The sequence below is a fragment of the Parasphingorhabdus sp. SCSIO 66989 genome (assembly GCF_032852305.1).
GTDB lineage: Bacteria > Pseudomonadota > Alphaproteobacteria > Sphingomonadales > Sphingomonadaceae > Alterisphingorhabdus > Alterisphingorhabdus coralli.
The window spans coordinates 3013441-3128097 of sequence record NZ_CP136594.1; the positions used below are offsets into that span (position 1 = coordinate 3013441).

General features: G+C 57.7%; 110 protein-coding genes, 2 tRNA genes and 1 pseudogene (2 of these 113 cut by a window edge). 46 read left to right on the forward strand and 67 right to left on the reverse strand.

Going from position 1 to position 114657, the window contains the following annotated elements; genetic code table 11:
* A protein-coding gene (locus RB602_RS14050; RefSeq protein ID WP_317081411.1) for a hybrid sensor histidine kinase/response regulator crosses the window boundary here: on the forward strand, nt 1-1348 show its 3' end. 2072 nt of this gene lie to the left of the window's left edge; 1348 of the gene's 3420 nt are visible here — the last part of the coding sequence; its start codon lies off the left edge, out of view; it ends in the stop codon at nt 1346-1348.
* A 179-nt stretch (nt 1349-1527) separates the two neighbouring features.
* On the opposite strand, the gene RB602_RS14055 is transcribed toward RB602_RS14050, so the two are convergent.
* Both RB602_RS14055 and acs read right to left on the reverse strand, forming a co-directional pair.
* On the reverse strand, nt 1528-2166 hold the full coding sequence (locus tag RB602_RS14055) for a response regulator transcription factor (protein ID WP_317081413.1): 639 nt from the start codon (nt 2164-2166) through the stop codon (nt 1528-1530).
* A 5-nt stretch (nt 2167-2171) separates the two neighbouring features.
* The gene (gene acs, locus RB602_RS14060; RefSeq protein WP_317081415.1) at nt 2172-4136 is read right to left on the reverse strand and encodes an acetate--CoA ligase; all 1965 of its coding nucleotides are present in this window, start codon (nt 4134-4136) and stop codon (nt 2172-2174) included.
* Nucleotides 4137-4342: 206 nt separating this feature from the next.
* On the opposite strand from acs, the gene RB602_RS14065 reads away from it, so the two are divergent.
* Nucleotides 4343-5770, forward strand: a complete 1428-nt coding sequence (locus RB602_RS14065; protein WP_317081416.1) for a DcaP family trimeric outer membrane transporter — start codon at nt 4343-4345, stop codon at nt 5768-5770.
* Nucleotides 5771-5970: 200 nt separating this feature from the next.
* On the opposite strand, the gene RB602_RS14070 is transcribed toward RB602_RS14065, so the two are convergent.
* Nucleotides 5971-6153, reverse strand: a complete 183-nt coding sequence (locus RB602_RS14070; protein WP_317081418.1) for a hypothetical protein — start codon at nt 6151-6153, stop codon at nt 5971-5973.
* Between the two features lie 344 nt (nt 6154-6497).
* Here RB602_RS14070 and RB602_RS14075 point away from each other — a divergent pair, with 344 nt between their 5' ends.
* The 4 genes from RB602_RS14075 (at nt 6498) to RB602_RS14090 (ending at nt 11918) form a co-directional block, all read left to right on the forward strand.
* Nucleotides 6498-7427 carry a LysR family transcriptional regulator gene (locus tag RB602_RS14075; protein ID WP_317081420.1) on the forward strand — a complete coding sequence of 310 codons (930 nt, stop codon included), beginning with the start codon at nt 6498-6500 and terminating at the stop codon, nt 7425-7427.
* A gap of 147 nt (nt 7428-7574) precedes the next feature.
* Nucleotides 7575-9308, forward strand: coding sequence for an ABC transporter ATP-binding protein (locus RB602_RS14080; RefSeq protein ID WP_317081422.1), 1734 nt, complete (start codon nt 7575-7577; stop codon nt 9306-9308).
* On the forward strand, nt 9305-10348 hold the full coding sequence (locus tag RB602_RS14085; protein WP_317081423.1) for an efflux RND transporter periplasmic adaptor subunit: 1044 nt from the start codon (nt 9305-9307) through the stop codon (nt 10346-10348). The genes RB602_RS14080 and RB602_RS14085 overlap by 4 nt, the downstream gene beginning before the upstream one ends.
* Nucleotides 10338-11918 carry a TolC family protein gene (locus RB602_RS14090; RefSeq protein WP_317081425.1) on the forward strand — a complete coding sequence of 527 codons (1581 nt, stop codon included), beginning with the start codon at nt 10338-10340 and terminating at the stop codon, nt 11916-11918. Before RB602_RS14085 ends, RB602_RS14090 begins: the two co-directional genes overlap by 11 nt.
* 137 nt (nt 11919-12055) lie before the next feature.
* On the opposite strand, the gene moaC is transcribed toward RB602_RS14090, so the two are convergent.
* The 11 genes from moaC to aroA form a co-directional block, all read right to left on the reverse strand.
* Nucleotides 12056-12538 (reverse strand): cyclic pyranopterin monophosphate synthase MoaC, encoded by a 483-nt coding sequence (gene moaC, locus RB602_RS14095; RefSeq protein WP_317081427.1) that lies wholly within the window; start codon nt 12536-12538, stop codon nt 12056-12058.
* Entirely contained in the window at nt 12531-13010 is a 480-nt protein-coding gene (locus tag RB602_RS14100; protein ID WP_317081429.1) for a molybdenum cofactor biosynthesis protein MoaE, read from the reverse strand. The genes moaC and RB602_RS14100 overlap by 8 nt, the downstream gene beginning before the upstream one ends.
* A gap of 112 nt (nt 13011-13122) precedes the next feature.
* Entirely contained in the window at nt 13123-13380 is a 258-nt protein-coding gene (locus tag RB602_RS14105; RefSeq protein ID WP_317081431.1) for a MoaD/ThiS family protein, read from the reverse strand.
* Nucleotides 13377-14393 (reverse strand): GTP 3',8-cyclase MoaA, encoded by a 1017-nt coding sequence (gene moaA / locus RB602_RS14110; protein WP_317081433.1) that lies wholly within the window; start codon nt 14391-14393, stop codon nt 13377-13379. Before moaA ends, RB602_RS14105 begins: the two co-directional genes overlap by 4 nt.
* Nucleotides 14372-15139, reverse strand: coding sequence for a sulfite exporter TauE/SafE family protein (locus tag RB602_RS14115; RefSeq protein WP_317081435.1), 768 nt, complete (start codon nt 15137-15139; stop codon nt 14372-14374). Before RB602_RS14115 ends, moaA begins: the two co-directional genes overlap by 22 nt.
* A 154-nt stretch (nt 15140-15293) precedes the next feature.
* Nucleotides 15294-15381, reverse strand: a tRNA-Leu gene (locus RB602_RS14120).
* Between the two features lie 112 nt (nt 15382-15493).
* Complete coding sequence (locus RB602_RS14125) at nt 15494-15772, reverse strand: integration host factor subunit beta (RefSeq protein ID WP_317084566.1); 279 nt, start codon at nt 15770-15772, stop codon at nt 15494-15496.
* A gap of 237 nt (nt 15773-16009) precedes the next feature.
* A complete protein-coding gene (gene rpsA, locus RB602_RS14130; RefSeq protein ID WP_317081437.1) occupies nt 16010-17707 on the reverse strand; it encodes a 30S ribosomal protein S1 in 1698 nt (565 codons plus the stop codon).
* Nucleotides 17708-17914: 207 nt separating this feature from the next.
* Complete coding sequence (locus RB602_RS14135; protein ID WP_317081439.1) at nt 17915-18541, reverse strand: (d)CMP kinase; 627 nt, start codon at nt 18539-18541, stop codon at nt 17915-17917.
* On the reverse strand, nt 18538-18795 hold the full coding sequence (locus RB602_RS14140; RefSeq protein WP_317081441.1) for a CBU_0592 family membrane protein: 258 nt from the start codon (nt 18793-18795) through the stop codon (nt 18538-18540). Before RB602_RS14140 ends, RB602_RS14135 begins: the two co-directional genes overlap by 4 nt.
* Complete coding sequence (aroA, locus tag RB602_RS14145; RefSeq protein WP_317081443.1) at nt 18792-20162, reverse strand: 3-phosphoshikimate 1-carboxyvinyltransferase; 1371 nt, start codon at nt 20160-20162, stop codon at nt 18792-18794. The genes RB602_RS14140 and aroA overlap by 4 nt, the downstream gene beginning before the upstream one ends.
* Before the next feature lie 192 nt (nt 20163-20354).
* On the opposite strand from aroA, the gene RB602_RS14150 reads away from it, so the two are divergent.
* The 3 genes from RB602_RS14150 to RB602_RS14160 all read left to right on the forward strand — a co-directional run bounded on the left by RB602_RS14150 (nt 20355) and on the right by RB602_RS14160 (nt 21218).
* Complete coding sequence (locus tag RB602_RS14150; RefSeq protein ID WP_317081445.1) at nt 20355-20669, forward strand: TIGR02300 family protein; 315 nt, start codon at nt 20355-20357, stop codon at nt 20667-20669.
* Between the two features lie 104 nt (nt 20670-20773).
* Nucleotides 20774-20849, forward strand: a tRNA-Ala gene (locus RB602_RS14155).
* Nucleotides 20850-20975: 126 nt separating this feature from the next.
* Entirely contained in the window at nt 20976-21218 is a 243-nt protein-coding gene (locus tag RB602_RS14160; protein ID WP_317081447.1) for a GIY-YIG nuclease family protein, read from the forward strand.
* Nucleotides 21219-21249: 31 nt separating this feature from the next.
* On the opposite strand, the gene RB602_RS14165 is transcribed toward RB602_RS14160, so the two are convergent.
* The 6 genes from RB602_RS14165 to RB602_RS14190 form a co-directional block, all read right to left on the reverse strand.
* A complete protein-coding gene (locus RB602_RS14165; protein ID WP_317081450.1) occupies nt 21250-21948 on the reverse strand; it encodes an energy transducer TonB in 699 nt (232 codons plus the stop codon).
* 109 nt (nt 21949-22057) lie between these two features.
* Complete coding sequence (locus tag RB602_RS14170) at nt 22058-22870, reverse strand: SDR family oxidoreductase (protein ID WP_317081452.1); 813 nt, start codon at nt 22868-22870, stop codon at nt 22058-22060.
* A 3-nt stretch (nt 22871-22873) separates the two neighbouring features.
* A complete protein-coding gene (locus RB602_RS14175) occupies nt 22874-24046 on the reverse strand; it encodes an acyl-CoA dehydrogenase family protein (protein WP_317081454.1) in 1173 nt (390 codons plus the stop codon).
* Between the two features lie 109 nt (nt 24047-24155).
* Nucleotides 24156-25334 (reverse strand): acyl-CoA dehydrogenase family protein, encoded by a 1179-nt coding sequence (locus RB602_RS14180; protein WP_317081455.1) that lies wholly within the window; start codon nt 25332-25334, stop codon nt 24156-24158.
* Between the two features lie 2 nt (nt 25335-25336).
* The gene (locus RB602_RS14185) at nt 25337-26149 is read right to left on the reverse strand and encodes an enoyl-CoA hydratase/isomerase family protein (RefSeq protein ID WP_317081456.1); all 813 of its coding nucleotides are present in this window, start codon (nt 26147-26149) and stop codon (nt 25337-25339) included.
* On the reverse strand, nt 26149-27168 hold the full coding sequence (locus RB602_RS14190; RefSeq protein WP_317081458.1) for an NADP-dependent oxidoreductase: 1020 nt from the start codon (nt 27166-27168) through the stop codon (nt 26149-26151). The genes RB602_RS14185 and RB602_RS14190 overlap by 1 nt, the downstream gene beginning before the upstream one ends.
* A gap of 129 nt (nt 27169-27297) precedes the next feature.
* Between RB602_RS14190 and RB602_RS14195 the strand changes: the two genes are divergently transcribed.
* The 3 genes from RB602_RS14195 to RB602_RS14205 all read left to right on the forward strand — a co-directional run bounded on the left by RB602_RS14195 (nt 27298) and on the right by RB602_RS14205 (nt 30864).
* Nucleotides 27298-28827, forward strand: a complete 1530-nt coding sequence (locus RB602_RS14195; protein ID WP_317081460.1) for a peptide ABC transporter substrate-binding protein — start codon at nt 27298-27300, stop codon at nt 28825-28827.
* A 9-nt stretch (nt 28828-28836) separates the two neighbouring features.
* Nucleotides 28837-30351: an ABC transporter substrate-binding protein gene (locus RB602_RS14200; protein WP_317081462.1), complete on the forward strand. Its 1515-nt coding sequence runs from the start codon at nt 28837-28839 to the stop codon at nt 30349-30351.
* Nucleotides 30352-30531: 180 nt separating this feature from the next.
* Nucleotides 30532-30864, forward strand: a complete 333-nt coding sequence (locus tag RB602_RS14205) for a DUF4112 domain-containing protein (RefSeq protein WP_317084568.1) — start codon at nt 30532-30534, stop codon at nt 30862-30864.
* Between the two features lie 181 nt (nt 30865-31045).
* On the opposite strand, the gene bchJ is transcribed toward RB602_RS14205, so the two are convergent.
* From bchJ to RB602_RS14225, 4 genes are all read right to left on the reverse strand, one after another.
* Nucleotides 31046-31621: a bacteriochlorophyll 4-vinyl reductase gene (bchJ, locus tag RB602_RS14210; RefSeq protein WP_317081463.1), complete on the reverse strand. Its 576-nt coding sequence runs from the start codon at nt 31619-31621 to the stop codon at nt 31046-31048.
* 8 nt (nt 31622-31629) lie between these two features.
* A complete protein-coding gene (gene bchE, locus RB602_RS14215; RefSeq protein WP_317081464.1) occupies nt 31630-33300 on the reverse strand; it encodes a magnesium-protoporphyrin IX monomethyl ester anaerobic oxidative cyclase in 1671 nt (556 codons plus the stop codon).
* 609 nt (nt 33301-33909) lie between these two features.
* Nucleotides 33910-34401 (reverse strand): hypothetical protein, encoded by a 492-nt coding sequence (locus RB602_RS14220; RefSeq protein WP_317081466.1) that lies wholly within the window; start codon nt 34399-34401, stop codon nt 33910-33912.
* Between the two features lie 137 nt (nt 34402-34538).
* Nucleotides 34539-36875, reverse strand: a complete 2337-nt coding sequence (locus RB602_RS14225; RefSeq protein ID WP_317081468.1) for a CDC48 family AAA ATPase — start codon at nt 36873-36875, stop codon at nt 34539-34541.
* Nucleotides 36876-37219: 344 nt separating this feature from the next.
* Between RB602_RS14225 and RB602_RS14230 the strand changes: the two genes are divergently transcribed.
* Entirely contained in the window at nt 37220-38098 is an 879-nt protein-coding gene (locus tag RB602_RS14230) for a LysR substrate-binding domain-containing protein (RefSeq protein WP_317081470.1), read from the forward strand.
* A gap of 94 nt (nt 38099-38192) precedes the next feature.
* On the opposite strand, the gene RB602_RS14235 is transcribed toward RB602_RS14230, so the two are convergent.
* Together RB602_RS14235 and RB602_RS14240 are read right to left on the reverse strand one after the other, a co-directional pair.
* The gene (locus RB602_RS14235; RefSeq protein ID WP_317081472.1) at nt 38193-38459 is read right to left on the reverse strand and encodes a GIY-YIG nuclease family protein; all 267 of its coding nucleotides are present in this window, start codon (nt 38457-38459) and stop codon (nt 38193-38195) included.
* A 91-nt stretch (nt 38460-38550) separates the two neighbouring features.
* Complete coding sequence (locus RB602_RS14240) at nt 38551-39000, reverse strand: peptidylprolyl isomerase (RefSeq protein ID WP_317081474.1); 450 nt, start codon at nt 38998-39000, stop codon at nt 38551-38553.
* 245 nt (nt 39001-39245) lie between these two features.
* Between RB602_RS14240 and mgtE the strand changes: the two genes are divergently transcribed.
* The 3 genes from mgtE to RB602_RS14255 all read left to right on the forward strand — a co-directional run bounded on the left by mgtE (nt 39246) and on the right by RB602_RS14255 (nt 43707).
* On the forward strand, nt 39246-40655 hold the full coding sequence (gene mgtE / locus RB602_RS14245) for a magnesium transporter (RefSeq protein WP_317081476.1): 1410 nt from the start codon (nt 39246-39248) through the stop codon (nt 40653-40655).
* 149 nt (nt 40656-40804) lie between these two features.
* Entirely contained in the window at nt 40805-43204 is a 2400-nt protein-coding gene (locus RB602_RS14250; protein ID WP_317081478.1) for a DUF3857 domain-containing protein, read from the forward strand.
* 89 nt (nt 43205-43293) lie between these two features.
* A complete protein-coding gene (locus tag RB602_RS14255) occupies nt 43294-43707 on the forward strand; it encodes a DUF1489 family protein (protein WP_317081479.1) in 414 nt (137 codons plus the stop codon).
* 107 nt (nt 43708-43814) lie between these two features.
* Here the strand turns inward: RB602_RS14255 and RB602_RS14260 are convergent, their stop codons facing one another.
* The 4 genes from RB602_RS14260 to RB602_RS14275 form a co-directional block, all read right to left on the reverse strand.
* Nucleotides 43815-44483 carry a DsbA family oxidoreductase gene (locus tag RB602_RS14260; protein ID WP_317081481.1) on the reverse strand — a complete coding sequence of 223 codons (669 nt, stop codon included), beginning with the start codon at nt 44481-44483 and terminating at the stop codon, nt 43815-43817.
* A gap of 8 nt (nt 44484-44491) precedes the next feature.
* Nucleotides 44492-45412 carry an NAD(+) diphosphatase gene (gene nudC / locus RB602_RS14265; protein ID WP_317081483.1) on the reverse strand — a complete coding sequence of 307 codons (921 nt, stop codon included), beginning with the start codon at nt 45410-45412 and terminating at the stop codon, nt 44492-44494.
* Between the two features lie 126 nt (nt 45413-45538).
* On the reverse strand, nt 45539-46861 hold the full coding sequence (locus RB602_RS14270; protein WP_317081485.1) for a serine hydrolase domain-containing protein: 1323 nt from the start codon (nt 46859-46861) through the stop codon (nt 45539-45541).
* A gap of 321 nt (nt 46862-47182) precedes the next feature.
* The gene (locus RB602_RS14275; RefSeq protein ID WP_317084569.1) at nt 47183-48256 is read right to left on the reverse strand and encodes an A/G-specific adenine glycosylase; all 1074 of its coding nucleotides are present in this window, start codon (nt 48254-48256) and stop codon (nt 47183-47185) included.
* A 28-nt stretch (nt 48257-48284) separates the two neighbouring features.
* On the opposite strand from RB602_RS14275, the gene RB602_RS14280 reads away from it, so the two are divergent.
* The 4 genes from RB602_RS14280 (at nt 48285) to smc (ending at nt 54162) form a co-directional block, all read left to right on the forward strand.
* Complete coding sequence (locus RB602_RS14280; protein ID WP_317081487.1) at nt 48285-48926, forward strand: DUF721 domain-containing protein; 642 nt, start codon at nt 48285-48287, stop codon at nt 48924-48926.
* An 18-nt stretch (nt 48927-48944) separates the two neighbouring features.
* On the forward strand, nt 48945-49649 hold the full coding sequence (locus RB602_RS14285) for a DsbA family protein (protein ID WP_317081489.1): 705 nt from the start codon (nt 48945-48947) through the stop codon (nt 49647-49649).
* Nucleotides 49650-49698: 49 nt separating this feature from the next.
* Entirely contained in the window at nt 49699-50445 is a 747-nt protein-coding gene (locus RB602_RS14290) for a DsbA family protein (RefSeq protein ID WP_317081491.1), read from the forward strand.
* A 219-nt stretch (nt 50446-50664) separates the two neighbouring features.
* Nucleotides 50665-54162: a chromosome segregation protein SMC gene (gene smc, locus RB602_RS14295; protein ID WP_317081493.1), complete on the forward strand. Its 3498-nt coding sequence runs from the start codon at nt 50665-50667 to the stop codon at nt 54160-54162.
* Between the two features lie 108 nt (nt 54163-54270).
* Here smc and yghU read toward each other — a convergent pair whose 3' ends face one another.
* The 3 genes from yghU to soxR form a co-directional block, all read right to left on the reverse strand.
* Entirely contained in the window at nt 54271-55155 is an 885-nt protein-coding gene (gene yghU, locus RB602_RS14300) for a glutathione-dependent disulfide-bond oxidoreductase (protein WP_317081495.1), read from the reverse strand.
* Nucleotides 55156-55269: 114 nt separating this feature from the next.
* Entirely contained in the window at nt 55270-56373 is a 1104-nt protein-coding gene (locus RB602_RS14305) for an energy transducer TonB (protein WP_317081497.1), read from the reverse strand.
* Between the two features lie 102 nt (nt 56374-56475).
* Nucleotides 56476-56931, reverse strand: coding sequence for a redox-sensitive transcriptional activator SoxR (soxR, locus tag RB602_RS14310; protein WP_317081499.1), 456 nt, complete (start codon nt 56929-56931; stop codon nt 56476-56478).
* Between the two features lie 166 nt (nt 56932-57097).
* On the opposite strand from soxR, the gene RB602_RS14315 reads away from it, so the two are divergent.
* Complete coding sequence (locus tag RB602_RS14315) at nt 57098-57487, forward strand: VOC family protein (RefSeq protein WP_317081501.1); 390 nt, start codon at nt 57098-57100, stop codon at nt 57485-57487.
* Nucleotides 57488-57514: 27 nt separating this feature from the next.
* Here the strand turns inward: RB602_RS14315 and ubiA are convergent, their stop codons facing one another.
* Nucleotides 57515-58438, reverse strand: coding sequence for a 4-hydroxybenzoate octaprenyltransferase (gene ubiA / locus RB602_RS14320; protein ID WP_317081503.1), 924 nt, complete (start codon nt 58436-58438; stop codon nt 57515-57517).
* Nucleotides 58439-58571: 133 nt separating this feature from the next.
* Here ubiA and RB602_RS14325 point away from each other — a divergent pair, with 133 nt between their 5' ends.
* The 4 genes from RB602_RS14325 to RB602_RS14340 all read left to right on the forward strand — a co-directional run bounded on the left by RB602_RS14325 (nt 58572) and on the right by RB602_RS14340 (nt 65550).
* Nucleotides 58572-59342 carry a 16S rRNA (uracil(1498)-N(3))-methyltransferase gene (locus RB602_RS14325; protein ID WP_317081505.1) on the forward strand — a complete coding sequence of 257 codons (771 nt, stop codon included), beginning with the start codon at nt 58572-58574 and terminating at the stop codon, nt 59340-59342.
* Between the two features lie 128 nt (nt 59343-59470).
* Nucleotides 59471-61435 (forward strand): proprotein convertase P-domain-containing protein, encoded by a 1965-nt coding sequence (locus RB602_RS14330; RefSeq protein WP_317081507.1) that lies wholly within the window; start codon nt 59471-59473, stop codon nt 61433-61435.
* A gap of 76 nt (nt 61436-61511) precedes the next feature.
* On the forward strand, nt 61512-62900 hold the full coding sequence (locus RB602_RS14335) for a glutamate--cysteine ligase (protein WP_317081509.1): 1389 nt from the start codon (nt 61512-61514) through the stop codon (nt 62898-62900).
* Between the two features lie 367 nt (nt 62901-63267).
* Nucleotides 63268-65550, forward strand: coding sequence for a TonB-dependent receptor (locus RB602_RS14340; RefSeq protein WP_317081511.1), 2283 nt, complete (start codon nt 63268-63270; stop codon nt 65548-65550).
* A 124-nt stretch (nt 65551-65674) separates the two neighbouring features.
* Here RB602_RS14340 and RB602_RS14345 read toward each other — a convergent pair whose 3' ends face one another.
* Nucleotides 65675-67033: a methyltransferase family protein gene (locus RB602_RS14345; RefSeq protein ID WP_317081513.1), complete on the reverse strand. Its 1359-nt coding sequence runs from the start codon at nt 67031-67033 to the stop codon at nt 65675-65677.
* 167 nt (nt 67034-67200) lie between these two features.
* Between RB602_RS14345 and RB602_RS14350 the strand changes: the two genes are divergently transcribed.
* Nucleotides 67201-67851 carry a CHAP domain-containing protein gene (locus RB602_RS14350; protein WP_406568377.1) on the forward strand — a complete coding sequence of 217 codons (651 nt, stop codon included), beginning with the start codon at nt 67201-67203 and terminating at the stop codon, nt 67849-67851.
* 6 nt (nt 67852-67857) lie between these two features.
* Here RB602_RS14350 and RB602_RS14355 read toward each other — a convergent pair whose 3' ends face one another.
* From RB602_RS14355 to RB602_RS14395, 9 genes are all read right to left on the reverse strand, one after another.
* Nucleotides 67858-68127: a DUF3297 family protein gene (locus RB602_RS14355; RefSeq protein ID WP_317081515.1), complete on the reverse strand. Its 270-nt coding sequence runs from the start codon at nt 68125-68127 to the stop codon at nt 67858-67860.
* Nucleotides 68128-68199: 72 nt separating this feature from the next.
* A complete protein-coding gene (locus tag RB602_RS14360) occupies nt 68200-68628 on the reverse strand; it encodes a DUF805 domain-containing protein (RefSeq protein WP_317081516.1) in 429 nt (142 codons plus the stop codon).
* An 87-nt stretch (nt 68629-68715) separates the two neighbouring features.
* Nucleotides 68716-70557: a translational GTPase TypA gene (gene typA / locus RB602_RS14365; protein ID WP_317081517.1), complete on the reverse strand. Its 1842-nt coding sequence runs from the start codon at nt 70555-70557 to the stop codon at nt 68716-68718.
* Nucleotides 70558-70840: 283 nt separating this feature from the next.
* A complete protein-coding gene (locus RB602_RS14370) occupies nt 70841-71728 on the reverse strand; it encodes a hypothetical protein (protein WP_317081519.1) in 888 nt (295 codons plus the stop codon).
* Nucleotides 71729-71880: 152 nt separating this feature from the next.
* The gene (locus tag RB602_RS14375; protein ID WP_317081521.1) at nt 71881-72810 is read right to left on the reverse strand and encodes a tetratricopeptide repeat protein; all 930 of its coding nucleotides are present in this window, start codon (nt 72808-72810) and stop codon (nt 71881-71883) included.
* Between the two features lie 83 nt (nt 72811-72893).
* Entirely contained in the window at nt 72894-73352 is a 459-nt protein-coding gene (gene dut / locus RB602_RS14380) for a dUTP diphosphatase (RefSeq protein ID WP_317081523.1), read from the reverse strand.
* On the reverse strand, nt 73336-74655 hold the full coding sequence (locus tag RB602_RS14385; protein ID WP_317081525.1) for a bifunctional phosphopantothenoylcysteine decarboxylase/phosphopantothenate synthase: 1320 nt from the start codon (nt 74653-74655) through the stop codon (nt 73336-73338). Before RB602_RS14385 ends, dut begins: the two co-directional genes overlap by 17 nt.
* Nucleotides 74642-74998 carry a HepT-like ribonuclease domain-containing protein gene (locus RB602_RS14390; protein WP_317081527.1) on the reverse strand — a complete coding sequence of 119 codons (357 nt, stop codon included), beginning with the start codon at nt 74996-74998 and terminating at the stop codon, nt 74642-74644. The genes RB602_RS14385 and RB602_RS14390 overlap by 14 nt, the downstream gene beginning before the upstream one ends.
* On the reverse strand, nt 74998-75294 hold the full coding sequence (locus tag RB602_RS14395; protein ID WP_317081529.1) for a nucleotidyltransferase family protein: 297 nt from the start codon (nt 75292-75294) through the stop codon (nt 74998-75000). The genes RB602_RS14390 and RB602_RS14395 overlap by 1 nt, the downstream gene beginning before the upstream one ends.
* A gap of 124 nt (nt 75295-75418) precedes the next feature.
* Here RB602_RS14395 and RB602_RS14400 point away from each other — a divergent pair, with 124 nt between their 5' ends.
* Nucleotides 75419-75796: a hypothetical protein gene (locus RB602_RS14400; RefSeq protein ID WP_317081531.1), complete on the forward strand. Its 378-nt coding sequence runs from the start codon at nt 75419-75421 to the stop codon at nt 75794-75796.
* Between the two features lie 210 nt (nt 75797-76006).
* On the opposite strand, the gene ubiB is transcribed toward RB602_RS14400, so the two are convergent.
* Both ubiB and RB602_RS14410 read right to left on the reverse strand, forming a co-directional pair.
* Nucleotides 76007-77560: a 2-polyprenylphenol 6-hydroxylase gene (gene ubiB, locus RB602_RS14405; protein WP_317081533.1), complete on the reverse strand. Its 1554-nt coding sequence runs from the start codon at nt 77558-77560 to the stop codon at nt 76007-76009.
* Nucleotides 77561-77798: 238 nt separating this feature from the next.
* Complete coding sequence (locus tag RB602_RS14410; RefSeq protein WP_317081535.1) at nt 77799-78554, reverse strand: class I SAM-dependent methyltransferase; 756 nt, start codon at nt 78552-78554, stop codon at nt 77799-77801.
* A 55-nt stretch (nt 78555-78609) separates the two neighbouring features.
* On the opposite strand from RB602_RS14410, the gene mutM reads away from it, so the two are divergent.
* From mutM to RB602_RS14435, 5 genes are all read left to right on the forward strand, one after another.
* Complete coding sequence (gene mutM / locus RB602_RS14415; protein WP_317081537.1) at nt 78610-79431, forward strand: bifunctional DNA-formamidopyrimidine glycosylase/DNA-(apurinic or apyrimidinic site) lyase; 822 nt, start codon at nt 78610-78612, stop codon at nt 79429-79431.
* 99 nt (nt 79432-79530) lie between these two features.
* On the forward strand, nt 79531-79794 hold the full coding sequence (gene rpsT / locus RB602_RS14420) for a 30S ribosomal protein S20 (RefSeq protein WP_317084571.1): 264 nt from the start codon (nt 79531-79533) through the stop codon (nt 79792-79794).
* Nucleotides 79795-80620: 826 nt separating this feature from the next.
* Nucleotides 80621-82090: a chromosomal replication initiator protein DnaA gene (dnaA, locus tag RB602_RS14425; RefSeq protein ID WP_317081539.1), complete on the forward strand. Its 1470-nt coding sequence runs from the start codon at nt 80621-80623 to the stop codon at nt 82088-82090.
* 140 nt (nt 82091-82230) lie between these two features.
* Nucleotides 82231-82992 (forward strand): HesA/MoeB/ThiF family protein, encoded by a 762-nt coding sequence (locus RB602_RS14430; RefSeq protein ID WP_317081541.1) that lies wholly within the window; start codon nt 82231-82233, stop codon nt 82990-82992.
* A gap of 57 nt (nt 82993-83049) precedes the next feature.
* Complete coding sequence (locus RB602_RS14435; protein WP_317081543.1) at nt 83050-83463, forward strand: MAPEG family protein; 414 nt, start codon at nt 83050-83052, stop codon at nt 83461-83463.
* A 259-nt stretch (nt 83464-83722) separates the two neighbouring features.
* On the opposite strand, the gene RB602_RS14440 is transcribed toward RB602_RS14435, so the two are convergent.
* Complete coding sequence (locus RB602_RS14440; protein WP_317081545.1) at nt 83723-84436, reverse strand: NAD-dependent deacylase; 714 nt, start codon at nt 84434-84436, stop codon at nt 83723-83725.
* Nucleotides 84437-84552: 116 nt separating this feature from the next.
* Here RB602_RS14440 and dapB point away from each other — a divergent pair, with 116 nt between their 5' ends.
* The 5 genes from dapB to RB602_RS14465 all read left to right on the forward strand — a co-directional run bounded on the left by dapB (nt 84553) and on the right by RB602_RS14465 (nt 87981).
* Nucleotides 84553-85296: a 4-hydroxy-tetrahydrodipicolinate reductase gene (gene dapB / locus RB602_RS14445; protein ID WP_317081548.1), complete on the forward strand. Its 744-nt coding sequence runs from the start codon at nt 84553-84555 to the stop codon at nt 85294-85296.
* A gap of 21 nt (nt 85297-85317) precedes the next feature.
* Nucleotides 85318-86214 carry a restriction endonuclease gene (locus tag RB602_RS14450; RefSeq protein ID WP_317081550.1) on the forward strand — a complete coding sequence of 299 codons (897 nt, stop codon included), beginning with the start codon at nt 85318-85320 and terminating at the stop codon, nt 86212-86214.
* 10 nt (nt 86215-86224) lie between these two features.
* Nucleotides 86225-86884, forward strand: coding sequence for an endonuclease III (nth, locus tag RB602_RS14455; RefSeq protein WP_317081552.1), 660 nt, complete (start codon nt 86225-86227; stop codon nt 86882-86884).
* Nucleotides 86885-86990: 106 nt separating this feature from the next.
* Nucleotides 86991-87437 carry a hypothetical protein gene (locus RB602_RS14460; protein ID WP_317081554.1) on the forward strand — a complete coding sequence of 149 codons (447 nt, stop codon included), beginning with the start codon at nt 86991-86993 and terminating at the stop codon, nt 87435-87437.
* A 28-nt stretch (nt 87438-87465) separates the two neighbouring features.
* Complete coding sequence (locus tag RB602_RS14465; protein ID WP_317081556.1) at nt 87466-87981, forward strand: L,D-transpeptidase family protein; 516 nt, start codon at nt 87466-87468, stop codon at nt 87979-87981.
* A 536-nt stretch (nt 87982-88517) separates the two neighbouring features.
* Here RB602_RS14465 and RB602_RS14470 read toward each other — a convergent pair.
* The 8 genes from RB602_RS14470 to RB602_RS14505 form a co-directional block, all read right to left on the reverse strand.
* On the reverse strand, nt 88518-89777 hold the full coding sequence (locus tag RB602_RS14470) for a dicarboxylate/amino acid:cation symporter (protein ID WP_317081558.1): 1260 nt from the start codon (nt 89775-89777) through the stop codon (nt 88518-88520).
* A 72-nt stretch (nt 89778-89849) separates the two neighbouring features.
* Nucleotides 89850-91643 (reverse strand): SLC13 family permease, encoded by a 1794-nt coding sequence (locus tag RB602_RS14475; RefSeq protein ID WP_317081560.1) that lies wholly within the window; start codon nt 91641-91643, stop codon nt 89850-89852.
* Between the two features lie 7 nt (nt 91644-91650).
* Entirely contained in the window at nt 91651-92721 is a 1071-nt protein-coding gene (gene aroC / locus RB602_RS14480; RefSeq protein WP_317081561.1) for a chorismate synthase, read from the reverse strand.
* Nucleotides 92718-92972, reverse strand: a complete 255-nt coding sequence (locus RB602_RS14485; RefSeq protein ID WP_317081562.1) for a DUF2442 domain-containing protein — start codon at nt 92970-92972, stop codon at nt 92718-92720. Before RB602_RS14485 ends, aroC begins: the two co-directional genes overlap by 4 nt.
* Nucleotides 92956-93198, reverse strand: a complete 243-nt coding sequence (locus RB602_RS14490) for a DUF4160 domain-containing protein (protein ID WP_317081563.1) — start codon at nt 93196-93198, stop codon at nt 92956-92958. The genes RB602_RS14485 and RB602_RS14490 overlap by 17 nt, the downstream gene beginning before the upstream one ends.
* Before the next feature lie 14 nt (nt 93199-93212).
* A complete protein-coding gene (gene fabI / locus RB602_RS14495; RefSeq protein ID WP_317084573.1) occupies nt 93213-94007 on the reverse strand; it encodes an enoyl-ACP reductase FabI in 795 nt (264 codons plus the stop codon).
* A 39-nt stretch (nt 94008-94046) separates the two neighbouring features.
* On the reverse strand, nt 94047-94949 hold the full coding sequence (locus RB602_RS14500) for a YihY/virulence factor BrkB family protein (RefSeq protein ID WP_317081565.1): 903 nt from the start codon (nt 94947-94949) through the stop codon (nt 94047-94049).
* A 91-nt stretch (nt 94950-95040) separates the two neighbouring features.
* Entirely contained in the window at nt 95041-95964 is a 924-nt protein-coding gene (locus tag RB602_RS14505; RefSeq protein ID WP_317084575.1) for a DnaJ C-terminal domain-containing protein, read from the reverse strand.
* Between the two features lie 255 nt (nt 95965-96219).
* Here RB602_RS14505 and pdxH point away from each other — a divergent pair, with 255 nt between their 5' ends.
* The gene (pdxH, locus tag RB602_RS14510) at nt 96220-96795 is read left to right on the forward strand and encodes a pyridoxamine 5'-phosphate oxidase (RefSeq protein WP_317081568.1); all 576 of its coding nucleotides are present in this window, start codon (nt 96220-96222) and stop codon (nt 96793-96795) included.
* Complete coding sequence (locus RB602_RS14515; protein WP_317081571.1) at nt 96792-97619, forward strand: PhzF family phenazine biosynthesis protein; 828 nt, start codon at nt 96792-96794, stop codon at nt 97617-97619. Before pdxH ends, RB602_RS14515 begins: the two co-directional genes overlap by 4 nt.
* Nucleotides 97620-98361: 742 nt before the next feature.
* On the opposite strand, the gene RB602_RS14520 is transcribed toward RB602_RS14515, so the two are convergent.
* A complete protein-coding gene (locus RB602_RS14520; RefSeq protein WP_317081572.1) occupies nt 98362-99510 on the reverse strand; it encodes a serine hydrolase domain-containing protein in 1149 nt (382 codons plus the stop codon).
* A gap of 152 nt (nt 99511-99662) precedes the next feature.
* Between RB602_RS14520 and RB602_RS14525 the strand changes: the two genes are divergently transcribed.
* Nucleotides 99663-99986 (forward strand): hypothetical protein, encoded by a 324-nt coding sequence (locus RB602_RS14525; protein ID WP_317081573.1) that lies wholly within the window; start codon nt 99663-99665, stop codon nt 99984-99986.
* Nucleotides 99987-100174: 188 nt separating this feature from the next.
* On the opposite strand, the gene RB602_RS14530 is transcribed toward RB602_RS14525, so the two are convergent.
* The 5 genes from RB602_RS14530 to RB602_RS14550 all read right to left on the reverse strand — a co-directional run bounded on the left by RB602_RS14530 (nt 100175) and on the right by RB602_RS14550 (nt 104333).
* Nucleotides 100175-101398 (reverse strand): murein hydrolase activator EnvC family protein, encoded by a 1224-nt coding sequence (locus RB602_RS14530; RefSeq protein WP_317081575.1) that lies wholly within the window; start codon nt 101396-101398, stop codon nt 100175-100177.
* A gap of 6 nt (nt 101399-101404) precedes the next feature.
* Nucleotides 101405-101833 carry a 23S rRNA (pseudouridine(1915)-N(3))-methyltransferase RlmH gene (locus RB602_RS14535; protein WP_317081577.1) on the reverse strand — a complete coding sequence of 143 codons (429 nt, stop codon included), beginning with the start codon at nt 101831-101833 and terminating at the stop codon, nt 101405-101407.
* A gap of 48 nt (nt 101834-101881) precedes the next feature.
* The gene (gene rsfS / locus RB602_RS14540) at nt 101882-102160 is read right to left on the reverse strand and encodes a ribosome silencing factor (protein ID WP_317084577.1); all 279 of its coding nucleotides are present in this window, start codon (nt 102158-102160) and stop codon (nt 101882-101884) included.
* Nucleotides 102161-102369: 209 nt separating this feature from the next.
* Complete coding sequence (locus RB602_RS14545; protein WP_317081579.1) at nt 102370-103032, reverse strand: nicotinate-nucleotide adenylyltransferase; 663 nt, start codon at nt 103030-103032, stop codon at nt 102370-102372.
* A gap of 8 nt (nt 103033-103040) precedes the next feature.
* On the reverse strand, nt 103041-104333 hold the full coding sequence (locus RB602_RS14550) for a glutamate-5-semialdehyde dehydrogenase (protein WP_317081581.1): 1293 nt from the start codon (nt 104331-104333) through the stop codon (nt 103041-103043).
* A gap of 275 nt (nt 104334-104608) precedes the next feature.
* On the opposite strand from RB602_RS14550, the gene RB602_RS14555 reads away from it, so the two are divergent.
* The gene (locus RB602_RS14555) at nt 104609-105787 is read left to right on the forward strand and encodes a peptidoglycan DD-metalloendopeptidase family protein (RefSeq protein WP_317081583.1); all 1179 of its coding nucleotides are present in this window, start codon (nt 104609-104611) and stop codon (nt 105785-105787) included.
* Between the two features lies 1 nt (nt 105788).
* Complete coding sequence (locus tag RB602_RS14560) at nt 105789-106214, forward strand: bactofilin family protein (RefSeq protein WP_317081585.1); 426 nt, start codon at nt 105789-105791, stop codon at nt 106212-106214.
* A gap of 219 nt (nt 106215-106433) precedes the next feature.
* Here the strand turns inward: RB602_RS14560 and RB602_RS14565 are convergent, their stop codons facing one another.
* The 6 genes from RB602_RS14565 to RB602_RS14590 all read right to left on the reverse strand — a co-directional run bounded on the left by RB602_RS14565 (nt 106434) and on the right by RB602_RS14590 (nt 111894).
* Nucleotides 106434-106706 carry a hypothetical protein gene (locus tag RB602_RS14565; RefSeq protein WP_317081587.1) on the reverse strand — a complete coding sequence of 91 codons (273 nt, stop codon included), beginning with the start codon at nt 106704-106706 and terminating at the stop codon, nt 106434-106436.
* Complete coding sequence (locus RB602_RS14570; protein ID WP_317081589.1) at nt 106663-107523, reverse strand: sulfotransferase family protein; 861 nt, start codon at nt 107521-107523, stop codon at nt 106663-106665. The genes RB602_RS14565 and RB602_RS14570 overlap by 44 nt, the downstream gene beginning before the upstream one ends.
* Nucleotides 107524-107529: 6 nt before the next feature.
* Entirely contained in the window at nt 107530-108150 is a 621-nt protein-coding gene (locus tag RB602_RS14575) for a DUF4254 domain-containing protein (protein WP_317081591.1), read from the reverse strand.
* A complete protein-coding gene (locus RB602_RS14580; RefSeq protein WP_317081593.1) occupies nt 108147-109673 on the reverse strand; it encodes a hypothetical protein in 1527 nt (508 codons plus the stop codon). The genes RB602_RS14575 and RB602_RS14580 overlap by 4 nt, the downstream gene beginning before the upstream one ends.
* Nucleotides 109673-110272, reverse strand: a complete 600-nt coding sequence (locus tag RB602_RS14585; protein WP_317081595.1) for a class I SAM-dependent methyltransferase — start codon at nt 110270-110272, stop codon at nt 109673-109675. The genes RB602_RS14580 and RB602_RS14585 overlap by 1 nt, the downstream gene beginning before the upstream one ends.
* 113 nt (nt 110273-110385) lie before the next feature.
* Nucleotides 110386-111894 (reverse strand): YifB family Mg chelatase-like AAA ATPase, encoded by a 1509-nt coding sequence (locus RB602_RS14590; protein WP_317084579.1) that lies wholly within the window; start codon nt 111892-111894, stop codon nt 110386-110388.
* 258 nt (nt 111895-112152) lie between these two features.
* Here RB602_RS14590 and rpmH point away from each other — a divergent pair, with 258 nt between their 5' ends.
* The 4 genes and pseudogenes from rpmH to yidC all read left to right on the forward strand — a co-directional run.
* On the forward strand, nt 112153-112287 hold the full coding sequence (gene rpmH / locus RB602_RS14595; RefSeq protein WP_317081597.1) for a 50S ribosomal protein L34: 135 nt from the start codon (nt 112153-112155) through the stop codon (nt 112285-112287).
* Nucleotides 112288-112393: 106 nt separating this feature from the next.
* Nucleotides 112394-112783, forward strand: a complete 390-nt coding sequence (gene rnpA / locus RB602_RS14600; RefSeq protein WP_317084580.1) for a ribonuclease P protein component — start codon at nt 112394-112396, stop codon at nt 112781-112783.
* Between the two features lie 3 nt (nt 112784-112786).
* Nucleotides 112787-112993 (forward strand): annotated as a pseudogene (gene yidD, locus RB602_RS14605) (membrane protein insertion efficiency factor YidD); the annotation flags it as partial.
* 49 nt (nt 112994-113042) lie between these two features.
* A protein-coding gene (gene yidC / locus RB602_RS14610) for a membrane protein insertase YidC (RefSeq protein ID WP_317081599.1) crosses the window boundary here: on the forward strand, nt 113043-114657 show its 5' portion. 188 nt of this gene lie beyond the right edge of the window; the window shows 1615 of its 1803 coding nt (coding positions 1-1615); the start codon lies at nt 113043-113045; its stop codon lies beyond the right edge, outside the window.

Consider the following 114657-nt stretch of genomic DNA (forward strand, 5'->3'; position numbering starts at 1 on the left):
GGGTACACGGCATTTTCAGGAGCGCGAACAGGGCGATGGTCGCATCTTGCGCATTCAGGGCAATCCCGCGCCCGATGGCGGTTATGTTACCAGCTATACCGATATTACTGCCGACCGCCGCGCCGAGCAGGCGCTTGAGGCGAAGGTTGCCGAGCGGACGCAGCAGCTAACCGAAGCCAATGCCGCGCTTGAACAGGCAACGCAATCCAAAACCCGTTTCCTCGCCGCCGCCAGCCATGATCTGGTGCAGCCGATGAACGCGGCGCGGCTGTTTACCTCGGCGCTGGAAGAGGAAATCCGCCCCGACAATGCGCCCGCCAAAAAGCTGGTGCAGCAAATTGATCACAGCATCTCAATGGCGGACAATTTGCTGCGCACATTGCTCGATATTTCCAAGCTGGATGGCGGCGGTTTGAAGCCCTCGCCGAGCCGCTTCCCGGTCAATCAGCTATTGTCCGATCTGGAGACGCAATTTGCCGAGCGCGCGGCGCAAAAGGGCTTGGCGCTCAAGGTCAAATCCTGTTCGCTCACCCTGCATACCGACAAGGGCATGTTTGTCAGCATCTTGCAGAATCTTGTTTCCAATGCGATCCGCTATACCCAATCGGGCCGGATCATTATCGGCGCACGGCGGCGCGGTGAGCATATTGATATCCAGGTCCATGACACCGGCCCCGGCATCGCCGAAGAGCATCAGGAACTGATCTTTCAGGAGTTTCGCCAACTTCCGGACAATGACGGCAAGAAAGGTGTGGGTCTGGGGCTGGCACTGGCGCAGCGACTGGCTGATCTGCTGGGCAGCGAGATACAGCTCATGTCTGCGCCTGGTAAAGGGAGCTGTTTCTCCATAACCATGCCGGTTGAGGCAGATGCAGAGTCCGCCGCTGAGGAGACAGCGCAGGCAACGCCGCGAAGCGCTGTTCCACAAGCTGCAATATTGTGCATCGACAATGATGAGCATGCGCTCGAAGCCTTGTCCGGACTCCTGAGCCGCTGGGGCTGTCAGGTTGAGACGGCGACACATATTAATGGCCAGATACCGCCCTGCCCCGATCTGCTGATCCTCGATTATCAGCTCGATGATGGCGTTACCGGGGATCAGATCTATACCCATCTGGTCGCACATTGGGATGCGAATCCGCCGGTCATCATGCTGACGGCAGACGATACAGAAACCACAAAACAGCTATGCGCGCAAATGGGCTTTGAACGACAGCTAAAACCCGCCTCCCCGATGGCTCTGCGCGCACTTTTGGGCAGCATGTTGCAGCGGGGGGCTATGCAGGTAAATGAGTCACGGTCTATCGTATCGTCGGCCCCGCGCAGGCGGGGCCAGGGCTTTTCTTGAAAGACTCACGCAAAGACGCGAAGACGCAAAGAAGGTTCCTGTTTGCGCTATCTCTTCGCGGCTTTGCGTCTTCGCGTGGGAATAAAGTAGCCCTGGCCCCGCCTGCGCGGGGCCGACGCAAGGCGAAAACTCTGCCATTTAATCGCTATCCATCGCCAGAGGTGAAGGGCAGGAAGACTTTACGGCATATTCGTCACTGGAAGCGGCACATCAAGTTTCTGGGCAATCAGCACCGCCTGAGTCCGGTTAATCACGCCCAGCTTGCGGAAAATCGCGGTGATATGCGCCTTCACCGTCGCTTCGGAAATATCCATCTGGAACGCGATCTGCTTGTTGAGCAGGCCTTCATTTATCAGCATCAATATGCGTCGCTGCGCCGGGGTAAGGCTGGCCAGTTTGGTGAAATCATCATTATCCGCATCACTGGTTTCGGTGGCAATCGGGAACCAGAAATCGCCTTGCTCCACAGCCGCCAAGGCCCTGCGCATATCCTCCAGCGGCGCGGATTTGGGAATGAAGGCACACGCCCCCAGGCTCTGCGCCGCGTTGCTGACACCCGCTTCCTCACTCGCTGACACAATAGCGATCGGCATCGCCGGGAAATCCTGCCGGAAATCGAGCAAGGCGGTCAGGCCATTGCTGTCGGGCAGATGCACGTCGAGCAATAGCAGGTCACTCGCTGCATCCTCTAGTGCGCTGCGGGCCTGTGCTATCGTCTCCGCCTCGACAATATCCGCATCCGGCCAGACTTTAGACACCGCCTGTGACAAGGCACTGCGGAACAGCGGATGATCATCGGTTATGACGATGCGTGGCATGGGCTTTAGCGGTTCAACCTTCCTTCGATCAGACTATCAACAATGCTGGGGTCCGCCAATGTCGAGGTGTCACCCAGCGAGCCATAATCATTCTCGGCAATCTTGCGCAAGATGCGCCGCATGATCTTGCCGGAACGCGTTTTCGGCAGACCCGGAGTCAGATGCAGATGGTCGGGCGTCGCAATCGGTCCGATTTCGGTACGTACATGTTTGCGCAGTTCCGCCACCAGCTCGTCTGACGGCTCCTCACCGGCATTGAGCGTGACATAGCAATATATGCCCTGCCCCTTGATATCGTGCGGATAACCAACCACGGCAGCTTCAGCGACTTTGGCGTGCGACACCAAGGCGCTTTCTACCTCGGCAGTGCCCATGCGGTGGCCCGAAACGTTGATGACATCATCGACCCGGCCGGTGATCCAGTAATAGCCGTCCTCATCGCGCTTGCAGCCATCGCCGGTGAAGTATTTGCCTTTATAGGTGCTGAAATAGGTCTGCTCGAAACGCTCATGATCGCCATAAACGCTGCGCGCCTGGCCCGGCCAGCTCGCGATGATGCACAGATTGCCATCGGTCGCGCCTTCCAATACACCACCTTCATTATCCACCAGTTGCGGCTGGATACCGAAGAAAGGCTTGCCTGCACTGCCCGGTTTCATGTCATGCGCGGCAGGCAAGGTGGTAATCATCGTGCCGCCCGTCTCGGTCTGCCACCACGTATCGACAATCGGGCAGCGTCCCTCACCCACGACCTGATGATACCAGCGCCAGGCCTCCGGATTAATCGGTTCACCAACTGTGCCCAATAGCCGCAACGAAGACCGATCATGCGCTTTCACCGGCTCATCGCCCTCACGCATCAACGCACGGATAGCCGTAGGGGCAGTGTAGAAGATATTGACCTGATATTTCTCGATTACCTGCCAGAAACGGCTGAAATCGGGATAGTTGGGTACGCCTTCAAACATCACCTCGGTGGCGCCGTTGAGCAACGGGCCGTAGACGATATAGCTGTGACCGGTGACCCAGCCGATATCGGCGCTGCACCAGAAAACTTCACCCGGCTGATAATCAAAGACATAATGAAATGTCGTCGCCGTCCAGACGGCATAGCCGCCAGTGGTGTGCAACACACCCTTGGGCTTGCCGGTGGAGCCAGAGGTGTAAAGGATGAACAGCGGGTCTTCCGCCGCCATAGGCTCGCACGCGCAGTCATTGGAAACAGTCGCTGCCAGCTTATGATACCAATGGTCGCGGCCTTGCACCATCGCGATATCGGCGCCGACATGGTTGACCACCAGAACGCCATCCAGCGGCGTTTCGTGATCGGGCTCATCAATTGCGGCATCGACATTGGCCTTTAGCGGCACGGTCTTGCCACCACGCAGACCAGCATCGGCGGTGATGACAAAACGGCTGCCACAATCCTCAATCCGACCGGCCAATGCCTCGGGCGAGAACCCGCCGAACACAACCGAATGGATCGCGCCAATACGTGCACAGGCGAGCATCGCCATCGCACCTTCTGGGATCATTGGCATATAGATGGTAACGCGGTCACCTTTTTTGACGCCCATGGCTTTCAGGCAATTTGCCATTTTGCTGACTTCGCTGAGCAATTCGGCATAGGTCAGTTTGCGCGCTTCACTATTGGGATCGTCAGGCTCAAAAATCAGCGCGGTGACATCGCCTTTCCCGGCCGCAACATGGCGGTCCAGCGCGTTGTGGCAGATATTCAGCACGCCATCTTCAAACCATTTGATATCTACCGGATCATAGTCCCAGTTACTGATCACTGTTGGCGGTGTCATCCAGTCTATACGCTCGGCCTGTGTTCCCCAAAATGCATCAGGGTCCGATACGCTCTGGGCATAGAGCCTGTCATAATCGGCCGCAGTGCAATGGGTGTTGGCCTGAGGTGGTGCGGGCACGATATCTGCCCCGGTTTTTGCTGACTGATCTGCTGCCATTGTCCGCTCCCTGAAAGTCTTTTGATCCTGGATATCATTCATCGCCCGTCTCCACCATCCATAGATTGCCGCCCTATTGCGTCGACTCTTTGGATAGCAGAACCACCGCCAAAGCGATTTGCGACATTGGTCGTATAGACCATTGGCTAATGTCGCTGCTGCCGCGGTTTTGGCACGTTGTTCCGAACCATCATGGGGAGGACAAGATGGCAAAACATAACAAAAGAACTGCACTTTTCGGGCTGTTGCTCGCGGCAAGCTGCCTGACACCGGCACCCGCTATCGCACAGGAGACCAGCATTGAAGAGCGGCTGGACAGGCTGGAATCGCTGGTTGAAACGCTGATCACCCGAATGGATCAGAAAGAACAGCAGGGCGAACAGGACCGCGCCATGGTTGCGGAGGTCAAGCAAGCGGTTGAGGAGACGCGCGAACTTGCAGAACGCAGCGAGCAAGCTGCACAAAAAGTAGAAGATGTTGAGCTCAGCATCGTCGAGGTCAATGACAAGCTGATCGCCAATCGCGATGTTCTGGGCGATGGTTTCAAAGTGGGCAATACCAGCATCACCTATGGCGGTTATGTGAAGATGGATGCAATCAGCGAGCGCACCAGCGGCGGTGTCGTCGATTCCAGCAGCATTGCGCGTGATTTTCTCATCCCCGGCCTGATCCCGGTGGGTGGCGATCCTTCCGGTTTCGATACCGACTTCAATATCCGCCAGACGCGCTTCTTCTTCAAAACCGCGACAGATGTCGGCGATGATCATACCCTCTCCTCAGTCATCGAGCTTGATTTTATGGTCACCGCCGGCGGCAATGAACGTATCTCGAACAGCTTTATCCCGCGCGTGCGCCAGGCCTATCTCACCTATGATAACTGGCTGTTCGGCCAGACATGGTCGACCTTTCAGGATGTCGGCGCCTTACCCGAAACGCTGGACTTTATCGGCGTGACACCGGGCACGGTCTTCGATCGCCAGCCTTTGATCCGCTACACCAATGGCGGCCTGCAAGTGGCGGTTGAGCAGCCCGAAACCACGGTAACGACACCCACAGGCGCACGGGTGATCGGCAATAACGACAATATTCCCGATGTGGTGCTGCGCTATAACTATAGCCGCGACTGGGGCCGCATCACGCTGGCGGGCATTGGCCGGTCTCTCAGCGTAGATGAGAATGTGTTCAATCTCGAATCAGACAGCGCCTTTGGCTATGGCATCAGCCTATCGGGCAAGATCAATGTCGGCGAGCGTGACGATATCCGCTTTATGGCCAGCGCCGGCGACGGGATTGGCCGTTATGTTGGCCTAAACCTCGTCAATGATGCCGCAGTGCGCCCCGATGGTTCGCTTGATCCGATTGCCACCTATTCCGGCTTTTTGGCTTATCGCCACTTCTGGTCACCCAAATTGCGCACCACCATTGCCGGTAGTTATTTCAAAGCAGATAATCCGATCGGGCTCACAACCGATGGCGTCACCGATCAGAGCACCAACGGCTTTATCAATCTGGTCTATTCACCTGTGCCGCCGCTCAATCTCGGTATCGAATATCTCTATGCCGATCGCGAGTTGGAGAACGGTATGTCGGGCAATTTGCAGAAGATACAGGTGTCGGCGCAGTACAGCTTTTAGCTGGCGAATACTTTTGGAGGTGAGGCTTGGTTTTCAGGAAGTGGGCATTAAGCCATTCGAGCAGAGCCAGCATCCCGGGCTGCCACAATGGTTGCAATTACTATTAGAGGAAGTAGTGGCCGACGCGGTCTGTAGTCATGAGAGGTGAGCCTAGGGGGAGTGCTCAATACAGGACCGCGTCGGTCACTTGGGTGCCAGCCTTAGCTGGCGGGTTCGGCCCGGTGGGACAGGCCGGATTCGAGAATATTGATACGGTCAATGAGGCGGTCACGTGCGTCATAGAGATCTTGCGATGATACCGAGCGCCCCGCCGCTTTGCAGTTGTCGATCAGCCGGTTGATCCGGCTTAATCTTGCCCGCAAAACAGAGAGATAACTCGCCATGACGCAATACTCCTCACCGCTAATTCACAAACTCTACTAGGTAGAATTTGCTTTTTACTTAAGCCTTTTGATCAAGGCCTTTGTCTTTGCTTGAGAGTGAAATAGCCAAGGCCCGCCACTAAATCCAATCACTTGAAACAGCATTCATTGATAGAATGAAACTATTGATCGGAAATGGTCCTTTTCAATGCTTTGCGCATATCGGCAGAGGCCTGAGTGTCTGCCACTTTCCTGCCCTTCACTGGCCAGTAAAGGAGGCCTACTCAAAAGAGTTGTAAAGCGGAATTGCCTGGGTGCAAAAAGTAATGCTGGCAATCCTTTAGTCTGTATCTATAGTGCCCGCCATGCCGACCTTACGCCAGCTCGAATATCTGATTGCCATTGCCGATCTGGGCCATTTTGGCCGCGCCGCAGACCGGGTGCATGTTTCCCAACCGACTCTGAGCCAACAGATCCGCACGCTTGAGCAGCGCCTCGGCGTAAAGCTGGTCGAACGCGAGAGCCGCGGCGCCGAACTGACACCCATTGGTCGCGAGATAGCGGTGAAAGCGCGCAAGATATTGGTCGATGTCCGCGATTTGCGTGATACCGCGACCAAGGCCAATGATGGCCGTGCTGGGACATTACGCTTTGGCGTCAGTCCGACCATCGGCCCCTATTTCATGCCCGATATTGTGCGCCAGATGCACCAACTTGCGCCCAATATGCGGCTCTATATCCGGGAAGGCATTCCGGTTCAGCAGGTGCAAGAGCTCGCCAGCGGCAGCATTGATATCCTGTTGGGCCCGTTACCAATTGAGAATAGTGCGCTCGAGGTTGAACCGCTTTTCCATGAGCCGCTCTATATTGTCGCACCGCCGGATCATCGTCTGGCGCAAATGGAGCCGCTGCAGCGCAGCGATTTCGCCGGGACGGGCTTCCTCAGCCTTGATCCGAAACACCATTATCACATCCAAACCAAGACCATCGCCGATGAATTGGGCGCAGATATTTTGCGTGACTATGAAGGCACTAGCCTTGATAGTCTGCGTCAAATGGTCGGGTCTGGCCTGGGTATCTCGCTGTTGCCGGAATTCTATCTCAGCTCCGAAGTCGGCGGCGTCGACATGGTCAAGCGGCTTGAGGTCAAGGACTGGAAAGCCAGCCGCAGTATCGGCATGGCGTGGCGCCGTGGTGCCGCTTATGAAGACACCTATCGCTGGATGGGCGAGTATATTCGCGAAAAGGGACTTGAACGCCTTGCCGAAGCGCAAAAGGCACATGGCCTTTCATAGTTAAAACCTATCGTATTATCATGTAATATCGCATTGCGATCTATGGCATTTGTATTAGCTAGTGCACAATTCTATTAGCTAATGCACAATAGCATATTGGTGATAATATCGTCATGGTGCCCTAACGGTATCAGGGAGTGATCATATATGGCAACGGACGGACAGCATGAAATGGGCGCGCGCGATGCCCTGCGCTGGATGTTCACACTGATAGCGCCGGAACGACCCTATGTAACCATCGCCCTGATCTATGGCATTGGGATCAGCATCTTGTCGCTGGCGACGCCGATCTCGGTGCAGATGTTGATCAACTCGGTCGCCAATACGGCATTGGTAACGCCATTGGTAGCGCTCTCCATGGCGCTGCTGGTGTTGCTGCTGATCGCGGTTTTGCTCAGTGCTTTGCGCGTCCATGTGATGGAGATGTTTACCCGGCGCTTCTATGCCCGGCTGGTAGCAGAGATCACCACGCGCGCGATTCATGCGTCCAACCCGTTTTTCCAGGACGCCAAGCGCGAAGATCTGTTCAACCGCTATTTTGATGTTGTCACCGTCCAGAAATCGGTGCCGTCGCTACTTATCGGTGGCTTTACCATCATATTGCAATCGGCGGTCGGCTTTGCGGTTACATCCTTTTACCACCCGTTCTTTCTGGCGTTTAACGGACTGGTGATCTTCTTTGCGTTTCTCATCCTGCTGGTGTGGACGCGCGGCGCCATTCGCAGCGGTATTGCGCTCAGCCATGCCAAATATGAAGCTGCGCGCTGGTTGGAGAATGTGGGAATCTCCAATGGTTTCTATAAGTCGCAGCGCCATGTCGGCTATGCGATGGATCGTTCCGAAGAAGTGACCGCCAACTATATGAAGCAGCGCAAGCGCCACTTCTTCTATAGCTATGCGCAAACCGTCAGCTTCCTGTTGCTCTATGCTCTGTCCAGTGCAGGCCTGCTGGCATTGGGCGGCTGGCTGGTGATTGAGGAACAGCTTTCCATTGGCCAGCTGGTCGCGGCAGAGCTAATCCTGTCAGCAGCGTTTTTTGGGCTGGGTCAGATTGGCCCATATCTCGACAATACCTATGACCTTGTCGCCGCATCAGAGGAAATTGGCCTGATTTTCCATATCGATCAGGAAGACCCAAAACCGGCAGCCAATGATGAAGCCGCCGACGGAACGCTCGCCTTTCGCGAAACACTGTTTTCGTCCGAGCGCGGCGGCAGCACCGAGTTCAACATCTCCATACCCGCCGGTTCCAATCTGCGCGCCATGGCGGAAGACCATGAGACACAGCGCTTTTTCAGCCATGCCCTAAAACGCCATGAAAAACCCAAACGTGGCATGATCACCGTTGGTGGTCAGGACATTCTCAATATCAACAATTTCAAGCTGCGCTCTGATGTTGTGGTGCTTGATAGACCAACCATGGTGGACTCAACCATCCGCGAATATCTGCAACTGGCCAACCCGCAATTCTCGTCAGCCGATGCACTTGAAATGCTCGACACTGTGGGTTTGAGCGAACGCGTTGCGCATTTGCCTCTTGGTCTGGACACGCCGCTGTCGACCTCTGGCTGGCCATTGTCGCTCGCCGAGGCGATGGCGCTGAAGCTGGCCGGTGCGATTATGCGTCGTCCACGCATTTTGTTGCTGACCTCGCTGTTTGACATGCTTGACCCGGACATCTTGCTGCGGGTCGGTGCCGAGCTGGCGACGCATGGTACAACAACCATTCATTTCACTGCGCGCAATGTCGGCAGCGATCAGACCGATTATCTCTGGGTTGGCCGGGACGAACAGAAGATTGTCAAAGATGTGGACGAGCTGCAGCGGCTCTATGCGGCCACCAAATCAGACCAGCAGGACTCTGCGGGAGCAGCGCAATGACCTCCTATAAGGAACATATTGATCATTTCGGCACCCTCACCGCGCAGAAAATGCCGGTGTCGCAGCGCGTGTTCAAATGGATGGTGCTGACCAGCCTGATCTTTGTCGCGCTGTTCGTTACCTTTGTCCCTTGGGTGCAAACGGCGCAGGGCCGCGGCCAGGTTATCGCGCTCAACCCGCAGGACCGGGTACAGAATGTGACGGCGCTAGTGCCCGGGCGGATCGAAGAATGGTTTGTTCAGGATGGCCAGCGGGTCGAGGAGGGAGAAGCGATTGTCCAACTCGCAGATAATGACCCGCAACTGCTCGATCGCCTGAGGGCGGAACGCATGCAGATTACCGCCCGTATTGCTGCGGCCGAAAGTGCATTGGAAACGGCAAAGCTAGACGTTACCCGCGACAGGGCGCTTTTTGATGAAGGCCTTGGCGCCCGGCGTGAATATGAGTTGGCCAGGATTCAGGTTGCCGAGAAAGAGGCGACATTGGCCGAGGCAATGGCTGAACTGAACCGCATCGACATCAATCTCAGCCGCCAATCGATGCAGTTGGTCACCGCGCCGCGCGACGGTGTGATCCAGCGTATCCGTGGCGGTGACAAAGCGACTTTGGTTAGCCAGGGCGATGTGCTGGCGACCTTTGCACCGATTGAAGCCGAACGCGTGGTCGAGCTCTATATTGATGGCCGCGATGTTTCTCTTATCAAGCCAGGATTCCCGGTGCGGCTGGAGTTTGAAGGCTGGCCCGCAATCCAGTTTTCCGGTTGGCCGTCAGTGGCACAAGGGATTTTTGATGGACAAGTTCGATCGATTGACCTGGCCAGCTCTCCCAATGGCCTGTTTCGCGTTCTGGTGGTCGAGCATCCTGACAAACCGGCATGGCCCAAGGAACCCTTTGTCCGCCTTGGTGCGACCGTGCGCGGCTGGGTATTGATGGAAGAAGTCTCGGTTGCCTTCGAACTCTGGCGTCAGCTTAACGACTTCCCGCTCCAGCCTGTAACCAGTAATTCGCCCGAGGCTGAAAATGGTACCAATGCGCCCTAAGCGTTGGCAATCCGGTAAAATACTGACTGCTGCTACCGCTCTGGCAATAGCCGGTATCGGTTGCAGCATCGGTGCCGCTGCACAGGCGCAGAATATTGAACCATTGCCCCGGCCAGTGGTGCAACCCGTTCAGGAAGCACAAACTACGGTTTCGGATGGGAATATCCCTAATCTGACGCCGCCGCCGGTCAGCGCTGCACCGCGTATTGGCGAATATCTAACGCTGGATGCGCTACTGGAAAGCTCTGCCCGGCATGCGCCGCAAATCCTCGAGGCGCTCGCCGATGCGCAAGCTGCCAATGCCCGGATTACAGCCGCGCAGGGCGCGTTTGATCTGGTATTCAATGCCGAAAGCTATTCCTATCTTTCCGGCTTTTATGGCGGCCAATATGTCAATGCGACGGCATCGCAACCGCTCACCAATAATGGCGGCAGCATCGAGGTTGGCTATCGCAATTCGCAGGGCCGATTTCCGACCTATAATGACTTTTTCTTCACCAATCAGGTCGGCGAATTAAAGGCACGCGGCGTCTATTCACTGTTGCGTGACAATATGATTGATGATCGCCGTTTTGGCGAACGCAATGCACGGCTGAATGCGCGAGTGGCCGAGATTGAGACCAACATTGTCGCGATTGGCGTCCAGCAACGCGCAATTGAAGCCTATAATAACTGGGTCGCCGCCGCTCAGCAGTTGCGCATCTATCGTGAATTGCTCAAGCTCGCCAATGACCGGCAATCCGGCCTCGTGCGACAGGTCCAGCTGGGCGCGCAGGCCGATATCATTCTGACCGAGAACCAACAGAATATCCTTCGGCGACAGACGCTATTGGTGCAGGCAGAGCGCAATCTGCAACAGGCGGCGAACCGCTTGTCACTGTTCTGGCGCGATGATGAAGGACGGCCCCTGCAGCCTGACCCCAATCTGATCCCTGATGATCTGCCGCAGATTTATCGCAATGGTGATGAGACCATTGAAGATGTGCTGGCGCGGCGACCCGATATCAAAATTGTCGAAACCCGGCTGGAACAGGCGCGGCTGAGGCTGCAGCTCGATGAAAACTTGTTACGGCCGCGCTTCGATGTCTTTGCCGAGGCGTCCAATGATTTCGGCTCGATCGGTGCGGGAGGCCCATCGCGCGACGGCTTTGAAACGCTTGTCGGCGTCCGCTTCTCGGTTCCGCTACAACGGCGCGAGGCGCGCGGTCGCATCGCCGCCACACAGGCCGAAATGGAAGCCACCCGCCGCGCCCGTCAGCAAGTGGCCGAGCGCGTGGAAAACACCATAAACGACATTATCATCGATCTGCGTGCAGCGGAAAACCTGTTGCAAATCGCCCGTGACGAAGAACGCGCCGCCGAGATTATGGCCGCGGGTGAACGTCGCCTGTTCCGCGCCGGTGCGAGTGATTTCTTCCTCGTCAATCTGCGTGAGGAAGCCGCTGCCAATGCCAGCATCCGTCGCCTACAAGCCGAATTTAACTTAGCCGCCGCCCGCGCCGATCTGGCTGCTGCTTCGGCGGACTTCGCCACGCTGGGCCTGGAAAGCGGGATCGGGATATTGCCTTGAGCGATACACCCCTCCTCTTCAGAGGAGGGGCAGTGAGACTTAAGGCTGTAAGGCCCTTAGTCGCAGCGGGGTGGTGCGGCGGCCCGCGCTGCACTTTTTGACTCCACCACCCCAACCCCTCCTCTGAAGAGGAGGGGCTAATTGGTTGCCGCCCAATCACCGGACTGGCCACCCGACTTCGCTACCAGCCTGATCTCGCCAATCACCATGCCGCGATCGACAGCCTTAAGCATATCATAAAGGGTCAGGCACGCCACACCCACCGCTGTCAGCGCTTCCATTTCCACCCCGGTTTGCGCCTGCGTTTCCACCTCTGCTTCAACCAGAACCGCCGACTGTTCTTCATTACATTCCAGCGACAAAGCCACTTTGGAGAGCGGCAGGCTGTGGCAAAGGGGAATCAGCTCCGCCGTGCGTTTGGCCGCCATAATCCCGGCGAGCCGTGCGGTGCCAAGGACATCGCCCTTTTTGCTGTCGCCCGAAACGATCTGTGCCAATGCTGCAGCAGACATACTCACCCGGCCCTGCGCAACCGCACGGCGGTGCGTCACCGGCTTTGCACCGACATCGACCATATGCGCCTGCCCGGCTTCGTCAAAGTGCGTGAGCTTGTCAGCCATTGGCTTTGTACTCCCAGCGCTCACGATCCTGAATATCCTCGGCGCGCGGTTCTATCCATTTGGTGCCATTAGCGGTTATCTCGCATTTCCAGAAAGCCGCCTCGGTCTTGAGCCAATCCATCAGAAAATCGGTTGCTTCAAAAGCCGCACGACGATGGCGCGCACTCGTGGCGACAAAGACAATCGGATCACCAGGCACCATATCGCCGACACGGTGGACGATATGGCACTGACCGATACTCCAACATGCGCGTACCTTTGCTACACCCTTAGCAATGCTCGCTTCAGTGAAGCCGGGATAATGCTCCAGACGTAAACTCCGCACCTGCTTATCATCCTGCGTATCTGGCCGGGCAATACCGGTGAAGCTCACTATTGCGCCATCACCCGCGACCTTGTCGCGCATCAGGCGATGTTCGGTCTGAGGATCAAGCGGTGCAGCGGTGCAAACAATCTTATCAGGTTCAGCCATTATAACACCGTTAGCCCTGAGCTTGTCGAAGGGCGCTTATCGATACGAGAGACGGGCTTCGACAAGCTCAGCCCTAACGGTCTTTGGTTGATTGCGCTCCAGTGCAAAGTCCCTACCCTCCACTGACGGGAGATAGCAGCGCCACCTCATCGCCATCACGCAGGATATGATCGAACGGCACCACTGCCTGATTGACCGCAACGCGAAACCGCGGATGCTCAACCGAGGTTTCAAGGCCATTATGCTCGATGCATAGGGCATTGAGCAGCTTCTCCACCGTCTCACCCTCAGATATCGAGCGCCGGGCCTGAACAATCATCTCACCAATCTGACCAAAGGCCAGCAGCGTGATATGCGCTTCTCCGCTCACCCGCCAGTCACCGCCATCGCGCGCGACACAGCGGGGCGTTGCTCGCTTATTGCCGCAACGAAATCATGTTCCGCCGGTTTTTGTCGAAGCGCTTTGCCGATCAATGCTGCCAGGGCAGTATCATCCCCGCCGCTGCGCATAAGATGGCGGAAATCAAAATAGAGATCGTGGCCAAGGCAGGGATAAAGCCGCCCGTTTGCGGTGATGCGGATGCGGTTGCATGAGGCGCAGAAATTGCCGCTCATTGGCGCGATAAACCCGATATCGCCGCCGGTTTCCTTCACCCGGTAATAGCGCGATGGTCCAGCGGTCCGGCGCTCTGTCGGCTGCAGGGTCCAGCGCTCGGCCAGTCTCTCTTTGACTGTCGCCAGCGATAGATACTCGGCATCCGCAGCACCACTGGCCATGGGCATCTTCTCGATCAGCACAATATCATGCCCCTCGCCATGCGCCCACTGCACCATATCCACCACTTCATCAGCATTATGCGCGCCATCGACGACCATGTTGATCTTGATCCGCAGCCCGGCTGCTTTTGCTGCGGCGATACCCTCCAGCACCGTATCCAACTGGCCCAATCGGGTGATCGCGGCAAAACGGTTAGGGTCAAGGCTATCGAGAGAGACATTGACCCGCCTCATACCCAGCGCCGCCAGATCATCAGCATGGCGCGCCAGTCTGGTGCCATTGGTGGTAAGCAGCAATTCCGACAGCCCCGTTTCTAAATGCCGCGACAGGCGGCGCATCAGTGGCAGCGTGTCACTGCGCACCAGCGGTTCACCGCCGGTAATGCGGATGCGATCAACGCCATGGGCGACAAAGAGGCTCGCGAGCCGGTCCAGTTCCTCAAGGCTGAGCAGATCATGACGCGGCGCAAATTTTTGGTCGCGCGGCATACAATAGGTGCAGCGCAGATCGCAGCGGTCGGTCACCGACAGCCGCACATAGCGCACTGCACGGTCATGCGCATCGATCAGGGGAGCAGCGGAGGTCATGCGCTGATAGTAAGCCAAATCAGCCGCAGGGCAACCATCAGGATCAACAGACCGGTGCCGCGCTGCATCCAGATAAGCGGCAGTTTCTTCGCGCCGAGCCAGGAACCGATAGCGCCGCCGATAAGGACGGCGGGGAGCAGCGGCCAATAGCTGATCAGCGCAGCTATGGCTTCGGCATCACCGGCGAGCCTGGCATAATGTCCCGACAGGCCGGCGATGGAATTGCCGACGATAAACAGCGACGCCGTCCCTGCAATCGATCGACTATCGCCCCAATGGGTGAGATAGAGCAGAGGTGCCAGAAATATCCCGCCGCCAATCCCGACAATACCAGCGAGCAGGCCGAGACAGGCAGACGCCGCGAACAGGCCATAGCCCTGTAATGCGCCCGCACCTTGCTCGAGTTCGACCGAAAGCGGCGGTCGGTAGAGTAGCATCAGCCCGCCAGCGACACCGAGCGAAGCGCCCAGAAGCCCGATGAACCAGAGCTGGGGAATTGCAAGCAACCCGCCGATCCATGCAAAAGGCAGCGCAATTACCACCAATGGAAACGCCCGCCGCCAGGGAATATGCCCTGCCCGCGCAAAACGCCAGCAACCGCCGGTAGTGACTGCAATATTGCAGATCAGCGAGAGTGCGGGGAGAATACGATAGTCGGTTCCTGCCAGCGCCAGCAGTGCCGTATAGCTAGACCCACCGCCAAAGCCGACAGCAGCATAGAGCAATGCAATCAGAAGAAAGGCGGGAGCGAGGAGCCAGGGCATGATAGTTCAATTACCGTAAACCCTGAGCCTGTCGAGGGGCGCTTCTCCGTATAGTGCCAAATCGAGAAGCGGGCTTCGACAGGCTCAGCCCTGACGGTTTTCGTTAGACCGATTTCACGAACCTCACCCGAAGTTTGAGGGCAAGAGAAAAGGGTGGTGCGGACGGCGGGACTCGAACCCGCACACCCAGTGATGGATAGCAGATTTTAAGTCTGCTGCGTCTACCATTTCGCCACGTCCGCTTTAGGCCACATACGGCCTAGGTCGCAGCGCTGTCGCATCACGCAAGCGAAAGTGCAAGGGGAAGCAAGAACGTTTTCAAAGTTTTGGGAGAGGCTTAGAGGCCGTGTGCAATCAGCTATTCAGCCGCTCGCGCATTTCCTTGCCAGGTTTGAAATAGGGAACGCGCTTGGCAGGCACATCCACCGCCTCGCCGGTGCGCGGATTGCGGCCCTTGCGTGGTTCGCGCTTGCGGGTTGAGAAAGCACCAAAGCCGCGCAGTTCGACCCGGCCATCCTCGGCCAGTTGCTGGATGATCTGGTTAAAGAAGATATCGACGATCTTCTCGATCTCGTCCGGTTTCAGTTCGGGATTTTCATCAGCCAGTTTCTGCAACAACTCGGAACGGATCATCACGCGCTCTCCCAATATGGTGTCTCTGGTCCCGCATCACACAGATCTGGATCACCATCATGCTTGCCGGGTTTGCGCCTTTTACCTCCCCGGCGCATGTCCCAAGTGTTAACAGTGACAGAAGTTGCGAGAAATTACAATGCCATGCGCCGTTTTTGGCTCTGTATGATACAAAAACGGGAGCAGATGTGCATCTGCTCCCGTTGAATGTCGCAATCCTCGATAAGAAGAGGCGGCTTAGTCCTTCTTCTTGAGCGCTTCGCCCAGAATGTCGCCAAGGCTGGCACCCGAGTCGGACGAACCATATTGCTCGACCGCCTGCTTCTCTTCGGCGAGCTGATGCGCCTTGATCGAGAAGTTCGGCTTTTTCGAACGGTCAAAACCGGCGACAACCGCGTCAACCTTCTGACCGGTCTGGAAACGATCCGGACGCTGTTCGTCACGGTCACGGCCAAGGTCAGAACGCTTGATAAAGCCGGTCGCACCGTCTTCGCCTGCCTGTACCTCAAGACCGCCATCGCGCACTTCAAGAACGGTAACGGTAACAACCTGACCCTTGCGCAGGCCACTGCTGTCACCGCCGACGGCCGGTGCGCCTTTTTCAAGCTGCTTCATGCCGAGCGAGATACGTTCCTTCTCGGCGTCGATGTCCAGAACAATGGCTTTCACCTCTTCGCCCTTGCGGTGCAGGTTGAGCGCGTCCTCGCCGGAAATGCCCCATGCAATATCCGACATGTGCACCATACCGTCGACATCGCCATCGAGACCAATGAATAGGCCGAATTCGGTGGCGTTCTTGACTTCGCCCTCGACTTCGCTGCCGACAGGATGCGCTTCTGCAAAAGCTTCCCATGGATTGCTCTGCGCCTGTTTCAGGCCGAGCGAAATACGACGCTTGTCGCTGTCAACCTCGAGAACAACAACCTCGACTTCCTGGCTGGTCGAAACGATCTTGCCGGGGTGAACATTCTTCTTGGTCCAGCTCATTTCGGAAACGTGGACCAGACCTTCAATGCCGGCTTCCAGCTCAACAAAGGCACCATATTCGGTGATGTTGGTAACTGCGCCCTTGAGCTTCGCGCCGAGCGGATATTTTGCTGCTGCGCCTTCCCATGGATCGCTTTCAAGCTGCTTCATGCCAAGCGAAATGCGCTGGGTTTCCTGATTGATACGGACGATCTGCACCTTGGCGGTATCGCCGATATTGACCACTTCGCTGGGGTGGTTGATGCGCTTATAGCTCATGTCGGTGACGTGGAGCAGGCCATCAATGCCGCCCAGATCAACGAACGCACCATAATCCGTGATGTTCTTGACCACGCCTTCGATCACCTGACCTTCGGTGAGGTTCTGGATCAGGCCGGAGCGCTGTTCAGCGCGGGTTTCTTCAAGCACAGCGCGACGCGAAACAACGATATTGCCGCGACGACGGTCCATTTTGAGGATCTGGAAAGGCTGAGGAATATCCATCAGCGGAGTAACGTCACGCACCGGGCGGATATCAACCTGGCTGCCGGGCAGGAAGGCCACGGCGCCATCCAGATCAACGGTGAAGCCGCCTTTAACGCGACCGTAGATCACGCCTTCAACGCGCTTGCCTTCGCCAAATTCTGCTTCCAGCTTGTCCCATGCGGCTTCGCGGCGGGCACGGTCGCGCGACAGCATTGCTTCACCATCGGCATTTTCCACGCGGTCGACATAGACCTCAACTTCATCACCGATATTTAGATCGGCTTTCTGACCGGGCGCTGCAAATTCGCGCAGGGCCACACGGCCTTCGGATTTCAGACCCACATCGATGACAGCCTTGTCATTTTCGATGCCGGTTACGGTGCCTTTGACAACGCGGCCTTCAAAGCCGCCATCTTCGCCACCTAGTGATTCGTTGAGCATTGCCGCGAAATCATCGCGTGTTGGGTTTGCCGCAGAGGCCATATGGTAATCCTTAGTATTTGTCTTTTTCCGGCCAACCGGTTGTCTCCGGTGGTCTTGGGCCGACCTGCCGCCAATACCGAATATATTGGCAGCATTCTCAAGACGTTAGCTTTGGTCCTACAGCAGATAGAAGCGCCAAAAGCGACAGCCGAGAGAAGCGCTATTGGCTTCTTCGTCTGTCGGTCACACTTTTTGTGTAGTGGGCCGTTAGCGGCCTTCTATCCTGCTGTTCACCGCAGCAATCGCCTCGCGAACGGCGAGGTCTATAGTCATATCCGACGTATCTAGCAAGTGCGCGTCGTCTGCGGCGATCAGTGGCGCGGTGGCGCGGCTTTTATCGCGGGCATCGCGGCGTTGTATGTTGGCGCGGATTTCATCGCGGTCCGCCTGCTCGCCGGAGCGCTCCATCTCGGCAACGCGTCTGTTGGTGCGGGCATCGACACTGGCGGTGACAAACAGCTTGGCATCGGCGTCCGGCGCAATCACCGTGCCGATATCGCGCCCGTCCAATATGGCGCCGCCCGGCTGTTGCGCAAAATCCTGCTGGCGCTTGAACAGCGCCGCACGCACCTCAGGGTGCACCGAGACCCGGCTCGCCAGCCCGCCGGTGCGTTCATCACGCAACACCGGATCGTCGAGCATCGCATCAGGAAAAGCGCAGGCTGCAAGAGCGTCTTTTGGATCATCAGGATTGCCGCCCATCAGCGCGACATTATGTCCCACAGCGCGATAGAGCAGCCCGGTATCGAGATGCGGCAGGCCAAAATGTTTGGCCAATGCCTTGGCAATCGTGCCTTTACCCGAAGCGCTGGGGCCATCAACGGCGATAATCATGCTGGCTCCTTCGCATCTTTGCGGCTGCGCAAGACGCGCCATATGCCGAAGAGCGAGATGATAATCCAGACAATCTGCAGCGAGAACGCGGCCCAGTTGATATTGACCGTCAGCGACCAGGCGAGCAGCAGCGAACCGAGAATGTTCATGCAGTTGTAGAGGATCCCTAAAGGCTTGTTGAGCACATTGGCATAAAAATAGGCAAAGACGATCAGGCTGGTGCCCATCCAGCCGACAATATCCGCCAGCATCATGCCCGCACTCCCGAAATCGCTTCCTGTCCACCGGTGGCGCGCTGTAGCAGCTTAGTGAAATCGGGGAAGCTGGTCGCGACGGGCGATATATCGGCGATGGTAATGCCCGTTTTGGCTACCAGCCCGGCTATGGCGAAGCTCATAGCGATACGGTGGTCAAGCACTTGCTCTATGGTGACAGCATCATCGGGTGCGAAAGGTTCGCCATCGCGGCCCTGTATCACCAGACCATCAGGCTGCTCTTCCAAGGCAACACCCAACGCCTTAAGCCCCCGCGCCATTTCGGCGAGGCGGTCGGATTCCTTCACCCGCAATTCCTCCAGCCCGCTGGTGCGCGTTGTCCCTTTGGCCATGGCAGAGGCGATGAAGAAGATCGGGAATTCATCGATCATGCTCGGAACCAGCGCCGGGTCGACATCTATGCCGGTCAGCGCGCTGGCACGGACGTGGAGATCGGCCACCGGTTCGCCGCCGACACTGCGCCGGTCCAGTTCGGTGATATCGCCGCCCATATCGCGCAATGCGGTGATCAGCCCGGCCCGTGTCGGGTTGATACCGACATTGCGGATAGTGAGGTCGCTGCCCGGAACGATCAGTGCCGCGACGATAAAGAACGCTGCCGAAGAGGGATCGCCGGGCACGGTGATCGTCTGCGGTTGCAAATTGGCCTCGCCGGTGACGAAGATATGCCGTGTGCCATCATCATCGGTCTCAACCCGGACATTTGCACCCGCGCCTTTCAGCATCGTCTCACTATGGTCGCGCGTCGGTACCGGCTCGATAATCTCTGTCACGCCCGGCGTATTCAGCGCTGCCAGCATAATCGCCGATTTCACCTGCGCCGAGGCGACCGGAAGCCGGTAGCAGATCGGAATCGCCGGGCAGATACCCTGCACCATCAGCGGCAGAGTATCGCTCGGGCTGGTGGTAAACTCAGCCCCCATCCGCCCCAGCGGTTCAGTGACCCGCGCCATGGGACGACGCGACAGCGAGGCATCGCCGATAAAATTGACGGTGATCGGATGACTGGCGACCAGCCCCATTAACAGCCGCGCCGAGGTACCGCTATTACCCATATCCAGAGCGGCCTCGGGCTGGAGTAGTGAGCCGACGCCCACACCCTGCACCTGCCATTCGCCATCTGCGCTGCGGTCAATCGTCGCGCCCATCGCCCGCAATGCGCCAGCAGTGGCCAGCACATCCTCGCCTTCGAGCAATCCCGATATCCGGCTTTCGCCGACTGCCAGCGCAGAAAGGATCAGCGAGCGGTGCGAAATCGACTTGTCGCCCGGCACCGTTAGCGATCCGGTCAACGGTTTGCCCGGCGCGAAATGCCATGGGCTTGGGGCTTCAGAAGAATGGCTCATTGGCGGCTTGCCTGTCTCTCATCGCTTGATCTGGAATAACTATTGCCTATCTGCAAGGCACTCGGCTTTTGACAGCGCCGTGAAGCTATGGCAAGGCGCTGCGCAATTTACCGCCATTGACAGGCGACAATAATAAAAGCCCTTATCCCTTAGGGATTTGGTTGCACTTTCACAGGAAGATTGAGACGAATCATGGCAAAGCCAGAATGGGGAACCAAGCGAACCTGCCCAGAGACCGGCGAGCGTTTTTACGATCTGGGTAACGACAATCCGGTGACCAGCCCGAATGGCCATAAATGGTATCCGGAGCCGCTGCTGAAATCCAAACAGCCGATGCCGTTTGAAGATCCTTCCAAGAAAAAGGAAGATGACAGCGATCTCGCCGATGACGAGGCGCTGGACGTGGATGAGAGCGAAAACACCGCCGATGCCGATGTGGATCTGGGTGGTGATGAGGATCTGGGTGTCACAAAGTCGTCGGATGACGACAATGAGGACGACAACTGATCCTCGATCAGTCCCGGTACAAAATTTTTGCTTGATGCCCTGATGCGGTTGGACTAGAGGGCTTGCCTCTGGTCTGCCCGTCTATCCCATAGGGGCAGCAATATGGGGCCTTAGCTCAGCTGGGAGAGCGCTTCGCTGGCAGCGAAGAGGTCACCGGTTCGATCCCGGTAGGCTCCACCAGCCTTCGCTAAAGCTACGGCTGGCAGGCCAGCCGGAGATTTCGCGAAGGCTGTCCGCCGAAGCCGAAGGCGTAGGAGGACGCAGCAAGCGCCAAGCTCTATGCCATAGACGTAAAAGGGCAAAATAATGCACTACGTCTACATTCTGCAAAGCATCAACTCGCCAGATGAATACTATACCGGCATAACGGCTGATCTGAAGAAACGCCTCGAAGCCCATAATCACGGTCAATCCCCGCACACAGCAAAGCACCGCCCTTGGCGATTGGTCAGCTATGTCGCTTTTGCCGATGAAGCTAAAGCGCAGGCTTTTGAGAAATATCTGAAATCCGGCTCAGGCAGAGCTTTCGCTGCGAAACGATTGCGATAGGCGCAATGCTAAAGCTCTAAAAGGCTCGAACCTATTCCTCAATCTCTTCACTCGTTACCACCAACTTCAAGGTGACACGTTTGGCAACCGGATTACCGTTCGCATCGCGATAGGGTATGTCCTCGCTTAGCCCGCTAGACCCCAGGCAGGGCTCACGCTCAAAGCTGCGCCGTATTCTGTCAGGTATGTCTCCGCTAAATTCAATGGTGTTGCATTCGACTTGGCGGCCCTCTTCATCCACCATAAAATCAACATGAATGGTGAAGTTCCCGTCTATATCTGGTTCACGTTTACGCCAATATAGACGCCCCGCATAAACATCTGAGATTGGCTTACCATCCTCATCACTTGCCGCAGTAAATTTCGCTCGCTCGGTCACAATCTCGCATGATTTATTATCCAGCGCGGGAAAACCGGAGCTCTCTATTATCGTGCAGCCTGTGATGTTTCCATCAGCATCAATCGCAAGCTCGTACCGCACCTGACCTTCTTCATCGGCGACCCAAGAAGACAGTGGATAGTCACTCTGCCTGATGATATAATCGAAACTTCCGTCGACGGGTAACGGTGGTCGAGAGAGGTCCGGTTGCGGAGGCTCCGATGGTTTGGGAGCGGGCAGAAAAATCGTCGGAACGGTTTTCTCCCCCCTATCTTCAACGGTCTCCTGACCGAAAGCCGGGGAAGAGGCGGTTAACGCTATCATGATGGGTAAAACGCAGTTTTTTATCATGTTTATCTTTATAGATGACCTAACAAGGTCATGCGACCATCAAAGCTGCGGTCTGTTCTGACGGAAACGTAAATTCTATACCAAGAACCGCTTTGCCAAGACCTATGGGTCAATATAGCGGCCAAAACCCGCCCCTGATCGCTTGATGCCTTTCATCGAAACGCTCAATCAAATCCGCATCCGTCGGGCAGACGAGATACCCGCCACCGCTGGCCAGTTTCTCGGCGATAAACGGCCACATCACATCAGGGGTCTGCGCTGCTTTCCACATGCCGGAAATCGCCGGGTCCATGCGTCTGGCGCCGCCAAAGCGTTCGGGACGGGCGCGGGCGCCGTCCCAGATATCGGTGTTGAGCAGGCCGGGACATAATATGGTCGAGGCAATGCCCTCAGCCTGCAATTCGGCGGACAGCGCTTCGGCGGTGGCAAAGCTGCCATGCTTGGTCAGCGCATAGAGCGGGAAGTCGCCATCGGGTGCGACCAGGGAGGCGCTGGAGGCGGTGAAGCCGACATGGCGCGGCCCGCTGGCGGCTTCGATCAGCGGCCAAAATGCCTGCATCGACCAGATCATACCCATCACGTTGACCGAAAAGGCCCAGTCAATCGCGTTCGCTTTGCCCTTGAGCACCGGCGCGCCAACACCAGCCCCGGCATTAAGCCAGAGCAGGTTGAGCGCGATATTGCGATCCGCCAGGGATTGCGCCGCGGCGGCCAGACTGTCGCGATCGCTGATATCGCCGCCAAGCGCAAAGGCTTCTCCGCCAATATCATCGGCCACGGCTTGTGCCGCCTCTTCGCGGATATCCTGCACGCACACCGTCATGCCTGCCTCGGCTAGCTTGCGGGCCAGCATCTCGCCTATGCCAGCACCCGCGCCGGTGACCAGCGCAGTCTTGCCTGCAAAGTCCTCAAGCCCAGCCATCGCTCAGAGCATCCCTGTATCGGTCGGCAGGCCAAAGCTAATCCGCCCGGCCAGTTCATACACGCCATGTGCCGTTGCGATATGCTGAGTCGCAACATGCGCGTCGCGGAAACGGCGCTGGAGATTGCTGGTCTCATACACCGCCGCGCCGCCGCCCAGCGTATAGGCGGTTTTGGCAACATCGGCGGCGCATTCTGTGGCATAAGCCCCGGCGAGGCGCAGCTGCGCGCGCTGTTCGGGTGATAGCTCGCCAGTGCTGGTGGCCGCCTCCCAGCAGGTGGCGATGGCTTCGCGAAAATACGCTTCCGCCGCACCCAGCTTGGCTTCGGCTTTGGCGATATCGACCTGTGTCACTTGGCGCTCGGCCATGGTCTTGCCGGTAGCCGGGTTTTTCTTGGCCTTGGCCATCGCCTTGATTTCATCGAGCGCGCCCGCTGCATTGCCCAGCGCCACCGAGGCGACCCCCATGGCGAGCATGCCAAACACCGGGAAGGTATAGAGCGGGCCCTGCTCCACCGGCGTATCGACGATCAGCGAGACCGAGCGCGCCTTGGGCACCATCACGTCCTTCACTGCCAGATCGCCTGATCCGGTGCCACGCATGCCCATGACATGCCAGGTGTCGATGCGTTCCACCTGATCCGCGGGGAACAGCATCATCCGGTGATAGGGCGCGCCATTGTCGAGGCGTTGCAACTCATCATCCTTGAAGATCATCGCGCCGCCGCACAGCCAGTGACAGTTGATATTGCCCGATCCCCATTGCCAGCGGCCGCTGACCTTATAATGGTCGCCCATATCATCGGCCCGACCCATCGGTGCAAACACGCCGCCGGTGATGGTGCCGGGGTTGCCATAGACCTCTTTGGCGACATCATGCGGCATATAGGCGGCATTGACCGCGGTGGTAGCGCCGATCATCGCGCACCAGCCGACGCTCGCCTCTGCGCGGGCCATGGCGTGGAGGATAGCAACGATATCCAACGGTGCCATTTCCAGCCCTCCCAGGCTTTTGGGTTTGACCATGTCGAATATGCCGATGCTGGCAAGGTCATGGGCAATATCGGCGGGGAGATGGCGTGCGGCTTCGATCTCTTCCGCGCGCTTGGCGATGGCGGGGAGACGTTCGGCGACCGCCTGGCCCAAAGGGACGATGGTATCTACGGCTTGCATCATTTAACTCTCTCCATTCGTCATGCTGAACTTGTTTCAGCATCTCCCGCGTCTGTGCGCAGTGGTTTGAGATCCCGAAACGAGTTCGGGATGACGATTATTGTTTATATCCTCACAGTTTCATCAAACTCGCCAGATTATTGCGTTGCATATCACTCGATCCACCAACAATCGGCATACCCAGCAGATCACGCACATGGCGTTCCAGTTCATAGGCGTCGCTCAGCGCATAGCTGCCCATTACCTGCTGACAGGCCAAAGCAATCTCCACCCCGGTATCGGCGACAAACAGCTTGGCCATGCTGGTCTCGACCGAACAGGGCCGCCCCTGCTGCGCCAGCCAGGTGGCGTGATAGAGCATATGCCGTGCCGCCTGCCATTTGGTGCGCGCGGTGACCAGCTTGTGGCGGATTGCCTGATGCTGGCTGATCGGCTTGCCGAACTGCTCGCGCTCCTGCGCATAGCTCCATGCCTCGGCTATCGCGGCGCGGGCAATACCCAGCGCGACAGCGCTGATCTCCAGCTTCTCGACATCAAGTGCACGTCCGGCAAGTTGCTGCCAGCCGCGGTTCCACATCTCCTCGCCACCGACAATCGCGCTGGCTGGCAGGCGGACATTGTCGAAATAGACATCCTGACTATGGGTATAGCGCAGATTGACATGCTCAATGTCCTGCATAGTCACCCCCGGGGCATCGGTCGGGACGAGGATGAAAGACAGGTTTTTATAGCGCTGATCCGCTTCACCCGAACGCACCAGGCAATAGATGTAATCAGCCCAATCCGCGCCGGTACACCAGCGCTTCGCGCCGTTGATGATGACCTCGTCGCCGTCACGCGATGCGCGGGTTTCGACGCTGGCCAAATCGCCGCCGATATTGGGTTCAGACAGGCCATAGGCGAAGAACATCTCGCCTGATGCCAGCTTGGGCAGAAGCGCCTGTTTCTGGGCCTCGCTGCCATTTTCAGACAGGTTCATGCCGCCATAAAAGCAGGTGTGAATATAAGGCCCGGCCAGCGCCGCGCTGCCCGCCGACAGTTCCTCAATCACCGCAATCGCCGCGACCAGATCCTGCCCGGCACCGTCATAATCCTCGGCTATGGTCAACCCGGTCAGACCCATTTTGTTGAGCTCGGCATAAACCTCACGCGGCCAGCGGGCCTCGCGGTCCCATTTCTGCCGTTCTTCGCGCGGTGCATGTTGGATCAGGAAGCGCTGTATCTGGCTGCGAATGGCGGAGACATGCTCTGGCTCATCAGCAAAGCTCTGCCAATTATCGGGGAAGGTCATCCTCAATCCCCCGTCAGCTTAGGAGCACGTTTCTCCATCATCGCCGCCACCGCTTCGCGTCTGTCATCGAGGAAGTTGGACACGCTCTCATAGCCGATCGACGCATCCATCAATTGCGCCGCCAAGGCACGCAGCGGGATGTTGGTCACCGTCTTGGTCCAGCGTACCGCCCAGCGCGGATTGGCGAGAATTTTACCCGCAATCTCGTCCACCTTGGCATCAATCGCGTCCGTCGGCAGGGCATAGTTGATCAGGCCCAGTGCCTGCGCCTCGGATGCGCTCAGCATATCGCCGGTCATCAGCAATTCCTTGGCCTTGGCATAGCCAATCAGCTGCGGCCAGATCAGCGCGCCGCCATCGCCCGCGACCAGACCCACTTTGACATGCGGATCGCCGATCACAGCCTTTTCATCGGCAATGATGACATCACACAGCAAGGCAATGGTCGCGCCTAGCCCTGCCGCGGCACCGTTCAACCGGCAGATGATCGGCTTTTCCATCTCCAAAAGCCCCGAGACAATGCGCTTGGCATCCCATGCGATACCGCGAAACTTGGCCGGGTCGGAAATCTGTTCTTCAAACCAGTCAAAATCCCCGCCGGCGCAAAAGGCGCGGCCCTTGGCGGAGAGAATAATCAGGTCGCTGTCGCTATCGCGCTGGAGGTCGGTGAACACTGTTGCCAGCTCATCGTGCATCGCGGCATCGACGCCATTGACCGGATGGTCGGAGGTGATGAAGGCCTTGAGTATCCGGCCATCGCGCTCAAAGGTGAAGCGGGTGTAATTTGTGTCTTCGATACGAAACTCTGCGCCCATCACTCTTCCCCAACTTTAACGACACGGCGGCCAAAATTCTCGCCGCGGAACAGTCCACAAAAGGCCTCGGGCATCGCCTCCAGCCCTTCAAACCGCTCTTCTTTGAGCTTGAGCTCGCCCTTGGCGATCATGCCCGCCATGGTCTGCAATGCCTCGGGGAATAGTTTGGCGTGATAGAACACCACCAGTCCGCGCATCATGATCTGATGGGTGATAAACGGCGTGGTGGTGCGGATGCCGGGACGATCCTCAAGCGCCAGCGAATAGTCCGCCACCTGGCCGGCGACGCAGATACGGCCATTCAGCTTCATCTTGGGCAGAACCCGCTCGATCATGGCATTGCCGACATTATCGTACAGCAGATCAATGCCGTCGGGCATAGCTTCGGAGATCGCCGCGTCGAGATCATCGACGGTCTTGTAATTAATCACCGCATCAAACCCGGCCTCGTTCTTCAGCCAGGCGCATTTCTGGTCACTGCCGGCAATTCCGACCACCTTGGATGCGCCCCATGCCTTGGCCAGTTGCCCGGCAGTTGCACCGACTGGCCCGGCGGCGGATGTCACCAGCACTGCATCGTCTTCTCGAAACTGGGCGGTTTCTTTCAAGCCGCACCATGCGGTCAGACCCGGAACGCCCAAAACGCCAATCCAGTAGGACAGCGGCAGGCCGGGATAGACCGGGCCGATAAAGCCCTTGCCATTCTGGATGCTGTGGCTGCGCCAGCCACCGGCGAAGAACACCTGTTGGCCCTCTTTCCAGTCGGCATGTTTGCTTTCCTCGATCACACCGACCGAAAAACCGTCCATCGGCGCGCCGATCTTCTGCGCGGCGGAATAGGTATCGCTGCCCGACAGCCGCGAACGGGTGCCCGGATCAACCGAGTTAAACACATGGCGGACACGAAACTGGCCATCTTCAGGGATCGGCAAAGGCGCTTCCTCAACCCGGAAATCCTCCGGCACTGGCAGCCCCTCACAATAGCGCGCCAGCACCACATGGCGCATCATCTCAGCCATCAAACTCTCCTTGTTTTCTTTTGCGCAGACCAGACCATGAAGCCCCTGACCAGTCAACCGGAACCGGGCCGAAAGTGATGAACAATTGCGATTTGGTGGCAGCCATTTATGCTGCACGGCATGGGTTTGATGCGCCTCCTTTTGCTGTTGACGCTAGTGCTGGCTGGTTGCGCGTCAGAAAAGGGCGCAGATACCAGCCGCAAGGCCGGTTCGGACACCCTCGTGCGCCTTTCCGATGCCGAGATTCGCGGGCTCGACCCGCAAAAATATTCCGACCTTGCGAGTCTGCGCGTTGCACGCGACCAGTTTGATGGCCTCACCCGATATGATGGCACAGGCAAGGCGGTCGCAGCGATTGCGCGTGGCTGGACGATCAGCGAGGATGGCACGCTCTGGCGCTTCACGCTGCGCGATGATGCCCGCTTTTCCGATGGCACCGCGATAACCGCGCCGCTTTTTGTTGCACTGTGGGACCGCCTGAATGCTGATGCGACTGCATCGCCGCATCGTGAGCTGTTTCGCGTGATCCAAGGCCTTGAGACCGAGGACGATACTACAGTCACCATCACCCTCGCCCACCCCTACCCCGAACTGCCCTATCTGCTCGCCCATCCCGCGATGGCGGCGCTGCCGATGCACGAGATCGACGGGAAAGGCGACGATTGGACCGCGATGCGTCCGATGGTCACCAGCGGCGCCTATCGCCTAACCGAGTGGCGGCTGAATGATGCCGCCATATTGCAGGCCAATACGGCCTGGTATGAGGCTGACCCGGCCATAAAGACCGTGATCTGGAAGCCGATGGATGACAAGCTCGCGGGCATGCGGCTGGTGCTGGGCGGCGCCGCCGATATTGCGCATAGCTATCCCGATAACCGCCATGACTGGTTGGAAGAGAACCATTCCGAATATCTGCGCAGCGGCGATTATCTCGGCAGCTATTATTTTGCTTTCAACACCCGCAAACCGCCTTTCGAGAATGCTGATGTCCGGCGCGCGCTGTCGATGGTTGTTAATCGGGATTTTCTGGCGCAGACTTTGCTGCCCTTTGGTAATCGGCCTGCTTGCGGCGTAGTGCCGCCAGCGCTGTTGGAAGAGGCTTTGGGCGACTGCACGGGAAATCCCGACAGCATCGGAGCCGCAACCGCTCTGCTCAATCAAGCAGGTTATGACAGCGACAACCCTCTACGCTTCGCCATCCGCATCAACTCCGCACGTGAGCATAGCCGGGTTGCGGTATCACTCGCAGCGATGTGGCGCGAACTGCCGGTAGAGCCAGAGATTCTTAACAGTGAGGCGACGCTCCATTTTGCCAGCCTGCGCCGCAGCGACTTTGCACTTGCCCGTTCAGGCTGGATCGCGGATCTGCCGACCGCCGATAATTTCCTCGCCGTGCATCGTTCCAATGCCGGGCCGAGCAACTATAGCGGCTATGCCAATCCAGCCTATGACGCATTGCTCGATCGCGCCAATGCCAGCCCCTCCAAAACAGAGCGCGCCAAACTGATTGCCGAAGCCGATACAATGATCGCCAAAGATGCGCCTGTCTTGCCGCTCTATTTTTATCGCGCTACCGCTCTGGTTTCACCGCGGGTAAAGGGATGGCAGGATAACAGCCTCAATATCCATCCCAGCGCCACCCTGTCTCTGGCCGAATAAAGGACCATCGTGACCGCTTCCATCTCTCGCTTGGCTTGGCTCTCCATTGCAGCCCTGATGCTCGCCTTGCTGGCCGGGTGCGACAATGGCAATGACGGCGCGATCACGGTCTCGCTGATCGACCCCGGCGATGAGGCGCAGCAGATTGGCCGCAAGTTCCTAAGCCCCGGTGCGCGCCAATTGCGCATGGCACAGGCGCAGGGGCTGGTGCGCTATGATGATGAGGGGCAGATTGTCCCCGGCCTTGCCCAGCGCTGGGTCGTCACCGATGACGGGCTGAGCTATATTTTCCGCCTGCACAAGCGCGACTGGTCGGACGGCAAGACGGTCACCGCTCAGGATGTCGCGCGCGGTCTGAATGAGCGGATTGCAATTGAAAAAGAGGGGCGTTTTTCGGCCGAAATGATGAAGGTGCGCGACGTAATCGCGCGGACCCGTCAGGTGGTCGAGGTGCGGCTCGATTCGCCCTCACCCAGTTTCCTGACCATTTTAGCGCTGCCCGAAATGGGCGTGCGCACCGATGACCAAGGCACCGGGCCCTTTGCCCTCACCGCGCCCGAAAATGGCAATGGGGACGACGAGGAAGCGACTGCGGCAGGGCCTTTCTGGCTCGACCTCTCCACGGCTGAAACAGAAATGCTGGATGAGGAAGACGCCGCTGCGAAACGCCGTGTCTTTCTCACCACGGATCGCGCCGCACTGGCGATACAACGTTTTCGCAACAGCCAGAGCGACATTGTCCTTGGCGGGCGTTTCCAGCATCTGCCTTTGGTCAATGTCTCGGGCATTGCACGCAGCCGGTTGCAGCTTGATCCCGTCGCCGGCCTGTTCGGGCTCGAGATTGTCAATCATGACGGGTTTCTCAGCGATCCGGTCAATCGCGAGGCGCTGGCCATGGCGATTGACCGCAGTGATCTCTTCTCTGGTTTGCAGCTAACCGACTGGACGGCGACAACCCGGCTGATCCCGGAGAACATCACCGATTATCAACCCGAAGTGGCCAACCGTTGGAGCGAAAGCAGCATCGCCGAACGCCGCGCCATTGCCCGTGTCCGGGTGCTGATATGGGAAGAGGCCAATGGCCCAGTGCAGACATTGCGGGTCGCCATGCCCGAAGGTCCGGGTGCGCGCTATCTGACCGAGCGCCTGCGCACTGACTGGCGGCTCATTGGCATCAAGATAGAAGCGGTTGCCATGGATGCAGAAGCCGATTTGCGCCTTATTGACGAGGTTGCGCCCTATGGTCAGGCAGAATGGTATCTCGCTCGCCTCTCCTGCGTGCATTTGCCGCTGTGCGATGAAGAGGCAGACTTTGTTCTGCAGGACGCACGCGCCGCCTATGACAGTGCCAAACGCTCCGCCGGAATAGCCCGTGCAGAGACGCTGATGACCCAGCATAATGGCTATATCCCGCTCGGCCTGCCGCTGCGCTGGTCGCTCGTGCGGGGCGATATTCCGGGCTATGCGCCCAATGCGACCGGGCTGCATCCCTTGTGGCCATTGGTGCTAGACCCCATATCCTAATCAGACAGTGGCAAGGGACACTGTTAAGGAAGGCATATGACGACAGGCCCAAATACCCGTTTTGGCGAGACACGGCGCTTTGGCGAAGCCGAGCGTTTTGGCGAAGAACAGCAAGAATTTGTCCGCAACGCGCTCGCTACCCTGCCCACCGATCCGCAAGCCGTGCGCCAGCGGGTGGAGATGATGGAGCAGGTGCTGGAGCGCAGCCTTGTCATTCCCGGCACCAAGACACCGATTGGCCTTGATTCGATTATCGGCCTGATCCCCGTGGTCGGCGATATCATCACCGCCGCGATGGGCATGTATATCGTCTGGGAAGCACGCAATCTCGGCATGTCCAAATTCCAGATGGCGCGGATGACCGGCAATGTCGGTATTGACCTGATCCTGGGCTCTGTGCCGATGGTCGGCGATCTGTTCGACTTTTTCTGGCGCTCGAACAGCAAGAATCTGAAGATTATCCGCAAGCATCTCGACAAGCATCATCCCGAGACGCGGATTATTGAGGGCTAAGCACTCTCCTATCGTCGGCCCCGCGCAGGCGGGGCCAGGGCTTTCTTAAAGACTCACGCAATGACGCAAAGACGCAAAGAAGGTTCCTATTTGCGCCATCTCTTCGCGTCTTTGCGTCTTTGCGTGAAAATAAGCCTAGGCCCCGCCTGCGCGGGGCCGACGTTATTGTTGGCGAGTTCCTTCAAGTCCTGACCACAAAGGTGCAGCGCGGGTCGCCAGCGGCGCAGCATGTGGTTTCTGTCACCCGGATATGCGGGCTGACCAGTTCACGGAACAGCGTTTCAAATACCGCCGCATGCCAATGGCAGGCAGGAGCATAGGTGCGCAGGCCTTTGGCAAAGGGATTATCCTCGAGCGTAAACACAAGCGGCCACCAGCTTTGCACCGCGAACTTTCCCGATCCGGCAAAGGTCCAGGCATTTTTGGCAATCGCCTTGGCCAGCAGCCGCGCCGAAAGGGCAGCGGGCAGGATACGCAACAACCCTTGGGCAAACCCAGGAATACGGTTGGCAATGATATAAGCCCCGGTGCGTGCGCCTGCCTCACGCGAAATATCATCCGCCATATCCGGCAGCGTGCGGATCATATGGTGGTGCATCGCAATCACCGGGTCTTCATCGATCAGCCCGGTCATATCGGGCAGGCGCTGTATGCCCGATTGCTCGAGCAACCTTGCGACCATGTCATGGCCGTAGCGCCGCTCTATCGGTTCGATCAGCTGCGTCAGGGCATTGGGGCCGATCCGTGCGCCGTGCATCGTCTTGCCTACTCGTCTTCAACCATCTGCTCGGTACCGCCGCCACAGGCCATGATATTGTCCGCCTGCCGCTTCTGCTCGCGCTCGGCATTGCGTTCGACCGCCCGCGCCTTGGTCTGAGCCTTTACCGCCTCGCGCCGCTCCGCTGCCTTGCGCGCGCGGTCGGCGGTGGCTTCCCAGTCATCCAGTTGCGCCTCGGCGACGGTGCGCGTCTCGTCAAAGTCGAAGTGCACCTTATCCTTGGTCTGCGGCCCCCAATAGCCCGCCTTGCCGAGATCATAGAATGTCCGGCTGACCCCTGCTTTCAGGAACGCTTTGAGACATCCCAGCAGATAACGCCGCCGGAAACCCGTGCCGCGCCAGGGATAGTGGAACAGCGCCTTGCGCATATAGAAGCGACGATAATTCTTCATCACGCCATTCAACAGCTCGCCCCGGGTCAGCGCATCGGGCTTCATGATCGGGGTGACGAAATTATATTTGGAGAAGTCGAACACCTCGACCTGATCCTTGATCTCCTGAAACAGTGGGGTGAATGGCCAGGGAGTGTACATCGACCAGTTGGCAAGATCAGGCTGCCAGTCCCATGCCATCTGGAAGGTTTCTTCCAGCGTCTTCTCGGTCTCATTATCAAGGCCAACGATAAACTGCGCCTCGACAAAAATATCCGCTTCGCGCAACAGCCGGATCGCTTCCTTGTTCTCTTCGACCTTGGTTTCCTTGTTGAACTGGTCGAGCTTCAGCTGCGCCGCCGCCTCGGTGCCGAGCGAGACATGCACCAGCCCCGCCTCGCGATAGAAAGGCAGCAATTCCTTATCACGCATAATGTCGGTGACGCGGGTGTTGATACCCCATTTCACCTTGTCATTCAGACCGCGATCAATCAGCTCCTGACAGAATTGGATAAACTTCTTGCGGTTGATCGTCGGCTCTTCGTCAGCGAGGATGAAGAAGCCGACATCGTGGTTTTCGACCAGATCCTCTATCTCGTCAGCAACCTTTTTCGGGTCGCGCACGCGATAATCGCGCCAGAACTTCCATTGCGAGCAGAAGGAACAGGTGAACGGGCAACCGCGCGCCATATTGGGGATGGCCACCCTGGTGCCGAGCGGGACATATATATATTTGTCCCATTCAAGCAGCGACCAATCGGGTGACAGGCCATCAATATCCTTCACCGTGGAAGCCGCGCGGGTGGCGATGATCTTATCGCCATCAACAAAGGCCAAGCCGGGGATGGTGTGCTTGTCGGTCGGCCAGCGGCCTTCCTCCAGCGCCTTCATCAGATTGACGATAATCTCCTCACCCTCTCCGCGGACGATGACATCGACCCAAGGCGCTTCGGAGAGCACCTGCTTATACATAAAGGTCGCGTGCACCCCGCCCAACACCCGCAGCGCCTGCGGTGCCATTTCGCGGGCAATATCGAGCACATTTTCAGCGGCATAGATGGACGGCGTAATCGCGGTGACTCCAACGACATCGGGTTGAATCTCGTCAATCCGCGCCCGCAACTCTTCATCATCCAGATCATTGGTCATCGCATCGATGAAATGGACATCGTCAAACCCATGCTTTTTCAGCGCGCCGGAGAGATAGGCCACCCAAGCCGGCGGCCAGTTGCCCGCAATCTCCGCCCCGCCGCTGTGATAATTCGGGTGAACAAAGAGAATTCGCATGGCTATTACCTCCCACTATGTCAGGGATAAGTAACAGCGAGTCTGTCAGGCCACATTGACGTGGATCAAAGGTAAGAAGAGGCCACACAAGTGTGAGGCGCGCATGACTAAGTTCACAAAGTTCACACCTGTGAGGCGCAGAAAACTGCGCCTTTGTTGGAGATATCCAACGGGCTTTGGCAATCAGATAAGCGACGTTAAGATTCTATAGCTGAGAAAGAGCCAAGCCAATCATAGCATCGGTCCGCCCTGTAGGACACAGCCGCGCCGGTTGCCGCCATGTGCGGCTTGGCCCATGAAATGCTCCCCGAGCTTGTCTCGGGGAGGGGGACCGTCGGAGACGGTGGAGGGGGCGATGCCGAAGGCGAGCTTTGCAACGCACACATCCGATTGACCAAGTAGCGGGCTCCCACCAATCCAAATGCTTCACGCGAAGTACGCGAAGATTTTCGAGAGCGCGAAGGGCGACCAAGCATGACCATTTGCAAGCCCTATCAGCCACATAAATATCTCAACCAGGGACTAATCTACTTGGCACATAGTCGGAGTTAAGCAGAAACACACTCGAACAAGGAAATGCCGCTGGATATGGTTTAAGACAGGATGTACTTATAGTCCCATCAAGTCTTCAAACTGGCCTGGGTCATGTAAGATCACTCCATTGTCGGCACTTACATCAAAGAAACCTACTCCCGCAGACAGAGCATTGTTGAACACCCGGTTGTATGCCTTATCCGAGACAGACCAAGCGAACGCCATATAAATGGCGCTTTCAGCTAGGCTGTAATCTGTGACCAACGCCTCATTGAATGGTTCGGGAGCAGGTTTTGCTTTCAGGCCAAACAACTTCTTCCAGAGACTGGTTGAACTTGTAGTGTTGGGGTCCTCTGCTTGATCAAACGCATATGCAAATGGGCCATTCATTGGTGGAAATTCCTGGCGCATACGCTCAAAAAACAAAGGCAGATTGCCAGTCATGCCTTGCGGGGAATCATAGTCTCGTTGTTCTTCCCATCTGGTCAAGCTTTCATACCATTTCATGAATTCATCACGTTTGCGTGGCGCGGTATTGGGATCAAATACCAACAAATCGTAGCTCATCTTGCACCCGTTCTTTAAGTCAGTTGGATAATGAAAACAAATAGGTCCTCAGCAGCAAGCGTTGAGGTTTCACAAAACGCAGGCGGATTTGCGATCGCCCAATTCTTACGTCAGCAAATCAATTCTGCGGCCACGCCCTAATCATGCTTCTTGCTCTTCGTCGGCGTGAGCATGCCCGGTGAGACAAAGCCGATCGGATCAACCTGCATCGCCTTTTGCTTCAGCGTGCTTTCGATCTTGGAGTATTCCTCGATCATTTCCGGCGTTACCGATGAGCGCGAGGCTTCGAGCGCCTGACGGAAATTCTCCATCGTCACCTGCAGGCCCTCGACCGCCTCATTCAGGCCGTTGGAGCGCAGCGCGAACAGGCCGGCACGGCGGACAAGGTCTTCGAGATCAGCACCGGTAAAATTCTCGGCTTTTTCGGCAATTTCGCTGAGATCGACATCCTCAGCCAGCGGCATTTTGCTGGTGTGGATGCCCAGAATGCGGCGGCGGCCATCCTTGTCGGGGACGGTGACATAGACCAGCTCGTCAAAACGGCCGGGGCGTAGCAGCGCCGGGTCGATCAGATTCGGGCGGTTGGTCGCACCGATCAGCACCACCGATTGCAGTTCTTCTAGCCCGTCCATCTCGGCGAGAATGGTGTTGACCACCCGCTCGGTCACCTGTGGTTCGCCATAGCTGCTGCCGCGCACCGGGACCAGGCTGTCAATCTCGTCGATAAAGATCACCGTTGGTGCCACTTGCCGTGCGCGGGCGAACAGGCGGGCAATTTGCTGCTCGCTTTCGCCATACCATTTGGAAAGCAGATCGCTTGATTTGGTGGCGATAAAGTTCGCGCCCGATTCCTTCGCCGCCGCTTTGGCGAGCAGCGTCTTGCCGGTTCCTGGTGGGCCATAGAGCAGAAAGCCTTTGGCCGGGCGGATGCCGATACGGTGAAACGCCATCGGGTTCTTCAGCGGCAGTTCAATGCCTTCTTTCAGCTTGGCCTGCGCTTCATCCAGCCCGCCAATATCGCCCCAGCCAATATCCGGGGCCTGCACCATTACCTCGCGCATCGCCGAGGGCTGGACGCGTTTGATCGCTTCCATAAAATCCTTGCGGCTGACGCAGAGATTATCGAGCACTTCTGGCGGAATGGTCTGCTCTTCCAGATTGATCTCGGGCATGATGCGGCGCACTGCCTCAATCGCCGCCTCACGGGTGAGCGCGGCAATATCGGCACCGACAAAACCATAGGTGGTGCGCGCCAGCTCCTGCAGGTCAACATCCTCGTAAAGCGGCATACCGCGGGTATGAATGGCGAAAATCTCGCGGCGGCCAGCCTCATCGGGGACGCCGACAATGATTTCCCGATCAAACCGTCCCGGACGGCGCAGCGCCTCGTCAATCGCGTCAGGCCGGTTAGTGGCGGCGATGACCACAAGATTTACCCGCGCTTCCAGCCCGTCCATCAGCGTGAGAAGCTGAGCGACAAGCCGCTTTTCCGCCTCGCCCTGCACCCGCTCACGCTTGGGTGCTATCGAATCAATCTCATCGATAAACAGGATCGATGGCGCCGCCTTGGTCGCCGCCTCGAATACCTCGCGCAGCTTTTTCTCCGATTCGCCATAGGCAGAGCCCATGATTTCCGGGCCGTTGATCAGGAAAAACTCGGCATCGCTCTCATTGGCGACTGCCCGCGCCAGCCGCGTCTTGCCGGTTCCCGGAGGGCCGTGCAGCAATACGCCGCGTGGCGGATCAACGCCGAGGCGGGTAAAGAGCTCAGGATAGCGCAGCGGCAGCTCGACCATCTCGCGCAGCTGATCGATGGTCTCGACCATGCCGCCAATATCATCATAGGTGACATCGGCACGGCGCGCCTCCTTGGGTTCCTCATATTCGGGGCGCAGCTCGACCTCGGTCTCGGCATCGATATGGACAATGCCCTTGGGCGCAGTGGACACCACCACCAGCCGCACCTGAGTCAGCGCAAAAGCCGGCGTATTCAGCATCTGACGCAGTTGCGGCGGCATATCGCCGCGATTGACCTGTTGCTGGCCATTGGTGGCGACAACATCGCCTGCCACCATCGGTCGCCCGGCAAAGCTGCGCTTCAGCGCCTCTGCCGACCCCTGCAACCGCAATTCTTTCTGCGCCGGGGCGAGGACAACGCGTTTCGCCGCCTTCGATTCGGCTTTGGCCAGATGGACAAAATCGCCCGAACCGACTCCGGCATTGGCACGCTGAAAGCCGTCAATCCGCACCAGCTCCAGCCCCTCATCTTCAGGATAGGGCAGAACCGCGCGCGATGCGGTCTCGCGCTTGCCGGTGATAGCGATGACATCGCCCTCGGTGATGCCGAGACGCTGCATATTTTCTTTGCTGATTCGCGCCAGACCGCGGCCACTATCTTCGGGCCGCGCATTGGCGACCTGCAGCTTTACGGTATCCTTGCTGGCTTCAGCAGCATCGGCGGGGCTGTCATTCATGGGGAGGCCTCTCCTTTATTGGGAGACTAGACCTAGGGGTGCGCAGCGATGATTTCAAACACAGGATGCAAAATCCGGTCACAGACTGCAAAACCGGCGCTCTCCCGCTTAACGGGCAAAAAAAAGGCCAGCCCGAAGGCTGGCCAAGTTATATAGGAGAGGATGCCTGAAAGGCACTGTTGATATGGGCCTAACCCGGTTTTTGTGCAAGTGCGAAATGAACCATCTCGGTTGCAAATTTTGCACTTTATACGAATTTTTCCCGCAAAATCGCTACATTTTACACCAGATAATGTTATTGCGGTGCACAATGAACCATCAGTCATAAAATATCTGGAGCGGAAATGCGACGACTACCTCCCCTAAGATCACTCGAAGCCTTTGCCCAGGTGGCGCGACTCGGTTCGGCCAAAGCCGCAGCGGCTGAGCTGTCGCTGTCACCCTCGGCGTTGAGTCGCCGTATCGCCGCTTTGGAAGACTTTATGGGCAAGAAGCTGTTCAAGCGGCAAAAGCAGCTTTTGGCGCTGAATCGCGATGGTGAGGCGCTGTACAAGAGCATCGGTCCGGCACTGGAACTGCTCACCGATGCGGTGCATGCCAATATGGATACCAGCCGCACCATGCGTCTGCGGCTTGGGGTTTTACCGCTGTTCGGCAGCCAGCGGCTGTTCCCTAAATTACCCGAACTGCGGCGGCTCTACCCGCTGCTGCATATCGATATTGATACATCGGGCCATGGCGAGGATAGGCTGGGCGACAGCCTGGACGCGGCGATTGTACTCACCGAGTCGATTCCGGAAGGATTGCACGCGGTGCAACTGGACGAGAACTATGTCTATGCCATTGCCTCGACCGATCTGGTCAAGCAGCTGGGCGACAAGCCAAAATCAGATGTCCTGTCGCGGCAAACCTTCCTGATCCACAATGACATGCCCGAATCCTTCAGTGCATGGAAGGCAGAGATCGGCATGGCTGAGCTACAGCCGAGCGCCATCGACCATTTTGACAGCGGCCCGCTGATGCTCGAAGCCGCAGCGCAGGGGCTCGGCATCGCCATCATGCACGACAACCATCTCGACCGCGCCCATGATCCGCGACTGGCGCGGCTTTATACGGTCGAGGTGAAAAGCCCCTATAGCTACTGGTTCGTATGCCGCCCCGCCGCGCTGGAAACGCGGGCGGTAAGGTTGTTTCACGACTGGCTGGTCAAGGCGGGATTGTAATCAAAGAAGCCTGAGCCCCGCCTGCGCGGGGCTGACGATAATGATAAATCTCACATCTCATCGTCGGCCCCGCGCAGGCGGGGCCTGGGCTTTCTTATTTGTTCAGATCATCAAACAAATCACGCCAGTCGGGATTCTGCTCTTCAATCAACCTGAATTTCCAAGGGCGCTCCCACTTTTTCAGGCGCTTCTCTCTAACGATGGCATCATGAATCTCGTCATGCCACTCGGCATAGACGAGCCTATTCAAGCCATGTTTGCGACAATATTCTGAACCTGATGAGCTGCGGTGCTGAAAGCTGCGGCGCGCAATATGGCTGGTTACACCCACATACATGCGACCGCGATAACGGTTCGCCATTATGTATACCCAGCCGCCCTTCAACTAAAAGAAAGCCTTGGCCCCGCCTTCGCGGGGCCGACGAGAAGAGAGGCAGGGATTATGTGTCAGTTCACCCCACCACAGCTTTCTGAATAACCCCCGGGTTTGCCGGTGGCTCACCCTTGGGCAGAGCGTCAACATGCTCCATGCCGCTGGTGACCTGGCCCCATACGGTATATTGGCCATCGAGAAATTCAGCATCACCGAAGCAGATGAAGAACTGGCTGTTGGCGCTGTTCGGGTCCATGGTGCGGGCCATGGAGCAGGTACCGCGCACATGCGGTTCGCTGTTGAATTCCTGCGCCAGATCGGGCTTGTCGGAGCCGCCGGTGCCGGTGCCGTGTGGGCAGCCACCCTGCGCCATAAAGCCGTCAATCACGCGGTGAAATTTGACGCCATCATAAAAGCCCTCACCCGCCAGCTCGGTGATGCGGGCGACATGGTTGGGGGCGAGATCGGGGCGCAATTTGATGACAACATCGCCAGTGTCCAGGGTAAGCGTCAGGGTAGTATCAGCCATGGTAAATCTCTCTTCGATTTTGCGAACCGTCTTCGCGGCGCAACGCCGCTGCCAATGGTCCGGGGGAAGGATGCGCCCCATATAGTGCGGTTGGCCAAAATGTCACCCTCTTGCCATCGCAGCGCGCGCCGTTCACGCGCCAGCGGCCAGATTAGTGCATCATCTCATTGCATTTGCGGCGCTTTGCCGTCACATAGCCGAAGAATCACAACCATTGTGCCACGCCAGGAAAAGGGGGACAGCATATGGCCGATCAGCTTGATCTTGCCCCCGACTCACAAAAAGACGAGAACCGCCTCGACAAGGAAAACCGGCTCAAGCCCGGCTTTGTCCGCCGCGTCCTTGCCTCGCTCGAAGACGGGGTAGAGGAATCCACCTATGATCTGGTCGAGCCGCTGCACCCGGCGGATATTGCCGACCTTTTCGAGCTGATCGACAATGAGAACCGCCCGGCGCTGGCGGAGGCGATCACTGATCTTCTTGGCGCCGATGTGCTGTCCGAGCTTAACGACTATGTCCGTGAGGACATTATCGAGTTTCTGCCCGCCGAACAGGTGGCAGAGCTTGCCGGGCAGCTCGAGACCGACGATGCGGTGGCGATTATCGAGGATCTGGACGCCGCCGATCAGCAGGCGGTTCTGGAAGAACTGGAGCCGGAAGACCGCGCTGCAATCGAAGACGCGCTTTCCTATCCCGAGGAGAGCGCTGGCCGCCTGATGCAGCGCGATCTGGTGGCGGTGCCGCAGCATATGACTGTCGGCCAGCTGATTGATTATCTGCGCGAACATGCTGATCTTACCACCGAATTCTGGGAGATTTTTGTTGTCGATCCAGGGCATCACCCGGTCGGCACCTGTCAGCTCAGCTGGATCATGCGCACGCCTCGCGATGTCGAGCTGGGCGATGTGATGAAGCGCGAACAGACGCTGATCCCGACGGATATGGATCAGGAAGAAGTGGCGCTGCGTTTCCAGAAATATGCGCTGATTTCCGCCGCTGTGGTCGATGAATCCGGGCGGCTGGTGGGCCAGATCACCGTCGATGACATCATCCATATTGTCCAGGAAGAGGCGGGCGAGGACATTTTGCGCCTCTCCGGTGCCGGTGAAGGCGATATTAACCAGCCAATTGTCGAAAGCTATTCCAGCCGGGTGCGCTGGCTGGTGGCCAATCTGGGCACCGCCGTGGTGGCCAGCGCGATCATCGCGCTGTTTGGCGGCGCTATCGAGAATATGGTCGCGCTCGCGGTGCTAATGCCGATTGTTGCTTCTATCGGCGGCAATGCGGGCACGCAAACCATGGCGGTGGCGGTGCGGGCGCTGGCGATGAACCAGCTTACCCAATCCAACACGGCGCGTATCATCTTGCGCGAATTGCGGGTCGCGGCGCTCAATGGCCTGACTATTGCCGTGCTGATCGGCATTGCCACGGCGCTGATATTCGCCAATCCCATGCTCGGCTGGGTGATTGCGCTGGCGATGATCATCAACATCATCATCGCCGGTCTGGCCGGGGTGTTGGTGCCGGTGGTGCTTGACCGTCTGGAACAGGATCCGGCGGTGGCCTCATCGGTGTTTGTCACCATGATCACCGATTCCATGGGCTTTTTTGCGTTTCTGGGATTGGCGGTGGCGAGCGGAATGGTGCAGTTGTAGAATACATCCGCACCAGTCAAATCTATTCCTTGGCATCTTTTGGATATGCGTACATGGTGCTTATTACATCCATTATGGAAACAGGAATCAGATAGTTGGAAATGCGCATTCGTTTAGTTTCATTCCTGCAAGTTGCTGCACTTTTGGTCTTGGCATTTTCCTTTGCGGCTGGCCCAAATGTCGCTGCGGCACAATCGGATGTTGATCCGGATATTGTGGACGGCAAGACCGCGACCGAAGAAAATTTGATCGAGGAGGAGGAACTTCTCTTCGCTCCGATCCCTGAATGGGCCAAAACCGCCGAAATACCCAGCGAACAAACCGCTGCCACCAAAGGAATGGCGGGCAGCTTCGCTCTGGTCAGCCATCAGCACAGGATCACCGATAAGGGTGGCACGTATTTTATGCGTCAGGTGATACGGGTCTCTGAAGCCTCTGCACTGAATGACCTGGGAACCATATCCCTGAATTGGGTGCCGGGCAGAGAGAAGGTGACATTGCACCATCTTGCGATCATCCGTGACGGCCAACGTCTCAACATCCTCGAAAATGGCCAGACCTTCGAATATCTGCGCCGGGAACCCAATCTGTCGCAAGGGATATTGGACGGAAAAGTCACGGCAACGCTTCTCATCGAAGACTTGCGCGTGGGTGACATGATCGACTTGGCCAGAAGCGTTGATACGAGCTATGAGCCGCTGGTCGGACACTACCAATTCATGCACAATTATGCGGGAACCCTCAAAATAGATCGGCTGATGCAGCGGGTCATCTGGCCGGAGGACCGCCATGTCCTTATCAGCCATGGGTCTGGATTGCCCCCATATGAAAGCTACAAAGAAAATGGCTATGAGGTTAGAGAGTTCAGTGTTGACGCCATCGATGAAAAGGCGATGCCCAAAGATCTGCCGGAGCGATTCTATTTTGATCGCGTTTCGCAGATATCAACATTTGATAACTGGCAGAACGTAGCCGCGAGATTCCAGCCGCTGTTTGATGAGGCTGCTATTGTCCCGCCTGAAGGCTCTCTGCGCGATGTGGTAGAAGAACTCCGCGCGGAGCAACTGGACAGCAAGGCGTTGGTCGAGCGTGTGCTGGCGAAGGTGCAAAACGATGTGCGCTATGTCGGGAATTTCTCTGGATTGGGCAACTATACGCCACAAAGCGCACAGTCGGTCTGGTCGAGCAAATACGGGGATTGCAAAGGAAAAACCGCACTGTTGACAGCGATCCTGCGCGAATTTGACTTAGAGGCAACCCCTGTATTGGTCCATGCAAAAGGGTTTGAACCTATCGACTCTTACCTAGCTGCGCCCCATGCGTTTAATCATATCTTTGTGCGTCTAACTATGAATGGCGAGACCTATTGGCTTGACGGCACCAGGCAGGACGATACCTCTCTGGATCGCCTTCCGCCGGTCTTTTTCGGTCATATGCTGCCACTCGATAGCATCGCCGAACCGGTATATGTCCACGACGCCAATTATGATCGGCTGCAAAGCTTGGATCGCTATATTATTGACGCCAGCGCGGGGCTGGAAAAACCGGCGCGCTATCGCATTGAGCAAGTCCGTTATGATGACGCGGCGAAACGCTATATCAGTAAATATGGTCATATGACTGACAGCGAGAAAGCACGCGTGATTGAAGATTTTGTCGAGGATGACGACAATCGCGATTCCACTCTGGAAAGCTTCAATTTCTATTCTGAACCGGACAAATTGAGTGCCATGGTAGTATATGAAGGTACCACAATCATGCCTTGGATTGAGGGCAACGGCTTCCAAAAATATCTGGCCAAGCACCTGAATCTGGGTCGGCATTTCCATTTCGATCGCGAAGACGCGGAGTATAATGACCTACCTCGCCGAACGTCCAAACGACACTACGCCAACCAGGTGGAGATCATTTTCCCCGAAGACTATGGGGCGATAAACATTGAAGGACAGACCTATGACAAGCAGATCGGACCGGCACATTATATTCGTCGTCTGAGCAAGGACAAGAACAGGTTTACCGGCTATCTTGAAACCGCTGTCGGCTATCGCGAGTACACTGCCGAACAGGCCATCCAATGGGACAGTGAAACGGATTTGATTTTCGATGACAGAGTATATGTCGCCTATGCGCCCAAAGACAGTCCGGCGATAAGTAGCCTGCAAAGCTTCAACAGTGCCATTCAGCAAGCGCATGACATTGCCGCCGCGAATGGTGATACAAAAGACATCCATGATGTGCTCGACCCGCTTATCCAGACGGACCCCAATAATGTTCGCCTGTTGGTGACCCGAGCAAAACTCATCATGGACGAACAGCCGATGATCGCAGAACGCGACCTATTGCGCGCGCTGCTGTTGGAGCGGAGCAATTTAGAGGCTCTGCAGACTATTGCCCAACTCTATATCGACAATAGTGAAACCGCTCTGGCCCGGAAAATGTTGGACCGCATATTGCGGCGCACAGAGGAGCATCCTTGGGCACTGCAGCAACGCGAAGCACTCAATCTCTCCGCTTCAGAGCTGGGTGACAATGCTCAGACCTCGCCATAAGACTTAGGGTGTTTTGCTTATCCACAAATGGATGACTGCTTAGATGCGCGGGCTTGCATCAGGCCATAGCGCGAGCCATCTCAACGGCTATGCCGCTCCATCTCACCAAAATTGCCTTTCGCAGCGAAAGCCCGGCGACATTGCGCCGTTGGCTGGAATCGCATGGCCGCGACGGGGGTGGCTTTGGCGAGGCACGACTGACGACGCGCTATAAGCCCAAGCGCAAAGCGGAAATTGTCGGCGGCTCGCTCTACTGGATCCACAGTCGCAATATTGTCGGCCGCAGCCCGATTATCGGCTTTCAGGACAATGGACAGGGCAAATACTGGATCAGGCTGGAACCGCGGCTGATCGCGGTAGAGCCAACCCCGCGCCGCGCGCATCAGGGCTGGCGCTATCTTGAGGACAGTGATGCGCCGAAGGATATAGCCGGGGGCAATGATATGCTCGATGCCATGCCGGCGGAAATGCTGTCAGAATTGTCGCGGCTGGCTCTTCTGTAAGCCTCCCTCCCCTTCAGGGGAGGGATTAAGGGAGGGGGTTATCCACTCGCGTTGCACTGATTTGACGATCCCCTCTCCCAACCCTCTCCCCTAAAGGAGAGAGGGCTTTACGCCGCCTCTTTGGCGATAACCTTGCGGATCATCTGCGCGAAAGTCTCGGCATCCTGAGCGCCAGGCACCATATACTTGCCGTCAAGGATGGTCGCCGGCACACCGGATACGCCGCGCTCAACCCAGCCATTGAGCGCTTCACGCGTCCGCTCCGCCTGTACCAGGTCATTTAGCACCGCTCGCGCCGCATCGGGGTCAAGCCCGGTACCTTCTACCGCGCGCAGCAGGACATCCTCATCACTGACATCCTGATTTTCCTGAAAATAGGCTTCGAAAAAGGCCAGTTTCAGACGCGTCTGCAATGTGCTGCCAAAGCTCTCCCCGGCCCAGTGCAGCAGCTGATGCGCCTTAAAGGTGTTGTAGATGCGCTTGCCCGGTGCGTTGCTGAACGGGAAACCCAGCTTCTCCGCCAAACCCATCATATGCCCGCGCGTCTTGGCGCTTTGTTCAGGCGTGGTGCCATATTTCTGTGCCACATGCTCTGCCATATCCTGCCCCTCTGGCGGCATATGCGGGTTGAGCTCAAAAGGCTGCCAGACAATCTCTGCCTCAACCTCGTCGCCGACCATCTCGAGCGCATTTTCGAGCTGTTTATAGCCGATAATACACCATGGGCAGACCACATCGGAAACAATGTCGATGCGCATTTTATAGAGTGCCGTCATGATGGTCCTCAATTCTTCTCTTGCTGATCAAGCCAGTACCGTAGCAGATCGTGCGCCACTGCAAAGGGCGGCGGCGCGATAAAGGGCGCTTCGGGGTCATTGGCCATGGCAGCCTGCACCTCATCCACCGTAAACCAGTGCGCTTCCTCAATCTCGGTAGTGTCGAGGGTGAGCGCCGGATCATCGGTCTGGGCGATACAGGCGATCATTAGCGATGACGGAAATGGCCAAGGCTGGCTGGTCACATAGCGCACATCACGTACCACGATGCCCGCCTCTTCCCAAAGCTCGCGCGCTACGCCTTCCTCGATCGATTCACCCGGCTCGATAAAGCCCGCGAGTGCCGAGAGCCGTTTGGCCGGAAAACGCGGCTGGCGGCCCAAAAGCACGCGCTTCTGACTGCCATCATCATGCTCGGCAAGCATGATCGACACCGGATCGACGCGCGGGAAATGCTCTGCGCCGCAATTGCTGCAATGCCTTGCCCAGCCGCCTTTAGCGACGTGCGTCTCGCTGCCGCATACGGCGCAAAATCCATGGCGATTATGCCAGTCCACCAATGAACGCGCCGCCCCGTAAAGCGCCAGATCAGCACGCGGCATATGGGCTATCGCTTGCCACACCCGCGGATCATATTGCACCGGACGCGCCGTGCCATCGCGCGGCGGCAATTCGACAAAATGCGCCTTGCCCTCCTGCATACCGAGGAACAGCGGCTCGCAATTCTCGCCCAGTTCGCCCAGCGAATTCCAAAGTAAGCCGCCCTCAGGCGTAATCCCCGGCACCAGCGCGTCCAGCTTGAGCAGCCTGGCGCGCCAGTTCATCACCTCGGCCAGCTTGTCAGGATCGACACGAATCTGGTCCGCCCGGTCCATATCGGCACCGGTCATAAACGGCTTTATCGTGGTGAGATCAGCGGATTTATACATTTTTCCCTAGCATTGGCTCGTTCTGAAAACCCGTCATTGCGAGGAGCGAAGCGACGCGGCAATCCAGAGTTGGCGCAGGTTGCACTGGATTGCTTCGCTACGCTCGCAATGACGCGTTTTTTTGGCTTAAGCACCCTTTAGAGCTTCCATCTGCTTATAGATCAGCTTCGGAAATTCCTTCTGGAACGGATAGCTGTCCGCCGGCATATATTGGGTATAGCCGCTGGCGCGGAAATTGCGGTTGGTGTCAACAAAGGCCACCGTGCCCGCAGCACCGCCCCAGCCATAGGTGCCCGCCGGAGCCTTTTCATTGCCCAGACCAACCCGGCCACCGGCGCCATAGCCTTCATCTTCAACCCAGCTACCTGTCAGATCCACTGTATCAGGCAGCAGGTTCGACATACCCAGCATCGCGGTTTCTTCCGACATAATACGGGTGCCGTCCAATGCGCCGCGTCCGACCAGCATAGCAAGGAAGCGATCATAATCGCGCGCACTGGACACAAGCCCGGCCCCGCCAAAGGGGAAGGCCGGGGGCTCGGAATAGATGCTGTTATTCGGCGGATCGATCGGCAGCAGGAAGTTACCCAGAGCGGCATAGTTAGAGGTAAAGCGATAAATCTCGCTCTCCGGTACCGTCCAATAAGTGCTGGTCATGCCAAGCGGATCAAACATCTTCTCTTGCAAAAAGGCACCAAACTCCTTGCCCGATGCGACCTGAATAACATAGCCTAACAGGTCGAGGCTAATCGAATAATTCCATTTTGTGCCGGGATCAGCGACCAGTGGCAATGTCGCAACTCGGCGCGAAAACTCGTCAATTGCGGGCGTCGGCGCGGGGACAGGGAAGCCCGGCAACGGCATCTTGCTCACCTCGCCCGGAGAGATGCCCAACTCGTTATATTTGTCGAGCAGCGGCCCTTTTGTGACGATATTATAACCCAGCCCCGCCGTATGGGTGAGCAAATGGCGGATGGTCATTTTATTCTTGGCTGGCACCGCATCCAGGCTGTTCTCCGGATCGGTGAGCACCGTCATATTGGCAAATTCGGGTAGGATATCGGCGACCGGCTGATCCAGTTTCAGCTTGCCCTCGCCAATCAGGATCATCGCCGCCATGCCTGTGACCGGCTTGGTCATCGAATAGACACGCCACAGCGTATCCTTGTTAACCGCGACAGTGCCCCCAACACTTTGCGTGCCCGCAGTGACATATTCGGGCGCATCGGTACCGAAGCCGATCGCCGCGACCATGCCTGCGACCTTTTCCTCGCTGACATATTTGGTCAGTTCCGCCGCAATCAGCGGGAACTTTTCGGCTGGTGTTTTCGCAAAAGCTGTTGTCGCCGCCATAGGCGCAGCCCCGGCCAAACCGATCAGCCCGGCAGAACGCAGCAGATTGCGCCGCGACAGCTGCATATCCTGCATGATCAGTTTTTCCGATTTCATGGCAAATTCTCCTGATACGGGCTTACTTTATGGCCTTTGCTATGCACGTTGTTGCTGCATGCGGCGTGAATGGCAAGAAAAATAGGTTTTGTTTTCATACTGGAATGACCTTTCATCTCCTCCCCGTGCGCCGAAGCGAAGGGAAGGTGCATGGGGAGGTGGCTCGCCGTAGCTTTAGCGAAGGCGAGACGGAGGGGCCGCAGCCCTAAGGGCGAGGATACGCCGGTTGCAATCGTCGCAAAGCTCGCCTTTAGCCTCGCACCCCTCCACAGCCTCCGGCGGTCCCCCTCCCCATCGCTTCGCGACGGGGAGGATAAAGCATCATCCCATCTTCCGCCGCGCCACCTTGGCGAACAATGTCGGTAGCCCAGCATTATCGAGATTATCGACGGGCCACCATTGCACATCTGGCAAAGCATCGGGATCAAAAGACCCCGGCGTGGCGACCATCAGCTGCAATTGCAGCGAAAAATGGGTGAAGACATGCGCCACGGGCTCTCCACGATTCTCCCACTCTGCCTCCGCTGGCGCAATACCATCGCCATCAGCGCCAGCGCGCCAGCCATCATCGGGCAGTGCGCGCATACCGCCCAGCATCCCTTTTGCCGGACGCTCAACCAGTGCGACATGCCCCTGCGCTTCCAGCCAATAGGCATGACCGATACGCTGCGGCTTGGCCTTTTTGGGTGCCTTAACCGGAATCCTTGTCGGATCGGCCAAATTGCGCGCGGCGCAGTGATCGGACAGAGGACAGAGAAGGCATTTGGCATCACGCGCGCGGCACAGGGTCGCGCCCAAGTCCATCATAGCCTGCGCAAAGTCTCCGGCGCGGAAGTGCGGCGTGATCTGCTCAGCATATTCGCGAATGGTGGAGCGTGATCCGGGCAGTGGGGCGTCAATGCCGAACAGCCTTGCCACCACGCGCTCGACATTGGCATCGACCACCACGGCATGCTGATCAAAGCCAATCGCGGCAATTGCGGCAGCGGTATAGGCGCCGATACCCGGCAGTTTGAGTAATTCCGTCTCATTGTCAGGGAAGCGGCCATCATGCTCGCTCATAACGACCTTAGCACAGGCGATGAGGTTACGCGCCCGGGCATAATAGCCAAGCCCTGCCCATGCGGCGAGAACATCCGCCTCATCCGCCGCCGCCAATGCCTGCACATCGGGCCAGCGCCGGGTGAATTCGGCAAAATAGGGCTTCACCGCCGCCACTGTTGTCTGTTGCAGCATGATCTCCGACAGCCACACATGATAGGGATCGGGCGCGCCCTCACTTTTCAGCGCATTGGGCAGCTTGCGCCACGGCAAATCGCGTGCGTGACTCTCATACCAAGCCAGCAGGGCGCGCGGAATCTTGTCGGTATCGGGAAAGTCAGGCTCGACGGGCATGGCCCCGCTATGGCAAAAGCGCTGGACCATGGCCAGTGACTCATCCGACAATAAACAGCCGAAAAAGCGCACTACAAAGGCTGGAGCCAAGAAAGCCACGTCGAAATCGCGCGTCTATCAGCGACCACGCGGTGGCGAGGCCAAGGCGATTGCCGATCTGATGCCGGAAATTGGCCGCACCGCGTTTCGCCGTTTCGGCTTTGTGCAAAGCTCGGTCGTCACCCGCTGGCCGGAAATTGCGGGCGAGCGCTATGCCGCGATCTCGCTGCCTGAATCCATCCGCTTCCCCAAAGGTGAAAAATCCGAAGGCACGTTGAATCTGGTGGTCAATGGCGCGCATGCGGTTTTGATGCAGCACGTCGGGCCGGAGATTATCGAGCGAGTAAACCGTTTCTTCGGCTATCCGGCGGTGGCCAAGATCAAGTTCCGCCAAGGCGATGTCACCCCTCCGCGCAGCAAACCGCCAGTTAAACCCCCGCGCCCACTCAAACCCGTTCCGGTCGAACTGGGCGATGGTTTGCGCGATATTGGTGACCCGGAATTGCTCGCGGTGCTTGAATCGCTGGCCAGCGATATTGCCAATGCCGAAGAGGGCGCGGAGGCCAACGCAAAAGATGGACAAAGCACCCCGGAACCGGGTAAAAGCGCGCCAAAGAGAAACGACGGATAAGCATTTATGAAAACCGCTATGTTGAAAGCCGCAGCGATGATTGCGTTGATCGGTGGTGGCATCGGCCTGACAACCGCCATGGCAGAACAGGCTGGCCGTTCGGGCCAAAGCTCGGCTGACTGGACCAAAACCGTGCGCATGTCGCCAACCGGCGGCCATATTCGCGGCAACCCGCTGGCGCGTAACCGTATCGTCGAATTTGTCAGCTATACCTGCCCGCATTGCGCCGATTACACCGAAAAGTCGGCAGTCCCCATGAAGACCCGGTATCTGCCGAAAGGCACAGCCAGCGTGGAAATTCGCAACTTTGTTCGCGACCCTTATGATCTGGCAGCGGCCCTGTTGGCACGTTGCGGCAGCAAGGATCGCTTCTTCGGCAATCATGAAGCGATATTGGCAGCACAGCAAGACTGGACCAGCAAGGCCAACACGGCCACTTCTGCCCAGCGCAGCGCCTGGCAATCAGCGGCCATGCCCAATCGCCTGACGCTGATTGCGCGCGATATTGGTTTGTCCAGCCTGATGCGGGGACGCGGCTATAGCCAGACACAGATCAGCCAGTGTCTTACCAATCAGAAGGAAATAGACCTGCTGATCAAAATGACCCAAAGCGCGGTCAACGACACCAAGATTACCGGTACGCCCAGCTTCACCATCAATGGCCGCCTTCAGGACAAAACCCATAGCTGGGAAGCGCTGAAGCCCAAGCTGGACCGCCTCTAAATCCAATCACCTTACCCATTACGCAATCCCAACGCATAAGGAACACACCATGCGCCTTTCCGCAATTCTCCTGTCTGCAACCGCCGCACTGGCGCTGGCTGCCTGTTCATCGGAAAATGACGATGCCACCGCTGCCGGCGAAGAACCCACCGCCGAAGCCCTGCCCATCATCCAACCGCCCGAAGGCCAGAAATGGAGCGATGTCGTCAGCAAGACCGAGGCGGGCGGCTATGTCATGGGTAACCCCGACGCGCCAATCAAGCTGGTCGAATTTGGCTCGCTGACCTGTGGTGCGTGTGGCAATTTCTCCGCCCAGGCGTTTGAGCCGCTACGCGATGAATATGTCGCCTCGGGCCGCGTTTCTTTTGAGATGCGCAACTTTGTCCGCGACCCCATTGATCTCACCATGGCGATGCTGACCCAATGCGGCACCCAAGCCAGCTTTTTCCCGCTGACCGAACAGATCTTCGCCAATCAGGGTCAGGTGCTGCAGGCAGCGCAACAGCTTGACCCGGCCATCGGCCAGCTGCCACCAGAACAGCGTTTCACCGCGATTGCGCAGGGGCTGGAGCTCACCCAGTTCTTCGCCCAGCGCGGCATTTCGCAGAATCAAGCCAATGCCTGTCTCGCCGATACCGATAAGGCACAGGCGCTGGCGGATCAGACCCAGGCAGCGGGTGAGGATTTCAATATCACCGGAACCCCGAGTTTCCTGATCAACAATCAATTGGTCAACTTCAACACCTGGCCCGAAATTGAAACCCGCATCCAGAATATGGGCGCACGCGATCAATAAGGCTCTATAGCCCTCTCCCCTTCAGGGGAGAGGGTTGGGAGAGGGGGCGTTCAACAAGCGCATCGCAAGCGGATATCCCCCTCCCCTAGCCCCTCCCCTGAAGGGGAGGGGAACAAAGCAGCCATTTGCAAAACCATACCAAGCCCAAACACTTTCCCGGGGAAGAATCGGCGATAATCCTTGCAAATTCGCGCCTTCCGCTGTTGGTTCACACCATAAATGCTGATCAAACGCCTGAAACTCTCCGGCTTTAAGAGCTTTGTCGACCCGACCGAATTGCATATCGAGCCGGGGCTGACCGGCATTGTCGGGCCCAATGGTTGCGGCAAGTCCAATTTGCTGGAGGCCATCCGCTGGGTGATGGGCGAAAACTCGCCCAAATCCATGCGCGGCGGTGGCATGGAAGATGTGATCTTCGCCGGAACCGAACGCCGCCCGGCACGCGACTTTGCCGAGGTGACATTGCTCGCTGAACGCCAGCGCGGTGATGTGGTGCATTTGCTGGGCGACACGAGGCGCAGCGAAGAGGAAGCCAACGACAATAACCCGCTGTTCGGCGATAGCGATGACCCCGAGCTGGAGATTGTCCGCCGCATCGAGCGCGATGCCGGTTCCGCCTATCGCGCCAATGGCCGCGATGTGCGCGCCAAGGATGTTTCGCTGATCTTCGCCGATGCCGCCACCGGGGCACATTCTCCGGCGCTGGTGAGTCAGGGGCGGATCGCTGCTGCTATCGCCGCCAAGCCCACCGAGCGCCGCCAGATGCTGGAGGAAGCGGCGGGCATTTCAGGGCTGCATGTCCGGCGCAAGGATGCCGAGCAGAAGCTGCGGGCCGCTGAAACCAATATGGCACGGTTGGAGGATATTCTCGCTGATCAGGACGCCCGCGCAGCGCATCTGCAGAAACAGGCGCGTGCGGCGGAGCGTTACAAGAAGCTCTCCGAGCAAATCCGCACCGCCGAGGGGCGGCTGATCTTTGCGCGCTGGCGCTTGGCGGCAGAGACCGCGAAACAGGCGCGTGCCGAAGCCGAAGCTGCAGAGGCGCGCGTTTCCGAGGGGCAGGCAGCGCTCGAAACGGCGCAGACCAAACAGAATGAAGCCACCCGCGCGCTCGCCGATGCCCGCTCGGCTGTCGAACAGGCACGCCAGCGCAGCAGTGATGCGGCGCATCATCTGGCGACGCTGACCGCAGAACGCGACCGGGTTCAGGCGCGCATATCCGACCTGCAGCAACAGGCCGACCGCGTAACGCAGGATCGTGCGCGTGAGGATAAGCTGACCCATGATGCTGCTGCTGCGCTGAAACAGCTTGAGGATGAATCGGAGCAGCTTGGGAAACAAATCAAGCAGGTTGAGGCCGATCTGCCGCAACGCAAAGCCGCGTTTGATAATGCCGAGCGCGCGGTGCGCGAAACCGAGGTCGAACTGGCCCGGGCCAGCGCCGATGCCGCACGGATCGAAGCGGATATCCGCGTTTCTGATGCAGCGCTGGCCAATGCGCAATCGCAAATGGCCGATGCCGAGCGCTCCGCCGCCGCACTGGCTGAAGCTGAGGCTTCTCTGGAAGATAGCGAGGCGCTGGAACAGCAATGGCAACAGGCCGAAGCGCAATGCCAGAGCGCCGAACAGGCAATCACCAAAGCGCAGTCCGATGTTGAGGCGCTGACCGAGCGGCGCGCCGAACTGCAACGCGCACGGCAACAGGCCGAGACCGATCTGTCCGCCGCGCGCGCCGAGCTGAACGGCGTCAAGCGCGAGCATGATGCGCTGGAGCGCGATCTCGCCAAAAGGCAGAGTGGCAGTAAGCTGATCGATCAGTTAAGTGCCGATAAGGGCTATGAGCGTGCTCTGGCGGCGGCTTTGGGGGATACGCTAAGCGCGGCGCTGGCGGATCAGGGCGGCGATAATGCGCGCTATTGGTCCGGTCAGGCTAGCGCTGCACCCGATGCCTTGCTCGATGGCTGCACCCGGCTTTCTGACCATGTGAAGGCCCCGGCGGCGCTGGCGGCGCGGTTGGATGCGATACTGGTGTGCGAAAGTGACAATGGTCAACCACTGGCACCAGGGCAAAGGCTGGTGACACGCAATGGGGCGCTGCGCCGCTGGGATGGCTATGCCGCGCGCGGCGAGCAATCAAGCGCGGCGGAAAGGCTCGAGCGCGCCAATCGCCTGACCGAGTTGAAAGCCATTATTGCCGAGCATGAGGCGGCCATTGGCGCGCATGAAGCGGCCCTGTCAGAAGCCCGTACCGCCCTGGAAAACGCGCAGCAACAGACGCGAAATGCCGAGGCGGCGCGGGCAGAGGCGCATGAAGACCATCGCCAGGCGTTGCGTGCCCGTGATGCAGCGGACTTTGCCCGGCAGCGCAATGCCGAGCGGCTGGCCGATCTCAACGAACGGCGCGAGCGCAGCGCCAGCGCCATGACCAATGCCAAGGCTGCGCTGGCCGAGGCGGAAGCGGCGCGCACCGCTCTGCCCGATGGTGCAGCGCAAAAGCAGCGACTTGCCGAAATGGAGCAGCAGAGCGAAACGATGCGCACCGCGCTGCAAAAGGCGCAAGCCGAGCTGGCAGCAAGCGATCAACAGGCAGCGCAAACCCGCGAGCGGCTGGCGGTAATCAAGGCCGAAATACGCGGCTGGCAGGCGCGTTCGGGTGAGGCTGACCAACGCTTGCAGCAACTCACCCAGCGCGAGAGCGAAATCGCCGCCGAGCAGAAACGTATTGCCGAGCAACCGGAAAAACTGGCTAAGGGTATAGCACAGGCCGAGCAAAGCCGTGCCGAGATTGACGCTACACTGAGCCGTAATATCGCGACGCTGAACAGTGCTGAAGCCGCCGTCACCGAGGCCGAGACCACCAGCCGCGATGTCGGCGAGGCGCTGGCACAGGCGCGTGAAGGCCGCGCTGCCGCGCGCACCCAGGCGGAAAATGCCGATATGCGCCGGGTCGAAATGGGCCGCATTTCGGGCGAGCGTTTTTCCTGCTCGCCGCCGCTGCTGCCCGAGACCTGCGATTTTGACGAGGATGATGTTGGCGATAGTGATGCTGAATCCGCCGGGCTTGATCGCTTGACAGCGTCGCGCGAGCGTATCGGCCCAGTCAATCTGGTGGCCGCCGATGAGCTGGAGGAACTGGCGCTGGAAACCGCCAGTGCGCGCGAGGAGCATGATGAGCTGATCACCGCAATTGCCGAGCTGCGTGGCTCAATCGGCAGTCTCAACCGCGAAGGCCGCGCCCGATTGCGCGCCGCATTTGAGGAGGTTGATAACCACTTCCAGCGGCTGTTCGTGCGGCTGTTCAATGGCGGCAAGGCACATCTGGCGATGATCGACAGCGATGATCCGCTTGAGGCAGGCCTCGAAATCATGGCGCAGCCACCGGGCAAGAAACTCGCCTCGCTCACCCTGCTGTCCGGCGGCGAACAGGCGCTGACCGCCGTGGCGCTGATCTTCGCGCTGTTCCTGACAAACCCGGCGCCAATCTGCGTCCTCGACGAGGTTGATGCGCCACTGGATGACGCCAATATTGACCGCTTTTGCGACCTTCTCGACCAGATGACCCGCGAGACCGATACCCGCTATCTGATCGTCACCCACAATGCTGTGACGATGAGCCGGATGCACCGGCTGTTCGGCGTGACGATGATCGAAAAGGGGATCAGCCGCCTGGTTTCGGTCGATCTGGGCGGCGCCGAGGAATTACTCGCGGCGGAGTGAGGCTTGCACCAATTCACTGTCATCCCCGCGAAGGCGGGGATCCAGGGCAACATAATGCATCGCTTGCGGCTCTGGATTCCCGCTTTCGCGGGAATGACAAAAAGGGTTTTAAACCGCCTCCGGGCTCTCCCCGCCAATCTTGTCCTGTGTGCGCAGGTCAAAGTCGCTGGCATCATGGCGCTCGAGCAATTGTTCGGACGGATCACCAAAGGGCCGGTTGACCATCTTGCCGCGTTTTACCGCCGGGCGTGCGTTGAGCAATTTGCACCAGCGCTGGACATTCTCATAGCTTTCCACCTGGAGAAACTCACCCGCGCCGTAGAGCAAGCCCATAGCGAGCGCGCCATACCAGGGGAAGATGGCGATATCGGCGATGGTATATTCATCGCCTGCGATAAATTCATTATCGGCCAGTTGCCGGTCGAGCACATCCATTTGCCGCTTCGCTTCCATCGCGAAGCGGTTGATCGGATATTCCATCTTGCTCGGCGCATAGGCATAGAAATGGCCAAAGCCGCCGCCGAGATAGGGCGCGCTGCCCATTTGCCAGAACACCCAGTTCATCACCTCGGTGCGCAGCGGGCCGGAGGCGGGCAGGAATGTGCCGAATTTCTCCGCCAGATGAAACAGGATCGAGGCCGACTCAAACACCCGCACCGGCGCATCACCTGTGCGGTCCATCATCGCCGGGATTTTGCTGTTGGGGTTGATGGCGACAAAGTCGCTGCCAAACTGGTCGCCTTCCTGAATATTGATCAGCCAGGCATCATATTCCGCGCCTTTATGGCCTGCGGCGAGCAGTTCTTCGAGCATGACCGTGGCTTTGACGCCATTGGGTGTGCCGAGCGAATAGAGCTGATAGGGGTGCTTGCCGACCGGCAGTTCCTTGTCATGCGTCGCGCCCGCAATAGGCCGGTTGATGCTGGCAAATCGCCCGCCACTCTCACTGTCCCAGGTCCAGATTTTCGGCGGGATATATTCGGCTTCAGACATGGGGCTCAGCTCCTATGGAATATGGATATGCGCCTCTACATAGAAAGAGATCGCGCAAAGGCCAATCTTTCCCTGTTTCGGCGATAGAAGAATTTATTGTGCGCTGAACTCGGTCTAACTCTCTGGCATACGAAACCGCGTCTTGAGCACACAGCCGGTGAACACCTCACCAGCCTTTGCCTTGGCGCTCCGCATGATGGCGCTGGCCTGCACGCCGAAATCCTCGCTCGGCTGGCTGTCGGCAACGCTGATATTCTCTAGCTCGCCTGACTCGGCAATATCATAGGTGATAAACGCCCAGCCCTCTATCGCACGGCGATTATAGGCTGTGGGATAGCGCAGGGCCGGTTTTGTTGCCCATTCATGATTGACCGGACAGGTGGCATCATCGGGACGATATTCTTCTTCTGTCGGCGAAGGTGGTGGCGGCATGGTCGCCGCGCCGAGCCAATAGCTATAGCGGCACTCCTGTTTCGGCCCGTCATAGTAACGGCTGCCATCTACCGCCTCCAAAGCATCGCTATCGAGCGCGGCATTGCCAGTGCTGTCCATTAGCGTGACGTTCTGGGTGCGACCAGAGTCATCAATATCATAGCTGATCATGATCCAGTCGCGCACGCCAGCCGTTCTTGGCATCGCACGAAAATTCGGGAAGAGACGCCTTTGCGGCTCGGGCCGCGGCGTATCGTGGCAATCGCCCTGGTTATACAAGCGCGCCCGCGCTGCTTCCGGTAATGGTACCGAAAGAGGAACAACCGCATAGCGCATCAGGTCAGACAGCTCTGCCTCGGCTAACTCGCTGATCTGCGGTCGATAAATGATAGTGCAATCATTATGCGGAGCACCGGGCGCAAAGCGCGATGCCGCCAATGCAGGCGCGATGTCCTGCCCCATAATGCGTCTGCGCCTCTCGGATATCCTCCTTATGCTCACCGTGCGCCCGCTTTCGTCAATCTCGAAGGTGTAAATGACCGGAAACACCTCTGATGATGGGCGCGCAATGACGTTACCATAGGGCCGCTGCATAGTGGCTGGACGCACCGGAGTGGCGCTGCAGCTTACCTCACCCGGCGTCCAGCTGAGCATCACCTGAGATGGCAGCTCCTCGGCTGCTTCGGTGTCTTCGGTGGTTTCGGTTTCTTCGCTGGTGTCGTCGGCATCCTCAACCGGCTGGGCAGCGGCCAGAAGCAGGATTGAAGTGAGCATAAAGAAGGTCATGGCATTATCATATCATGGTCTCGGCGATGCGCCTTACAGGGCAACGCCTTTGATCAGTAAACTGCGATGCGGGATACAGCGCTTGAGACGCCGGTAAAGCCTTTATTGGTCCGTTTCGTTATGAAGCACCAGACGCGGGCCGGTGCCCTGTTGCCCAACGCGGTCATCGGGATTGTAGAGCGCGCATTGTTGCAGCGAGAGACAACCACAACCGATACAGCCATCCAGCCGCGCACGGGTACGTTCGAGCACGGCAATCTTCTCGTCGATCAAGCCGCGTACTTTTCCTGCGATAAACGACCAGTCCTTTTTTGTCGGCGCCTGATCCTTGGGCAATAGCGACAGTGCATTGGCAATTTCCGAAAGGCTGAGACCCAATTGCTGGGCGATCAGGATGAAGGACAGACGGCGAATATCGGCACGCAGGAAGCGCCTTTGGCCACCGGCGCTGCGCACCGGATGCACAAGCCCTTTCTCCTCATAGAAACGAATTGCCGAGATGCTGAGACCGGTGCGCCGGGCCAAATCACCAATAGTAAGCTGGGCTTTCAGCGGCATCTGCCTTCCTCTTTTCAAAAATTCGTAACAATTGCTTGGCCTCAACTTAGGTTGAGGTTGCACAAGGAACAAGAGGATTGATTCGGCATTGCGCAATCGCCGTCAGCCAGCCTGACCGACATCGCGATCAGCGATCAATCACAGCGATGGAGAAAGGACATGAACGATGACCGAGGCAATCACAGCTAGGATAGAACATGTGAACATTACAGTGACCAACCCCAAGCGATCGGCCGATCTCTTCTGCGCGCTTTTCGGTTGGCATATCCGGTGGGAGGGCCCATCAATGCTGGGTGGCCATACGCTGCATGTCGGCGATGCGGATGACTATATCGCAGTCTATTCCAATGACGATGTGCGCAGCAAAAAGCCGCACTTTGCTAAAGGCAAGCCGATGAACCATATTGGCATTGTGGTCGATGATCTGGATGCGGTGGAGCAGAAGGTTATCGCAGCCGGGCTGGAGCCCTTCTCACATGGCGATTATGACCCCGGACGGCGCTTCTATTTCTTCGATTGGGACGGGATAGAGTTTGAAATTGTGAGCTATTCCTGAGCAATCCTCCCCCAAGCGGGGAGGATATTAGCCCGCCAGCCCCAAGGTCGCGCAGGCGAGGAACATCAACAGCCCGGCATTGCGGTTGGAGCGGAATTTGGTGAGCGGGTCGGCGGGGTCAACGGGTTTCAGGGTAATAATCTGCCACAAAAGATGCACACTGACCGGCAGCAAGGCGATCAGGCCGACCGGATCAGGCCGTTTGATCCAAAAGGCGGTGCACCATAGACCTATGGCGGCAAGATAGCAGAGCAACACCCCGAACCGCACCGATCCGCCCATAGCGCGGGCGCTGGAACGGATGCCGACCAGCGCATCGTCCTCGATATCCTGCAGCGCATAGATGGTGTCATAACCGATGACCCAGAAGATACAGCCGCCATAAAGCGCCAGCGCCATAAGCGACAGCTCGTTACTGACCGTCGCCCCCGCAACCAGCGCGCCCCAGCTAAACACCATGCCAAGCCAGGCCTGCGGCCACCAGGTGATGCGCTTCATAAATGGATAGGCGGCGACCAGTGCCAGACTGGCCAGCGCAATGCCCTGCGCCAGCAGCGGCAGTTGCAGCAGCACCACCAATCCGATCAGGCACAGCATGATCAGCCATATCCATGCCGCGCGCAAGCTGACCGCGCCGCTGGGCAAGGGGCGGCTGCGCGTGCGCGCCACCTGGGCATCGAGGTCGCGATCGACAATATCATTATAGACACATCCCGCACCGCGCATCGCGATGCTGCCGAGAAGGAACCATAACAACAACGGCCAATCACTGCGCAAATCGCCGATCAGTGCGACGCCAAAGGCACAAGGCCAGAACAACAGCCACCAGCCAATCGGGCGGTCCAAGCGCGCCAATAGCGCAAAGGGCCGTGCCGAAGAGGGCAGCAGGCCCATCAACCCGCTATGCTCGCTGTCAGGCGTTAAATCTTTTAAGCTGCTTTCGCTGGACATGCGCACCCAATAGCCGTTAGCCCTGACTTTGTCGAAGAGCGTTTTGCCAGAAGCGGGTGGGGTCAGCCTTAGGGTGCCTGCGACATGGCGGCGCGACCGAGACATTTTGAGAGGAAACTCAGAAAGACACTCTATGCCCGCAACACCCGCCTGGCCCCCCAAATCCGTGCCGCGCCTCTATGTTCCTGATCGCGACCTGGAGGTTGGCAGCGAGATGGTCCTTGATGACCAGCATGGCCATTATCTCGCCAATGTCATGCGGCTTCGCGTTGATGCCCAGGTGATGCTGTTCGATAATGAAACCGGCGAGTATCTGGCGAGCATCACCGAAGTAAAAAAAAGCGCCGTTACGATTATCATCGAAGAATGGATGCGCGAGCGCGAAAGTGTTCCTGATCTCTGGCTCTGCGCGGCGCCGATCAAGAAAGATCGCTGGCACTTTATGGCGGAAAAGGCGTGCGAGCTAGGCATAGACCGCTTTTGCCCGGTGCGTACCGAGCGCACCATCAGCGACCGTATCCGTATGGACAAACTGGAAGCGCATATGATCGAGGCGGCGGAGCAATGCGAACGCACCGCTCTGCCTTCAATTGCAGAGATACAGGACCTGCCTGACATGCTGGCGCAATGGCCAGAGGGGCGGCATATCTTCTTTGCCGACGAGCGCCTGTTCGAGCGCGGCCAAGGCTCATTTCGCAAAGCTCTGGTCGATCACCCCGGACCGGCGGCGATCCTTATCGGGCCGGAGGGCGGCTTTACCGATAAGGAAAATCTGATGATCCGCCAACATGCGCAATCGGTGGCAGTATCGCTCGGCCCGCGCATCCTGCGTGCCGAAACAGCGGCATTGGCGGCGATCAGCCTGTGGATGTCCGGTCGCGGCGACTGGACGCCGGAAAGCTAGCGGTAAAGCTGCAAAAATCGACATGGTTTATACTAAATAAACCATTTTAGCAGATACTCCCCGCCACATCAGACGGGGATTTTCGATTGCTTAAGCCGCTATTCCGATTGTCGGGCATTTCCGTAGACGTGGCCCGCGCAAAAATTGCGAAGTTCAGCGCAGTCGCGGCATGGCTGTTGGCGTTGCTGTGCCTGTTTTCCGGCGCTGCACAGGCGCAAACCACCAGCTATGTCAATTCCACCGATGGCACGATCAATGGCAGTACCAGCTGTGCCGCACCCTTGGTGCGCAATTTCAGTGTCGCCGACAGTTTCACGGTTATCGATGTCGATATCGGTGTCTATGCGCAACATACTTGGCGCGGCGACCTTCGCATCACGCTGCAATCGCCATCGGGCACCCGGGTTCGTTTGGTCAACGGCAATACCAACGCGATCAATGGCGATAATTTCAATGTGCGGCTGAACGATGAAGGCACGCAGACGGTGAATACCGATGGCAATGGTTCCAACCATTCCACCGCAACGCCACCACCATTTCAGCATGATTTCACCCCGAACAACCCGCTGACTGCCTTTGATGGCCAGAACAGCGCCGGCACCTGGCGGCTGGAAATCTGCGATCTGTTTACATCAGATGACGACGGCAATTTCCGCCATGCCGAGCTTTATCTGACCCAGCAGCCAACCAATTTTGCCGATCTGTCGCTTAATAAAACGGTCAGCAACACCAGTCCCGCCAGCGGCAGCCAAGTGACCTATAGCCTGACCGTCAGCAGTGCCTCTGCATCGACCAATACTGCCAATGGCGTGCAGGTTGGTGACGCCCTGCCGACCGGCATCAACTTTGTCAGCGCCACCGGCACCGGGAGCTATAACCCGACCAGCGGCATCTGGACCGTCGGCAGCCTCGCACCCGGTGCTTCGGCGACAATCAACATCGTCGCCAATGTCAACGCCACACCCGGGGCAACGGTAACCAACAGGGCAGAAATCATCGCGTCTTCGCTGGCCGATATCGACTCAACCGCCGGTAATGGCTCGACCAATGAGGATGATGATGATTCTGCCTCGTTCACGGTACAGGGAACGCGCACAGCTGGAACCCCGCCACCGCTCATCTGTCCGGCAGGAACCAGCCGTTTCTCCTGGGCCGGTCGTACCTGGTCGGCAGGCAGCCTCAATAACAGCTACGCGCTCGCCGGGTTCGGCACCATCAACTTCGCCATCACCAATGACGGCACGTTTCTCAACAACGCCACTTTCGGCGGTCAATCACCGACGCTGCAGTCCATCGTCCATGGCGGTTCACCCGGACAGATACAGCTTCTTCAGCTTACGGACATGAACAACGCGTCCGATGAGGTGGTTACGACCATCACATTGCCCACTGCTGTTGATGGCGCGCAATTCACAATGGCCGACGTGGACTATAATGCGAACCAATTCGCCGACAGGATCACCGTCACCGGTCAGTATCAAGGCGCAACAGTCAATCCGACACTCACCAACGGGGTGAGCAATTATGTCGTTGGCAACAGTGCCTTTGGCGATGGCGGCGCAGACAGTGACAGCGCCGATGGCAATATTACCATCACTTTCAACGGCCCGGTTGATACGATCATCATTCGCTATGGCAATCATGATCTCAACCTTCCGACTAACCCGGGGCAGCAGGGCGTCACCCTGCGGGACATTGATCTGTGCGATCCGGTCGCCAACATATCGGTTACCAAAATTTCCCAGGTTCTGAACGATGAGGTCAATACCGAAAACCCCAAGGCCATTCCCGGCGCGACCATGCGCTACTGCATTCTTGTCAGCAATAGCGGCAGCGCCACAGCAGAGAATATCTCTGCCAGCGACTCCATTCCCACCGCCGTCACCTATGTACCGGGCTCATTGCAGACCGGCAGCGGATGCAATTCCGGGATCACCGGCGAAGATGAAGATGCCAGCGGCGCCGATGAGACCGATCCCTATGGCGCCGCATTCGACGCAGCGGCATCAGCCAAGGGCACGATTACAGGCACCGCCAATGCGCTTGGCCCCAATAGCAATCTCGCGATCATCTTCAATGTGGTCATCGACTGACCCATTGTTACTGTTGCGAAATGGGTTGCATAAAAAAACCCTAGAACCAAATCGGTCCTCGTCCTAAGGCTCTGGCATGAGCACCAAAACGGTTGAAGACGGCGACAGCCCGGTCATCGAGAATATCGCGCAACTGTGCGAACCCATGCAGCGCGGCGCCAAGCCCAAAGAGCAATGGCGCATCGGCACCGAGCATGAGAAATTTGTCTATTGTCGACAGGACCAGCATGCCCCGAGCTATGATGAACCGGGCGGCATTAAAGACCTGTTGCTCGCCCTGCGCGAATTTGGCTGGGAGCCGATTGAGGAAAATGGCCCAGAAGGAACAAGTAACGTCATCGCCATGCGCGGTGCGGATGGCACGGTCAGTCTGGAACCCGCTGGGCAGTTGGAACTCTCGGGCGCGCCTTTGGAGAATCTGCACCAGACCTGCAACGAAACCGGTCGTCATCTCGATCAGGTCAAGGCGATTGGCGCGCAAACCGGCAAGGGCTTTCTGGGCCTTGGCATGTGGCATGATAAGGCTCGCGCAGACCTGCCCGTCATGCCCAAGGGGCGCTATAAGATCATGATGAACCATATGCCCAAAGTCGGCAATCTGGGCCTCGACATGATGCTGCGCACCTGCACCATCCAGGTTAATCTCGACTATTCCTCTGAGGCCGATATGGCGCAGAAATTCCGGGTCGGGTTGGCGCTGCAACCACTGGCCACCGCGCTATTCGCCAATTCGCCCTTCACCGAGGGCAAGCCCAATGGCTATCTCTCCTATCGCAGCCATATCTGGTCAGACACCGACCCGCATCGTACCGGCATGTTGCCCTTCGTGTTTGAAGACGGTTTCGGCTATCAGCGCTATGTCGACTATATGCTCGATGTTCCGATGTATTTCGTTCATCGCGATGGCCAATATATTGATGCTGCGGGCCAGAGCTTTCGCGACTTCCTGGAAGGTAAGTTGCCCGCTCTCCCCGGCGAACGACCGACGATGAGCGACTGGAATGACCATCTCTCTACCGCTTTCCCCGAAGTGCGGCTCAAATCCTTCCTTGAGATGCGCGGTGCCGATGGCGGCCCGTGGAACCGCATCTGCGCCCTGCCGGCTTTCTGGGTCGGCCTGCTCTATGATCAGAGCGCGCTTGATGCCGCTTGGGACATGGTGAAAGACTGGTCGATGGAAGCACGGCAGACACTGCGCGATTCCGTCCCCAAATTGGGCTTTGACGCACCGCTTGGCGATGGTCGCGTTCTGCGCGATATTGCGGCTGAGGTGCTGGATATTGCCTCGCAGGGTCTTGCCAGCCGCAATCGGCTTAATACCGGCGGCGATAATGAAACCGGCTTTCTCAAACCACTGCATGATATCGTAGCCACTGGCAAAACCCCCGCGCAACAGTTGCTGGATCGCTATCATGGCGAATGGAACGGTGATCTGGGCCGGATCTATGACGAGATGAGTTTTTAGCAATACCCCCTCCTCCTTTAGGGGAGGGGCAGTGAGACTTAGCCCTGAGCGAAGCGAAGGGGTTAGTCGCAGCGGGGTGGGGGATCACCACTTGCGCTGTGCCTGCTGATAGCCCCCACCTCAACCCCTCCCCTAAAGGGGAGGGGCTTAAGAGCATCACAGCACTGCCATTTCTGAAACTGTCGCAAAAACGTCACAATGGTCGCGCAAAGTCGCAACAATCCCCATGATTCTGTGGTCCTCGCCTTGACCAAGGGCCAGCACTTCCTAGGAAATGCTGCGAAACGGGGACATGGAACGATCTCCGCGCAATTCATCTCATTCAATAGGATCATGGCGAGGCTGCCAGCCACGGAGATATATGATTATGCGTACCACTTTTCCCAAAACTGCTTTCCGCTCCGCCCTCGCTACCGCGTTGGCGACATCGGCGCTCACCGCCATCCCCGCAATGGCGCAACAGGCTCCACAAGGTGCTGAAGCCGATGATCAGGGTCTTGATGTCATCACCGTCACCGCGCAGCGTCGCGACGAAGATATTCAGGATGTGCCTTTGTCGGTCTCTATCCTGAATGATGACGCACTTGACGTGCTGTCCTCAGGCGGCGCAGATATCCGTTCGCTGGCAGGCCGCGTCCCGGCACTAAACATTGAAAGCTCGTTCGGTCGTACCTTCCCGCGCTTTTACATTCGCGGCCTCGGTAATACCGATTTTGATCTTAACGCCTCACAGCCGGTCAGCCTGGTCTATGATGATGTGGTTCTCGAAAACCCGATCCTCAAAGGCTTCCCGGTTTTTGACGTAGAACGTGTCGAGGTTCTGCGCGGTCCTCAGGGTACGCTGTTCGGTCGCAACACGCCGGCGGGTATCGTCAAGTTCGATACCGTGAAACCCGGCGAAACCGGCGGTTATGCCCGTGCCAGCCTTGGCAGCTTCGGTTCGGTGAACATTCAGGGCGCTGCTGGTGTTGCTGATGACAATGGTTTTTCAGTGCGTGCTTCCGGCTCCTATCAGCGGCGTGGCAACTGGATCGACAATGTCGATGAACCGGGCGATAACAATCTTGGCGGTTTTGATGACATCGCAGCGCGCCTGCAACTACAATATGAAAGCGGCGGTTTTACCGGACGCATATTCGGCCAGACCCGCATCTTTGACGGCACCGCCATTGTTTTCCGCGCCAATGCACTGGAACAGGGTACTGGCGACCTGATCGGTCTGGGTGGCCCCGGCACCGAGTTCAAACGCAGCGAAACCCGCGCCGATGGCGTAAACTTCCAGCGACTAGAGCTCTTCAATGTCGGCGGTGCGTTTGAATATGATTTCGGCGACGTTACACTCTATTCGATCACCTCTTACTGGAACGGCAATCTGTTTAGCCGTGGCGATATTGATGGCGGCTTCAGCAACGATCTGCCTTTCACTCCGCCAGGCGGACCCGGCAGCATCCCTTTCAGCGCGCAGACACAGGACAATGTTCCCAGCCTTGACCAGTTCACCCAGGAATTGCGTCTCGCCAGCAATGGCGGCGGTGCCTTCAACTATCAGTTCGGCCTGTTCTATTTCAGCGAGAATCTCGACATTGAGACCTTCGACTTTGGCGCGCCACAGGATGTCACACCTTCGGCCGTTGCTCTTCAGCGTCAGGAAAGTGAAGCCTTTGGCATCTTTGGCTCGGTCAGCTATGCCTTTGACAATGGCCTGACCCTGCAAGCCGGTGCACGTTACAATGATGATAGCCGTGACTTTGTTGCCTCGCGTCCGGTTGATGTTCGCCCCGGTTTCCTTGGCTTTGGCGGCCCGGTTGCGCCGATCACCGAGAATGTCGACGCCAATCTGCTAACCTGGGATTTGAGCGCGGTTTATGAGGTCAATCCTGACATCAATATCTTCGCCCGCGCCGCACGTGGTTATCGTGCGCCGTCGATCCAGGGCCGTCTCGCCTTTGGCCGCAGCACTTCTGTTGCCGATTCCGAGCGTACCATGTCCTATGAGGCAGGCATTAAATCCACCCTGTTTGGTGGCCGCGCCCGCTTTAACCTGACCGGCTATTACTCGAACACTGAAGATCTGCAGCTCACGGCTGTTGGCGGTGGCCTCAACTTCAACACCCTGCTCAACGCAGCCGATGTCGAAAGCTATGGTTTTGAGGCTGAGTTCCAGGCACGTCCGACAGATGGCCTCGATCTCAGCGTCGGTATTGGCTTTAACGAGAACGAAATTCAGGACCCGAATCTGAGCACCCAGATTTGTGCATCGCCCTGTACCGTCCTTGATCCGATCGTTGCACCGGGCATCGCCTCGATTAATGGCAACCGCCTACCACAATCGCCGCGCTGGACGATCAACTGGACCGCTGGCTATGCTCACCCGGTTGGCGGCGGTGAGATTTACGCCTTTACCGACTGGTATTACCGCAGCGAGATTCAATTCTTCCTCTATGAATCAGTTGAATTCTCGGATGACAGACTGCTCGAAGGCGGTCTGCGTATTGGTTATCGTACCGATGACGGCAAGTTCGATATCGCGGCATTCGCGCGGAACATCACCAATGACACATCCGCCGTTGGTGGCATCGACTTCAACAACCTGACCGCGTTCGTCAACGAACCGCGTATCTTTGGTGTTGAGATCGGTACGCGTTTCTAAAAGTTTGGTTTAGGTGAGATTCGTCATTGCGAGCGAAGCGAAGCAATCCAGAGCAACAAGCTACTGCTCTGGATTGCCGCGTCGCTTCGCTCCTCGCAATGACGCCTGCTAGAAATAGAGCCGCTTACTCCGCCGGCGCGATATCGTCCGCAGTACTACCCGATTTAACCGGCTGTGCCGCAGCTTGTGGCTTACGCCAGCCGGTCAGCCAGCCAAATAGGCCATTGATGCTACGTGGGATCAGCGCATTGCGGTCCATCCATGCGGCATATTCCGCATAATCCGGGTCCGCCATCAGATGCTTTTCTTCGGTCTTTGCACGCCAATAATAGACGCCACTCACCGCCCCGAGAAGAACCGTATTGCGCACCATATCCACAATCGATCCGCTGGTCGTAAGAAACGGCATGGTGGCAAACCACCAGAACAGGTTTTTCGAGAGATAGGCCGGATGCTTGGTGAAGCCATAGGGGCCATGGGTGAGAATACCGCGATGCGTCAGATTGGAAAAGCGCAAGCCGAAGGCCACCGTGGCCCAAGCATAAATAGCGGTCAGAAACACCAATATCGTGCCCCAGATGCTTAGCAGCAGGGTATTCAGCAGGGTATTACCTTCAAACCAATAGGACCATTCAGCGGTATTCTGATGGTAATCCAGCGGTCCTCCGCCACCCATCAGGATAAAGGGCGGATAGCAGATCAGCGCGGCGACCCAGCCGGCCAGATAGGGATTGGCGCTGCGAATATGCGCGTCGAGCGGTTTCATCGTCAGCAGATAGCCGACAGTCGCGAGTTGCACGTCAAAAACGAACATCAGGGTAATCAGGCTGCCAGCAATCCACACCGGATTGGTCGCGATCTCCGCAACGTCCATGCGCACGACATCGCCAAACCCGCCCGGAACGATGGAGATCATAAAGGCAAGGAAGAATCCTTTCACCAGCCAACTGCGTGCATGATTGGCAATGGCGTCCTTGTCCCAGCCATGCTGCCCGCACAGCAATGCGCCGAAATGCCAGGCCCCGTCTTTGGGCTCTTTAAGATAACGGTCGAGCCAGATGACATAGGGAATCGAGCCGAAGAACAGAAACGGCGCGGCAAAGGTGAACATCCGCATCGAGAACAGATAAGAGCCTGCCCAATACCAGCGGCAAATAGCATAGACGGCGGCAATAATGCCCCACGTCGCCCACAGCCCCGCCAGTTTGATCTGGCTGATATCCATTACCTCGGAAATCGGGCGCGGGCTGGACCAGTCAATGCCGGTGGATTCACGCTTATGCACCTTGTCGACCAGTACCGACCAAGCGACCATAGCCACACCGCACCAGAGCGTTGCCATCAGCGCCGAATAGGGCCCATCCATGCCATAGTATCGCGCGATGGCGATCCAGCCGATCAGACCCACCATTCCGGCCAGCCCGACACCATGGCTGACGGCACTTTTCGGCTTTGGGTCAGCCTTACTTCCATTACGGGTCATTTTGCTGCCTGCTTCATCCATAACCGATGCTTTAACCCTAAATGGTAAGCGAGTCATAAATATCTGCGGATATCAGGGCATTCTCGCGATTATTTACAGGCCGAAAGACAGCTATCGCGCCGAAACCATTTACCCTTTGTTAACCTTTTCGGATGATCGTCAAAGCCATGCAATTCCTCATTTCTTCCCTGATTTGGCGGTCTCGACGCGTCGCGGCGGTAATATTGGTCGGCCTCAGCACCATGGCGATACTGGTTCCCATGCCCGCCGCCGCCAATGGCGATGGCTATCTGCAATGTGTGCCCTATGCCCGCCAGCAATCGGGTATCAGCATCTATGGCGATGCGCATACCTGGTGGGGTCAGGCGGCCAAGCGCTATGCTCGCGGCAAGGCTCCTGCGGTTGGCGCAGTGATGGCATTCCAGCCCACAGGCCGGATGCGGCTGGGCCATGTCGCTGCCGTCAGCGCGATAATCGATGACCGCACCATCCTGCTCGACCATGCCAATTGGTCGCCGATCAATGGTCGCCGCGGCCAGATTGAACGCGATGTCAAAGCGATTGATGTGTCGCCCAATAATGATTGGTCAGAAGTACGCGTCTGGTATGCGCCGATCAGCGATCTCGGCACCACGCGCTATCCGGTACACGGCTTTATCTATAATGCCGCACCGGGCGAGGAGCCTGAGGCGCCGCAGCGCCAAGCCCCGCAGCGGGTTTATGCGATGGATATGACTAGGCCAGATAAGGCACCGGCACCGAAAGCCGATCTGCTGGGTGATCTGCTCGGCAAACTGGATATTGGTCAGGTCGAGTAAACCCGCCTAATCCGCCTTCGCCACCGGCGCATCATCACCCAGATCTTCATACCAGGCTTCAACCGGGCCGTTGAGCTTCAGCGTCAAAGGTCGCCCTTTGCGGTCCAGCGTCTTGCCTGCCTGCACCCGTACCCAGCCTTCGGAGATGCAATATTCCTCCACCGTGGTCTTGCGCTCGCCCTTGAAGCGAATACCGACACCGCGCGCCAGCTTTTCCGCATCATGATAGGGGCTGGCAGGATGCACCGCGAGGCGATCGGGTGGAATGTCAGTCATAATATTGGCTCTTTGCTACTCTTGGTTTTCAGCGTCATATGACCAACGGGCAGGCGGTGCAACAGCCCAGGATCAGGTAAACACCTCGCCAATATTTCCACCGGCGCCTTTTGGATCAAGGCCAAATCGATTCTCGCCGTTCGTTCCGGGCAGGAACATAAAAACAAGCACGATCAAAGGTCCCAGATAGGGGATAAGAGTTAACAGATACAGCCAGCCCGATTGATCCTGATCATGAAAGCGCCGGACAGTCACCGCAATATTGGGAATGGCCATGCCGAGAACGAAAAGGCCAAATATGCTGAGAAATATCACGGGCACAGCCCCAAATTCCGGAGTTTCGCCAATGGGTGCTCGACCAGTCTCGGCGGTAGCGACCATCGCCAAAATCAGAACAATATAGACCAGCCACTGGAACAACTGAAACATCCAGTATTCCATCCGGCGCGAACGACCCTCAAAATCCGCATAGCGTTTAAGCGGCAGTATCATCCATTCCATGGCTATCCCCCTCTATTCGAAGGTTAGTAGTTATAGCGCTGCCGAGGCAGGAGCAAGAATTGCACCGAGCCAGTATTGTAAAAAGGCTTAGGCCGCCTCGGCCTTGCGCGCTGCTTTTTTGCGCTCATGCGGGTCGAGATGGCGTTTGCGCAGGCGGATGGATTTGGGCGTCACCTCTACCATCTCGTCATCGTCGATATAGGCAATCGCCTGTTCCAGGCTCATCAGTCGTGGCGGGGTCAAACGGATGGCGTCATCCTTGCCGGTCGAGCGGAAGTTGGTGAGTTGCTTCGATTTCATCGGGTTGACCTCAAGGTCTTCCGGCTTGGCATTCTCGCCAATCACCATGCCCTCATAAATCGGCACGCCCGAGCCGATAAACAGCTCGCCACGGTCTTCCAGAGCGTTCAGCGCATAGCCAACGCTCTCGCCGGTGCCGTTGGAGATCAGCACCCCATTGGGTCGGCCTGCAACCTGGCCCTTATAGGGGCCATATTTCTCGAACAGGCGGTTCATCAGGCCGGTGCCGCGGGTGTCGGACAGGAATTCACCATGATAGCCGATCAGGCCGCGTGATGGCGCGCTGAAGGTGATGCGGGTCTTGCCGCCGCCCGAAGGCCGCATATCGACCAGCTCGGCTTTTCTGAGCTGCATCTTTTCCACCACAGTGCCCGAATGATCATCATCGACGTCGATGACGACAGTTTCATAGGGTTCTAAACGCTCGCCATTTTCTTCACGGAAGAGAACGCGGGGGCGGCTGATACCGAGCTCAAAACCCTCGCGGCGCATCGTTTCGATCAACACGCCCAGCTGCAATTCACCACGTCCGGCAACATCAAAGCTGTCCTTGTCATCACTCTCGGTTATGCGGATGGCGACATTGCTTTCAGCCTCGCGGAAGAGCCGGTCGCGGATCATGCGGCTGGTCACCTTGTCGCCCTCGCGGCCCGCAAAGGGACTGTCATTCACCGCAAAACGCATGGAGAGTGTCGGCGGATCAATGGGCTGCGCTGCAATCGGTGTTTCCACTTCGGGCGCGGCGATGGTGTTGGCCACGGTGGCGTCGGTAAGCCCGGCCAGTGAGATGATATCGCCGGCCGTCGCGCTTTCCACCGGCACCCGCTCCAGCCCGCGAAAGGCCATGATCTTGGTCGCACGGCCTGCTTCCACCTGATTGCCCTCGCGATCAATCGCACGGATCGGGTCATTCATGTTGAGCGTGCCGGTAGCGATACGACCAGTAAGGATACGACCGACAAAATTATCGCGGTCGAGCAGCGTCACGAGGAAGCTGAACGGCGCGTCCTTATCCACTTGCGGCGCGGGGACATGGTTGATGATGGTGTCGAACAGCGGCGACAAATCGCCGTCGCGCGCATCGGCATCGAGATTGGCATAGCCCGAGCGGCCGGACGCAAACAACGCCGGGAAATCCAGCTGCTCATCATTGGCGTCGAGATTGAGGAATAGCTCAAACACCTCGTCAAGCACTTCGGCCGGGCGGCCATCGGGGCGGTCAATCTTGTTGACCACGACGATGGGTTTGAGGCCAAGCGCCAGCGCCTTGCCGGTGACGAATTTGGTCTGCGGCATAGGGCCTTCGGCGGCATCGACCAGCAGGATGACTCCATCCACCATCGAGAGAATGCGCTCCACCTCACCGCCGAAATCGGCGTGGCCCGGGGTGTCCACAATATTTATGCGAATGGGATTGCCGTCCGCATCCTCGCGCTCAATGCTGGTACATTTGGCGAGAATGGTGATGCCGCGTTCTTTCTCCAGATCATTGGAATCCATCGCGCGTTCTTCCACCCGCTGATTGTCGCGGAAGGTGCCGGACTGGCGGAAAAGCTGGTCAACCAGCGTGGTCTTGCCATGGTCAACGTGAGCGATGATCGCAATATTGCGCAGCGAAGCGGTGGACATTGTCTGAAAGGCCTTATGAGATACTGACGCGGCCCAAATGGCGCGTCCTGCGCGGCCCTATACAGCGCAGCATGTTGCGGCGCAACAAGGATGATGCGGCGAGGAAAAGTCTCCCTCCCCTTCAGGGGAGGGATTAAGGGAGGGGGTTATCCAATTGGCGCTGCGCTTCTGGTACGCCCCCTCTCCCTTCGCCGCTTCGCGGCTCTTCCCTCTCCCCTGAAGGGGAGAGGGCTATAGGCCCTTCGCGCTCTTCGCTACCTTCGCGAGAAACTCTTAGGAAGCGCTATTCCAGCCTCTCGCGCAACCGCTGGACGTTATACAGCGACTCATCCTCGCGCCGCTGCAGGATCTGCCGCAATCCATGAAAGGTCTCGCGCCATACGGCAAAAGAGGCGATGCGGTTGCTGCTCCCGGTTTCGCGCGACGCGGCATGGAGGGTGATGCTGCTATGCTCGATGGAATTGCGTTCTTTGCGCAAATCATCGCCAGCAAAGCGCTCATATATGCGCCCCAGCGTATCGCGTGCACCGGCAACCAACAGTCGCGCCATATCCTCATCGCGTTCGGCCATGCGACGCTCGGCCATCAACGCGGCGCGCTCCACCAGTGCCAGATCGCCCGCAAGGCTGCGCCCGGATTCGCCCTGCACTTCGCATGACCGAAGCGCACGGATATAATCCGCCAGCGCAGAGAGCGCGGCTGGGTGCGGTTCTTCACCAGCAAATTCGACGACGATCAGGGTTTTGAGGAAAGCCTCTAGCTCTCCCGGATCGGCGCGCGAGACCTTGCCCGGCTCCGCGAGATTGGGAATCGACACTGGATCAAACGTGCCGTTACCACCGGTCGCGCTGAAGAAGCTGTTTGAGACATCGGCGGTGCCCGGCGCGCCCGAGGCATTGGGAAAATGGAAATTGGGGTTATCGCCGCCATTAACATGGCAACTGGCACAGGACAGGCCGGCCTTGGCTGCCTGCCCGCCGAGTAATGACGGGGTGCGAAACAGGATTTCGCCAGTAAGCGCATTCTGCGATGCATTGGCCGCCAGACAGACACCCGGATCATAATTGACCGCCGCTACCATGGCATCCGGCCCGCCATCGACCTTGAGCCATTGCATCGCGCGCAACGGCAGCGCATCGGTAGCGGCGAGCAGCAACGCCGCGCCGCCCATAAGGTACACAGCGCTTAAGACTTTAACCGATCTCCCTTTCCCGTTCGCCTCGAGCGAAGTCGAGAGGCCGGTGCGAGCGGAGAACAGTGTCTCGACTACGCTCGACACGAACGGGTTTTTGCAGAAGCGCGCCAAACTGCGCCAAAAACCATTTAAAGCGCGGATGATTGCGCCTCGGCTTTGGCGATCCAGCGGCCCAGCTCATCGGCTTCATAACAGCCAAAGCTGCACAGGCTTTCAAGTCTTGCAAGATGCTGTTTCGCGCCCGCCATATCGCCGCGCTCCAGCTTCAGTTCGCCATAATATTCCCATGCGCCGCGATGCTCGGGAGCCAGCGCCAATGCGCGGCCGTAATAGCCCTCGGCCACATCAAATCGTTTGAGCTTGCGATTGGCAAAGCCCTGATAGGTGAGGATATCGGGGTGTGGGCCAAAGGCGAGCGCAGCATCATCCAGATGCTCCAGCGCCTCGGCATAACGTTGCTGATTGATCAACGCGATGGCATCAGAATAGAGCGCATCACCGCGAGACGCATCGGCAAGCACCTTCATATACGGTCCATAGCTGGCAGTGCCGCCACCGCCTGCCAGTTCGCTCTCTACGGCCATAACCGCTTCATCAAGATCTTTCATCTCAGCACAATTGGCATCTTCGCGGCACTCGGCCTGTAGCGCCTTCATCTGGCCCAGCACCTTCTGCGCTTTTTCCTGCTCATCCAATTGCACATAGGCAATGGCCAGATCGCGATGCGCCAGTACCATATCGGCGTCGGTATTGACCGCTCTTTCAAAGCGCTTCACCGCTTTGCCAAATTGCTCGGTGCGCATATAGGTCACGCCCAGCATATATTGCGTATTGGCATCTTCAGGCGCAACACGCAGGCTGCGCTTAAACGCCTTTTCCGCCTTGCGATAATCCGCCTTTTCCAGCGCCTTTACACCCTTTTGATATTCTTCAGCCGCATCATATTGCGGCGTGCTCTGGCTCGGCGAAGACCGCGAACCGGCGGCATAAAGGGGGGCGGTGGCAGGAATGGCCACGACCAGGCCGAGGGCCAAAGCGGTTTTCAGGATAGGCGGCATAAGACTCTCTCCGGCAATGTGAGCGCATGGATTAGGTTGGATTGGCTGTCTCAATCCTTAATCAGGCAACGCGGACAAAGGCCTCAAGTTCCCGTAGACCCAAAACCGCCTGCACCGCGCGCGGTCTCGTCCAGCTCTTTCACCTCGACCATCCTTGCACGCTGCACCGGCGCAGCAACAATCTGCGCGACACGTTCACCGCGATCGACCAGAAAATCGACCCGGCCGAGATTGATCAGGATAATCCCCAATTCGCCGCGATAATCGCTGTCCACTGTGCCCGGCGTATTGGCGACAGTCAGCCCGCTTTTGAGCGCCAGACCCGAGCGCGGGCGCACCTGCACCTCATAGCCTTCGGGGATGGCGATCGCGAAGCCAGTAGGCACCAGCGCAGTAGAACCCGGTGGGATAATCACATCGCGCGCGGCGCGCACATCCATGCCCGCAGCCCCCGCCGTCTCATATTGCGGCAATGGCAGACCCTCACCATGCGGCAAGCGCTTCAGTCTGATTTCAATCTCCCCATCAGTTTTGGGCGACATGATCGGCAATCCTTTCCACCAACAGGCGCGCAACCTGTTCCTTGGGCAATGTGTCCAGGCTCTCTACGCCGTCGCTGCGGACGATATGCACGCTATTCGACATACCGCCCATAACGTCCCCCGAAACGTCATTGGCGATGATCCAGTCACAGCCCTTGCGCGCCAGCTTGGCCTCAGCATGCGCAATGATATTCTCGGTTTCGGCGGCAAAGCCAATCAGCAGGCCGGGGCGTTGATCATGACTGGCAAGCCCAGCCAAAATGTCGGGATTTTCAGAAAGCTCTAATGGCGCGGGCGCATCACCCTTTTTCTTGATCTTCTGTTCCGCCTGATCGGCAGCGCGCCAATCGGCGACGGCGGCGACCATGATGGCAATGTCCGCGGGCAATGCCTGTTCGACCGCCGCCTGCATCTGACGCGCGGTTTCGACATTGATACGGGTGACACCCTGCGGTGTCTCCAGCGTCACCGGCCCGGCGACCAGTGTCACCTGCGCCCCGGATTCGGCGGCGGCGGCGGCGATGGCGAACCCCTGCCGTCCGGAGGAGCGATTGGCGATATAGCGCACCGGATCAATCGGCTCGTGGGTTGGCCCGGCGGTAACAAGGATGTGCTTGCCATGCAGCGGGCGGTGGCTGGTGGCGGCAAAGGCGGGTTGGTCGTTAAGGGGATTGGATACTCCCTCCCCGTTCGCCTCGAGCGAAGTCGAGAGGCCCGGCCGCGCGGGAGGCAGTGTCTCGACTGCGCTCGACACGAACGGTGTGTTGAGAGCCTTCTCAATCTCGCCCATTACAAATTCCGGCTCGGGCAACCGACCCGCGCCATATTCACCGCAGGCCATCGCGCCTTCATCTGGGTCCAGCACCGTCACACCATCATCGCGCAACTGCGCTACATTGCGCTGGGTCGCTTCATGGTGCCACATACGCACATTCATCGCCGGGACTGCCATCACCGGGGTATCAGTGGCGAGCAGAACCGTCGTTGCCAGGCTGTCCGAAATCCCCGCCGCCATCTTGGCCATCAGGTCCGCTGTTGCCGGGCAGACGACGATCATATCGGCCTCACGGCTAAGCTGGATATGGCCCATCTCGGTCTCATTTTTGAGATCCCAGAGCGTCGTAAACACCTCATTCTCGCTCAACGCCGCGAGCGTCATCGGCGTAATAAAATGCGCCCCGCCCTCGGTCAGCACGCAACGCACCGTCATGCCCGCCTTGCGGATCAGCCGGATCAGTTCGCAAGCCTTATAGGCGGCAATGCCACCGCCGATGATAAGCAGGATATGGTTAGGCTGGGTCACGATATTGCTCCATCGCAGCACGACATGCTTTTTCAAGCTCAGAAAGGTCGTTCTTTGCGGTCAGATAGAGACGCAGGGGAATAACGCGCAGATATTCATGCACAAGCAAATTGCGCATCCCGCCAATCTCTCGCCAGGGAATCTCGGGATATTGCGCCTTCAGCTCGGTTGGCAGGCGACCGGTCATCTCGCCGATTTGGGAAAGTCGAAAGCTGAGAAGATCAATCTCGTCATGATCATCGACAAACTCGTCCTCAGAAACACTGGCCAAACGTGCATTGGTACGCTCGATCATGGTAAGGATAAGTTCCAGCCTCAGAACAGTCCTGTCCGTTTTCTCCATTAAAAGACCCGCACCATATCGGCCATGAATTCGCGTTGGACCGCACCGCGCAAGGCGGCGCGCTCGACCAGATCAACCTCTTGGGCAAGGGCTTTTTTCAGACCAGATTGCAAGGATAATAGACCAAGCACGCCGATGGGCTTTGCGTCATCAATATCACAGGCAAGGTCAATATCCGAACTACTGCCTGCCTCATTGCGCGCGACCGAGCCGAACAGGTACAGAGCGCTCAGTCCCGCCTTGCGAAGCTGGGCCTCCTGCTGCCGCAGAGTGTCAAGAATATCCTTTTGGGTCATAGGCAAATTCTAATGGCTAAATCGCGGCAAGACAATGCAAAGCATTGATCAATTCTGTCCGTACCCCTTGGCGTTCCCGTTCGCGCCCGATAGGGTGCGCAAAAAATAAAAGGGGAGCCTAACCATGGCCATTGCCGTTCGCAGCCTGATTGCGCTGCTCAGCCTGCTATATTTTTATGTCGCGGCCACCTTTCTGTTCACGCCGCTGGTCGGCGCGGAAAATTTCGCGCTCGAGCCGGTCGGCATACAGGGCATGGCGACCTTACGCGCCGATTTTGGTGCCTATTTTCTGGTCACCGGGGGCGCCATGCTCTGGGGCACGGCAGCCAATCGCCCGATGCTTTATTGGGTCGCGATTGCAATCCTCGGCATCACCTTTGTGGTGCGGTGCTTCAGCCTGATGGTGGATGGCGTGGGCGCGGACCCCTTCGCGCCGATGGCAGTCGAGGCCGTGACGATTGTGCTGCTGCTGACAGGGATGAAGGTGCACAAGCCTCCGTAACCTTAATCCTTAGCTATCATCGTCGGCCCCGCGCAGGCGGGGCCAAGGCTGTTAAATGACTCACACAAAGACACGAAGTCACAAAGATACCAAGATCGTAAGGCTGGCACTCTCTTTGTGCCTTAGTGGCTTAGTGTGAAACAAAGCCCTGGCCCCGCCTGCGCGGGGCCGACGAAAACAATTAGAGCAAGCAAATTTATGGGGTTAGCTCTAGCCCAACCACCAAACCGCCGCAGCCCCGGCCCCGCCAGCAACCAGCGCCGTAAGCGCGTAGCGCCAGAAGCTGCCGCCATTTTGCTCTTCGCGTTTTTCCCAGATCAGCGGGATATCGGGCACCGGTGGAGGCTCGGGTGCGCCGCCTTTGGCGGGGAATTTGTCTTCTATCCGCCGGATCAGATCAGGAAGGCGCATCAGGGTGGAGAGATCGTCATTGATGCGATCCGCAATCGCTGCCTCCGGCCCGAGTTCACCGCGTATCCATTCGCGGACATAAGGCCCTGATGTGTCCCACATATTGATTTGCGGGTCGAGCGCCGTCGCCACGCCCTCGACCATCACCATGGTCTTTTGCAGCAGCAGCAGATGCGGCTGGGTCTGCATATCGAAATCGCGGGTTATGGCGAAGAGGCCATCAAGCATCTGGCCGACGCTGAGTTCGCTCACTGGCTTGCCGCGCATCGGCTCGCCGACGGCACGCAGCGCCGTCGCAAACTCATCAACATTGTGATAATCGGGGACATATTTGGCCTCGAAATGGATCTCGGCCACGCGCTTGTAATTGCCCATGGTCAGGCCATAGAGAATCTCCGCCAGCCAATAGCGCGCGCGCCGGTCAATCCGGCCCATAATGCCGAAATCAATCGCGACAATGGTGCCATCGGCTTTCACGAACAGATTGCCCTGATGCATATCGGCATGGAAAAAGCCCGAGGCGATGGCCTGTTTAAGGAACGCCAGCACCAGCCGCTTGGCAATGGCCGAGAGATCATGTCCGGCTTCGCGCAATTCCTCGACGCGCGAGATTTTAATGCCGTCGACCCATTCGAGCGTCATCACCGTGCCGCAGGTGCGGTCCCAGTCAATCTCGGGGATGGCATAGCCCGGCTCGGCCTTCATCGCCTCGCCCAGTTCCGATGCGCTCGCCGCCTCTCGGCGCAGGTCGAGCTCGCTATTGGTCCAGCGTTTGAAATTGGCGATCACCAGCTCGGGACGCAGCCGCGATGCCTCGCCGCCCATAGCGCCGACATGCGCCGCAGCCCATTCATAGGTGGCGATATCCTGCGCGAATTTGCGCCGTACGCCGGGACGCAGCACTTTGATCGCAACATCGCGCCCATCGGTGGTGGTCGCGCGATGCACCTGCGCCACCGAAGCGGCGCCGACAGGTTCCCGGTCAATATAGCTGAAAAACTGGTCGAGCGGGCCATCGAGCCCGGCCTCGATCTCGCGGACGATTTCGTCATAAGCGACCGGCGGCAGCTTGTCCTGCAGCTCCTGCAGATTGCGCGCCGCCTCCTCGCCGACCAGATCGGGCCGGGTCGCAAGCGTCTGGCCCAGCTTGATCGCCGCTGGTCCGATGGCGCGAAAGGCCCCGGCATAGTCGGGCGTCTTCGGCTGGATGGTACCAAACCGGGCGATGCGGCACAGCCGTTTCACCGGTGCGGGCGTGGTCGGTGATTCCTCCAGCCCGCGCAACGCGCCATGCCGTGCCAATATGCGCCCCCATTTCAGCAGGCGAAGAATATGCGTTGTCGGGCGGGTCATAAGACTCCCCTCCCGCTTGCGGGAGGGGAGTTTGGTAGTGATGCCGGGCCGAAATACCCCCCGGGTGTTTCTAAATCATCCTGGGAGGATGATTTACCCGGCAGCACTGCCAAACTGGGTGGGCCCGAAAAGTCAGATATTGAACAGGCCCACCCCGCTGCGACTAAGCGCCTTACGGCGCTAAGTCTCACTGCCCCTCCCGCAAGCGGGAGGGGAAATGTTGGGCTGCACATCAATTTCAGACCTTCCAGCCGCTGTGAATCGCGACCAGACCGCCCATAATCGGTTCGACTTTGACATTGGCGAACCCGGCATCGCGGATCATATCGGCGAAGACCGGCATGGTCGGGAAGCGTCGGATCGATTCGATCAGATAGCGATAGCTGTCCTCATCATTGGCGATATATTTGCCGATCTTGGGCACCACCTTGTGCGAATATTCGTCATAGATTTCCGAAAAACCGGGCCATTCGCTCGTCGAAAATTCCAGACAGAAAAACCGCCCGCCATAGCGCAAAACCCGGTGCGCTTCTTTCAAGGCAACATCGATATGCGTCACATTACGGATGCCAAAGGCGATGGTATAGGCATCAAAGCTGCGGTCCGGAAACACCAGGTCCTCGGCATTTTGCTGTGACCAGACCAGCCGGTCCTCGCCGCGCTTGACCGCGCGATCCAGCCCGACATCGAGCATTTCCTGATTGATATCGGCAACTGTGACATGCGCATCGGATTTGACCATGCGAAAGGCAATATCGCCGGTGCCGCCCGCCATATCGAGAATATCCTCACCCGCTTGCGGTTTAACCCGCGCCACGAACTGGTCCTTCCACAGCCGGTGCAGCCCACCCGACATAGCATCGTTCATCAGATCATAGCGGCTGGCCACGCCGGAGAAGATGGCACCAACACGCCCCTCTTTCTCGCGGGCGTCAATGTCCTGATAGCCAAAGGATACGGTTTCTGTGTCGCTCTGCGGAGGTGTCTCGGTCATGCGCCCACCATGTAGAGACAGTTGCATGCAATAAAAAGCCTGTTAAGCGCAATTTATGCCTGAGTTACCCGAAGTTGAAACAACAGTGCGCGGTCTGGCCGCCGTACTGGACGGCGCGCGCCTGACAGCAGTGACGCCGCGCCGGGCCGATATGCGCTATCCGATTCCCGCCGATCTGCGCCAGCGGATGACGGGCGCGACCGTGACCGGTCTTGGTCGCCGGGCGAAATATGGCCTGATCGATACTGATCGCGGCGACACCATGATCTTTCATCTTGGCATGTCGGGGCGCTGGCGGATTGACCCCGAAGCACTCGACAAGCATGACCATTTGCTGCTCGAGACCGAGAGCGGGCATCAATTGGCGCTGAATGATCCACGCCGCTTTGGTTCGGTTGACCTGGTAACTACCGATGCTCTCGATGATTTCCCTGCTTTCGCCAAAATGGGTCCGGAACCCTTGAGCGATGAGTTTGACGGCGCGCATCTCGCCGCCGCCTTTGCCGGACGGATGCGGCCGGTCAAGGCGCTATTGCTCGACCAGCATGTCGTGGCGGGGCTGGGCAATATCTATGTGTGCGAGGCGCTGAATATCGCGCGCATATCACCCAACCGCAAAGGGGCGTTTATCGGGCGGCAGCGGATCAACGCGCTGGTCGATGCGATCAAGGCAGTGCTGGAAAAAGCGATTGCCGATGGCGGCTCTACCCTGCGCGACTATGCCCGGCCTGATGGCGAACTCGGCTATTTCTCGACTCAATGGCGTGCCTATGGGCGGGAAGGCGAGCCATGCCCCTGTGGCCGCCCCGGTGTGACGATACGGCGCATTGTCCAGTCGGGCCGCTCCACCTTTTATTGCCCGCATTGCCAGCGATAACTGTTGACGAATCTCGCGACTCCCGCTAAGCGGCGCACTTTCGCGGAACGGGCGATGACCCAGTTACCGCCATTTCAGCAGATTTACATTGAGGAATTTATGGCCAACACGCCACAGGCACGCAAGCGTATCCGCCGCAATAATCGCCGTACGGTGATCAATACCAACCGCATGAGCCGCATCCGCACCTATATCAAGGCGGTGGAAGCAGCGGTGGAAGCAGGCGACAAGGACAAAGCGGTTGCGGCGCTCAAAACTGTTCAGCCGGAAATCGCGCGTGGCGTTGCCCGCGGCGTGCTGCACAAGAACACCGCATCGCGCAAATTCTCGCGCCTGACCAAGCGGGTTGCCGCTCTCGGCTAAGCGCCAGACTATTGCCGAGCGGGCACCACGCCCGCAGCGATGAAAAGGAAGCACGGTCCAGCAATGGCACCGTGCTTTTTCTATACGCGTTTCTGGCGCGGCAACTCCTAAGATATGGCTGTATGATTCGCATCATAATGCGTAACCATATTGCGTCGGCTTAGGTTCTGACATGGCTTGTGCGGAATAGGTCATGAAAGTTGAGGAAACGCCGTTTGACAATTTGGTGTCAGCATTATGACAGCATCCAATGTGGACACACGAGGCAAGGCCAGCATTTCCAGCGATTCGCGAGCCCACACCTTTGACCTTGGCTATAAAAATCAATTAAATCATATGCTTAAATAGCTAATCACGGTTTTTCCATGCTTTAGCCTCTGTCAATATTCTTTATTTCAGTTTTTTTACCAGACGCCCCTTGCTCGACTCGCCAGCGGCTGTTTAATGTTTTCCTCGAAGACACGGACATCACTCTTTTCGGGTCTTCCGCACGACATATTGCATCACTGTTCGGGGCAACGCATCGCGCTTTTCCCTGAGGCGAGTCTATTACCTGCGCTTACCGGGTCCAAGCGTTTATGCAGGGCAAGATTCACTTGGCTGATCTCACTGGGACGCCACAAAGGCGCGTGAGAAATTTCGCGTCTGCAAATGCCGTGAATGATGGGAAGATGGATGCCAGATGCGCGAGCAGTTTGTCGCAAGGCTGGCTCCCGGTAATGCGGCTTACGGGGCGCTGCATTGAGAAACCGGGTCATCCAACTATCGCATAGACTTGGGTGAGTGAGCGTGGGCGAGTAAGCGGGAAGGTATCAGGGCAATGGGAATGGCGACAAGGACCGGGGGCAAAGTGGTCGACGCAGCAGTAAACAACAGGACCGGGACAGCAGAAGCCGAAATCAGCAAGGACGAGATTTGTAGCCAGGAATTGCTGGCTGATTGGCAGGATATCAGCGCCGGTCTGCGTAAGGATATTGGCGCGCAGCAACATAGCCAGTGGATCAAGCCAATCACCCCCGGACGCTTCTGTGTCGAGACCGGCACTTTGGAATTATGTCTGCCGTCTGAATTCTCTGCCAATTGGGTGAACGACCGCTTTGCCGATCGGCTGAGCCTTGCCTGGAAAATTGCCCGTCCCGATGTCCGCCAGATCCGCATCATCGCACAGCCCGGACATGACCGGATGCAGCGCGTCCGGGCCTCCCAGGGCGAGAGTCCTATCGAGGCGATCCCACAGGAATTTGCCGTCACCTCTGATAGCGCCGAAATCGGTGCGTCGGGCATTGACCGCAATATGACCTTTGACAATTTCATTGTTGGCGAAAACAATATCCTCGCGCGCAATGCCGGCGAGCGCATGGCTGCGCGCGACAAGCCACAATTCAGCCCGCTCTACATCAAGGCGCAGACGGGCCAGGGCAAAACCCATTTGATGCACGCCATCGCCAATCTTTATGCTGAAACGATGCCTAGTGCGCGCATCTATTATTGCTCGGCGGAAAAGTTCATGATCGAGTTCGTCTCTGCAATGCGGCGCAACGAGGTCATGGAATTCAAGAACCGGCTACGCAGTTTCGACATGCTGCTGGTGGATGATGTGCAGTTCATCATCGGCAAGAATTCGACACAGGAAGAGTTTCTTCACACCATTGATGCGCTGATGACCGCGGGCAAGCGACTGGTATTCGCTTCTGACCGCGCGCCCCAGGCGCTGGACGGGGTCGATCAGCGCCTCCTGTCACGCCTGACCATGGGATTGGTCGCCGATATTGCGCCTGCAGGCGTTGAGCTGCGGCGCAAAATACTTGAGCACCGCATTGACGGCATGGAACCTCCGCCGCTGACCGAAGAGGTGATCGATTTTCTTGCCCGCACTATCAGCCGCAATCTGCGCGAGCTGGTCGGCGCGATGAACAAGCTGATCGCCTATACCCAGCTAACCGGACAGCCAATGTCGATGAGCATAGCTGAAGGTCAGCTCACCGATATACTCAGCGCCAATCGCCGCCGTGTAACGATTGACGAGATTCAACGCACCGTGTGCCAGTTCTACAAGCTCGACCGCAGCGAAATGGCTTCCAAACGTCGCGCCCGCGCCATTGTGCGTCCGCGTCAGGTAGCGATGTATCTCGCCAAGGTGCTGACCCCGCGTTCCTATCCAGAGATCGGCCGCAAATTCGGTGGCCGCGATCATAGCACGGTTATCCATGCGGTGCGCCTGATCGAGGATCTACGCGAGCGTGACAGCGATATGGACGGCGATGTCCGCAGCCTGTTGCAGCAGCTTGAGAGCTGATCCTCTATTGCTGTAATGATAATTCACGCGGAGGCGCGGAGACACGGAGATATTCTTCTTCGCGTCTCCGCGCCTCCGCGTGAACTAAAATCCAATCACCGGGCTTCTCATAGGCACAGCCTCTACCCTATATCCGAATTATGAGAGAACTCACTGACGCAGAGCTGGACCGTTATCAACGCCAGATCATCCTGCCCGATATTGGCGGGCGCGGGCAGACATTGCTCGCCAATGCGCATGTGCTGGTCATTGGTGCGGGCGGCATTGGCTGTCCAGCTCTGGCTTACCTCGCGGCCGGTGGCATTGGTCGTATCACGCTGTTTGATGATGATGTGGTCGATCTTAGCAATCTGCAGCGGCAGATATTGTTCAGTGATTCCGAAATTGGAGAGCCAAAGGCAGAAAGCGCAGCAAAATGGCTGCACAAGACCTATCCCGGAATCCCTATTAATCATTATAATCAAAAATTTACCGCGCAGCATAAATGGCAGGATGATATACGCCCCGATGTCCTGATTGACGGCACGGACAGCTTCGCCAGTCGGCTCGCAATCAATGACTGGGCCGTCGCTAATAGAGTGCCGCTGGTATCAGCCGCCATCGGACAGTTTCAGGGGCAGCTTGGCGTCTTCAGAGGCTATGAGCCCGACCAACCCTGCTATCGCTGTTTTGTCGGTGATGCCTTTGACAGCGATGATTGCGATACCTGTGCGGAAAATGGTGTGCTCGGCGCGATGGTCGGCATGATGGGCTGTATGGCCGCGATGGAAGCGGTGCGGGTGATTACCGGCTTCGGATCACGCCCGGCCAACAGCCTGCAGATTATTGACGGCAAGACCATGACGATGCGCAGCATCACGCTGCACAAGGACCCGGACTGCAAGACTTGCGGCGACCCTTGAAGCTGTTTGTAAAATAGCGGATAGCAGGAGCGTAGACGAAATCCTGAGGGGGACGATATGACCTTACCTGTAACCGCGCTCACCGCCGCCATATTGGCGATCATGATATTAGCCACCGCGATTTCTACGGTGCGCGAACGGTTCAAGGCCGGTGTCCCTTTCGGCGATGGCGAGGTCGATACATTGACCAAAGCCTCGCGCGCCCATGGTAATCTGGTTGAACATGCGCCGCTGGGTGTCATCATGATCGGCTTGCTCGAGATGGTTCCGGCCAATCACTGGATATTGACCGGCATCGCCGCCCTGTTCCTCGCCTCACGCGCGGCGCATATTGTCGGCATTTACAACCAGAGCGACCCGGCAAAACCACCGCTGGGCCGCAGCCTTGGCGTAATCGGCACCTGGCTGAGCTATGCGCTGTTGATCCTGTGGATTTTCTGGAAGCTTATCAGCGTCGAATTCGGGATTTAAGCACGCCGGCATTGCTTTTCCGTCGGCCCCGCGCAGGCGGGGCCAGGGCTTTTTGACTCACACAAAGCCACAAAGACGCGAAGAGATCGCATCAAGAACAAGCCCTTCGTGCCTTAGTGGCTTTGTGTGAAATAGAATTTTAGCCTTGGCCCCGGCTCGGCAAAGCCGAGTTTATCCTGAGCGCCTGCCTTGCAAGCAGTCGAAGGGCGGGGCCGACGAAAACAAGATAGGGTGCCAGAAAAGCACAACCTCTCCCCATTCAGCCGCCAAGCACCTCTTCCACCCACTCCGGCACCAGCTCCCCCGCAGGGCCGCGGCGGCTTTCGTGGAACAGATGTGAGCCTTCTGACACATCGAGATTAAGCTCCAATGTGCGAGCACCAAAGGCTCGCGCCATCTGGACAAAGCCCGCCGCCGGATAGACCGCGCCCGATGTGCCGATAGAGACGAACAGATCAGCCGCGGCCAGCGCCGCCTCGATCCGGTCCATATGATAGGGCATTTCACCAAACCACACGATGTCCGGCCGCAACGCCGATGCGCCACAGGCCGGACAAGGCGGCTGAGCAAGCAGCGGCCCCTCCCAGTCCGAGCGCGCATCGCAGGCGAGGCACCAGACGCGCTTCAATGCCCCATGCATATGTAGCAAGCGGCCGCCATGGGCCGGGTCAACCCCGCCACGCTCATGCAGGTCATCAACATTCTGCGTTACCAGCAGCAGCTCTCCGGACCATTCGCGGTCTAACCGGCCAAATGCCTTATGCGCCGCATTGGGCTGCACCGTGCCCAGCGCCGCGCGGCGTTCATCATAGAAACGCTGCACCATGATCGGATCACGGGCAAAGGCCTCGGGCGTGGCGACATCCTCGACCCGATGGCCTTCCCACAGGCCATCCGGCCCACGAAAGGTGGCGACACCGCTTTCTGCGCTGATCCCCGCGCCGGTGAGGATGACGATATTGTTGATAGCCATATGCTTGCGCCTTTAACAAAAACCGTTAGGGCTGAGCTTGTCGAAGCCCGTCTGTCGATATGGCATCAAGCCGAGAAACGTCCTTCGACAAGCTCAGGACTAACGGTATCATAATTATGACTCAATTCACTATCGGCATTATTGGCAGCAAGGGCCGTATGGGCGAGGCACTAAAGATCGCCATTGCCGAGGCCGCGCATGGCTATGCCGGTGGCGTCGATGCCGATGACAGTCCGGATGCCCTCACCGCGCTGGCAGAATCGGCAGACATACTGATCGACTTTTCCGCGCCGCAAGCATTGGAGGCCAATCTCGACGCCGCCATCGCTGCCGCCACGCCGATGGTGATTGGAACCACCGGACTGGAGGAACGCCATCACTGGCTCATCGACAGCGCCAGCGAAAGCATTGCTGTCTTGCAAACCGGCAATACCTCGCTCGGCGTCACCATGCTGGCGCATCTGGTGCGCGAGGCGGCATCAAGGCTAGGTGAAGACTGGGATATTGAAATTGCCGAGATGCACCATCGCCATAAGGTCGATGCACCCTCGGGCACGGCGCTTCTGCTCGGCGAGGCTGCAGCAGCAGGACGCGGCGTTGATCTCACCGAAGTCAGCGATCGCGGCAGAGACGGCATCACCGGCGCGCGCAAACAGGGCGATATCGGCTTTGTCTCGCTACGCGGCGGATCGGTGGCGGGCGAACATCAGGTGATCTTCGCCGGAGAGCATGAGCGCATCGAACTCACCCACCGCGCCGAAAACCGCGCGCTGTTTGCACGCGGTGCGCTGCGGGCGGCGGAGTGGCTGATGGGCAAGCAGCCAGGGCGCTATACAATGCCGGATGTGTTGGGACTTTAACGCAAGAGAGGAAGTAGTTTCATGGCCAGACGATTCATTGTTGATGCCGACTCTCTACCTAGTCTTCCTGGAATGATGCTTGTAACCATTGAAGCGTTGAAAGAGTTAGGCGGCTCTGCGAGCATTCACGAGCTCGACGAGAAGGTCATAGAAATTGAAGGCGTAACAGAAGCCGAACAAACGCATCCTATGTCGGGAAACGACAATCGGGCACGCATAAATTATTACCTCGCATGGTCGCGAACCTACCTTAAGCGTGGCGGAGCAATTATCAATTCGGCGAGAGGCGTTTGGGCAGTTACAGAAAGCGGACTTGCGATATCCAGCCTAGAGCAAACACAAGAGATATATGAGCAGGTTAGCCTAGAAGAGCGCGAAAGATCAAAAGAGAAGCGCAATATCGCTAAGTCAAACCAGAGCCAGTCTGATTACGAACAGTCGGAAGCAGATCATAGGCAAGATGGTTGGAAAACAGATCTGCTTGGTGTGCTTACTAATATATCACCGGATGCTTTTGAGCGCTTGGCACAGAGACTTTTGCGGGAAGCAGGATTCACAAAGGTGGAAGTGAGAGGTAAATCCGGTGACGGTGGTATTGACGGAGTAGGGGTTCTACGCGTCAATCTTGTCTCATTCCAAGTGTACTTCCAGTGCAAGCGCTGGAAAGGTAGTGTTGGCTCTAAAGAAATCCGAGACTTCAGGGGTGCACTTCAAGGACGCGCAGATAAAGGTCTCTTTATAACAACAGGCTATTTTACTGGCCAAGCGTCAGATGAAGCTACAAGAGATGGTGCGATAGCTATTGATCTGATTGATGGTGAAAGACTGTGCGAACTTCTCAAGGAAAACAAACTAGGCGTAGAGACCAAAATGGTTGAGCATATCTTCATAGACCCCGAATGGTTTCAGGAACTATGAAGCGGATCGTATGAAAAAAGACGATATCTTCGAGTTTTATCGCCGTCTCGCAGAGGATAATCCCGAGCCGGAGACCGAACTGAACTTTGGCAATACCTACCAGCTGCTGGTGGCGGTGACCTGTTCGGCGCAATCCACTGATGTCGGGGTCAACAAGGCGACTAAGGCACTGTTCGAGAAGGTCAAAACACCCGAGCAGATGGTCGCGCTCGGGCTGGACGGGCTGAAAGAGCATATCAAGACCATCGGCCTGTATAACAATAAGGCGAAGAATGTGATCGCGCTGTCCGAAGCGCTGATCCGCGACCATGGCGGTGAGGTGCCGAATGATCGTGAAGCACTGGTGGCGCTGCCCGGGGTCGGGCGCAAGACCGCCAATGTCGTCATGAACTGCGCCTTTGGCGAAGAGACTTTTGCCGTCGACACCCATATCTTCCGCGTCGGCAATCGCACTGGGCTGGCGCCGGGCAAAACGGTGCTGGCAGTGGAGAAGAAGCTCGAGAAGCAGACGCCCAAACCGTTCCGCGTCGGCGCGCATCACTGGCTGATCCTGCATGGCCGCTATATCTGCAAGGCGCGTACCCCGGAATGCTGGCGCTGCCCGGTGGAGGATTTGTGTCGGTTCAAGAAGAAAACCCCTGATCCGAAAGCGGCAAAGGCTTCCGCCTGATCGGCCGCGATCTGCGGTATTCCCAGGCCTTACACCCCATCGGAAACGGTGCATTCATTATCCGCGCGCTACGGATATTGTGGTATGTAAAATCCTCAGGAGATAGATGATGCCCGTGCGCCCGCTTTCGCTTGTCCCTTTCATGCTGATCATAGGAACAGCGACTGCAATGACGGGATGTGCTAATGCCGATGCGACTGAAAGCGCCCGCAAGCAGAGCAAGGTGCCTGCGGCAAAACCTATTGGCGAACCGCGCGCATGCATTCCGATCCAGCGGATCAAACGCACCGTCGTGCATGACGACTACACCATCGATTTTGTGCTCAATGGCGGTGAAACCTATCGCAATAATCTGACGACGCGCTGTGGCGGACTGGGTTATGAGAAATCCTTCACCTACTCCACCTCGCTGACCCAGCTGTGCCAAGCGGACATCATCACGGTGATCGCTGTTTTGGGCGCAGGTGTTCAGCCGCGCGGCGCATGTGGATTGAACCGGTTTCAGCAGATTGAACTGATAGAAGAGAATAGCAACGACGATGCGGGGGACTGATCTGGTCAGGACTTGGCTGCTGCCAGCTATGGCTTTGCTGGCCCTGACCGGTTGCCAGACCGCCGCCAGCGAGAGCGAGATCATCGGCGGTGCCGAGGCCGTTGCCAAGGGGCTGACCGCCGATGCGATATTGGTCGACAAGAGCGACCGCACGCTTGATCTCTATGCCGATGGCAAAGTCATCGCTCGCTATACCGGCATCCAGTTGGGCGATGATCCTGTCGGCCATAAACGCTTTCAGGGCGATGAGCGCACGCCTGAAGGCCGCTACACCATTGACCGGCGCAACCCCAACAGCATCGCGCATCTTTCGCTCGGTATATCCTACCCCAATGCCGAAGACCGCGCCTATGCCGAAGAACACGGTCTCTCCCCTGGCGGCGATATCTTTATCCATGGCCAGTTAAATGGCTGGCCAGACAATCCCGCGGTCTCCGCGATTCCCTATGACTGGACCGATGGTTGTATTGCGGTGAGCAATGGTGAGATGGATGAGATATGGCAGTTGGTGCCGGTGGGTACGGAGATTATTATTCGGCCTTGACGATGTACGGATTCTCAAACAGCCTTGTTAGATGATCCGAATACAATCGACTAAAGGTAAAGCGTTACTCGCTTTAGCAATGTTTTGCGGACTTACTGGCTGTTCCGAAAATCGGAGAGCTGAACGCAGTCCAGATTTCAAGGTCGAGGATACCCAAATGGGTTTCGTTTACCACAAAGACACACTTGAAGCTTTTGCAGCATACGATCCCGCAAATGACACTTGGTCAATAGATGGCAAGAAAGTCGACAGGATCAGAAGCCATATGACACGAGATCGCTCTGTCACGTTAGGTACCGGAGGTCCAAGGGAATACTTAGTAGTCCGGATAGGCAAAAATGCGACCGCTGATACCATCAGGAGAACATATCTCAGCCTTGCGGAAAACGGTATCTGCAACATTGCACTGGCATCTGAGAGCGATATTTTTTCGCCAGGCGATCCTGAGTTTCTAGAGACCATGATTGGCACTCTTCTGCAAGTACGAGATGATACTGGCAAGTCTATCCCCTGCAAGCATAGCTAGCTTCTGATCCCTAGACATCATCCGCGCTGATCATTTCTTCGGTATCAATCTCGCCCGTCATCGCGGCCACGGTCGTGGCAACCGCAGCGTCGCCCGAGACATTGGTGGTGGTGCGCATCATGTCCATGATGCGGTCAATCCCTGCGACAAGGGCGATAGTCTCCAACGGCACGCCGACCGCACCAAAGACCAATACCATCATAATCAGGCCTGCGCCGGGAATACCCGCTGCGCCGATCGCGCCTATCGTGCCGAGGATCGAGATCGTGATGTAGTCACCCCAGGACAGGTCCACCCCATAGGCCTGTGCGCCGAAGAGCGTGGCAAGGCCAAGATACATTGCAGTACCGTTCATATTGATCGTCGCACCCAAGCTAATCACGAAACTTGCGACCGAGTTTGATACACCAAGGTTCCGACGGGCACAGCGCAAGGTCACCGGAAGCGTCGCATTGGAGCTTGCGGTGGAATAGCTGACCGCGATCGCATCAATGATGCCGCGGAAGAAATCGATAACGGGAAGACGCGCCAAAAACTTGATCATCCCGGCATAGATCAGCCCGATAATGAGCAGACAGCCGACATAGTTGAGGAACACCAGAATGCCGAGTGCCTGCAACGCGTCCAGCCCAAGCGTACCCGCGACCCAGGCCATCAGCGCAAACACGCCGAACGGGGTCAGTTCCATCACAATCATGGTGACCTTCTGCATCACCACACTGCCGCTTTCGAAGATCTTGAGGACAGGCTCGCCATCTTCCTTCGCCATCAGAATGCCGACACCGATGAGCAGCGAAAAAATGATGAGGGGCAGTACGTTGACATCGGCCATCACCTGAACCGGACTGGACGGCACGACTTCAAGGATCATCTCTTTGAAGGTCTGCGCGTTTTCCTGTCTGTCCTGAGCCTTGGCCAACGCCTCAGCATCTAGCGACATAGACGCAGCATCTAACCCCGCACCGGGCTGGACAACCGTCCCGATGCCGAGGCCGAGCCAAACAGCCATCTGACCAGTCCCGATAAAGATCAGCAAAGCCCGCCACCCGACACTGCCCAGCTTGCGCAGATCGCCAATACTCGCAACACCCGCGACAAGGCTGAAAAAGATCAGGGGCACCACAAGCATCTTGATGAAGGCGATGAATATATCACCGATAATCTTGATGCTCTCCGCGCCCGGGCCCCATGCGTAACCAACAATGATGCCCAATATCAGCGCGGCAATCACCCGCTGCCATAAGGGAATGGCAAACCAGAAACGCAGCATAGGTGATCCTTTATTTTGAACGTCTTAGTGCGAGCCTTGTAGCGGTAGCGCGCCGCTCGGCAAGTCCCACCATCACATCATAAAATAGGAAATGGCAAAACAGGTGGCGGTGCCGACGCCAAGGGTGAGCGGAATGCCCGCCTTGAAAAAGTCGGTGAAGCGATAATTGCCCGCAGCATAAACCAGCGTATTGGTCTGGTAGCCAATCGGTGTCGCAAAGCTGGCCGAGGCGGCGAACATCACTGCGATCACCAGCGGGCGCGGGTCAATTCCCAATTCTGTAGCTAATGTGATCACGATAGGCGTTACGATGATCGCGACCGCATTATTGGTGACAATCTCGGTCATGATCACAGAGAAGAGATAGACCGCAAAGATAATCGCAAAGGGCGGGACATTGTTGAGATAGGGGCTGAGATAGCCGACCAACAGCGCGACACTCCCTGCGCGCTCCAGCCCGACACCGACCGCGAGCATTGCAAAGATCAGCACCAGCACATTGCCGTCAATCGAGCTCCATGCCTCCTCGGCATCAATACAGCGCGCCAGCAATATCGCGCCAACGCCAAGGATCGCCGCGACAGCAATGGTCAGCACATTCATCGCCGCCAGCGCCACCACGAGGAACAATGCGACAATCGCTATTGGTGCCCGGTCACGGCGGAAAGCGCGCGCTGTCGTCTGGACGATCCCGAACAGATTGGGGTTCTCATACATGCGCTTGATGTCGTCATTCGATCCGGTAACCAGCAGCTTGTCCGCAGCATGGATACGCGCATTGGGCAGGTCAGAGCGCGGCAATGCACGAAAGCGGCTAAGACCCAATATGCGGACATTGAGCTGGCTCAGAAACGGAATATCAAACAGACGGTTGCCGATGGCCGGGTGACCCGGCGCGACAGTGGCCTCCACCAGCGTTTCGCCCAGCGGACCAACATCGCCCTTGCGCACAATGCCGATCTTGTAATCATCCGAGCTGCGCAACGATAGCAGTTCCTGCAGATCGAGCCGGACGACGATCCGGTCTCCTGCCTGCATCCGCTCATCCTCGAGATTATGGCGAATCGTGTTGCCACCACGCTTGATCGCGGTGGCGGTGATCCGAGCGCGCCTGGCGATCGGCAATTCGCTGAATTTCTTGTCGATGGCCTCGCTGCGGTTGCGTACAGTCAGCTCGGTGAGAAATTGCGATTCATCGCTGGGCTCAAAGGCAGAGTCACTATCGCCTCCGGGCAGCAGTAAATTGCCGAAAAGCAGCAATATACCGACCCCGACAACTCCGGCGATAAGGCCAAAGGGCGTAATCTCGAATATCCCAAATGGCTCCATCCCGGAATCGCGCGCCACCGCGTCTACAATCAGGTTGGTCGAGGTACCGATCAGCGTCGTGGTGCCGCCAAGGATGCAGATAAAGGACAGCGGAATAAGCAGCTTTTTCGGCGCATATCCGGTCTCGTTGCCCAGCTTCATGATGATCGGGATCATCACCAGCACCACTGGCGTATTATTCATAAAGGCCGAGGCGACAAAGGCCCCTAGAAACATCTCCGCCACAGCCAGCTTGGGCTGTATGCGAGCGCGGCGGATGATGAGATCAGCCACCGCATCTATAGTGCCGGTGCGAAGCAACGCGCCTGAGAGAATAAACATCGCGCCAATGGTGATCGGCGCGGTGTTGGAGAACACCGAGAACAGGCTGTCACTGTCGATAATGCCGAGGAACAGAAAGGTGCAGGCACCCAATATCGCGACCACCGCCGCCGGGAAGCGCTCGGAGATAAAACCGGCGAACATCAGCGCCAGGATCACCAGCCCAATCAGGCCGGAATAGAGATCAATCCAGTCGCGAATGGTCTCGAGGATCATTATAGGCTTATCCGCACTGTCCGAGATGGAGCAGCTTCTGGTCCGCCAGCACCAGCGCCATCATCGCCTCGACCACCGGTGTGCCTCTGATGCCGACACAGGGGTCATGGCGTCCCTTGGTGACAATCTCGGTCGCCTCGCCTTTGCGGGTGATGGTGTCGACCGGGGTCAGGATGGAGCTGGTGGGCTTGAACGCGACGCGGCAGACAAGCGGCTGACCGGTGGTAATCCCACCCGCCGTCCCTCCGGCATGATTGGCGGCGAACTCCGGGCTACCATCCGCGCCGGGCCGCATAGCATCGGCATTTTCCTCGCCGGTGAGTCGCGCCGCAGCAAAGCCATCGCCAATCTCAATACCCTTGGTGGCATTGATGCTCATCATCGCTGCGGCCAGCTCGCTGTCCATCTTGGCATAGAGCGGCGCGCCCCATCCAGCGGGCACCCCGGTGGCGACACACTCGACCACTGCGCCCAAGGAACTGCCCGCTTTGCGCGCGGCGTCGACCTTTTCGGCCCAACGCTCGGCAGCCGCGGCATCGGGGCAGAAAAACGGGTTCTGGCTGATACGCTCTGCATCAAAATTGTCGCGGTCAATCGCATCGCCGCCAAGTTCGCAGACATAGGCGGTAAGCGTCACCTCGGGGATGATCTTGCGCGCCACGCCGCCTGCTGCCACCCGCGCCGCTGTCTCACGCGCGCTGGATCGCCCACCGCCGCGATAATCGCGAAAACCATATTTTGCATCATAGCTGTAATCGGCATGGCCCGGCCGATATTTCTGGGCAATCTCGCTATAGTCTTTGGAGCGCTGATCGGTATTCTCGATCATGAGGCTGATCGGCGTGCCGGTGGTTCTGCCTTCAAACACGCCCGACAATATCCGCACTTCATCAGCCTCACGCCGCTGAGTGGTGAAACGCGACGTCCCGGGCTTGCGTGCATCCATAAAGGGCTGAATATCGGCCTCGCTGAGCTCCAAGCCCGGCGGGCAGCCATCCACCACCGCGCCCAAAGCAGGCCCGTGGCTCTCCCCCCAGGTAGAAAAACGCAGCAATCGGCCAAATGTGTTGAAGCTCATGCGGCGTGCTGCGCGGTCAACGTCAGGTCACCTCGCCCATCAAGCAGACCAGCAATGGAGATATCCTCGTCAATATCCTCCCAGTGCAAACCTGCACTGCTGATATCTACATTTTGCCGTTGTTGCGGCGTTGCTTTCATTAAACGCGGAAACCACGCCAAGGGCACGCCAATGATACGGCCATCTTCCAGATCAACCCACATCTGATCATCGTCAAAGCGCACCCCAACCGCTTTAGCCGAAATGGTCATGCCATGCTTCCTCTATCTCTGCCGCGTGATCCTCAATGATCATGCTCAATTTACGCAATGCCCTAGCATCAAAACCATGATTATACGCAGGCCGGACATCAGGATAAAGCCAGAACTTTGCCTCAATACCATCCTTGATTACATGGATATGCACAGGCTCAAGCGGCTCGCCTTCATTCGAGTAGAAGAAAAAACGATAACCGTCGAGACGAAAGACAGTCGGCATTGCAGCCCCGCTTCCTATTTATCCAAAGCAATATCCGGTGCGTCTTCCTGTTTCATGCCGACGACATGATAACCGGCATCGACATGCAGATTTTCTCCGGTCACGCCCGATGACATGTCCGAGCAGAGATACAGCCCAGCGCCGCCAACATCTTCGATAGTAACATTGCGGCGCAGCGGCGAATTCAGCTCATTCCATTTGAGAATATAGCGGAAATCACCAATGCCGCTGGCGGCAAGGGTCTTGATCGGGCCAGCAGAAATGGCGTTGACGCGGATATTCTGCGGACCCAAGTCATTGGCGAGATATTGCACGCTGGTTTCCAGCGCCGCCTTGGCGACACCCATGACATTGTAATGCGGAATCACCTTCTCAGCGCCATAATAGGTCAGCGTCACGATGCTGCCGCCGTCTGGCATCATCTTCGCCGCTCGCTGGGTGACAGCGACCAGCGAATAAGCAGAGATGTTCATAGTCATCAGGAAATTGTCGAGGCTGGTGTCGACATATTGGCCGCGCAGCTCATTCTTGTCAGAAAAGCCAATGGCGTGGACCACAAAGTCAATCGTTTCCCAACGCTGTTTCAGCGTTTCAAAAGCAGCATCGAGATTATCCATATCCGATACATCGCATGGGATCAGAAAATCCGACCCGAGTTCCGCAGCCAATGGCCGCACCCGCTTTTCCAGCGCTTCACCCTGATAGGAAAAGGCCAGCTCAGCACCGGCTTCGGCCAGCGCTTTGGATATACCCCAGGCCAGTGACTTGGTGTTGGCCAAGCCCATGATCAGGCCGCGCTTGCCCTGCATCAGCCCTGCTGCTGTCCCACTCATAAAATCCTCATATCTCTATTGCTTGTCGGCAGATATACCGGCTGGCAAAGGCTCTGTCACCGCTTCATCGCGCGCAAGTCGGCAAAGCGCGGCATTAAGCTCTGCGCCAACCACCATCGCCAAGCCAATCAGGTAGAAGAAAATCAGGCTGATCATCACCCCGGCAAGACTGCCATAGGTAAGGTCATAGGTGGCAAAATTGCTGAGGAAAACGGGCAGCAGTGCCACAAGGCCCATCCACCATAAGGTAATCAGCGCCGGACCCGGCCAGATCGGGCCCCGGCGATACTCCTCTGCGCGCGGTGTCATGGAACGGAAGATCAGATACAGCGCGCCAAACAGGATCATCGCGGTGGCCAACTGGCTGAAGGCAATGAAACTGAGAATATTGCCCGAAAACGGCACCATCATGCTGTCGACAAATTCGCGCGCGCCGCCAAGCAGCACCTGCAGGCTGAACGCCAGCATGGTGAACAGCACCCCGCCGATGATCACCAATATGGCGCCGAGACGATATTGCCAAAAGGGCCGCAAATTGGTGACGATATAGGCGCGGCGGATGATGTCGCGAATGGTCTCGATCAGGCTGGCCGTAGTCCACAGACCAACCGCTGCGGAAAACCAGAGCAATGCCCCGCTACGCGCTGTCAATGTCGATTGCACCGGCTCGGACAATGCCCGCGCTACCGAGGGCGGCAGAGTGACGAGAAACGCCTCCACCGCATCATAACCATATTCGGTGCGGCCAAAGGCGCTGGCGATAGTGGTCGCAACGATAAAGAAAGGAAAAATAGCGAGCAGTGAGAGATAAGCAAAATTGCCGGCAAGGACAAAGCCATCCTCATAGGTGCGCTCGAGCACATCCTTGATAACCCGGATGGTTGCGCTCCGGTCCGGCCTTGCAATCTTATTGCCCATTCAGCATCCCGATTGCCACGCTCCTTGTTGCACGGATCGCTTGTTTAAGGCTTTACGCCAGCATGGGTCAAACAGGAAGTGACCGCCGGTCTTACATCTGGAAATGGGCGCGGGGGTCGTGGCGGCTGCTCCAGCTATCGACAAATTGATCGAGCGCAGCATCATCCTCGGGGATGGCGATGCGCAGCGTCACCATCTGGTCACCCCGACCGCCTCCTTTGCGATGGAAGCCTTTGCCTTTAAGCCTCATCACCTGTCCGCCGGTGCTGCCAGCTTTGAGCGTCATCATCACCGGGCCATCAACCGTCGGTATCTTGATCTTGCCGCCCTTCACCGCCTCGGTGAGGCTGATCGGCAGATCAAGCAACACATCGTCTTCATCACGGCGGAAATGCGGGTGCTTGCCGATGGTGATGGTGACAATCGCGTCGCCCGGCCCGGCAGCACCGGGCTGCCCTTTGCCGGTGAGGCGGATTTTACTGCCGGTTTCGACACCGACAGGCAGCTTTATCGACACCGTCTTGCCATCGGACAGGGTTACCGTTTGTGGTGCCAATGTCGCCGCGCTGATAAAATCGACGGTCAGCTGATAGCCGACATTGGCACCCTTGGATGGAGGCTGGCGTCCGCCAAAACCACTGGACCGCGCATTGCCGCCACCGCCGAAAAGACCATCAAAGATATCGGCAAAATCAATGCCATCATTGCCAAAGCCGCCAAAATCCCCGCCAGAGGATTGCGAGCGGCTGTGATAGCCCCCCGCGCCGCCGCCAAAGCCGAACGGCGCGGTCGGGTTTCCCTCAATATCAATCTCGCCGCGATCAAAGCGCGCGCGTTTATCGCTATCGGTCAACAGGTCATAGGCCTGCGTCACTTCGGAAAAGCGCTCTGCCGCTTTGGGATTGTCCTTGTTACGATCCGGGTGCAGCTCCTTCGCCAGCTTACGATAGGCGCTTTTGATATCCTTCTCACTGGCACCGCGAGCGACACCGAGTATTTTATAGGGATCAGCCATTGCATGCACCGCCATGATATTTCCGCCTTATTCCTCTCTCTGCCTCGTCATGATTCAAACTGTTGCAAATATACAACACAATCTGGTGAGAGGCGGAGCCAATTTCAATAGCAATCGCTTCCTTTTTCAGCATGGCAAGACTATCTCACAGGCGAGTAACAAAAACATGAATGGGAATGTCATATCGTTACTGTCTTATATTAGCAAGACAGGCATGACAGGCCTTTACATCCGCAAGCGAGGAATAGCCGAAAGATGACCGATCCCTTTGCCCTGTTTGACACATGGTTCACTGAAGCGCGTGAGACGGAGATCAACGACTCCAACGCCATGGCTCTGGCCACGGCAGACGCATCGGGCATGCCGTCTTTGCGTATGGTGCTGCTCAAGGGGCATGACCGGCAGGGCTTTGTTTTCTACACCAATCTGGGCAGCAACAAGGCCAGCGACTTGAAAGCCAACCCGCAGGCGGCCTTGCTGTTCCACTGGAAATCGCTGCGGCGGCAAATCCGGGTGGCGGGGCAGGTCAGCTCGGTCGATGATGCAGCGGCGGACGCCTATTTCGCCAGCCGCAGCCGCGACTCCCAACTTGGCGCATGGGCTTCGCTGCAATCCGAACCGCTCGACAGCCGCGACACTTTCATGGCGCGCTATGACGAGGTGCGTGCGCGATATGACGGTCAGGATGTGCCGCGCCCGCCGCATTGGTCCGGCTTTCGCATCGCGCCGCAGCGTTTTGAATTCTGGGAAGACCGCGAACACCGGCTGCACCACCGCCGCGTCTTCCTGCCTGATGGCGATGCTTGGACCGAAGGATTGCTCTACCCATGACCAGCGTGACCCTGCCCTATGCGCATATTGACGCCTTTGCCGACCGCCCGTTCACCGGCAATCAGGCGGCGGTGATGCCGCTTGAGACATGGCTGCCGGATGCAGTTTTGCAGGCGATTGGTGAAGAGAATAATTTCGCTGAAACTGCTTTCATCGTGCCCGATAAAACTGGCGAGGCGGATTATGAACTGCGCTGGTTCACCCCTACCAGCGAGGTTGATCTGTGTGGCCATGCCACTCTCGCCTCCGGCCATTATGTTCTAAGCCAGGACTCCAAGCGCGACAGCGTCAGCTTCCGCACCCGCAAGGCAGGCATTCTGAAAGTATCGCGCGGGACAAAAGGCTATGACATGGCGCTGCCCGCAACCTTTGTACAAGCCTATGACCATCCTGAACTGAGCGCTGCGCTGGGCACCGGTGGTGCCCCGCTCTTCAAAGCGGTACGCGGCGTGGAAAAGACCACGATCATCCTGCTGGACGACGCCGATGCAGTACGCAAGGTCTCGGTCGATATGGCCGCACTCACCGACATTCCGGTCATGGCCATCATCACCGCGCCAGGCGATGCGCAAAGCGGCACCGATGTCATCAGCCGCGTCTTCGTCCCCGCCTGGGGCGTGCCCGAAGACAGCGTCACCGGCTCGGCTCATTGCGCACTGGCGACTTTCTGGTCAGAGCGTCTGGGCCGCAACTCTTTCAGCGCCTATCAGGCCAGCCAGCGAGGCGGGGTTGTGCAATGTCGCCATGATGGTGATGAGGCGGTGCTGTCGGGCGAGTGCTTTACCGTGGTCGAGGGCCGGTTTGCTTTGCCCGGGCTCGGCTGAGACCCTCAATTTTCACGCGGAGACGCGAAGGCGCGGAGAAATAGAGTCCTTCCCGATCTTACCTAGGGATGTGGAACTGTCCAATACGGAGAAGGGGCGCGAAGCCGGAGAAGAACTTCAGCCCCGAACGCCGCCTTTCATAAAAGCGGGCATGTCCTACACCCGCAGTCGCTGCTATCATCGCGTCGGCTCTTTCTAATCTGTTGATCTGATGCGGTGATTTTGGCGCGAATAGGGGAAAACTGTCACCTTGTATTGGCGAGAGTGTTTCTGCGATAAAGTTACTTTTTCTCAATGCTATAGCGCGAACACATAAGTCGATTAGCCAGGGTAACAGGGTGTCACTTGTGTCACCTTTTGTTGGTTTAAGGCGCAATGGCTCCCCTCCTCCTTCAGGGGAGGGGCAGTGAGACTTAGCCCTGAGCGCCAGCGAAGGGGTTAGTCGCAGCGGGGTGGGGGTTCACCGCTTGCGCTGCGCCTGTGGAACGCCCCCTCTCCCAACCCTCTCCCCTGAAGGGGAGAGGGCTAAGAATGACTCGCGCAAAGGCGCTAAGGCACGAAGATCTTGGGCACTTGGCGCGGCATTCTTCGCGTTCTTGATAATCTTCGCGTTCTTCGCGTGAAACAACTGGCCTGATGTGAACCCACGATTTGAGCGAACGATAGCGACCTTCGACGCTTATTGCCTGTGCCCCTCCCCCAGCTTCGCTGGTTCCCCTCCCCGTCCCGAGGAGGATTGCCCTCAAAGCACAGCCAATATCTCTCCCATTTTGCGGTCGATCGGTGCGCCGACTTCGTCCTGGGTTTTGCCGAGACGCACCATGGTGACGCGCTTGTCGGGCGAGACGATGACCTTCTGCCCCAGATGGCCGAGCATGGCGAAGACATTGTCCGGGCCGTTATTGGGGAAGAGCACTGGATTGCGCCCGCCGGTGCGTTGCTTGTTGAGCCAGATATGGCCGGCATAGGCAGGGTCAATCTCACTTGAGGTCAGCATGAAGCGGATCCAGCTTTTGGGCAGGATCTGGTTGCCATCGACCGCGCCGCCATTGCGCAGGAACTCGCCAAACTTCGCCCAATCGCGCGCGGTGGCGTGGATCAGGCTGCCGCCGAGCATGGTGCCCGCCGCATCATATTCGGGGAACATGCTGGTGAGGCCCAGCGGTTCGGTCAGCCGCCCTTTGATAAATTGCGCCATCACCCGCTGGCGCACATCGGGGTCGGTGCTGTCGGTCAGTTCGCGGGTGATGATGTCGGACAGGATGAAGGAGGTATTGGTGCTATATTCAAACTGCTCACCCGGCTGCGCTTCAAGCGTTTTGGCCTTGGCATAGCCTGCGGCATCCGCCGCGCCATCGAGGAACAACGCGCGCACCTCATCGGACTCATAGGGCGGATCGCCCGCCTCTGTGTGGTCGAGACCGGAGGACATATGCAGCAATTGGCGTAGCGTGATCGCACCGCGTGGATCGCCGGGGCGTTGCCATTCGGGCACGGGGGCGGGCTCATCCAGCGCGAGACGGCCATCGGAGACCAAAATGCCGATCAGCACTGAGGTCACTGTTTTGGCCATCGACCAGCTGATAAAGCGGGTCTCGCGATCATAGCCTTTGGCATAGCGCTCGGCGATGATCTCGCCATCCTCGACGATGATGATCGCGCGGGTTTCAGCAAATTCCTCGGCCTCGAACATCGGTTCGACGGCATCGCGCAGCCGATTGGCGCTGATCCGGTTGCCATCGCGATAGTCGATGATCGGGTCGGCGTTTTCAGCGGTCTCGGCAGGTTTCTCGGTCACCGGAGCAGGCGCGGCGGAAGCCAGCAGCACAGCACCACCGGCAAGCGCGGTTGCAGCAAGACCCAGAGAAGCAGCACGAAGAGAGAAGGACATTTGCGGGGTTACTTTCATCAGGATGCACGGCTATGGCCGGAAGAGTATCGCACTAACAATATGGCATTTTTCGGGGGACGCAACGCTTCATGTCGGCAGCTCAACAATCGGATGGTCCTCAAAAATCGGGCGGCATAAGCAAAGGGCACATTGTGCTGTGGCTGGTGCTCGCACTGCTGGTGGTGGCGATTGTCGGCGTTTTGTGGAACCTCGCCGCGATCCGCAGCTATACCAATGTTGGCTCAGCCTATTCCGCCCGTGTGGTCTGTTCCTGCCGCTATGTCGGCGGGCGCGATCTCACTGATTGCGAAAAGGATCTGGAGCCGGGAATGGAAGTGGTGTCGTTAAGCGATGATGAGGAAGCGAAACGCGTTACCGCTTATGTTCCGCTGCTGGCCGAGCAAAAGGCGGAATTTCGTGAAGGCTATGGCTGTGTGCTGCTAAGCAAGGAAGAGCGCGAGGCTTTGGAGGAGTAAGTCCTCCCCTTGGGGGAGGGGAACCAGCGAAGCTGGTGGAGGGGCACAGGCCGCCTGATGCGATGTCTATAGCGAAGGCAAAATTGGCTTTCGCACCACCAGCGCATCGCTTCAACTCTGTATCATGCCGAGGGTGCCCCTCCACCGTCTGCGACGGTCCCCCTCCCCGTTCCGGGGAGGATTGGAGATCACTGCGCGGCAATCAACGTCGCGACATCAACCGGCTGACCATTGCGACGCAGTTCGATCATGATATCGCCACCCTCGCCTGCAGGTGCCCGGCCAATCGGCGCCCCCTGTGATACTTCGTCACCGACCTTAGCATTGATCTGCGCCAGTCCGGTGATCAGTGTCGTCCAACCGCCATCATGCTCCAATATGATGATCTCGCCAAAGCCGCGATAGTCCCCGGCATAGGCAACCCGCGATCTGGCAGGTGCGATAATCTGTGCCGCGTCACCGGCGCGGATGGTAATACCGCGAGCGGTCACACCGCTTTCTGACACCTCGCCAAATCCGGTGGTCACGGTGCCGACAACCGGCAGCATATAGGCCGGGCGACCAGCGCGGCGCGGTGTGGCATTACCCTTGCCGACAACATTGGAAAGCTCCGGCCGATCAGGTCGCAAACGCGGGCCATCCAGCGCCGCCAGCTCCTCTCGAACTGTGCTGCTGACGGTGATGCGGTCGATCAGATCATCAAGATCGCGAGCGTCTTCGCCTAAAGCAATCGCACGGTCTTCCTCAAGCTGTGCTCCGCCGATCAGCTCGCGCGATTCCAGCCTTGCCGCCGTTTCCATGCGTGCCAGCTTTTGCCGTCGGTCCTCGAGCTTCTGCCGCGATGCGCGCAATGTTTTCGCCGCCTTTTCAGCCTGTCTGCGCAATGTGCGGCTGCGCTCTATATCCTCACGCAACTCTTGCGACATATCCTCCACTTGCGGCCGGATTGATGCTATTAATGCGCGCACCCGCACCGTTTCTTCGAGCGAGCCGGGCTTGACAAGAGCGAGCGCGGTTGGCCGTCGGCTGAACTGTTGCAATGCGGCGGTCAGCTTGATCATCGGTTCCTGCTTCGCCGCCAGACGCCGTTTCTGTGCCAATTGCAACGTGTCGAGAATGGAAATGCGCGCATTGGCGGCAGCAATCCGCGCTTCGGATTCCTGAACCCGCGCCGCCATCGCCTGAATATCTCCGCGCACCTTGTCCGCGCGCTTGGTGGCGCTGTCAGCCCGCTTCTGCAGCCCCTCCGCGCGTTCTAAAGCGGCTTTCGCTTGCGCTTCAGCAGCACGCAACGCCTTTTGTGTTTCTGCAACGGTCTGCCCAGGCAACACACTGTTTTGCGCAATCGCCGACCAGCCAATAGCAACGAGCCCGATGCCCAAGACAAGAGTAAGAATGAGAGAGCGCATCATCTTCCCCTAGCCTTCTCGATGATAGGGATGACCAGCCAATATGCTGGTAGCACGCCATAGCTGCTCGGCCAGCATCGCGCGCGCCATCATGTGCGGCCAGGTGGCATTGCCAAAGGACAGCAGGAGGTCAGCCTCGGCGCGCTGGGCATCATCAAAGCCGTCCGCGCCGCCGATAAACAGCCTTGTTTCACGCACCCCATCATCGCGCCAACGGCCCAATATGCCGGAAAAGGCAACAGATGAGAGATTCTTACCTTTTTCATCGAGCAGGATGGTGCGGCAAGGTGCAGTCGTGGGAGGTTTGGCTACAGCATCCGGGCGGTCGGGAAGTTCTGTCACCTGCCAGGGCCATGACAGGCGCTCCATATATCGGGTCACAAGCTCCGCCTCGGCACTGCGGCCGATCTTGCCCCGGGCGATGATATGCAGCTTCATGGGCTCTGTCATATCATCTGAAATGTCAGGCGCAATTGCCTGTTACGCTCAGGCGTTACCCTCAGCGGTATCGTCAAAGCCCCACATCCGCTCCAGATTGTAGAAGCTGCGCACTTCCGGACGGAACAGGTGGACAATGACGTCCCCGGCATCAATCAGCACCCAGTCTGCATTGGGCAGACCTTCAATACGTGCCGTCCCACCGGCTTTCTTGATCCGTTCGACCATCTTCTGCGCCATGGATGCGACCTGACGTGTCGAGCGACCGGATGCGATAATCATATGATCGGCAATGCTGCTTTTGCCTTCCAGATCAATGACAACCATATCCTGCGCCTGATCATCATCAAGCGACTGGCGCGCAAGCGCCAGCAGGGCATCAGGTTCAGGCCCGGCATCAGCACCGGGATTGAGCGGCGTGGATGGCCTTTCGGTCACGGTTTCAGCTAAATTGGTCAAAAGAGTTCCTCTTTACTGGTGGTCCATAATGGCTGCTCCCACCCAGCCTGGGCCACTTGTCTTTACAACAATCGGCATCACAGTAATTCGCGGGTCACATCGTCACGAACGATATGACCAGCATAGTCGCTATGCCAATTGGGGGTGGTGCGGCGGATGTTACTCGCCGAACGCGGATCGGAACGATAGCGCAATATCACAAGCGCTGGCGTGCTCCATTTCGTCCAATGCACACTCTGGTTCCGGGGCCGGACAAAGCGCCCGAACCAAGCCATTGCCTTTGAAGCAACAGCGGATTGAGTATAACCCGGTCTGGCGATGACCGCAATCGGCATTAATCGTGCAATTTCACGCCATTGGCGCCAGCGATGAAAATTTTCCAGATTATCTGCCCCCATAATCCAGACGAATTGATGCCGCGGATATCGGTTTACCAAGGTACGCAAAGTATCAATCGTATAGCGCGTCTGCATTGTGCGCTCGATCGCTGTGGCGCGGATCGGAGCGGCGCGAGAGAGATCCTGTGCCGAAGCCAGACGGGCATCCAGCGGCGCCATATCGGTCGCCCCGGCTTTGAGCGGATTGCCCGGCGAGACCAGCCACCAACATTCCTTCAACCGCAACGCCTTCATCGCGAACAGCGTGATGCTGCGATGACCGCCATGCGCGGGGTTGAAAGACCCGCCCAAAAGCCCGACGGGCTTGCGTCCGCCTCTTGTCAGCGATCTTTCCTCTAACATAGCGGCATTCAGGGACGCGTTTGACCGGTGCCATCAACCAACCATTTATAGGTGGTGAGCGCCTCCACGCCGACTGGCCCCCGCGCATGGAGCCGTCCGGTGGCAATCCCGATTTCCGCCCCCAGGCCAAATTCCCCGCCATCGGCAAATTGGGTCGAAGCATTGACCATAACAATCGCGCTATCGACACCGGACTGAAACTGCGCCGCGGCCTCGCTGTCCTGTGTGATAATCGCTTCGGTATGGCCGGAGCCAAACTCAGCAATATGTGCCATGGCCTCATCGACACCACGCACAAAACGCACAGCCACAACGGGCGCAAGAAATTCCTGCCCCCAATCCTCCTGCATCGCCGGGACTACTCGGCGATCCATTTCCATTGCCATATCATCGCCACGCACCTCGCATCCGGCATCGATGAGCGCACCGATCACGCGCGCCGGTTGCGGGAAGTCCTGATCGATCAACACCGTCTCGGTCGCACCACAAATCCCGGTTCGCCGCATCTTGGCGTTGACGACAATGGCTGCGGCTTTTTCAGGGTCAGCGCTGGCATGGACATAGCTATGACAAATGCCATCAAGATGCGCGAGCACCGGAACCCTCGCTTCCTGCTGCACTCTTTCGACTAAAGAACGACCACCGCGCGGGATGATAAGGTCAATGCCGTCGCTTGCCTTCAGCATCGCGCCGACCAGTGCGCGGTCCTGATCGGCAACGCGCTGCACCGCAGCCTCTGGAAAGCCTTTAGCCACCAGACCGCGCACCATAGCTGCGTGTAGTGCTGCATTGCTGTATTTTGCTTCACTACCACCACGCAATATCACCGCATTGCCCGCGCGGACGCACAGCGCCGCAGCATCCACGGTCACATTGGGACGGCTTTCATAAATCATGCCGATAACGCCAAGCGGCACGCTGACACGGCGAATGACGAGGCCATTGGGCCGTGTGCGGCTGTCCAGTTCATGCCCCAGCGGATCAGGCAGTTCAGCAATGTCCCTGACTGCGGCGATGATGGCGTCAATCCGCGCATCATCCAGTGCCAACCGGTCGCACATGGCATCGCTAAGGCCACGATCCTTGGCCGCAGCAAGATCCTCCGCATTGGCGGCAAGGATGGTAGCACGATCATTATCGAGCGATGCCGCCGATGCGACCAACGCGCGCTGCCTTGCCGCACCACCCATAGTCGCCAATGCCCGTTGCGCCTGTCGCGCAGCCTTTGCCATTGCCGCGATGACTTTCGTGGCATCATCGCTCGCAAATGCGGCCTGTCCCTGATGTCGCGTCGTCGTCAAAATGTCCTCTTCATGCATATGCCAGCAGATAAGCGGAGCGAATGCTGCACGCAAGCAGTTCAAAAACGACTCGCATCGCAGCTAAATGACTCATTCCTAAGGCTTTTGAACAAAAGCTGTATCTTTCCGTCCGAATCCGATCTTTTGTAATAATTGTAAAACCATTTGTCGCATTATGCCTTCGACTCGTCACGAGTCTGCAACATCGGATTCGATTCCTTAACCCCGCTTTGCTAGGGGCCGTGCCAACTACAGGGTCATAGGAAACTAGGGTCGTGAAATTTTTCAGCGCTGAAAATGCGCTATATGCACGCTTGTTGCGATGGTTCCCGGAGCGCGAATTCTTTATGCGCGCCGAAGGTCAGGTGAAATTCCTGAAGATATCATCGCGACTGCAAATCACTGTTTTTCTTGCCATTTTTGGTGCCATATTGCTGTGGCTGCTGACCACCTTGGGCATGGCCTTTAGCCAGGTCAGTGTCTCGCTCGACCGCATGGCTTTAAATGAGCGACAAGCGGTCGTCGCCGACTCTGAAAGCCGCGTCGAAGCCTATCGCGACTCGGTCGACAAGGTGGCCGCTGACCTTCAGCGGCGTCAGGATGAACTCGATGCGCTAGCCGAGCGCTATTTTCCGGCTAAAAACTCCAAAATGCCAGCACAAGCGGGAGAGGATGCCCAATCTGAGGAAGCAATCGCAGAAAAAATAAGCGCGCTTGTTCCTGAGGCCCGTGCACTGGCATTTGTCGAGGCGCGGCAGCTGGCCTTTGTGGCCATGCTGTCGGCCGAGGCGGACCGTCGCTCGGCCGAAGCAGAGTCCGCCATTCGTAAGCTGGGCCTTAATCCCCAAGAGATCGCGCGCGACAATGGCTCCGCGCAAGGTGGCCCCTTCCTCCCCTTCACTGATGCGGAAGATGACGAAACACGGCTTGACCCTCGCTTTATCACCCTCGGTCAGAAGCTTGCGCGCATGGACGCGCTGGAACGTGGCCTTGCCCATATTCCTTCTGCAGAGCCCGCCGATATGAATTTTATCAGCAGCGGCTTTGGCTATCGTCGCGACCCGTTCACACGTCGCGGCGCGATGCACAATGGCCTGGATTTCAAAGGCCCCTATGGTCAGCCGATAGTTGCCGCTGCCAGTGGAACCGTCAGCTTTGCCGGTTGGAAGGGTGGCTATGGCCGCACCGTTGAGATCGACCATGGCAATGGACTGGTAACCCGCTATGCCCACCTTTCGGGTATCAATGTCGCCGTTGGCAATGCTATAGATGAGGGGTCGAAAATCGGTGCCATGGGCAGCAGTGGCCGCTCGACCGGTACGCATCTGCATTTTGAAGTCCGCATGAACGGCAAAGCGATTAACCCAAAACCTTTTCTGGAAGCCAATAGCGATGTTCTCAAGATCCAAGCCAACGCCCAGCAGCGCACCCGAGCGGACGGCGGAGACGTCTAAGATGGCATCCCGTTCCGCGCGCGGCTCCATGGGAGGCGGCACCACATTCTCGGTCATCGGATCAGATGTTGTCATTACCGGAAACATAAGCGCAAAGGTTGACCTGCATGTCGATGGCCGCATTGACGGCGACCTGCAATGCGCCTCGCTGGTACAGGGAGAAGGCAGCGAGATTCACGGAGCGATTGTAGCGCAAACGGCGCGTCTGGCCGGACTGGTAGAAGGCTCCATCGACGCGTCGGAACTTGTGATTGAAAGCAGCGCGCGCATAACCGGCGATGTCTCCTATGAGACCATCACCATCGAACAGGGCGGCAATGTCGACGGCAAGTTCCGCCACAAAAGCAACGCAGCTGAGACGCCAAAGATCACCGCACGCGATGACAGCACAGCAACGCTTGATCTGTCGCCGGACAAGGCAGCCTAGCCGCAACATAGGGGCCAGTGCCGACGCCAGAGCTATCCTCAAGAAGTATGTTCGCCTGACCCGAAATTGGATGGCCTTGCCACGTCGATCCTTGATAACCAGGCTTCACCCAAAACAGCTAATCGATGCTGAACGTTGCACCTGCGCCCCAGGTTGCTTCATTGCGCGCCTGGTTGAAGCCAAAACCGGCATTGATGTTTATCCGCTGGCGATCGATACCTAGCCCATAAAGCCGCCAATAGCGCCGCCTTTGGATAGTGCGCCCGGATCGTCATGATAGCGCAGCTGGGTGAGTGCAGACACAGAGGCGATACCCGCCTGTGCTCCCTGGCGATATTCAGTCAAGTCGAAGCGGATATCATCAATCCGGGCATTGAGGCGGTTGGATAGCTGGCTGAACTGCTGATCGTTATAGGCATTGGCCTGCAACACAGCATCGCGCCATCGCTTAAGCTGCACCGCCCGGCATTTGTTGCGCGTGATGGATATCATCGCTGACCACCAGGCGCAAAGCAGAGCTGTCCGGCAGGTTCCGCCAGAAAGACAGATTATTATATCGTTCGAACAGGTCGGGCGGCAAAATCGTCTTGCGCTGCATCGGTTGCACCACCGGCTTTACCTTATGCATGCCGGACAGGCCGATATGCACGTCAAGTTCGGGCGCATCAAATTCTACGTTGTTAAAGTCATGCGCATAGGGTTCTTCGCCGATAAACTCATAGATCAAATTGATGGTTTGCTCCGGCTGCTCAACCAGCACATCATATTCAATCAGCAGCAACCGATCAGCAAAGTCCGAATAACAGGCTTCTTTCAGCGCCTGCCAGGCAAAGCCGACCAGCCGGTTGGCATTGGTCAGCGCCTCGACACGGGTATAGACGGTCGAGCGCTCGCCGCCATTGTTGAACAACCCGGTGTGCTCAAACGCATTGTTGCGATATTGCCGCTCGAGCGAGTCCAGTATCCACGCGACCGAGCGCACACAGCAGATGAGCCGCGTTTCCGGAAACAGCCGCATCAGGGCCGAAAGCTGCGCCGTCCAGGCGCGGTTGGTGTCAAAGATCAGTTCTTTGTCGACATCGGCATAATAGCTGGTGAACAGGCCGCGCAGCAGATTTTCCCGCTTCACATCGGTGACCATGGAAGAGACTTCATTGCCCACCGATACCGAGCCAATCAGCGAGTCAAACAGGGTTGAGACAGGCCCGGAAACACCGGCATAAACCCGAGGGTTCTGACGCAATATCGCCGAGGTCAGCGTTGAGCCTGAACGGGGCAGACCGGAGATGAAGAGAAACCGTTTATCCATAGCTGCTCACGCTCCTGATGAATTCTCCGCCAGCATGGCAGGGTTAAGGGAAGGGTCATTGTACATTTTGTGTTGACGGTAGATTTTGTAGCGCGCCCGGCCCGCGATGCAATCTGCAATCAATGTATCAAAGCAATGGGCCAGATCATCGCGCTGCTGCTGTAACTGCACAAGCCGCCGCGCCATAGTCGAACGAAAAGTGTCATCCTTGTCCTCGCGCGCCGTTTGTTGGCGCATTGAGCGGATTTTCAGCGACAGGATCGAAAGACGGTCGATCATGCTGCCAGCGGTCTCGCTATTCAGTCTGGCACCCGCATCAAACGCCCCGCATTGCTGTGCCAACGCGTCCAAAATCGCTTCATCGATCCGTTCAATCGCATCATTGCGCGCCTGATTAAATCGGTCGATAGCACGCTTATTGGCTACGATTTCATAATCCGGTGCCTTTTTGCGCCGCGCAAGGTCTTCCTCGGCCCATAGGCTGCTATTGCAAAAATGGTTCTTGGCGATCCACTGGCTTCCCACACCCTCAAGCGCCGGTGCATTATTCTCTATGGGCCAATCCGGCAGGCGCAGACAGGCATCATGAAAGGCCGTCACGGCGGCACTGGCAGGAATATCGCTCATGCCGCCAGCATCTCCTCTATATGCGTCCCCAACCGCGCAATAACGCTGGTCCAGTCACCCGCCTCGCGCTGGCGGAAGTAGCGGGTGTTTTTATACCAATAGCTCTGCTCTCGTGTCTTGCCATGACGCCAGTCGGCGCGATCCATCAAAGCGGTTACGGCCGGATGCCCCATGCCGCCAGCAAGGTGCGAAACCGAGGTGCAGACACTGAACACCAGGTCCATATTGGCGACCAGCGCCGCTGTCTCATAAAAGTCTCGCTGCAAGACACTCAGATCAAGAACATCCAATTTATGCATCTCGCTCGCTTCTGCGCCGCGCTCGGGGTTTTGCAAACTCACAAACCGCACCCGCGGGCGCAGATAGCCCAGCGCATTAAAGAGCGCAGGCGGGATACTGCGGCTCTGCGTCCAGCGAATATAAGATGAATCCAGTTTAAGCGGGTTGCTGCCCCACATCAGGCCGACGCGCAATTCGGGTTGAGGACCCGGCTCGAGCGCCTCGAGATACTGTTTATACCATACCACCCGATCCGGATCGGCAAAAAGATAGGGTTTGCGCGCCTTGGCAAAATCGCCCGCCTGCTTGCGAAAAAGGACCGCGAGATCGCCAATCGCGGCCTGCCATGTGATTGGCGGCAATTGTGTGATGTCTGCAAACTCCCCGCCTACCCGATGTGGCAGAATCATAATGTCGGGAAAGCTGTATCTGAAAAGCCGCACCAGCGGAGGCTTGACCAGCAGGATGATTGTCATACCGTGCTGTCCGGCCTGTTCGATGACCTCTGGCAGGATGGACGCGAACATCATTTCATCACCCAGCCCCTGCTCGCCATGGATCAAAAGCGCAGCGCCTTCTTCCCACTCGCCCGCCCATCGCGGCAGACCATAGTCATGGCAGAAGACGCGATTGTCGGCCTCCTCTGCAAACCGGTGATGATAATGGGCAAAGCCGGTTGCAAACTCTTCCTGCCCCAATTTGAACAGCGCATATTCCCAATGGGTCGCCGCATCCGCATCAGCGCCGTCCATCTCGTTTTGGAAAAAGGCCTCTGCCTCTTCAACACGCCCAAGCGCGCCATAGGTGACGCCAAGCCGGTGTTGCAATTTGGGATAAGTGCCCCCTGCTTCTATCAGGCGCTCAAAAAGCACGGCCGCTTCTTCAAAATGATTGTCAAGGCGAAGCATCTCGCCATAGTTCCACAGTGCATCGCGATGGCTCGGCTGATAGCGCAGACACGCCTGATACTGCACCGCCGCTTCTTGCTCGCGACCGGCCTCGCCAAGCGATACCGCATAATTGTAGCGATACTGCGGATGCGCCGGTGCAATCAGCGTTGCCAGCTGTAGTTTTTCCAGCGCCAGCGTGGTGTCGCCCAGCTTGCCAAGAATATGACCGTAAAGATGCAGTATCTCGGCATATTCAGGCTGTTGCTTGAGCATATTCTGGCACAGCACCTTGCCCTGAAGCCAGTTCGCATCCTCAATCGCGGCATAGATCCGCAGAATGCTATCTTCCGACATTATGCGCTGTCTCTTTCTGGGACCTGCTTGCGCACCCTGAGGCGAAAACGTGTCTGGGCAATGACATTGCTGCCATGCTGAGCATGGAATTCGATGGTGGCGACATCTGTGCTGCCATCCTGCAGCCGCTGCTGCCAAGCGGGATCAAGGTCGTTAATGACTTCTTCGGTAACAAAATCGACACCGCAATAGAGCGCCAAAGGCGTATTGGAATAGCCGCCCGCAATCCATGCCTCGCATTGTTGCCGATCAAAGAGCGCCAAGCCCAGTGGCGTTACAGCGCGGACATGTGTCGGGTCGGAATGGAAATTGTCGTGCCGATGATGCGGCACGGTTATGTGGATAACGGCATCGGCAACACAGATACGATAAATCTCGCACATAATCTTGAGATAGACTTCCGGCGCTTGCCCCAGATGCTCCAGCACATGCGACATGCGGATTTCATCGACGCTGTCATCGTCCCAAGGCCATGGAAAGCTCTCCAGATCAACCAGTTGATCGGGATTGCAATCCTTTGCTGAGTCGACATTCACAAAGCCTTGCAGCTTATTATAGCCGCAGCCCAGATTGAGTTTTAACGGCGTCGACTCAACCATGGCGTCCTCTCCTAAAGGCTCGAGACCTGACATCCGCGAGTAAGCGGTTAATATGCTTTGAATTGGTTTAATCCAATGAAATTCCAATGCGTCAATAATAGAACGCCATATTGTTACGCAACAGGCACCTGTTGCCTATAGCTGAGCGCTTCAGCGATATGGATGCGGTTGACACCCTCTTGACCTGCAAGATCCGCCAGTGTTCGTGCCACTCGCAATACCCGCATATAGCTGCGCGCGGTGAGACGCATCGCGTCGGCGGCTTGCGCCAACAAGGCTTGGCCGGCCTTGTCGGGTGTCGCTATGCGTTCCAGCATCTCGGTGTTGAGTTCGGCATTGGTGCGTGCTCCGGTTTGTTTCCGGCGGGTCTGTTGGCGCGCCCTTGCTGCAATAACGCGGGCACGTACGGTTTGGGAATTCTCTGCCTGTGATGGCCGTACCAGATCGCTGGCGAGTACTGGTTCGACATCGACATGCAGGTCGATACGGTCGAGCAGCGGGCCGGATATCTTGGCCTGATAGTCGGCAGCGCATCTAGGGGCGCGGGAGCAGGCTCTTGCCGGGTCTCCCAGATAGCCGCATTTGCAGGGGTTCATTGCAGCGACCAGTTGGAAGCGGGCTGGGAAAGTGACATGCGCATTGGCGCGGGCGATGCTGACCGTGCCTGCTTCGATAGGTTGTCGCAGTGAGTCCAGCACAGCGCGTTGAAATTCAGGCAGCTCATCGAGGAAAAGCACGCCGAGATGGGCGAGGCTCACTTCTCCCGGCTTTACCCGTAACCCGCCGCCCACCAGCGCCGCCATGGAGGCGCTGTGATGCGGGGCGCGGAAGGGGCGGATGCGGCTTAGCTGGCCTTGTTCCAATGTTCCGGCGACACTGGCAACCATCGAGACTTCGAGCGCTTCTTCTGCCTCCAATGGAGGCAAAATACCGGGCATGCAGGACGCCAACAACGATTTGCCGGCCCCGGGCGGGCCGGACATCAAGAGATTATGGCCACCCGCGGCGGCGATCTCGAGCGCGCGGCGGGCGGTCTCCTGCCCCTTGACCTGCGCCAGATCGGGGCCGGTGCTGGCTTCTATCACCTCACCTGCCTGTGGTGGCAGCAGGCGGTTCGTGCCTTTGAAATGATTGAGCAGCGACAGCAGATCAGGCGCGGCCAGCACCTCCAGATCGCCGGCCCATGCCGCCTCGCTGCCCTGAACGGCAGGGCAAATCAATCCGCTGTCCTGCTCCAGTGCGTGCATCGCCGCCAGCAATACGCCCGGCGAGGGGGCAATGCGTCCATCCAGCGCCAGCTCGCCTACTGCGACATAGCCGGACATAGCCTCCATATCGATCAGCCCCATAGCCGAGAGCAGCGCCAGCGCGATCGGCAGGTCATAATGCGAGCCTTCTTTGGGCAGATCGGCAGGGGATAAATTAACGGTAATCCTCTTGGGCGGCAGCGACAGGCCGAGCGAGGACAGCGCCGCACGCACACGCTCGCGGCTTTCCGCCACCGCCTTGTCAGGCAGGCCGACAACGATAAAGGCTGGCAAGCCGCCGCCAATTTGCACCTGAACCTCAACGCTGCGCGCCTCCAGGCCGAGATAGGCTGTGGTCATCACCGTGGCGACCATGATCACTTTACCCCTGTTTTGTTCCACTTTTTGTTAGGCGGGTTTACACATAGAGTCGAGTGCCAATTCGGTTAAACTCACTGGGCTAATAGCTGCGCTTTTCTCCCGTTCCGGCTTGACAGTGCGCGCCTTGCCGGATAATGGCCTGCGCTTTGAAGAACGCTGCGTCTGAGGCACAGCCGATATCGCCGTTCGCCAAACCGGACAATGTAACAGCTATGCGGTCCTGACCGCAGCCAGTAATTAAGGAGTGCCGCGATGAAGCGCACATTTCAGCCCAGCAACCTAGTGCGCAAGCGTCGCCACGGTTTCCGCAGCCGCATGGCTACCGCCGCAGGCCGCAAAATCATGCGTGCGCGCCGTGCTCGTGGCCGCAAGTCACTCTCTGCCTGATCACCCAGCTGACCAGCGTCTGAGCGAGACAGACACCCCTGCTCATAATCCAGCGTGCGATAAGAGGGCGCGTTCTGAAACACGCCCAAAAGCACCTATAGCTACGCTGAAAAAGCGTAGCGAGTTTCTAGCAGCGAATCGCGGCTGGCGATTCGCATGCCCCGGCTTTGTATTGATCATTCACCACCGCGATGATGGCGATCAGGCCAAGCGCGCTGGCTTTACCGTTACCAAGAAAATCGGCAATGCCGTGGTCCGCAACCGGATAAAGCGCCGTTTGCGCGCCTTGGTGCATCAGATACTGCCTGAACAAGGTGCTGCAGGTGCGGATCATGTGTTTATCGCCCGACGCGCCGCCTTTGATTGTGACTGGGATGTATTGGTTTCTGACCTCAGCCGCGGCCTGAAACGCTTCGCTGATGGTAAGGAATCGCATCGTTCGTCGAAACCGCGTCACAAGAGGCATGGCAAAGCATCCAAAAGGCCCCATAAATAGCGTATGAGGCATCTCTTCATATTTATCGCCAAGCTGTGGCAATGGGGTCCATCGCGGATTTTGCCGCCGACATGCCGCTATACGCCCAGCTGCTCGCAATATGCGATACAAGCGCTGGAAGTGCATGGCGCAATTAAGGGTAGCTGGCTGGCGATCAAGCGGCTATTGCGCTGCCATCCATGGGGCGGGTACGGATATGATCCCGTGCCACCTGCCTGCTGCAATCCCGGCGACACAGTAGAATTTAAGGACGATAGTGGTGGAAAATCAGCGTAATATTATCCTGGCGGTGGTCCTCACCGCTGCGGTGCTGTTCGGATCGCAATATCTGATCGAATATTTCTACCCCGCCCCTCCACCGGAGGCGACTGATGCAACGCAAGCTGATGCCGTAGACAGTGCTGCCAGCGGTGTTACGCCGGCGCCGTCCGCCGATACTGGTGATATTCTCGATGCTGGCACCGATACGGCGGCTGCACCAACCGTCAAACCGGTGACGGTGGATTCGGCACTTGGCACTGGCCAGCGCGTTGCGATTGCCAATCCGCTGGTCAAAGGCTCAATCAATCTGGTCGGTGGCCGAATTGATGACCTGACGATGACCGAGCATAGAGAGACAATCGATAAGGGCAGTGATCCGGTGCGGTTGTTCGGCCCCGAAGGCACCGATGCACAATATTTTGCGCAATTTGGCTGGCTGGGTCAGGGCATTGACCGCCCCACCAGCGAAACCGTGTGGAGCGCTGATGGCGAGACACTGACGCCTGAAACGCCGGTTACACTGAGCTGGACCAACGCCACCGGACAGAGTTTTTCTATCCGCTACAGCATTGATGAAAATTATCTGATCACTGCGACGCAGAGCTTCACCAATAGCGGTAACGCCCCGGTCACATTGCAGCCGATCAGCTATGTCAGCCGCACCAGCAAGACCGCCGATGTTGGTACCTGGATTATTCGCACCGGCCCGATTGGCGTGTTTGACGGCGCGGCGAATTTCTCCTGGGATTATGATGATGTCAGCGAAGCCGCCAACAAAACTGCCGAGCCCGAGGGCCAGGTATCATGGCTGGGTTTTTCCGATATTTACTGGCTCTCGGCACTGATCGCAGGCGAAGGCAGCGAAGTTGAGGGCCGTTTCGTCAACACCAATGGCGACCTGTACCGCAGCGACCTGCTCTATGAGGCACAGATTGTCGCGCCGGGTGCGACGCTGGAAACCTGCACCCGGCTTTATGCGGGCGCGAAAAATGTTGAGCTGCTCGACAGCTATACCGAGCAGGGCATCACCCTGCTCGACCGCGCGGTCGATTGGGGTTGGTTCTACTGGTTTGAAAAGCCGATTTTCTATTTGCTGAAATGGCTGTTTGATGCGGTCGGTAATTTCGGTGTCGCGATCATTCTGCTGGTGGTGATTATCCGCGGCCTGATGTTCCCCATCGCGCAACGGCAATTTGCATCCATGGCGGCGATGCGCGCAGTGCAGCCCAAGATGAAGGCGATTCAGGAAAAATATGCCGACGACAAGACCAAGATGCAGCAGGAAGTGATGAAGCTGTACAAGGAAGAGAAGGTCAATCCTCTCGGTGGCTGTCTGCCGATCTTCCTGCAAATCCCGATCTTCTTTGCGCTTTACAAAGTGCTCTTACTGACCGTCGAAATGCGGCACCAGCCCTTTGCGCTTTGGATCAAGGACCTTTCCGCACCCGACCCATTGACCCCGGTCAACCTGTTCGGCCTGTTGCCTTTCGAGCCGGTAAGCTTCCTCGCTATCGGCATCCTGCCGATCCTGCTTGGCATTACCATGTGGCTGCAGTTCAAGCTCAACCCGGCGCCGACTGATCCGGTTCAGGCACAGGTGTTCAGCATCATGC

Excerpts from the sequence above, each read along its gene's own strand:
- RB602_RS14055 (WP_317081413.1), bottom strand. The coding sequence starts at position 2,166 with ATGCCACGCATCGTCATAACCGATGATCATCCGCTGTTCCGCAGTGCC.
- acs (WP_317081415.1), bottom strand. The coding sequence starts at position 4,136 with ATGGCAGCAGATCAGTCAGCAAAAACCGGGGCAGATATCGTGCCCGCA.
- RB602_RS14065 (WP_317081416.1), top strand. The coding sequence starts at position 4,343 with ATGGCAAAACATAACAAAAGAACTGCACTTTTCGGGCTGTTGCTCGCG.
- RB602_RS14070 (WP_317081418.1), bottom strand. The coding sequence starts at position 6,153 with ATGGCGAGTTATCTCTCTGTTTTGCGGGCAAGATTAAGCCGGATCAAC.
- RB602_RS14075 (WP_317081420.1), top strand. The coding sequence starts at position 6,498 with ATGCCGACCTTACGCCAGCTCGAATATCTGATTGCCATTGCCGATCTG.
- RB602_RS14080 (WP_317081422.1), top strand. The coding sequence starts at position 7,575 with ATGGCAACGGACGGACAGCATGAAATGGGCGCGCGCGATGCCCTGCGC.
- RB602_RS14085 (WP_317081423.1), top strand. The coding sequence starts at position 9,305 with ATGACCTCCTATAAGGAACATATTGATCATTTCGGCACCCTCACCGCG.
- RB602_RS14090 (WP_317081425.1), top strand. The coding sequence starts at position 10,338 with ATGCGCCCTAAGCGTTGGCAATCCGGTAAAATACTGACTGCTGCTACC.
- moaC (WP_317081427.1), bottom strand. The coding sequence starts at position 12,538 with ATGGCTGACAAGCTCACGCACTTTGACGAAGCCGGGCAGGCGCATATG.
- RB602_RS14100 (WP_317081429.1), bottom strand. The coding sequence starts at position 13,010 with ATGGCTGAACCTGATAAGATTGTTTGCACCGCTGCACCGCTTGATCCT.
- RB602_RS14115 (WP_317081435.1), bottom strand. The coding sequence starts at position 15,139 with ATGCCCTGGCTCCTCGCTCCCGCCTTTCTTCTGATTGCATTGCTCTAT.
- RB602_RS14125 (WP_317084566.1), bottom strand. The coding sequence starts at position 15,772 with ATGATCCGTTCCGAGTTGTTGCAGAAACTGGCTGATGAAAATCCCGAA.
- rpsA (WP_317081437.1), bottom strand. The coding sequence starts at position 17,707 with ATGGCCTCTGCGGCAAACCCAACACGCGATGATTTCGCGGCAATGCTC.
- RB602_RS14135 (WP_317081439.1), bottom strand. The coding sequence starts at position 18,541 with ATGATTATCGCCGTTGATGGCCCCAGCGCTTCGGGTAAAGGCACGATT.
- RB602_RS14140 (WP_317081441.1), bottom strand. The coding sequence starts at position 18,795 with ATGATGCTGGCGGATATTGTCGGCTGGATGGGCACCAGCCTGATCGTC.
- aroA (WP_317081443.1), bottom strand. The coding sequence starts at position 20,162 with ATGAGCCATTCTTCTGAAGCCCCAAGCCCATGGCATTTCGCGCCGGGC.
- RB602_RS14150 (WP_317081445.1), top strand. The coding sequence starts at position 20,355 with ATGGCAAAGCCAGAATGGGGAACCAAGCGAACCTGCCCAGAGACCGGC.
- RB602_RS14160 (WP_317081447.1), top strand. The coding sequence starts at position 20,976 with ATGCACTACGTCTACATTCTGCAAAGCATCAACTCGCCAGATGAATAC.
- RB602_RS14165 (WP_317081450.1), bottom strand. The coding sequence starts at position 21,948 with ATGATAAAAAACTGCGTTTTACCCATCATGATAGCGTTAACCGCCTCT.
- RB602_RS14170 (WP_317081452.1), bottom strand. The coding sequence starts at position 22,870 with ATGGCTGGGCTTGAGGACTTTGCAGGCAAGACTGCGCTGGTCACCGGC.
- RB602_RS14175 (WP_317081454.1), bottom strand. The coding sequence starts at position 24,046 with ATGATGCAAGCCGTAGATACCATCGTCCCTTTGGGCCAGGCGGTCGCC.
- RB602_RS14180 (WP_317081455.1), bottom strand. The coding sequence starts at position 25,334 with ATGACCTTCCCCGATAATTGGCAGAGCTTTGCTGATGAGCCAGAGCAT.
- RB602_RS14185 (WP_317081456.1), bottom strand. The coding sequence starts at position 26,149 with ATGGGCGCAGAGTTTCGTATCGAAGACACAAATTACACCCGCTTCACC.
- RB602_RS14190 (WP_317081458.1), bottom strand. The coding sequence starts at position 27,168 with ATGGCTGAGATGATGCGCCATGTGGTGCTGGCGCGCTATTGTGAGGGG.
- RB602_RS14195 (WP_317081460.1), top strand. The coding sequence starts at position 27,298 with ATGCGCCTCCTTTTGCTGTTGACGCTAGTGCTGGCTGGTTGCGCGTCA.
- RB602_RS14205 (WP_317084568.1), top strand. The coding sequence starts at position 30,532 with ATGATGGAGCAGGTGCTGGAGCGCAGCCTTGTCATTCCCGGCACCAAG.
- bchJ (WP_317081463.1), bottom strand. The coding sequence starts at position 31,621 with ATGCACGGCGCACGGATCGGCCCCAATGCCCTGACGCAGCTGATCGAA.
- bchE (WP_317081464.1), bottom strand. The coding sequence starts at position 33,300 with ATGCGAATTCTCTTTGTTCACCCGAATTATCACAGCGGCGGGGCGGAG.
- RB602_RS14220 (WP_317081466.1), bottom strand. The coding sequence starts at position 34,401 with ATGAGCTACGATTTGTTGGTATTTGATCCCAATACCGCGCCACGCAAA.
- RB602_RS14225 (WP_317081468.1), bottom strand. The coding sequence starts at position 36,875 with ATGAATGACAGCCCCGCCGATGCTGCTGAAGCCAGCAAGGATACCGTA.
- RB602_RS14230 (WP_317081470.1), top strand. The coding sequence starts at position 37,220 with ATGCGACGACTACCTCCCCTAAGATCACTCGAAGCCTTTGCCCAGGTG.
- RB602_RS14235 (WP_317081472.1), bottom strand. The coding sequence starts at position 38,459 with ATGGCGAACCGTTATCGCGGTCGCATGTATGTGGGTGTAACCAGCCAT.
- RB602_RS14240 (WP_317081474.1), bottom strand. The coding sequence starts at position 39,000 with ATGGCTGATACTACCCTGACGCTTACCCTGGACACTGGCGATGTTGTC.
- mgtE (WP_317081476.1), top strand. The coding sequence starts at position 39,246 with ATGGCCGATCAGCTTGATCTTGCCCCCGACTCACAAAAAGACGAGAAC.
- RB602_RS14255 (WP_317081479.1), top strand. The coding sequence starts at position 43,294 with ATGCCGCTCCATCTCACCAAAATTGCCTTTCGCAGCGAAAGCCCGGCG.
- RB602_RS14260 (WP_317081481.1), bottom strand. The coding sequence starts at position 44,483 with ATGACGGCACTCTATAAAATGCGCATCGACATTGTTTCCGATGTGGTC.
- nudC (WP_317081483.1), bottom strand. The coding sequence starts at position 45,412 with ATGTATAAATCCGCTGATCTCACCACGATAAAGCCGTTTATGACCGGT.
- RB602_RS14270 (WP_317081485.1), bottom strand. The coding sequence starts at position 46,861 with ATGAAATCGGAAAAACTGATCATGCAGGATATGCAGCTGTCGCGGCGC.
- RB602_RS14275 (WP_317084569.1), bottom strand. The coding sequence starts at position 48,256 with ATGCCCGTCGAGCCTGACTTTCCCGATACCGACAAGATTCCGCGCGCC.
- RB602_RS14280 (WP_317081487.1), top strand. The coding sequence starts at position 48,285 with ATGGCCAGTGACTCATCCGACAATAAACAGCCGAAAAAGCGCACTACA.
- RB602_RS14285 (WP_317081489.1), top strand. The coding sequence starts at position 48,945 with ATGTTGAAAGCCGCAGCGATGATTGCGTTGATCGGTGGTGGCATCGGC.
- RB602_RS14290 (WP_317081491.1), top strand. The coding sequence starts at position 49,699 with ATGCGCCTTTCCGCAATTCTCCTGTCTGCAACCGCCGCACTGGCGCTG.
- smc (WP_317081493.1), top strand. The coding sequence starts at position 50,665 with ATGCTGATCAAACGCCTGAAACTCTCCGGCTTTAAGAGCTTTGTCGAC.
- yghU (WP_317081495.1), bottom strand. The coding sequence starts at position 55,155 with ATGTCTGAAGCCGAATATATCCCGCCGAAAATCTGGACCTGGGACAGT.
- RB602_RS14305 (WP_317081497.1), bottom strand. The coding sequence starts at position 56,373 with ATGACCTTCTTTATGCTCACTTCAATCCTGCTTCTGGCCGCTGCCCAG.
- soxR (WP_317081499.1), bottom strand. The coding sequence starts at position 56,931 with ATGCCGCTGAAAGCCCAGCTTACTATTGGTGATTTGGCCCGGCGCACC.
- RB602_RS14315 (WP_317081501.1), top strand. The coding sequence starts at position 57,098 with ATGACCGAGGCAATCACAGCTAGGATAGAACATGTGAACATTACAGTG.
- ubiA (WP_317081503.1), bottom strand. The coding sequence starts at position 58,438 with ATGTCCAGCGAAAGCAGCTTAAAAGATTTAACGCCTGACAGCGAGCAT.
- RB602_RS14325 (WP_317081505.1), top strand. The coding sequence starts at position 58,572 with ATGCCCGCAACACCCGCCTGGCCCCCCAAATCCGTGCCGCGCCTCTAT.
- RB602_RS14335 (WP_317081509.1), top strand. The coding sequence starts at position 61,512 with ATGAGCACCAAAACGGTTGAAGACGGCGACAGCCCGGTCATCGAGAAT.
- RB602_RS14340 (WP_317081511.1), top strand. The coding sequence starts at position 63,268 with ATGCGTACCACTTTTCCCAAAACTGCTTTCCGCTCCGCCCTCGCTACC.
- RB602_RS14345 (WP_317081513.1), bottom strand. The coding sequence starts at position 67,033 with ATGACCCGTAATGGAAGTAAGGCTGACCCAAAGCCGAAAAGTGCCGTC.
- RB602_RS14350 (WP_406568377.1), top strand. The coding sequence starts at position 67,201 with ATGCAATTCCTCATTTCTTCCCTGATTTGGCGGTCTCGACGCGTCGCG.
- RB602_RS14355 (WP_317081515.1), bottom strand. The coding sequence starts at position 68,127 with ATGACTGACATTCCACCCGATCGCCTCGCGGTGCATCCTGCCAGCCCC.
- RB602_RS14360 (WP_317081516.1), bottom strand. The coding sequence starts at position 68,628 with ATGGAATGGATGATACTGCCGCTTAAACGCTATGCGGATTTTGAGGGT.
- typA (WP_317081517.1), bottom strand. The coding sequence starts at position 70,557 with ATGTCCACCGCTTCGCTGCGCAATATTGCGATCATCGCTCACGTTGAC.
- RB602_RS14370 (WP_317081519.1), bottom strand. The coding sequence starts at position 71,728 with ATGGGCGGCGCGGCGTTGCTGCTCGCCGCTACCGATGCGCTGCCGTTG.
- RB602_RS14375 (WP_317081521.1), bottom strand. The coding sequence starts at position 72,810 with ATGCCGCCTATCCTGAAAACCGCTTTGGCCCTCGGCCTGGTCGTGGCC.
- dut (WP_317081523.1), bottom strand. The coding sequence starts at position 73,352 with ATGTCGCCCAAAACTGATGGGGAGATTGAAATCAGACTGAAGCGCTTG.
- RB602_RS14390 (WP_317081527.1), bottom strand. The coding sequence starts at position 74,998 with ATGGAGAAAACGGACAGGACTGTTCTGAGGCTGGAACTTATCCTTACC.
- RB602_RS14395 (WP_317081529.1), bottom strand. The coding sequence starts at position 75,294 with ATGACCCAAAAGGATATTCTTGACACTCTGCGGCAGCAGGAGGCCCAG.
- RB602_RS14400 (WP_317081531.1), top strand. The coding sequence starts at position 75,419 with ATGGCCATTGCCGTTCGCAGCCTGATTGCGCTGCTCAGCCTGCTATAT.
- ubiB (WP_317081533.1), bottom strand. The coding sequence starts at position 77,560 with ATGACCCGCCCGACAACGCATATTCTTCGCCTGCTGAAATGGGGGCGC.
- RB602_RS14410 (WP_317081535.1), bottom strand. The coding sequence starts at position 78,554 with ATGACCGAGACACCTCCGCAGAGCGACACAGAAACCGTATCCTTTGGC.
- mutM (WP_317081537.1), top strand. The coding sequence starts at position 78,610 with ATGCCTGAGTTACCCGAAGTTGAAACAACAGTGCGCGGTCTGGCCGCC.
- rpsT (WP_317084571.1), top strand. The coding sequence starts at position 79,531 with ATGGCCAACACGCCACAGGCACGCAAGCGTATCCGCCGCAATAATCGC.
- dnaA (WP_317081539.1), top strand. The coding sequence starts at position 80,621 with ATGGCGACAAGGACCGGGGGCAAAGTGGTCGACGCAGCAGTAAACAAC.
- RB602_RS14430 (WP_317081541.1), top strand. The coding sequence starts at position 82,231 with ATGAGAGAACTCACTGACGCAGAGCTGGACCGTTATCAACGCCAGATC.
- RB602_RS14435 (WP_317081543.1), top strand. The coding sequence starts at position 83,050 with ATGACCTTACCTGTAACCGCGCTCACCGCCGCCATATTGGCGATCATG.
- RB602_RS14440 (WP_317081545.1), bottom strand. The coding sequence starts at position 84,436 with ATGGCTATCAACAATATCGTCATCCTCACCGGCGCGGGGATCAGCGCA.
- dapB (WP_317081548.1), top strand. The coding sequence starts at position 84,553 with ATGACTCAATTCACTATCGGCATTATTGGCAGCAAGGGCCGTATGGGC.
- RB602_RS14450 (WP_317081550.1), top strand. The coding sequence starts at position 85,318 with ATGGCCAGACGATTCATTGTTGATGCCGACTCTCTACCTAGTCTTCCT.
- nth (WP_317081552.1), top strand. The coding sequence starts at position 86,225 with ATGAAAAAAGACGATATCTTCGAGTTTTATCGCCGTCTCGCAGAGGAT.
- RB602_RS14460 (WP_317081554.1), top strand. The coding sequence starts at position 86,991 with ATGATGCCCGTGCGCCCGCTTTCGCTTGTCCCTTTCATGCTGATCATA.
- RB602_RS14465 (WP_317081556.1), top strand. The coding sequence starts at position 87,466 with ATGGCTTTGCTGGCCCTGACCGGTTGCCAGACCGCCGCCAGCGAGAGC.
- RB602_RS14470 (WP_317081558.1), bottom strand. The coding sequence starts at position 89,777 with ATGCTGCGTTTCTGGTTTGCCATTCCCTTATGGCAGCGGGTGATTGCC.
- RB602_RS14475 (WP_317081560.1), bottom strand. The coding sequence starts at position 91,643 with ATGATCCTCGAGACCATTCGCGACTGGATTGATCTCTATTCCGGCCTG.
- aroC (WP_317081561.1), bottom strand. The coding sequence starts at position 92,721 with ATGAGCTTCAACACATTTGGCCGATTGCTGCGTTTTTCTACCTGGGGG.
- RB602_RS14485 (WP_317081562.1), bottom strand. The coding sequence starts at position 92,972 with ATGACCATTTCGGCTAAAGCGGTTGGGGTGCGCTTTGACGATGATCAG.
- RB602_RS14490 (WP_317081563.1), bottom strand. The coding sequence starts at position 93,198 with ATGCCGACTGTCTTTCGTCTCGACGGTTATCGTTTTTTCTTCTACTCG.
- fabI (WP_317084573.1), bottom strand. The coding sequence starts at position 94,007 with ATGCAGGGCAAGCGCGGCCTGATCATGGGCTTGGCCAACACCAAGTCA.
- RB602_RS14500 (WP_317081565.1), bottom strand. The coding sequence starts at position 94,949 with ATGGGCAATAAGATTGCAAGGCCGGACCGGAGCGCAACCATCCGGGTT.
- RB602_RS14505 (WP_317084575.1), bottom strand. The coding sequence starts at position 95,964 with ATGGCTGATCCCTATAAAATACTCGGTGTCGCTCGCGGTGCCAGTGAG.
- pdxH (WP_317081568.1), top strand. The coding sequence starts at position 96,220 with ATGACCGATCCCTTTGCCCTGTTTGACACATGGTTCACTGAAGCGCGT.
- RB602_RS14515 (WP_317081571.1), top strand. The coding sequence starts at position 96,792 with ATGACCAGCGTGACCCTGCCCTATGCGCATATTGACGCCTTTGCCGAC.
- RB602_RS14520 (WP_317081572.1), bottom strand. The coding sequence starts at position 99,510 with ATGTCCTTCTCTCTTCGTGCTGCTTCTCTGGGTCTTGCTGCAACCGCG.
- RB602_RS14530 (WP_317081575.1), bottom strand. The coding sequence starts at position 101,398 with ATGATGCGCTCTCTCATTCTTACTCTTGTCTTGGGCATCGGGCTCGTT.
- RB602_RS14535 (WP_317081577.1), bottom strand. The coding sequence starts at position 101,833 with ATGAAGCTGCATATCATCGCCCGGGGCAAGATCGGCCGCAGTGCCGAG.
- rsfS (WP_317084577.1), bottom strand. The coding sequence starts at position 102,160 with ATGGTTGTCATTGATCTGGAAGGCAAAAGCAGCATTGCCGATCATATG.
- RB602_RS14545 (WP_317081579.1), bottom strand. The coding sequence starts at position 103,032 with ATGTTAGAGGAAAGATCGCTGACAAGAGGCGGACGCAAGCCCGTCGGG.
- RB602_RS14560 (WP_317081585.1), top strand. The coding sequence starts at position 105,789 with ATGGCATCCCGTTCCGCGCGCGGCTCCATGGGAGGCGGCACCACATTC.
- RB602_RS14565 (WP_317081587.1), bottom strand. The coding sequence starts at position 106,706 with ATGATATCCATCACGCGCAACAAATGCCGGGCGGTGCAGCTTAAGCGA.
- RB602_RS14570 (WP_317081589.1), bottom strand. The coding sequence starts at position 107,523 with ATGGATAAACGGTTTCTCTTCATCTCCGGTCTGCCCCGTTCAGGCTCA.
- RB602_RS14575 (WP_317081591.1), bottom strand. The coding sequence starts at position 108,150 with ATGAGCGATATTCCTGCCAGTGCCGCCGTGACGGCCTTTCATGATGCC.
- RB602_RS14580 (WP_317081593.1), bottom strand. The coding sequence starts at position 109,673 with ATGTCGGAAGATAGCATTCTGCGGATCTATGCCGCGATTGAGGATGCG.
- RB602_RS14585 (WP_317081595.1), bottom strand. The coding sequence starts at position 110,272 with ATGGTTGAGTCGACGCCGTTAAAACTCAATCTGGGCTGCGGCTATAAT.
- RB602_RS14590 (WP_317084579.1), bottom strand. The coding sequence starts at position 111,894 with ATGGTCGCCACGGTGATGACCACAGCCTATCTCGGCCTGGAGGCGCGC.
- rpmH (WP_317081597.1), top strand. The coding sequence starts at position 112,153 with ATGAAGCGCACATTTCAGCCCAGCAACCTAGTGCGCAAGCGTCGCCAC.